The 115,343-nt window shown below is 71.8% G+C and carries 95 protein-coding genes, 2 tRNA genes and 2 pseudogenes (2 of these 99 running past the window's edge); 46 read left to right on the forward strand and 53 right to left on the reverse strand.

The window, feature by feature from the left end:
- The 12 genes from prmC to U5640_RS14285 all read right to left on the reverse strand — a co-directional run.
- A protein-coding gene (gene prmC, locus U5640_RS14230) for a peptide chain release factor N(5)-glutamine methyltransferase (RefSeq protein WP_340376169.1) crosses the window boundary here: on the reverse strand, positions 1-831 show its 5' portion. It extends 15 nt beyond the left edge of the window; only the first 831 of its 846 coding nucleotides appear in the window; its start codon is at positions 829-831; its stop codon lies off the left edge, out of view.
- A 36-nt stretch (positions 832-867) separates the two neighbouring features.
- Positions 868-1,944 (reverse strand): peptide chain release factor 1, encoded by a 1,077-nt coding sequence (gene prfA / locus U5640_RS14235; RefSeq protein WP_340376170.1) that lies wholly within the window; start codon positions 1,942-1,944, stop codon positions 868-870.
- A 108-nt stretch (positions 1,945-2,052) separates the two neighbouring features.
- Positions 2,053-2,277, reverse strand: a complete 225-nt coding sequence (gene rpmE / locus U5640_RS14240) for a 50S ribosomal protein L31 (RefSeq protein ID WP_067247864.1) — start codon at positions 2,275-2,277, stop codon at positions 2,053-2,055.
- A 281-nt stretch (positions 2,278-2,558) separates the two neighbouring features.
- Positions 2,559-3,689: an LCP family protein gene (locus tag U5640_RS14245; protein WP_340376171.1), complete on the reverse strand. Its 1,131-nt coding sequence runs from the start codon at positions 3,687-3,689 to the stop codon at positions 2,559-2,561.
- A 169-nt stretch (positions 3,690-3,858) separates the two neighbouring features.
- Entirely contained in the window at positions 3,859-5,676 is a 1,818-nt protein-coding gene (locus tag U5640_RS14250) for a trypsin-like serine protease (protein ID WP_340376172.1), read from the reverse strand.
- Between the two features lie 226 nt (positions 5,677-5,902).
- Positions 5,903-7,918 carry a transcription termination factor Rho gene (gene rho, locus U5640_RS14255; protein ID WP_340376173.1) on the reverse strand — a complete coding sequence of 672 codons (2,016 nt, stop codon included), beginning with the start codon at positions 7,916-7,918 and terminating at the stop codon, positions 5,903-5,905.
- A gap of 406 nt (positions 7,919-8,324) precedes the next feature.
- Positions 8,325-9,269, reverse strand: coding sequence for a homoserine kinase (thrB, locus tag U5640_RS14260; protein WP_340376174.1), 945 nt, complete (start codon positions 9,267-9,269; stop codon positions 8,325-8,327).
- A gap of 242 nt (positions 9,270-9,511) precedes the next feature.
- Positions 9,512-10,570: a threonine synthase gene (gene thrC, locus U5640_RS14265; protein ID WP_340376175.1), complete on the reverse strand. Its 1,059-nt coding sequence runs from the start codon at positions 10,568-10,570 to the stop codon at positions 9,512-9,514.
- A gap of 6 nt (positions 10,571-10,576) precedes the next feature.
- Complete coding sequence (locus U5640_RS14270) at positions 10,577-11,866, reverse strand: homoserine dehydrogenase (protein WP_340385101.1); 1,290 nt, start codon at positions 11,864-11,866, stop codon at positions 10,577-10,579.
- Positions 11,867-12,137: 271 nt separating this feature from the next.
- On the reverse strand, positions 12,138-13,529 hold the full coding sequence (gene lysA, locus U5640_RS14275) for a diaminopimelate decarboxylase (RefSeq protein WP_340376176.1): 1,392 nt from the start codon (positions 13,527-13,529) through the stop codon (positions 12,138-12,140).
- A 15-nt stretch (positions 13,530-13,544) separates the two neighbouring features.
- Positions 13,545-14,744, reverse strand: coding sequence for a DALR anticodon-binding domain-containing protein (locus tag U5640_RS14280; protein ID WP_340376177.1), 1,200 nt, complete (start codon positions 14,742-14,744; stop codon positions 13,545-13,547).
- A gap of 90 nt (positions 14,745-14,834) precedes the next feature.
- A complete protein-coding gene (locus U5640_RS14285; RefSeq protein WP_340376178.1) occupies positions 14,835-15,413 on the reverse strand; it encodes a response regulator in 579 nt (192 codons plus the stop codon).
- A 64-nt stretch (positions 15,414-15,477) separates the two neighbouring features.
- On the opposite strand from U5640_RS14285, the gene U5640_RS14290 reads away from it, so the two are divergent.
- Positions 15,478-15,549: transfer RNA gene (locus U5640_RS14290), tRNA-Arg, on the forward strand.
- 233 nt (positions 15,550-15,782) lie between these two features.
- Here the strand turns inward: U5640_RS14290 and U5640_RS14295 are convergent.
- The gene (locus tag U5640_RS14295) at positions 15,783-17,123 is read right to left on the reverse strand and encodes a tyrosine-type recombinase/integrase (RefSeq protein ID WP_340376179.1); all 1,341 of its coding nucleotides are present in this window, start codon (positions 17,121-17,123) and stop codon (positions 15,783-15,785) included.
- Between the two features lie 357 nt (positions 17,124-17,480).
- Here U5640_RS14295 and U5640_RS14300 point away from each other — a divergent pair, with 357 nt between their 5' ends.
- Positions 17,481-22,352, forward strand: coding sequence for a type ISP restriction/modification enzyme (locus tag U5640_RS14300; RefSeq protein WP_340376180.1), 4,872 nt, complete (start codon positions 17,481-17,483; stop codon positions 22,350-22,352).
- Positions 22,353-22,429: 77 nt separating this feature from the next.
- Positions 22,430-22,488 (forward strand) — tRNA-Ser (locus U5640_RS14305).
- Positions 22,489-23,119: 631 nt separating this feature from the next.
- Here the strand turns inward: U5640_RS14305 and U5640_RS14310 are convergent.
- The 4 genes from U5640_RS14310 to U5640_RS14325 all read right to left on the reverse strand — a co-directional run bounded on the left by U5640_RS14310 (position 23,120) and on the right by U5640_RS14325 (position 26,454).
- Positions 23,120-23,974, reverse strand: a complete 855-nt coding sequence (locus U5640_RS14310) for an ABC transporter permease (protein ID WP_340376181.1) — start codon at positions 23,972-23,974, stop codon at positions 23,120-23,122.
- Positions 23,971-24,951 (reverse strand): ATP-binding cassette domain-containing protein, encoded by a 981-nt coding sequence (locus tag U5640_RS14315; RefSeq protein WP_340376182.1) that lies wholly within the window; start codon positions 24,949-24,951, stop codon positions 23,971-23,973. The genes U5640_RS14310 and U5640_RS14315 overlap by 4 nt, the downstream gene beginning before the upstream one ends.
- A gap of 199 nt (positions 24,952-25,150) precedes the next feature.
- Positions 25,151-25,753: a PadR family transcriptional regulator gene (locus U5640_RS14320; RefSeq protein ID WP_340376183.1), complete on the reverse strand. Its 603-nt coding sequence runs from the start codon at positions 25,751-25,753 to the stop codon at positions 25,151-25,153.
- A 263-nt stretch (positions 25,754-26,016) separates the two neighbouring features.
- On the reverse strand, positions 26,017-26,454 hold the full coding sequence (locus U5640_RS14325) for an ester cyclase (protein WP_340376184.1): 438 nt from the start codon (positions 26,452-26,454) through the stop codon (positions 26,017-26,019).
- 219 nt (positions 26,455-26,673) lie between these two features.
- Here U5640_RS14325 and U5640_RS14330 point away from each other — a divergent pair, with 219 nt between their 5' ends.
- Positions 26,674-27,645: an NAD(P)H-binding protein gene (locus tag U5640_RS14330; protein ID WP_340376185.1), complete on the forward strand. Its 972-nt coding sequence runs from the start codon at positions 26,674-26,676 to the stop codon at positions 27,643-27,645.
- Between the two features lie 16 nt (positions 27,646-27,661).
- A complete protein-coding gene (locus tag U5640_RS14335) occupies positions 27,662-28,390 on the forward strand; it encodes a class I SAM-dependent methyltransferase (RefSeq protein WP_340376186.1) in 729 nt (242 codons plus the stop codon).
- A gap of 29 nt (positions 28,391-28,419) precedes the next feature.
- Here the strand turns inward: U5640_RS14335 and U5640_RS14340 are convergent, their stop codons facing one another.
- The 4 genes from U5640_RS14340 to U5640_RS14355 all read right to left on the reverse strand — a co-directional run bounded on the left by U5640_RS14340 (position 28,420) and on the right by U5640_RS14355 (position 32,011).
- Positions 28,420-30,093 carry an FAD-binding protein gene (locus tag U5640_RS14340; protein ID WP_340376187.1) on the reverse strand — a complete coding sequence of 558 codons (1,674 nt, stop codon included), beginning with the start codon at positions 30,091-30,093 and terminating at the stop codon, positions 28,420-28,422.
- Between the two features lie 63 nt (positions 30,094-30,156).
- Positions 30,157-30,603 carry a nitroreductase family deazaflavin-dependent oxidoreductase gene (locus U5640_RS14345; protein WP_340376188.1) on the reverse strand — a complete coding sequence of 149 codons (447 nt, stop codon included), beginning with the start codon at positions 30,601-30,603 and terminating at the stop codon, positions 30,157-30,159.
- Positions 30,604-30,693: 90 nt separating this feature from the next.
- On the reverse strand, positions 30,694-31,536 hold the full coding sequence (locus U5640_RS14350; RefSeq protein ID WP_340376189.1) for an AfsR/SARP family transcriptional regulator: 843 nt from the start codon (positions 31,534-31,536) through the stop codon (positions 30,694-30,696).
- Positions 31,537-31,576: 40 nt separating this feature from the next.
- Positions 31,577-32,011, reverse strand: a complete 435-nt coding sequence (locus U5640_RS14355) for an ester cyclase (protein WP_340376190.1) — start codon at positions 32,009-32,011, stop codon at positions 31,577-31,579.
- A 230-nt stretch (positions 32,012-32,241) separates the two neighbouring features.
- Here U5640_RS14355 and U5640_RS14360 point away from each other — a divergent pair, with 230 nt between their 5' ends.
- On the forward strand, positions 32,242-33,102 hold the full coding sequence (locus U5640_RS14360; RefSeq protein WP_340376191.1) for a class I SAM-dependent methyltransferase: 861 nt from the start codon (positions 32,242-32,244) through the stop codon (positions 33,100-33,102).
- A gap of 619 nt (positions 33,103-33,721) precedes the next feature.
- Here the strand turns inward: U5640_RS14360 and U5640_RS14365 are convergent.
- The 6 genes from U5640_RS14365 to U5640_RS14390 form a co-directional block, all read right to left on the reverse strand.
- The gene (locus U5640_RS14365) at positions 33,722-34,729 is read right to left on the reverse strand and encodes an acyltransferase domain-containing protein (protein ID WP_340376192.1); all 1,008 of its coding nucleotides are present in this window, start codon (positions 34,727-34,729) and stop codon (positions 33,722-33,724) included.
- A complete protein-coding gene (locus U5640_RS14370) occupies positions 34,726-35,799 on the reverse strand; it encodes a ketoacyl-ACP synthase III family protein (protein ID WP_340376193.1) in 1,074 nt (357 codons plus the stop codon). Before U5640_RS14370 ends, U5640_RS14365 begins: the two co-directional genes overlap by 4 nt.
- Positions 35,796-36,074 (reverse strand): acyl carrier protein, encoded by a 279-nt coding sequence (locus U5640_RS14375; protein ID WP_340376194.1) that lies wholly within the window; start codon positions 36,072-36,074, stop codon positions 35,796-35,798. Before U5640_RS14375 ends, U5640_RS14370 begins: the two co-directional genes overlap by 4 nt.
- 200 nt (positions 36,075-36,274) lie before the next feature.
- Positions 36,275-37,498: a ketosynthase chain-length factor gene (locus tag U5640_RS14380; RefSeq protein WP_340376195.1), complete on the reverse strand. Its 1,224-nt coding sequence runs from the start codon at positions 37,496-37,498 to the stop codon at positions 36,275-36,277.
- On the reverse strand, positions 37,495-38,766 hold the full coding sequence (locus U5640_RS14385) for a beta-ketoacyl-[acyl-carrier-protein] synthase family protein (RefSeq protein WP_340376196.1): 1,272 nt from the start codon (positions 38,764-38,766) through the stop codon (positions 37,495-37,497). Before U5640_RS14385 ends, U5640_RS14380 begins: the two co-directional genes overlap by 4 nt.
- Positions 38,763-39,146 (reverse strand): antibiotic biosynthesis monooxygenase family protein, encoded by a 384-nt coding sequence (locus U5640_RS14390; RefSeq protein WP_340376197.1) that lies wholly within the window; start codon positions 39,144-39,146, stop codon positions 38,763-38,765. Before U5640_RS14390 ends, U5640_RS14385 begins: the two co-directional genes overlap by 4 nt.
- Before the next feature lie 246 nt (positions 39,147-39,392).
- On the opposite strand from U5640_RS14390, the gene U5640_RS14395 reads away from it, so the two are divergent.
- The 6 genes from U5640_RS14395 (at position 39,393) to U5640_RS14420 (ending at position 45,920) form a co-directional block, all read left to right on the forward strand.
- Positions 39,393-40,178 carry an SDR family NAD(P)-dependent oxidoreductase gene (locus U5640_RS14395; RefSeq protein ID WP_340376198.1) on the forward strand — a complete coding sequence of 262 codons (786 nt, stop codon included), beginning with the start codon at positions 39,393-39,395 and terminating at the stop codon, positions 40,176-40,178.
- Positions 40,179-40,225: 47 nt separating this feature from the next.
- Positions 40,226-41,578, forward strand: a complete 1,353-nt coding sequence (locus U5640_RS14400) for an SRPBCC family protein (RefSeq protein ID WP_340376199.1) — start codon at positions 40,226-40,228, stop codon at positions 41,576-41,578.
- Positions 41,579-41,630: 52 nt separating this feature from the next.
- Positions 41,631-42,953: an activator-dependent family glycosyltransferase gene (locus tag U5640_RS14405; protein WP_340376200.1), complete on the forward strand. Its 1,323-nt coding sequence runs from the start codon at positions 41,631-41,633 to the stop codon at positions 42,951-42,953.
- Positions 42,954-43,571, forward strand: coding sequence for a dTDP-4-dehydrorhamnose 3,5-epimerase family protein (locus U5640_RS14410; RefSeq protein WP_340376201.1), 618 nt, complete (start codon positions 42,954-42,956; stop codon positions 43,569-43,571). It abuts the gene before it with no gap.
- A complete protein-coding gene (locus U5640_RS14415) occupies positions 43,559-44,506 on the forward strand; it encodes an NAD(P)-dependent oxidoreductase (protein ID WP_340376202.1) in 948 nt (315 codons plus the stop codon). The genes U5640_RS14410 and U5640_RS14415 overlap by 13 nt, the downstream gene beginning before the upstream one ends.
- Positions 44,507-44,567: 61 nt before the next feature.
- Entirely contained in the window at positions 44,568-45,920 is a 1,353-nt protein-coding gene (locus U5640_RS14420; RefSeq protein ID WP_340376203.1) for an NDP-hexose 2,3-dehydratase family protein, read from the forward strand.
- Between the two features lie 98 nt (positions 45,921-46,018).
- Here U5640_RS14420 and U5640_RS14425 read toward each other — a convergent pair whose 3' ends face one another.
- Positions 46,019-47,128 (reverse strand): DegT/DnrJ/EryC1/StrS family aminotransferase, encoded by a 1,110-nt coding sequence (locus U5640_RS14425; RefSeq protein ID WP_340376204.1) that lies wholly within the window; start codon positions 47,126-47,128, stop codon positions 46,019-46,021.
- 201 nt (positions 47,129-47,329) lie between these two features.
- On the opposite strand from U5640_RS14425, the gene rfbA reads away from it, so the two are divergent.
- On the forward strand, positions 47,330-48,205 hold the full coding sequence (gene rfbA, locus U5640_RS14430) for a glucose-1-phosphate thymidylyltransferase RfbA (protein ID WP_340376205.1): 876 nt from the start codon (positions 47,330-47,332) through the stop codon (positions 48,203-48,205).
- Between the two features lie 12 nt (positions 48,206-48,217).
- Here rfbA and U5640_RS14435 read toward each other — a convergent pair whose 3' ends face one another.
- Together U5640_RS14435 and U5640_RS14440 are read right to left on the reverse strand one after the other, a co-directional pair.
- Positions 48,218-48,934 carry a class I SAM-dependent methyltransferase gene (locus tag U5640_RS14435; protein ID WP_340376206.1) on the reverse strand — a complete coding sequence of 239 codons (717 nt, stop codon included), beginning with the start codon at positions 48,932-48,934 and terminating at the stop codon, positions 48,218-48,220.
- 95 nt (positions 48,935-49,029) lie between these two features.
- Entirely contained in the window at positions 49,030-49,809 is a 780-nt protein-coding gene (locus U5640_RS14440) for a cyclase family protein (protein ID WP_340376207.1), read from the reverse strand.
- Positions 49,810-50,019: 210 nt separating this feature from the next.
- Here U5640_RS14440 and U5640_RS14445 point away from each other — a divergent pair, with 210 nt between their 5' ends.
- From U5640_RS14445 to rfbB, 5 genes are all read left to right on the forward strand, one after another.
- The gene (locus U5640_RS14445) at positions 50,020-50,454 is read left to right on the forward strand and encodes a nuclear transport factor 2 family protein (protein ID WP_340376208.1); all 435 of its coding nucleotides are present in this window, start codon (positions 50,020-50,022) and stop codon (positions 50,452-50,454) included.
- 45 nt (positions 50,455-50,499) lie between these two features.
- A complete protein-coding gene (locus tag U5640_RS14450; RefSeq protein ID WP_340376209.1) occupies positions 50,500-51,270 on the forward strand; it encodes an SDR family oxidoreductase in 771 nt (256 codons plus the stop codon).
- Between the two features lie 23 nt (positions 51,271-51,293).
- Positions 51,294-52,688: a P450-derived glycosyltransferase activator gene (locus tag U5640_RS14455; RefSeq protein ID WP_340376210.1), complete on the forward strand. Its 1,395-nt coding sequence runs from the start codon at positions 51,294-51,296 to the stop codon at positions 52,686-52,688.
- 100 nt (positions 52,689-52,788) lie between these two features.
- Positions 52,789-54,120 carry an activator-dependent family glycosyltransferase gene (locus U5640_RS14460; protein ID WP_340376211.1) on the forward strand — a complete coding sequence of 444 codons (1,332 nt, stop codon included), beginning with the start codon at positions 52,789-52,791 and terminating at the stop codon, positions 54,118-54,120.
- A complete protein-coding gene (gene rfbB / locus U5640_RS14465) occupies positions 54,108-55,079 on the forward strand; it encodes a dTDP-glucose 4,6-dehydratase (protein ID WP_340376212.1) in 972 nt (323 codons plus the stop codon). Before U5640_RS14460 ends, rfbB begins: the two co-directional genes overlap by 13 nt.
- Before the next feature lie 131 nt (positions 55,080-55,210).
- Here rfbB and U5640_RS14470 read toward each other — a convergent pair whose 3' ends face one another.
- Positions 55,211-56,200 (reverse strand): Gfo/Idh/MocA family oxidoreductase, encoded by a 990-nt coding sequence (locus tag U5640_RS14470; RefSeq protein WP_340376213.1) that lies wholly within the window; start codon positions 56,198-56,200, stop codon positions 55,211-55,213.
- Positions 56,201-56,363: 163 nt separating this feature from the next.
- On the opposite strand from U5640_RS14470, the gene rfbH reads away from it, so the two are divergent.
- On the forward strand, positions 56,364-57,668 hold the full coding sequence (rfbH, locus tag U5640_RS14475) for a lipopolysaccharide biosynthesis protein RfbH (protein ID WP_340376214.1): 1,305 nt from the start codon (positions 56,364-56,366) through the stop codon (positions 57,666-57,668).
- A gap of 15 nt (positions 57,669-57,683) precedes the next feature.
- On the opposite strand, the gene U5640_RS14480 is transcribed toward rfbH, so the two are convergent.
- Positions 57,684-58,502, reverse strand: a complete 819-nt coding sequence (locus U5640_RS14480; RefSeq protein ID WP_340376215.1) for an AfsR/SARP family transcriptional regulator — start codon at positions 58,500-58,502, stop codon at positions 57,684-57,686.
- A gap of 281 nt (positions 58,503-58,783) precedes the next feature.
- Here U5640_RS14480 and U5640_RS14485 point away from each other — a divergent pair, with 281 nt between their 5' ends.
- The 3 genes from U5640_RS14485 to U5640_RS14495 all read left to right on the forward strand — a co-directional run bounded on the left by U5640_RS14485 (position 58,784) and on the right by U5640_RS14495 (position 62,675).
- Positions 58,784-58,963: a hypothetical protein gene (locus U5640_RS14485; RefSeq protein WP_340376216.1), complete on the forward strand. Its 180-nt coding sequence runs from the start codon at positions 58,784-58,786 to the stop codon at positions 58,961-58,963.
- Positions 58,964-58,971: 8 nt separating this feature from the next.
- The gene (locus U5640_RS14490) at positions 58,972-61,239 is read left to right on the forward strand and encodes a TOMM precursor leader peptide-binding protein (RefSeq protein ID WP_340376217.1); all 2,268 of its coding nucleotides are present in this window, start codon (positions 58,972-58,974) and stop codon (positions 61,237-61,239) included.
- 185 nt (positions 61,240-61,424) lie between these two features.
- Positions 61,425-62,675 carry a histidine kinase gene (locus U5640_RS14495; protein ID WP_340376218.1) on the forward strand — a complete coding sequence of 417 codons (1,251 nt, stop codon included), beginning with the start codon at positions 61,425-61,427 and terminating at the stop codon, positions 62,673-62,675.
- Between the two features lie 5 nt (positions 62,676-62,680).
- Here U5640_RS14495 and U5640_RS14500 read toward each other — a convergent pair whose 3' ends face one another.
- The 3 genes from U5640_RS14500 to U5640_RS14510 all read right to left on the reverse strand — a co-directional run bounded on the left by U5640_RS14500 (position 62,681) and on the right by U5640_RS14510 (position 66,974).
- Complete coding sequence (locus U5640_RS14500; RefSeq protein WP_340376219.1) at positions 62,681-63,286, reverse strand: response regulator transcription factor; 606 nt, start codon at positions 63,284-63,286, stop codon at positions 62,681-62,683.
- Between the two features lie 201 nt (positions 63,287-63,487).
- Complete coding sequence (locus U5640_RS14505) at positions 63,488-65,158, reverse strand: VCBS repeat-containing protein (RefSeq protein ID WP_340376220.1); 1,671 nt, start codon at positions 65,156-65,158, stop codon at positions 63,488-63,490.
- A 16-nt stretch (positions 65,159-65,174) separates the two neighbouring features.
- On the reverse strand, positions 65,175-66,974 hold the full coding sequence (locus U5640_RS14510; protein ID WP_340376221.1) for an alkaline phosphatase D family protein: 1,800 nt from the start codon (positions 66,972-66,974) through the stop codon (positions 65,175-65,177).
- 242 nt (positions 66,975-67,216) lie between these two features.
- Between U5640_RS14510 and U5640_RS14515 the strand changes: the two genes are divergently transcribed.
- Entirely contained in the window at positions 67,217-67,912 is a 696-nt protein-coding gene (locus tag U5640_RS14515) for a DUF4232 domain-containing protein (protein WP_340376222.1), read from the forward strand.
- A gap of 17 nt (positions 67,913-67,929) precedes the next feature.
- Here the strand turns inward: U5640_RS14515 and U5640_RS14520 are convergent, their stop codons facing one another.
- The 5 genes from U5640_RS14520 to U5640_RS14540 all read right to left on the reverse strand — a co-directional run bounded on the left by U5640_RS14520 (position 67,930) and on the right by U5640_RS14540 (position 76,406).
- The gene (locus U5640_RS14520) at positions 67,930-68,997 is read right to left on the reverse strand and encodes a LacI family DNA-binding transcriptional regulator (RefSeq protein ID WP_340376223.1); all 1,068 of its coding nucleotides are present in this window, start codon (positions 68,995-68,997) and stop codon (positions 67,930-67,932) included.
- A 127-nt stretch (positions 68,998-69,124) separates the two neighbouring features.
- Positions 69,125-71,545 carry a beta-galactosidase gene (locus U5640_RS14525; RefSeq protein ID WP_340376224.1) on the reverse strand — a complete coding sequence of 807 codons (2,421 nt, stop codon included), beginning with the start codon at positions 71,543-71,545 and terminating at the stop codon, positions 69,125-69,127.
- A 638-nt stretch (positions 71,546-72,183) separates the two neighbouring features.
- A complete protein-coding gene (locus U5640_RS14530) occupies positions 72,184-73,941 on the reverse strand; it encodes a beta-galactosidase family protein (RefSeq protein WP_340376225.1) in 1,758 nt (585 codons plus the stop codon).
- Positions 73,929-75,065 (reverse strand): MFS transporter, encoded by a 1,137-nt coding sequence (locus U5640_RS14535; RefSeq protein ID WP_340385103.1) that lies wholly within the window; start codon positions 75,063-75,065, stop codon positions 73,929-73,931. The genes U5640_RS14530 and U5640_RS14535 overlap by 13 nt, the downstream gene beginning before the upstream one ends.
- A 288-nt stretch (positions 75,066-75,353) precedes the next feature.
- A complete protein-coding gene (locus tag U5640_RS14540) occupies positions 75,354-76,406 on the reverse strand; it encodes a Ku protein (protein WP_340376226.1) in 1,053 nt (350 codons plus the stop codon).
- Between the two features lie 73 nt (positions 76,407-76,479).
- Here U5640_RS14540 and ligD point away from each other — a divergent pair, with 73 nt between their 5' ends.
- The 3 genes from ligD (at position 76,480) to U5640_RS14555 (ending at position 78,909) form a co-directional block, all read left to right on the forward strand.
- Entirely contained in the window at positions 76,480-77,373 is an 894-nt protein-coding gene (gene ligD, locus U5640_RS14545; RefSeq protein ID WP_340376227.1) for a non-homologous end-joining DNA ligase, read from the forward strand.
- Between the two features lie 163 nt (positions 77,374-77,536).
- A complete protein-coding gene (locus tag U5640_RS14550) occupies positions 77,537-78,151 on the forward strand; it encodes a DUF1326 domain-containing protein (RefSeq protein WP_340376228.1) in 615 nt (204 codons plus the stop codon).
- The gene (locus U5640_RS14555) at positions 78,148-78,909 is read left to right on the forward strand and encodes a DUF2182 domain-containing protein (protein WP_340376229.1); all 762 of its coding nucleotides are present in this window, start codon (positions 78,148-78,150) and stop codon (positions 78,907-78,909) included. The genes U5640_RS14550 and U5640_RS14555 overlap by 4 nt, the downstream gene beginning before the upstream one ends.
- 306 nt (positions 78,910-79,215) lie before the next feature.
- Here the strand turns inward: U5640_RS14555 and U5640_RS14560 are convergent, their stop codons facing one another.
- A complete protein-coding gene (locus tag U5640_RS14560) occupies positions 79,216-80,019 on the reverse strand; it encodes an NERD domain-containing protein (RefSeq protein WP_340376230.1) in 804 nt (267 codons plus the stop codon).
- Between the two features lie 163 nt (positions 80,020-80,182).
- Between U5640_RS14560 and U5640_RS14565 the strand changes: the two genes are divergently transcribed.
- From U5640_RS14565 to U5640_RS14615, 11 genes are all read left to right on the forward strand, one after another.
- Positions 80,183-80,692 carry a dual specificity protein phosphatase family protein gene (locus tag U5640_RS14565; RefSeq protein WP_340376231.1) on the forward strand — a complete coding sequence of 170 codons (510 nt, stop codon included), beginning with the start codon at positions 80,183-80,185 and terminating at the stop codon, positions 80,690-80,692.
- Positions 80,693-80,866: 174 nt separating this feature from the next.
- The gene (locus U5640_RS14570) at positions 80,867-81,643 is read left to right on the forward strand and encodes a hypothetical protein (RefSeq protein ID WP_340376232.1); all 777 of its coding nucleotides are present in this window, start codon (positions 80,867-80,869) and stop codon (positions 81,641-81,643) included.
- Complete coding sequence (locus U5640_RS14575; RefSeq protein ID WP_340376233.1) at positions 81,640-82,905, forward strand: ATP-binding protein; 1,266 nt, start codon at positions 81,640-81,642, stop codon at positions 82,903-82,905. Before U5640_RS14570 ends, U5640_RS14575 begins: the two co-directional genes overlap by 4 nt.
- An 82-nt stretch (positions 82,906-82,987) precedes the next feature.
- A complete protein-coding gene (locus tag U5640_RS14580; RefSeq protein WP_340376234.1) occupies positions 82,988-83,800 on the forward strand; it encodes an SH3 domain-containing protein in 813 nt (270 codons plus the stop codon).
- A 53-nt stretch (positions 83,801-83,853) separates the two neighbouring features.
- Positions 83,854-85,233: an FtsW/RodA/SpoVE family cell cycle protein gene (locus U5640_RS14585; RefSeq protein WP_340376235.1), complete on the forward strand. Its 1,380-nt coding sequence runs from the start codon at positions 83,854-83,856 to the stop codon at positions 85,231-85,233.
- Positions 85,234-85,250: 17 nt separating this feature from the next.
- Positions 85,251-86,708, forward strand: coding sequence for a penicillin-binding transpeptidase domain-containing protein (locus U5640_RS14590; protein ID WP_340376236.1), 1,458 nt, complete (start codon positions 85,251-85,253; stop codon positions 86,706-86,708).
- A gap of 44 nt (positions 86,709-86,752) precedes the next feature.
- Positions 86,753-87,283, forward strand: a complete 531-nt coding sequence (locus tag U5640_RS14595; RefSeq protein WP_340376237.1) for a DUF3291 domain-containing protein — start codon at positions 86,753-86,755, stop codon at positions 87,281-87,283.
- Positions 87,284-87,377: 94 nt separating this feature from the next.
- Positions 87,378-88,316 carry a diiron oxygenase gene (locus U5640_RS14600; protein ID WP_340376238.1) on the forward strand — a complete coding sequence of 313 codons (939 nt, stop codon included), beginning with the start codon at positions 87,378-87,380 and terminating at the stop codon, positions 88,314-88,316.
- Between the two features lie 214 nt (positions 88,317-88,530).
- Positions 88,531-89,181, forward strand: a complete 651-nt coding sequence (locus tag U5640_RS14605) for a helix-turn-helix domain-containing protein (protein ID WP_340376239.1) — start codon at positions 88,531-88,533, stop codon at positions 89,179-89,181.
- Positions 89,182-89,195: 14 nt separating this feature from the next.
- Complete coding sequence (locus U5640_RS14610) at positions 89,196-89,504, forward strand: hypothetical protein (RefSeq protein WP_340376240.1); 309 nt, start codon at positions 89,196-89,198, stop codon at positions 89,502-89,504.
- 114 nt (positions 89,505-89,618) lie between these two features.
- Entirely contained in the window at positions 89,619-90,845 is a 1,227-nt protein-coding gene (locus tag U5640_RS14615; RefSeq protein ID WP_340376241.1) for an NlpC/P60 family protein, read from the forward strand.
- A gap of 26 nt (positions 90,846-90,871) precedes the next feature.
- On the opposite strand, the pseudogene U5640_RS14620 reads toward U5640_RS14615, so the two are convergent.
- Positions 90,872-91,221: pseudogene (locus U5640_RS14620) on the reverse strand (tyrosine-type recombinase/integrase); the annotation flags it as partial.
- A 344-nt stretch (positions 91,222-91,565) separates the two neighbouring features.
- Complete coding sequence (locus U5640_RS14625; protein WP_340385105.1) at positions 91,566-91,859, reverse strand: 2TM domain-containing protein; 294 nt, start codon at positions 91,857-91,859, stop codon at positions 91,566-91,568.
- A gap of 353 nt (positions 91,860-92,212) precedes the next feature.
- Between U5640_RS14625 and U5640_RS14630 the strand changes: the two genes are divergently transcribed.
- On the forward strand, positions 92,213-92,644 hold the full coding sequence (locus U5640_RS14630) for an ester cyclase (RefSeq protein ID WP_340376242.1): 432 nt from the start codon (positions 92,213-92,215) through the stop codon (positions 92,642-92,644).
- Between the two features lie 298 nt (positions 92,645-92,942).
- On the opposite strand, the gene U5640_RS14635 is transcribed toward U5640_RS14630, so the two are convergent.
- From U5640_RS14635 to U5640_RS14655, 5 genes and pseudogenes are all read right to left on the reverse strand, one after another.
- The gene (locus U5640_RS14635; RefSeq protein ID WP_340376243.1) at positions 92,943-94,196 is read right to left on the reverse strand and encodes a styrene monooxygenase/indole monooxygenase family protein; all 1,254 of its coding nucleotides are present in this window, start codon (positions 94,194-94,196) and stop codon (positions 92,943-92,945) included.
- Positions 94,197-94,236: 40 nt separating this feature from the next.
- Positions 94,237-94,887, reverse strand: a complete 651-nt coding sequence (locus U5640_RS14640; RefSeq protein ID WP_340376244.1) for an ATP/GTP-binding protein — start codon at positions 94,885-94,887, stop codon at positions 94,237-94,239.
- Positions 94,868-95,269, reverse strand: a pseudogene (locus U5640_RS14645) (DUF742 domain-containing protein); the annotation flags it as partial. The pseudogene U5640_RS14645 and the gene U5640_RS14640, both read right to left, overlap by 20 nt.
- 152 nt (positions 95,270-95,421) lie before the next feature.
- Positions 95,422-95,928 carry a roadblock/LC7 domain-containing protein gene (locus U5640_RS14650; RefSeq protein WP_340376245.1) on the reverse strand — a complete coding sequence of 169 codons (507 nt, stop codon included), beginning with the start codon at positions 95,926-95,928 and terminating at the stop codon, positions 95,422-95,424.
- Positions 95,925-98,729 carry a nitrate- and nitrite sensing domain-containing protein gene (locus U5640_RS14655; protein ID WP_340376246.1) on the reverse strand — a complete coding sequence of 935 codons (2,805 nt, stop codon included), beginning with the start codon at positions 98,727-98,729 and terminating at the stop codon, positions 95,925-95,927. The genes U5640_RS14650 and U5640_RS14655 overlap by 4 nt, the downstream gene beginning before the upstream one ends.
- Positions 98,730-99,098: 369 nt before the next feature.
- Here U5640_RS14655 and U5640_RS14660 point away from each other — a divergent pair, with 369 nt between their 5' ends.
- Positions 99,099-99,896 carry a hypothetical protein gene (locus U5640_RS14660; RefSeq protein WP_340376247.1) on the forward strand — a complete coding sequence of 266 codons (798 nt, stop codon included), beginning with the start codon at positions 99,099-99,101 and terminating at the stop codon, positions 99,894-99,896.
- 61 nt (positions 99,897-99,957) lie between these two features.
- On the opposite strand, the gene U5640_RS14665 is transcribed toward U5640_RS14660, so the two are convergent.
- Together U5640_RS14665 and lon are read right to left on the reverse strand one after the other, a co-directional pair.
- On the reverse strand, positions 99,958-100,437 hold the full coding sequence (locus U5640_RS14665; protein ID WP_340376248.1) for a MarR family transcriptional regulator: 480 nt from the start codon (positions 100,435-100,437) through the stop codon (positions 99,958-99,960).
- A 168-nt stretch (positions 100,438-100,605) separates the two neighbouring features.
- Positions 100,606-103,026, reverse strand: a complete 2,421-nt coding sequence (gene lon, locus U5640_RS14670) for an endopeptidase La (protein WP_340376249.1) — start codon at positions 103,024-103,026, stop codon at positions 100,606-100,608.
- A gap of 285 nt (positions 103,027-103,311) precedes the next feature.
- Here lon and U5640_RS14675 point away from each other — a divergent pair, with 285 nt between their 5' ends.
- Entirely contained in the window at positions 103,312-104,331 is a 1,020-nt protein-coding gene (locus tag U5640_RS14675) for a DUF5954 family protein (protein ID WP_340376250.1), read from the forward strand.
- A gap of 502 nt (positions 104,332-104,833) precedes the next feature.
- On the opposite strand, the gene U5640_RS14680 is transcribed toward U5640_RS14675, so the two are convergent.
- Positions 104,834-105,595: a rhomboid-like protein gene (locus tag U5640_RS14680; protein ID WP_340376251.1), complete on the reverse strand. Its 762-nt coding sequence runs from the start codon at positions 105,593-105,595 to the stop codon at positions 104,834-104,836.
- A gap of 228 nt (positions 105,596-105,823) precedes the next feature.
- On the opposite strand from U5640_RS14680, the gene U5640_RS14685 reads away from it, so the two are divergent.
- The 4 genes from U5640_RS14685 (at position 105,824) to U5640_RS14700 (ending at position 112,591) form a co-directional block, all read left to right on the forward strand.
- Entirely contained in the window at positions 105,824-106,522 is a 699-nt protein-coding gene (locus U5640_RS14685; protein WP_340376252.1) for a spermidine synthase, read from the forward strand.
- Positions 106,523-106,644: 122 nt separating this feature from the next.
- On the forward strand, positions 106,645-107,385 hold the full coding sequence (locus U5640_RS14690) for a response regulator transcription factor (protein ID WP_055635373.1): 741 nt from the start codon (positions 106,645-106,647) through the stop codon (positions 107,383-107,385).
- On the forward strand, positions 107,382-108,494 hold the full coding sequence (locus U5640_RS14695) for an ATP-binding protein (RefSeq protein ID WP_079078850.1): 1,113 nt from the start codon (positions 107,382-107,384) through the stop codon (positions 108,492-108,494). The genes U5640_RS14690 and U5640_RS14695 overlap by 4 nt, the downstream gene beginning before the upstream one ends.
- Before the next feature lie 311 nt (positions 108,495-108,805).
- Entirely contained in the window at positions 108,806-112,591 is a 3,786-nt protein-coding gene (locus tag U5640_RS14700) for a multifunctional oxoglutarate decarboxylase/oxoglutarate dehydrogenase thiamine pyrophosphate-binding subunit/dihydrolipoyllysine-residue succinyltransferase subunit (protein ID WP_340376253.1), read from the forward strand.
- A gap of 67 nt (positions 112,592-112,658) precedes the next feature.
- Here U5640_RS14700 and U5640_RS14705 read toward each other — a convergent pair whose 3' ends face one another.
- Positions 112,659-112,841 (reverse strand): DUF6104 family protein, encoded by a 183-nt coding sequence (locus tag U5640_RS14705; protein ID WP_340376254.1) that lies wholly within the window; start codon positions 112,839-112,841, stop codon positions 112,659-112,661.
- A gap of 154 nt (positions 112,842-112,995) precedes the next feature.
- Here U5640_RS14705 and U5640_RS14710 point away from each other — a divergent pair, with 154 nt between their 5' ends.
- The gene (locus tag U5640_RS14710) at positions 112,996-113,919 is read left to right on the forward strand and encodes a DUF4097 family beta strand repeat-containing protein (RefSeq protein ID WP_340376255.1); all 924 of its coding nucleotides are present in this window, start codon (positions 112,996-112,998) and stop codon (positions 113,917-113,919) included.
- Position 113,920: 1 nt separating this feature from the next.
- On the forward strand, positions 113,921-114,949 hold the full coding sequence (locus U5640_RS14715) for a helix-turn-helix transcriptional regulator (protein ID WP_340376256.1): 1,029 nt from the start codon (positions 113,921-113,923) through the stop codon (positions 114,947-114,949).
- Between the two features lie 68 nt (positions 114,950-115,017).
- Here U5640_RS14715 and U5640_RS14720 read toward each other — a convergent pair whose 3' ends face one another.
- Positions 115,018-115,343: the 3' portion of a Clp protease N-terminal domain-containing protein gene (locus tag U5640_RS14720; RefSeq protein ID WP_340376257.1), read on the reverse strand. 238 nt of this gene lie beyond the right edge of the window; only the last 326 of its 564 coding nucleotides appear in the window; its start codon lies beyond the right edge, outside the window; its stop codon occupies positions 115,018-115,020.

Genomic DNA, 115,343 nt, shown 5'->3' on the forward strand with positions numbered 1-115,343 from the left:
GCGGGCCGTCGCGAAGCGGGGGCGGTTGTTGAGGTCCGGGTGGTCGGCCGCGTCGGCCCAGCCCCGCTCCTCGGTGAAGATCCACGGCACCTGGCCGCCCTGGGTGTCGGCGTGCTCGACGACGACGACGCCGCCGGGGCGCAGGAGCCGGTGGGCGGTCCGTTCCAGACCGCGGATGAGATCGAGGCCGTCCTCGCCGGAGAACAGCGCCATGTCCGGGTCGTAGTCCCGGGCCTCGGGAGCGACGTACTCCCATTCGGTCAGCGGGATGTACGGCGGGTTGGAGACGACCAGGTCGACCTGCCCGTCGAGGTCGCGGAAGGCGTCCAGGGCGTTGCCCTGGCGCAGGTCGACGCGGGACCCCTCCATGTTCTTGCGGGTCCACACCAGCGCGTCCTCGGACAGCTCCACGGCGTGCACGCTGGAGCGCGGCACCTCCTGGGCGAGGGCGAGGGCGATGGCGCCGGAGCCGGTGCACAGGTCGACGATGCACGGCTCCACGACGTCCATGGCCCGTACGGCGTCTATGGCCCACCCGACGACCGACTCGGTCTCGGGACGCGGCACGAAGACGCCGGGGCCCACCTGGAGCTCCAGGTAGCGGAAGTAGGCCCGCCCGGTGATGTGCTGGAGCGGCTCGCGCTGCTCACGCCGGGCGATGACCTCCCAGTAGCGGGCGTCGAAGTCGGAGTCCTTCACGGAGTGCAGTCCGCCGCGCTTCACGCCGTGCACGAACGCGGCGAGCTCCTCCGCGTCGTTGCGCGGCGAGGGCACGCCGGCGTCGGCCAGCCGCTGGGTGGCCTGGGCCACCTCCGAGAGCAGCAGGTTCACGCAAGTCCTCCGTGGTGGTACTCGTACGTGCCGTTGTTACGCGGCGGCGAGCTTCGCGGCCGAGTCCGCGTCGACGCAGGCCTGGATCACCGCGTCGAGGTCGCCGTCCAGGACCTGGTCCAGGTTGTACGACTTGAAGCCGACCCGGTGGTCCGAGATGCGGTTCTCCGGGAAGTTGTACGTGCGGATCTTCTCGGAGCGGTCGACGGTGCGGACCTGGCTGCGACGGGCGTCGGCGGCCTCCCGCTCCGCCTCCTCCTGTGCCGCGGCGAGGAGCCTGGAGCGCAGGATACGCATCGCCTGCTCCTTGTTCTGCAACTGGCTCTTCTCGTTCTGGCAGGAGGCGACGACTCCGGTGGGAATGTGCGTGATGCGCACCGCGGAGTCGGTGGTGTTGACGGACTGGCCGCCCGGTCCGGAGGAGCGGTAGACGTCGATGCGGAGGTCGTTCGGGTTGATCTCGACGTCGACCTCCTCCGCCTCCGGGGTCACGAGGACACCGGCCGCGGAGGTGTGGATCCGGCCCTGGGACTCGGTCGCCGGCACGCGCTGCACCCGGTGCACGCCGCCCTCGTACTTCAGCCGCGCCCAGACGCCCTGACCGGGCTCCGTCGCCCCCTGGCCGCCCTTGGTCTTGACGGCGACCTGGACGTCCTTGTAGCCGCCCAGCTCGGACTCGGTGGCGTCGATGATCTCGGTCTTCCAGCCGACGCGCTCGGCGTAGCGCAGGTACATGCGCAGCAGGTCGCCCGCGAACAGGGCGGACTCGTCGCCGCCGGCGCCGGCCTTGATCTCCAGGATGACGTCCTTGTCGTCGGACGGGTCCCGGGGTACGAGCAACAGCCGCAGTTTCTCGGTGAGTTCCTCGCGCTGCTTGTCGAGTTCCTTGACCTCGGCGGCGAAGTCCGGGTCGGCGGCGGCGAACTCGCGCGCGGTCTCGATGTCGTCGCCGGTCTGCTTCCAGGAGCGGTACGTGGCGACGATCGGGGTGAGCTCCGCGTAGCGCTTGTTCAGCTTGCGCGCGTTGGCCTGGTCGGCGAAGACCGACGGGTCGGCGAGCTTCTTCTCGAGGTCGGCGTGCTCACCGACCAACTCCTCGACTGCCTCGAACATGATGGGCTCCTGGAATGCTGTGGCGTGGATGAAGGCGAACGACCAAAAACGCCGGTCCCGGCGCACCCCGGGCGGGGGCACGGCCGTGGACCGGCGATATGGGGCTCGCTACTTCTTGGAGCCGGCGGCAGCCTTGCCGAAGCGGGCCTCGAAGCGGGCCACGCGGCCACCGGTGTCGAGGATCTTCTGCTTGCCCGTGTAGAACGGGTGGCACTCGGAGCAGACGTCGGCGCGGATCGCACCGCTGCCGATCGTGCTGCGGGTGGTGAACGACGCGCCACAGGTGCAGCTGACCTGCGTCTCGACGTATTCGGGGTGGATCTCGCGCTTCAAGGTGTCTCCTAGTTTCGGGAGGGCGCCGGGTCGCTGCCGCGGGATACGGAAACGTGAACCGGAGCCGACGTACCAGTCTGCCAGGACTGGCGCCATCCCCCAAAACCGGGGGTGGCCGTCGTCTATTCCCCGCGGGCCGGTGGCGACCCGGCCGGGACTCGTCGCGCAGTTCGCCGCGCCCCTCATGAGCCGCGCCCCTCGTGAGCCGCGCCCCTCGTGAGCCGCGCCCCTCATGAGCCGCGCCCCTCATGAGCCGCGCCCCTCATGAGCGGCGGTCGGCCCTACGGCGTCACGATCCCCGCCGCCTCCCCGGTCGCGTTCCCCTCGGTCGCCGCCGCCGGGACGGGCTCGTCGTTCTTCAGGGCCGTCCAGACCTGCTGGGCCTTGGTCCGCAGGACGACGACCCGGTTGGGGTCGGCCGGGTCGTAGCGCACCGGCATGGTCACCATGTGCATCTTCGACGCGCTGATCCCCTTGAGGCCGTTGACGAAGGACATCAGCGCGTTGACGGTGCCGAGGTCGGAGTCGGTGGTGACGGCCTTCGTCGCGGTGTCGGCGAGGTCGTACAGCTTCTTCGGGCTGGTGAACAGACCGACGTGCTTGACCTGGGTGACCAGCGCCTTGACGAACGCCTGCTGGAGCTGGATGCGGCCGAGGTCGGAACCGTCGCCGACGCCGTGCCGGGTGCGGACCAGGCCGAGGGCCTGCTTGCCGTCGAGCCTGTGGGTGCCGGCCGTGAGGCGGAGATGGCTCTCGGGGTCGTCGATCGCCTCGGTGGTGGTGACCCGGACCCCGCCCAGTTCGTCGATCAGCTTCTCGAAGCCGGCGAAGTCGACCTCGAGGTAGTGGTCCATCCGCAGGCCGGTGATCGACTCGACGGTCTTCACCGCACAGGCCGCGCCGCCCGTGGTGTACGCGGAGTTGAACATCACGCCGTTCGCGGGGTCGTGCCTCACTCCCTGCGGGTCCGTGCACGCCGGCCGGTCGATGAGGGTGTCGCGCGGCAGGGAGACGACACTGGCCCGCTTGTGACCCTCGTGGACATGGATGATCATCGCGGTGTCGGAGCGGGCGCTGCCGTCGTCGGTGCCGCCGCCGAGCCTGCGGTTGGAGCCGGAGCGGGTGTCGGAGCCGAGGACCAGGATGTTCTCGGAGCCGTTGCCGGCCTTCGTGGGCCGGTCGGTGCCGAGGGCCTGGTCGATGTCGACGCTCTTGATGTTGCCGTTGAGCTTGAAGTACAGGTAGCCCGCGCCGGTGCCGCCGAGGGCGACGATGCCGGCCGCCGTCCACGCCGTGATCAGCAGCCCCTTGCGCCGGCTCCGCCGTCCGCGGTGCCTCGGGCCGCTGTCGTGCTCACCCGTCGGGCCGGTCTGGCCCGGTGTGCCGGGCTCCGGCGTGTGCTCGGCGGACATGTGCTCCTCTGTTCTCGTGCAACCTCACCATCGTCGCCCCGCCGGGTCGGACGGGGAAACTCGGGACAGCGTTGCACGACGCCCTGTGCCCGACCGGTGGCTGACCGGGCACGGGGCGTGGCGCGCGGAGCGGGGGGCGCCCCCCGCTCACCTGCGCTTTCGGCGGAACTCAGCCGAACAGGTCGTACTGCTTGAAACTGGTACCGAGCGACACTCTGGTGGCGAAGATCTCGCTCGTGGCCTTGCCTGTGCCCTTGTACAGGTAGAGCGTGCCGCCTGGCGTACGGGCCAGGAAGTCGGCCCTGCCGTCGCCGTTGACGTCGCCGACCGCGTCGAAGGCGTTGTACGTGGTGCTGCTCCAGGTGCGGACCTTGACGCGGGCCGAGAAGGCGCCCGTGCCGGCCTTGCCGGTGCCCTTGTAGAGGTAGAGCGCGCCGGTGCTCCTGTTGCGGGCGAGCAGGTCGGCCCGGCCGTCGTTGCTGAGGTCGCCGTGCCCGCGTACGAGGTTGTACTGGTTCCAGCCGGTGCTCACCTTGACCCGCGGGGCGAAGGTGCCGTTGCCCTTGCCGGGGTAGATCCACAGGACGCCGGCGGAGTCGACGGAGAGCACGTCCGGGAGCGCGTCGCCGGTGACGTCCCCGGGAGCGACGATCGCGAGACGCGACTTCCAGTTGTCACCGATCAGCTTGGTGGCCCAGCTGTCGGTCGAGCGGACGTAGTGCTTCCAGAAGACATCGCCGTCGGAGGCGCGGCGCACGATCAGGTCCTGGTAGCCGTCCCGGTCGAGGTCCGTCTGCAGGATGAGGTTCTTGCCGCTGAAGGAGCCCCAGGAGTGCCGGGAGGCGAGCGAGGTGCCCTTGGAGTCCAGCTCGTAGCCGGTCTTCGTGGCGGAGTTGCGCACGAAGAGGTCGGCCTTGTGGTCGCCGCTGAGGTTGGTGTCGTCGACGCGCGGGTAGGCGGCGGCGACATACGTGGTGAGCTTGGTGAAGACGCTGTAGGCGCCCGCCGCCACGCAGTCCTTCACGCCCCACGACACGACGCCCACGACCTTGCCTCCGACGACCAGCGGGCCGCCGGAGTCGCCGTTGCAGGCGGAGGTGGTGCCGGTGTCGGAGCCGGTGGCGGGCTCGCCCGCGCACACCATGTGCTTCGCAATGAAGTCGCCGCCGTACTCGCCCGAGCAGGTGGCGTCCGACTGGATCGGCAGCGTGGCCGTCTTCAGGGTGTCGGAGATGTCCTGGCTGGTGGAACTGGTCCGGCCCCAGCCGAAGACCTGGGCGGTCCTGGCCGCCGCGCCGGTGTACGACGCGGTGTCACCGGCCGTCGTCATCGGAATCGGCTTCACCTTGACCGGGTTCGGCAGGGTCAGGATCGCGAGGTCGTTGTCGATGGTGTAGTCGTCGTACGACGGGTGGTTCCACTGCCGCCAGACGCTGCTGGCGGTGCCGCCGTGCAGGTCGGCGCCGCCATCGGAGGTCTCCGTCAGCAGCTGCGCGGTGCCCGTGACGACGAAGCCGTGCGCCTTCCAGTCGTAGCCGGCGACACAGTGCGCGGCGGTGAGGACCTTCGTCGGGGCGACGACCGCGCCCCCGCAGAAGAAGCCGATGTCGTCGCTGGTGGTGGCGGTGCCGCGGTCGTCGCCGTACCAGAGCTGGGCCATGTAGGTCGCGGTGGTGAGGGTCGTCGTCGAACCACCGATGATCTTCGGGTCGACGGTGGTGGAGCTGCTGCCCGTGCTCGCGCCGAGGGACGACCTGGACGTCCTTCCCGGGGTGTCGTCGGCGGCGAGCGCGGTCGACAGGCGTGCCTCGATCTCGGACGTCGACAGGGTGCCGCGCGCGGGCGGCGCGGGCGGCGCGGTGGCCGCTCCCGCCGACGTGGTCAGGAACACGGCGGCGACGGCGGCGGCCAGACCCGCCGCGGCGACGGGCAGCGCGATCCGTGTCCGTCGTCTGTGCCGTCGGCTCCCGGACGTGGGTGTACCCACTCGAGTCCCCCCTAGGGATCAGAAGTCTGAGCTTCGGTCCCGGCTCGAACGGCCGACCGAAGGGCGCGATCGTAACAACGCCCACCAGCACGCCGAAGGGCCGCCCCCTACGAAAGGGAGCGGCCCCGGAGGCGCCCCTTCAGGGGCGCGGGGAACTGCGTGACGAGCCACCGACGGCCCGCGGTGAGCCGACGTCCGCAGCGGGTCGGCTCACGCGGCGGAGCGGTCAGTCTCCGTTGCCGGGCGACGGGGTCGTCTTCTGGATCTGCATCAGGAACTCGGCGTTCGACTTGGTCTGCTTCATCTTGTCGAGGAGCAGTTCGATCGCCTGCTGCTGGTCGAGGGCGTGCAGCACCCGGCGCAGCTTCCACACGATGCCCAGCTCCTCGGCACCGAGCAGGATCTCCTCCTTGCGGGTGCCGGACGCGTCGACGTCCACCGCCGGGAAGATGCGCTTGTCGGCGAGCTTCCGGTCGAGCTTGAGCTCCATGTTGCCGGTGCCCTTGAACTCCTCGAAGATCACCTCGTCCATGCGGGACCCGGTGTCCACCAGGGCGGTGGCGAGGATGGTCAGCGAGCCACCGTCCTCGATGTTGCGGGCCGCACCGAAGAACCGCTTCGGCGGGTACAGGGCGGTCGAGTCGACACCACCGGACAGGATGCGGCCGGAGGCCGGGGCGGCGAGGTTGTACGCACGGCCCAGACGCGTGATCGAGTCGAGCAGCACGACGACGTCGTGGCCCAGCTCCACCAGACGCTTGGCGCGCTCGATGGCCAGCTCGGCGACCGTGGTGTGGTCCTCGGCCGGGCGGTCGAAGGTCGAGGAGATGACCTCGCCCTTGACCGACCGCTGCATGTCGGTGACCTCTTCCGGACGCTCGTCGACGAGGACGACCATCAGGTGGCACTCGGGGTTGTTGTGCGTGATCGCGTTGGCGATCGCCTGCATGATCATGGTCTTGCCGGTCTTCGGCGGGGCCACGATCAGACCGCGCTGGCCCTTGCCGATCGGCGACACGAGGTCGATGATCCGGGTGGTCAGCACGCCCGGGTCCGTCTCCAGGCGGAGGCGGTCCTGCGGGTAGAGCGGGGTCAGCTTGTTGAACTCCGGGCGGCCGCGGCCGTGTTCGGGCGCCATGCCGTTGACGGAGTCGAGGCGGACCAGCGCGTTGAACTTCTCGCGCCGCTCGCCCTCCTTGGGCTGGCGGACCGCGCCGGTGAGGTGGTCGCCCTTGCGCAGGCCGTTCTTGCGGACCTGGGCGAGGGAGACGTAGACGTCGTTCGGACCGGGCAGGTAGCCCGAGGTCCGGATGAACGCGTAGTTGTCGAGGATGTCGAGGATGCCCGCGACGGGGATCAGGACGTCGTCGTCGGCGAGCTGCGGCTCGACGGTACCGATCTCGTCGCGCCCGCGGCGGCCACGGCGGTCGCGGTAGCGGCCGCGGCGGCCACGACGGCCGTCACCGAACTCGTCGTCGTCCTGCGGACCGGTGTTGCGGTCCTGACGGCTCTGCTGCTGGGTCTGCTGGCCGCGCTGCTGCTGGCCGCCCTGCTGGTCGTCACCCTTGCCGCGGCGGTCGCTTCGGTCGCCGCGGTCACGGCCGCGGTCCCCGCGGTCGCCCCGCTCACGGCGGCCCTGGCGGCGGCCGTCGGCCTCGCCGGCGTCGGCGGTGGTGCGGGCCTCGGCCTGCGGCTGCGCGGGCGTCTCGGCCTTGGGCTCGGCCTTGGCCTCGGCGACGACGGTCTCGGCGCCGGAGGCGGTCGGGCTGCCCGCGTCGGCGGTGGCCCGGCGACGGCGGCGCTCGACGGGAGCGTCGTTGCTGGCCGGCTGGCCGGGGATCTCGATCTGCTGCTGGGCCACGGCCTTCTCGGCGGGGGCCTCGGCCTTGGGGGCGGCGTCCGCCTTCTTCTCGGCGGCGTCCTCCCCCGCGCGGGCCTTGGTGGCGGCGCGGCGCTTGGGCTTGGTCTCGGCGGCCGGGGCGTCGGCCTTCGCCGGGGCGGAGCCTCCGGCGGCCTGCGCCTCCTTGATGACCTCGATCAGCTGGCTCTTGCGCATCCGCGCGGTGCCCCTGATGCCGAGGCCGGATGCGACCTGCTGGAGCTCGGCCAGCACCATGCCCTCGAGGCCGGTACCGCGGCGCCGCCGGGAGCCGGCACCGCTGGCAGGCGCGGAGGCGTCCGTGGCGGGCGCGGCAGCGGTCTCCTCGACACGTGCGCCCATCAGATCGGTGGTGTCGCTCACGAAGGGTCCTTCCCTGGAGCGGACGTCGGCCTGTCTGGCTCGGCGACCGGTTGTGCTGTCCGGCTTCGGTCCATGCTCTGGCGAAGCCGGGGCGGTGGTCCGCCACAACGGCGGAAGAGAGATTTGCTGGTGATGGCGCTTCCGCGACAAAGCGTGACACCCAGTGTCACGTGGCGTGGTAGCACCGATTCCGGAGCGTGCCCTGCGGACCGCTCAGCGCCGGTGTACGGCGTACTGCCCAGATACGACGTACGGAGCGCAGTGCGGCTTGGGGAGCTCCCGGAAGAATGTCTGTCCCGGACGGGGACACGAAGCACCTCGCCATGGTGGGGTCGGGTGCAGACTTGAGGTTAACACTACCGGATCCAACAAACATTCCCCCTCTCGAAATCCGGCAACCGTGCACTTAAATGTCGCCGGAGTGCGTTTCACCAGCGGGAGCGAGCGGCAGAACACTCGCCCCCTGCAGGTCCAGGGCCAGGCGGTTCGCGGCCCAGTCCGCGCCCGCCAGAGCCTCCACCTTGTCGGCCGTACCCGCGTCGGCGAGCGCCATCACGGTGGGGCCCGCGCCGGAGATCACCGCAGGAATTCCGTCGGCGCGCAGCCGCTCCACCAGGGCGGCGCTCTCCGGCATCGCGGGAGCGCGGTACTCCTGGTGCAGTCGGTCCTCGGTGGCCGGCAGCAGCAGCTCGGGGCGCCGGGTGAGGGCCTCGACGAGCAGGGCGGCACGGCCCGCGTTGGCGGCGGCGTCGACGTGCGGCACGGTGCGCGGGAGCAGGCCGCGCGCGGTTTCGGTCAGGACCGGCTTTCCGGGGACGAAAACCACCGGAACGATGGAACCGGCGGGCTCCATCCTGATCGCCCGCGCGGCGCCCGCCTCCATCCAGGAAAGCGTGAATCCGCCGAGCAGACAGGCGGCGACATTGTCGGGGTGGCCCTCGATCTCGGTGGCGAGTTCGAGCAGACCGGCGTCGTCGAGCCGGGACTCGCCGCCTATGGTCACCGCGCGCGCGGCGACGATGCCGGCGCAGATCGCGGCGGAGGAGGAGCCGAGGCCCCGGCCGTGCGGGATGCGGTTGGCGCAGACGATCTCCAGGCCGCGCGGCTGGCCGCCCAACACGTCGAAGGCGGTGCGCAGGGAGCGGACGAGGAGGTGCTTCTCGTCGCGCGGCAGGGTGTCGCTGCCCTCGCCCGCGATGTCGATGTGCAGCCCGGAGTCGGCCACCCGGACGACGACGTCGTCGTAGAGCCCCAGCGACAGGCCCAGGGCGTCGAAGCCGGGGCCGAGGTTGGCGCTGGTGGCGGGGACGCGCACCCGTACGGGGGCGGCGCGGAAGGCGGGACCGGCCATCTCTCGATGACTCTCCTTGAGCTGCGTGACTGTCGAATGACATGCGATAGATACGTGACGACCCCGGGGCCGCGAGGGCGACACGACGCTGCGGCATATGCAGCGGGCGGGTTCGGTACAGCCTATCGAAGGAAGGTTCTGCGGCGACATAGGGCGCACAGGAGGCGCACGATGCGTGTCGTAAGCCCCCTGTGCATCCCCTACGGGGTTAACCCCGCGTCGACCAGGTGCGCGAGGCGGTCCTAGGCGAGACCCAGGCGGCCCGCTGCCGCCGCCGCGTCGACCGGGACGACCACCGGACGCGGGGCGCCCTCGGTGGCCCAGCCCGGGTCCTTGAGGCCGTTGCCGGTGACCGTGCAGACGATCCGCTGGCCCGGGTCGACGTCCCCGCGCTCGGCGGCCTTCAGCAGACCGGCCACGGACGCGGCGGACGCGGGCTCCACGAAGACACCCTCCTGAGCGGCCAACAGCCGGTAGGCGCGCAGGATCTCACGGTCCGTCACCTCGTCGATGAGACCGCCCGACTCGTCCCGCGCGGCCAGCGCGTACTGCCAGGACGCCGGGTTGCCGATCCGGATCGCGGTGGCGAGGGTGGAGGGGTCCTTGACGACCTCGCCGCGCACGATGGGCGCCGAGCCGGAGGCCTGGAAGCCCCACATCCGGGGCGTCCGCGAGGCGATGCCGTCGCCGGCGTACTCCTTGTAGCCCTTCCAGTACGCGGTGATGTTGCCCGCGTTGCCGACCGGCAGGACATGGATGTCCGGGGCGTCGCCCAGCATGTCCACGATCTCGAAGGCGGCGGTCTTCTGTCCCTCGATGCGCACCGGGTTGACCGAATTGACCAGCGCGACGGGGTAGTTGTCGCTCAGCTGCCGGGCGAGCGTGAGGCAGTCGTCGAAGTTGCCGTCGACCTGGAGGATCTGCGCGCCGTGGACGAGGGCCTGCCCCATCTTGCCGAGCGCGATCTTGCCCTGCGGCACGAGCACGGCGGAGACCATGCCCGCGCGGACCGCGTAGGCGGCCGCCGAGGCGGAGGTGTTGCCCGTTGAGGCACAGATGACCGCCTTGGCGCCCTCCTCCTTGGCCTTGCTGATGGCCATGGTCATCCCGCGGTCCTTGAAGGACCCCGTCGGGTTGGCGCCCTCCACCTTGAGGTGGACCTCGCAGCCCGTGCGCTCGGAGAGCACCTGCGCGGGCACGAGGGGCGTACCACCCTCACGGAGCGTCACCACGGGAGTGCTGGCGGACACCGGCAGCCGATCCCGGTATTCCTCGATGATTCCGCGCCACTGGTGGGTCATTGCTGGTTACTCTCCTTCAACCCGCATGATGCTGGCGACACCCCGCACGGTGTCGAGCTTGCGCAGCGCCTCGACGGTCCCGCTGAGGGAGGCGTCGGACGCGCGGTGGGTGACGACGACGAGGGAGGCCTCGCCGTCCTTGCCCTGCTGCCGGACGGTGTCGATCGACACCCCGTGCTCGGCGAAGACCGTGGCGACCTGGGCGAGAACGCCCGGCTTGTCGGCCACGTCCAGGCTGATGTGGTACCGGGTGACGACGTCACCCATCGGCGACACGGGCAGGGCGGCGTACGACGACTCGCCGGGCCCCGTTGCCCCGCTGAGCCGGTTGCGGCAGACGGCGACCAGGTCGCCGAGCACGGCGGAGGCGGTGGGGGCACCGCCGGCACCGGGGCCGTAGAACATCAGCTGGCCCGCCGCGTCGGACTCCACGAAGACGGCGTTGTAGGCGCCGCGCACGGAGGCGAGCGGGTGGGTCAGCGGAATCATGGCGGGGTGCACGCGCGCGGTGACGGAACCTCCGTCGGCGGCCCGCTCGCAGATGGCGAGCAGCTTGATGGTGCAGCCCATGTTCTTGGCGGAGGCGAAGTCGGCCGCGGTGACCTCGGTCATCCCCTCGCGGTAGACGTCGTCGAGGCGCACGCGCGTGTGGAAGGCGATACCGGCCAGGATGGCGGCCTTGGCGGCGGCGTCGAAGGCCTCCACGTCGGCGGTCGGGTCGGCCTCCGCGTACCCGAGGGCGGTCGCCTCGTCGAGGGCTTCCTGGTACCCCGCCCCCGTGCTGTCCATCTTGTCGAGGATGAAGTTGGTCGTCCCGTTGACGATGCCCATCACCCGGTTGATCTTGTCGCCGGCGAGGGACTCCCGCAGCGGCCGGATCAGCGGAATGGCCCCGGCGACGGCGGCCTCGTAGTACAGGTCCTTGCCGTGCTCGTCGGCGGCGGCGTGCAGCGCGGCCCCGTCCTGGGCGAGCAGCGCCTTGTTGGCGGAGACGACGGAGGCGCCGTGCGCGAAGGCGGTGGTGATGAGCGTCCGCGCGGGCTCGATCCCCCCGATGACCTCCACCACGACGTCGATGTCCCCGCGTTTGACGAGGGCGGTGGCGTCGGTGGTGACGAGGGAGGGATCGATGCCGTCGCGCACCTTCGACGGCCGCCGCACGGCCACCCCGGCGAGCTCCACCGGGGCGCCGATCCTCTGGGCGAGGTCGTCGGCGTGCGTCGTCATGATGCGCGCCACCTCTGAGCCGACCACTCCACAGCCCAGCAGCGCCACCTTCAGCGGACGCGTACGCATCATCCGACCTCGTTTCCTCATACCGTCTACGGTTGGACCAGTCTCACCCACCGGACCGGAGTTTCTGCCTCTGGTCCGGATCGTGAGACATCTATTTCATTTTCACAGGGGCGGCAGACAGAAGATTCTCCCGCCCTCTCTGTTTTCGTTTCCGTGCGGCTTTTCCCTTACCCGAATCCAGTCTCACCGGACATCGGGTCCACCCGACACCGAACGATCCGGCTCACCCGACACCGAACCATCCAGGGCACCCGACGTCGAACCATCCGCATCACCCGACGTCGAGCCGCAGCAGGTCGTCCTCCGTCTCCCGCCGGACGATGACCCGCGACCGGCCGTCGGCCACGGCGACGACCGGCGGCCGCAGCACATGGTTGTAGTTGCTGGCCATGGACCGGCAGTAGGCACCCGTGGCCGGTACGGCGATCAGGTCACCCGGTGCCAGGTCCGACGGCAGGAACGCGTCCTTGACCACGATGTCCCCGCTCTCGCAGTGCTTGCCGACGACCCGCGCGAGCATGGGCGCGGCGTCCGAGGTGCGCGAGACGAGCGCGACGCTGTACTCGGCGTCGTACAGCGCGGTGCGGATGTTGTCGGACATGCCGCCGTCGACGGAGACGTACGTGCGCAGCCCGTCGAGCGGCTTGATGGTGCCGACCTCGTAGAGCGTGAAGGCGGTCGGTCCGACGACGGCCCGCCCGGGCTCCACCGAGATCCGCGGCGTGCGCAGCCGGGCGGCCTCGCACTCCCGTGTGACGATCTCGGTGAGCGCCTTGGCGATCTCGTGCGGCTCGCGCGGGTCGTCGTCGCTGGTGTACGCGATCCCGAGCCCGCCCCCGAGATCGATCTCGGGCAGCTCGACGCCGTGCTCGTCCCGGACGTCCTTCAGCAGCCCGACGACGCGGTGCGCGGCGACCTCGAACCCGGACATGTCGAAGATCTGCGAACCGATGTGGCTGTGGATGCCGATCAGCTCGATCCCGTCGAGCTTCAGCGCCCGCCGCACCGCCTCTGCGGCCACGCCGCCCGCCAGGGGGATACCGAACTTCTGGTCCTCGTGCGCCGTGGCGATGAACTCATGGGTGTGCGCCTCCACCCCGACGGTGATCCGGATCTGCACCCGCTGCCGCTTGCCCAGCGACTGCGCGATGTGTGCGACCCGCACGATCTCCTGGAACGAGTCGAGCACGATCCGCCCGACCCCGGCGCTGACGGCCCGGTGGATCTCCTCGCTCGACTTGTTGTTGCCGTGGAAGGCGATGCGCTCGGCCGGCATCCCCGCGGACAGCGCGGTGGCCAGCTCACCCCCCGAACACACGTCGAGGTTGAGCCCCTCCTCGTGCAGCCACCGCACGACGGCCCGCGAGAGGAAGGCCTTGCCGGCGTAGAACACGTCGGCCTCGCTGCCGAACGCACTGCGCCAGGCCCGCGCCCTGGCCCGGAAGTCGGTCTCGTCGAGGACGTAGGCGGGCGTCCCGTACTCCTCGGCGAGCGTCTTGACGTCGACACCCCCCACGGTCACGACCCCGTCCTCGTCCCGCCCGACGGTCTGCGCCCAGACCTTCGGGTCGAGGACGTTGAGGTCACTGGGCGGCGCGGAGTAGTGCCCCTCGGGAAGGACATCGGCGTGACGGGGCCCGGCGGGGTGGGCGGAACGGCTCATGTTCTGACTGACTCTCTAGAGATGGTCGGGTGCGTCGATGCCGAGCAGGGACAGGCCGCCGGCCAGCACCGTCCCGGCGGCTTCGGCGAGCGCGAGCCGGGCGCGGTGGGCGGCCGAGGGTTTCTCCTCACCGAGCGGCAGCACGACGGGGAGCAGCGCCAGCGTGGCGTCCGCGAGCACGACGAGATACCGAGCGAGCCGCGAGGCCGCGGCGACCCCCTCCGCGCGGGGCAGGGCGGCGACGGTGGCGAGGACGCGGGGGTAGTCGCCGAGGAGGGAGAGGAGCGACAGGAGAGACACCGACACGGACGCCGACGCTGCGGGTCCGTCCTCCCCCGCACCACCTGCCTCGGAGGTGAACCCGAGATCCCCGGCGTTACGGCTGAGCGCCCGCGTACGGGCGTGGGCGTACCGGACCCGGAAGAGGGGGTTGCTCTCACGCTGGACCAGATGATCGGCGGTGACGCGCGGCCGGTCGTGGGGGGCGGGGTGGAGCAACGCCCAGCAGGCGGCGTCGAGCCCGAGGGGGGTGGGGTCTTCGGGGGCGGGGTGGGGGCGGAGTTCCAGGGGGGTGGGGGCGGGGATGGCGCTGAGGCCGGGAGGAGGGGTGGGGCTGACCGGAAGGGGCACCGAGGTGCCTGGAAGCGGCTCCGAGTCGGCGAAGAACGAGGGCTCCGAGGCACTGCTGGCGCCGGGAGGGGGCTGCGCGGCGAGATTCCTGGTGGCTGTGACGTGCTGGGCGGCCGCGAGGTGGTGGATGGCGACGCGCCCACCCTGGGAGGCGACGATCCGCGCCAGGGCGTCGGCGAGAACCTCGGCCCGGACCTCGAACGGCACGCGCACCTCGTACACCTGCCCGACGAGGCTGTCGCCGTGCCCGTACCGCATCCCCTCGGCCAGGATCTGCCGGACGAGGGCGGTGCCGGCGGCGTGCCGGTCGAGGCTGATGTTGAGGAAGCCGGGCCCGGTGATCTCGACGCAGGTGACGCCTTCGGAGCGGGCGAGATGGGTCCGCAGCACCTCGGCGACCCGCAGGGCGGGCTGCCCGGCGGGGCGGGCCAGCTGCAGGGCGATGTTCGTGGCGTAGTCCCCGGCCCCTCCGGGCCCCGGCGGCGAGACGACGGCCCGCGCCGGGACGGCCACGCTCAGCTCTCCGGCGTCGACGGCACGACGTACCGCGTGCAGCACGGTGCGGGAGAGCTCGACGGGTGTCACGGGACAAGCGTAGGGGAGGAGGGGGGTGGGTAGGCGAGCCGGTTTGGGGAGGTCCCGGGATGTGGACGCCGGCCTCGATGACCCTCTCCCCTACTCCGAACCGGCGGGCCCCCCACTCCCCTGCCCGGCCCCGAGAGAGGTCCCGAGCCCGAATCCCCTGCCCAACCCACTGCCACGACGGTCCTCACGCGGCGTCCCGTCCAGCAACTCCCTCACGAGGGCGACGAGTTCATGGGGTTCGAAGGGCTTGGCGAGGAACGCGTCGACACCGACCTCCAGGCCGGCCTCGATCTCGTACGGAGTACACGCACTGATGATCGCGAGGGGAAGATCACGCGTCCGGGGATCGGAACGCAGCCGAGCGGCGGTCCGAAGGCCGTCCAGACGGGGCATGACGACGTCGAGCGTGACGACGTCGGGCCGCACCTGATGAACGACTTCCAGACACTCGGCACCATCGGAGGCGGTCACGACCTCGAGACCCTCAAGCTCGAGATTGACCCTGATCAGCTGCCGGATGACCTTGTTGTCGTCCACAACAAGCACCCGACCCGACGCGCCTGGCACAACTCGAGAGTAGGTCGACACCGGCCACCGCGTCCGGGTTTTCCCCACTTCCACCCCGTGCGGGCGACACCCGCCCCTCCCCGCCGACGTAAACCCGTTCATGAACACCCCGGCGGAGCTGGTAGTGTTCCACCTGTCGCCGCGAGCAACAGCCCGCACCCGACACGCCCCCGTAGCTCAGGGGATAGAGCAACGGCCTCCGGAGCCGTGTGCGCAGGTTCGAATCCTGCCGGGGGCACCTTGTATCAGGTGCCCAAAGACCCCGCCACCAGCGCTTTAGCTGAGGACGGGGTCTTGGCGTATGTGCAGCCGTGTGCCGCTCGGAGCGGCCGTATGTCGGAGCCCGCGGCCTATTTGTGGCCAAGCAGCAGGGCATAAAACCGCAGGTCGAACCCGGGAAACGACGAGGCCCCCGGACCGAAGTCCAGGGGCCATCATGCCGCAGATGCGCGTGTCGGAGGTGCGTCGAAATCAAGGCCCGCCGCCGTGCCCGTCCTCCTGGCCGCCGTCCTCTCCGAGGAGTTCGGCGATCCGGCGATTGGCGACGTCCTGCCGCCCGTCGAGGCACTTCGCGTACCGGCTGAGGAGCACCTCAACGCTGTTGCCCGCGCGCTCCGCAACCTCGGTGGGATCCACGCCGGCGTTGAGCCAGGACGACAGCGCCGCGTGCCGCAAGTCGTACGGTCGAGCCGCCAGTGGCGACGCCGCCTGTTCGGGCGTGAGCGCCAGGTGCCGGGCCTCGTCCCAGACGCGCCAGTACGTCGTCGAGGCGACCACTCCCCCGCGTTCGTTGGCGAACAGCCGGCCGTCCTTGGCCGTGCCGAACTCCCCGATGTGCGCGCGGAGCATCTGCACCAGGCGGGGCGGGATCGGAACGACGCGTGTCTCGTTCGCCGGTCGGTTCTTCAAGCCGCGGTCGTCGTGAACGGCGCCGGTCCCGGTCCAGCGCTTACCGACGGTCGGACGGCTCTTCTCCAGGATCAGCGAGCCCCACCCGCTGTCTGGCAGCGTGCAGTCCTGACGGCGCAACGCCACCGCCTCAGCCGGACGCAGACCGCCGAAGTACATGCAGGCGAACAACGCGACGAGACGACGTCCGCGAGCCCGGCGGTACCCGCCCACGTACGAGACCGCGGCCAGAAGCTCACCGGCCTGCCGAGGGTTCACGACGACCCGGCGGTCCACTTCCTTGGTCACCTTCGGCGGCTTCCACTTCACGAGCGTGACCGGGTTCTCAGGGAGCTCCCCCAACTCGACCGCGTAGGCCAGGGCATTGAAGAGGACGGCCCGCTTGCGACGTACCGTCTCGGCGGCAGCCGTGGCACCGGACAACGTGAGCTTGAGCGAGTCGAGGACGCGTCGGATGTCCGCCGGGTTCTTGAGCGTCGCCAGCGGCAGCGACGCCTTGGCCACCCAGCGCAGGGCATTCGCAATGTCGACGGGCGGCGGTTCCTCGTTCGCGTCCTGCACGACGAAGGCCCAGCCACGCAACGCACGTCGGAGCACGTCATCAGCCGGCCGACCCGGCCTGTCGTCGAGCAACTGTGTCGTGACGAGCGTCATCGTCTCGTTGGCGCTGTCTCGGGAGTTCGGCGCGGCGTGCGGCCATTTCATGGCGATGTACGCCCGCGCGAAGTCGTACCAGGTGAGGGACGGTTTGACGGTTGCCATCGAGTCCGGCAGACCGGATTCCGTTTCGAATGCCTCCCCGTTCTGCACGGCCCGGAGCAGTTGAGCGCGGAAGTTGTCGGCGAGTGCCTTGGTTCGGAAGGTCTCGGCGAACGGCAGAGTACTGGCGACCTTCCAGCGCACCTCATACGAAGCCTTCTTTGTCGGCCTCGGCCCAGTCGCAGCGTCACGGCGTTGATCGCTTGCAAAGCCAGAGGTCACTGGACTGGGACGCCCATGCACTTCTTCGGGTACTGATTGCACTCGACGGCCCTTGACTCGCCCACTGAGACTCCGCCGACCTCGCGTCGTACCGGACCCTTGGCAGGGGAACCGCCTTGGATCCGAAGGAACGCCACCTCCGTAGTTCCCGGGTCGATCGAAAGTCCCTGATCACGAAATTAGATCATGGACTTGAGCAGTAGAGTTGTGGAGCTTTTCGGTGGGAACGATCCGGCGTCCGGCAGGTGCGCTGTGGACGGTGATGGGGTGCGGAGCGAGTTGACTGAGACCACGACGACGACGGTGCACGACGTTCTCAAGGCGATCCGTGAGGGATCCACCGTGAACCGGGACCGGGGGACCCGCTTCGAGGAGCTCATGGTGCAGTACCTCAGCACCGATCCGGAGTGGACCGAGCAGTTCACCCGCGTATGGATGTGGGCCGACTGGCCGGGGACGGAGCACGACAAGCGCGACACGGGCATCGACCTGGTCGCCCAGGACCGCGAGACCGGCGGCTTCTGCGCCATCCAGTGCAAGTTCTACGAGCCGCATCACACGGTCCGCAAAGAAGACATCGACTCCTTCTTCACGGCCTCCGGCAAGGGCGCCTTCACCCGCCGGATGATCATCTCCACGACGGACAAGTGGAGCGACAACGCCGAAGCCGCGCTCGACGACCAGCAGATCCCCGTCACCCGGATAGGACTGGCTGGCATCGCGAACAGCGCTGTCGAGTGGCACCTGCCCACAGCCGGCATCGACCACGAAGTCCAGATGACGCTGCGGGAGAAGAAGACCCCGCGCCCCCACCAGAAGGCGGCGATCGACGACGTCTTCGCCGGCTTCGCCAAAGATGACCGCGGCAAGCTCATCATGGCCTGTGGCACCGGCAAGACCCTCACCAGCCTGAAGATCGCTGAACGGCTTCAGCAGGAACGGGCCGAGACCGGGCAGGGCGAGCACACCACCGTCCTGTTCTTGGTGCCCTCCATCGCCCTGCTCTCGCAGTCGCTGCGTGAGTGGTCGTACGAGGCCAAGGTTCCGCTGCGTGCGTTTGCCGTCTGCTCCGACGCCCAGGTCGGCAAGCAGAAGGCCCAAGGCGACGACAAGGACATGTCGACCCACGACCTCGCCCTGCCGGCGACCACCAGCCCCGAGCGGCTGATGGCGCAGATGGCCAGCGTCGAGGCCGCCCCCGGCCTGACCGTCGTGTTCTCGACCTACCAGTCGATCGCCACCATCTCCGCCGCCCAGAAGCAGGGCATGCCGCGGTTCGACCTGATCCTGTGCGACGAGGCCCACCGCACCACCGGCGTCACCCTGTCCGGCCACGACGAGTCCGCGTTCGTCCGCGTCCACGACGACAGCTTCATCGGCGCCGACCGCCGCCTGTACATGACCGCCACCCCGCGCGTGTACAGCGACGACACCAAGCAGGAAGCCAAGGGCGCCTCAGCGGCCGTCGCCTCGATGGACAACGAGGCGCAGTACGGTCCCGAATTCCACCGCCTCGGCTTCGGCAAGGCCGTCGAACAGGGCTTGCTCACCGACTACAAAGTCCTCATCCTCACCATCGACGAAGGCGTGGTCGCCAAGACCCTCCAGGAAGGTCTCGCCAGCGGCGACGCCGAACTACGGATCGATGACGCTGCAAAGATCATCGGCTGCTGGAACGCACTAGCCAAGCGCACCGGCACCTTCGCCGATGGCTCCGGGTTCGGTAAGGACGACGCCCCGATGAAGCGGGCCGTCGCGTTCTCCCGCTCCATCGCCGACTCCAAGGCCATCATGGAGCGGTTCAACGAGGTCGTCGACGCATACGACGACGCCGATGACGACGTATTGCACTGCGAGGTTGAACACGTCGATGGCACGTTCAACACCCTGCGGCGCAACCAGCTCCTCGACTGGCTCAAGCAGGAACCCGGTCCGAGCAACGCCCGTATCCTGACCAACGCCCGCTGCCTGTCCGAAGGCGTGGACGTCCCCAGCCTCGATGCGGTGCTGTTCCTCAACCCGCGCAATTCCGTCGTCGATGTCGTGCAGTCCGTTGGACGCGTCATGCGCGTGGCGCCGGGCAAGAACTACGGCTACATCATCCTGCCCGTCGCTGTCCCCGCCGGGATGACCCCAGAGAAGGCGCTCGCGGACAACCAGCGCTTCAAGACAGTCTGGCAGGTCCTTCAGGCGCTGCGCGCCCACGACGACCGGTTCAACGCGACCGTCAACCAGATCGAGCTGAACAAGAAGAAGCCCGAGATTATCGGCATCGGGCACATCGGCGCGGGTGACGAGGCAGTCGGCGACAGGGACGGCTCCAGCACCGCGGAGGACGCCAAGGAGAAGGAAGCCCAGGGCGCCCAGCACATCCAGGACACCCTGTTCTCGATAAGCGACTGGCGAGACGCGATCTACGCCCGCATCGTCGACAAGGTCGGTGAGCGTCAGTACTGGGAGGTCTGGGCCAAGGACATCGCCCAGATCGCCGACCGTCACGTCACCCGTATCAAGGCCGCGCTCGCCCTGCCCGACAAGCGGGCCGTGTTCGAGGAGTTCGTCGCCGAGCTGCGGGCGACCATCAACCCAGGCGTGAGTGATGACGCGGCCGTCGACATGCTTGCCCAGCACATCGTCACCAAGCCCGTCTTCGATGCCTTGTTCAAGGACTACGGCTTCGCCGAGCACAACCCGGTCTCCAGGGCCATGCAGGGGATGCTCGACATCCTCGACGACCAGGGGCTCGACGCCGAGGCCAAGACCCTGGAGAGCTTCTACGATTCGGTCAAGATCCGCGCTCAAGACATCGACAACCACGAGGGCCGCCAGCGCGTCATCGTCGAGCTGTACGACAAGTTCTTCAAGACTGCCCTGCCCAAAACCGCCGACGCCCTCGGCATCGTCTACACCCCGATCGAAGTCGTCGACTTCATCATCCGCTCCACCGAACAGGCGCTGGCCAAGCACCTCGGCAAGTCCCTGTCCGACGAGGGTGTACAGATCATCGACCCCTTCGTCGGCACCGGCACCTTCCCCGTCCGCCTCCTCCAGTCCGGGCTCATCAAACCCGATGACCTACTGCGCAAGTACACCAGCGAACTGCACGCCAACGAGATCGTGCTGCTCGCGTACTACATCGCGGCCGTCAACATCGAGGCCGCCTTCCACGACCTCGCTGGCGGGAACTACCGGCCTTTCGAAGGCATCGTTCTGACGGATACTTTCCAGCTCGCAGAGGGTACGGCGCGGCTCGACGGCATGGACGTGCTGGAAGGCAACAGCGAACGAGCGAAGAAGCAGAAGGCCCAGCCGATCACAGTCGTCATCGGCAACCCGCCCTACTCGGTGGGGCAGGACAGCCAGAACGACGACAACAAGAACCTCAAATACGAGACCCTGGACAGCCGCATCCAGGAGACATACGCCGCTAAGTCGACGGCGACCCTCAAAAACTCGCTCTACGACTCCTACATCCGCGCCATCCGCTGGGCCTCCGATCGAATCAAGGACGAAGGCGTAGTCGCCTTCGTCTCCAACGGCGGCTACATCGACGGCAACACGGCCGACGGCTTGCGCAAGTCGCTGGTCGAGGAGTTCGATGCGATCTACTGCTATAACCTGCGCGGCAACCAGCGCACCGCCGGCGAGCAGGCCCGGAAGGAAGGCGGCAAGATCTTCGGATCAGGCAGCCGCAACACCGTCGCCATCTTGATCCTTGTCAAGGGCGGCAAGACCGGCACCACTACAGCGGGCTGCGAGCTGCACTACCGCGACATCGGCGACTATCTCACCCGCGAGGACAAGCTGCGCAAGCTGAGCGCCCAGAACCTGGCCACTGTGGAATGGGAGGAGATCACCCCGCATCCTGAGGGTGACTGGATCAACCAGCGTGACGAACGCTTCGCAGAGTTTCAGGCAATCGGCGACAAGGATAAGAGCGCGGCGGCGACGCCCATTTTTGCACTGCACTCTGGCGGACTCAAAACAAACCGTGACGCGTGGGTGTACAATTTCTCCGAGCGGAAGCTTGGCGAAAATGTGGAATCAATGATCGAATTCTACAATGGCCAGGTTGAGGAGTTTGCCAACCATTGCAGGATTCGAGCGAATGCAACCCCGAGTGTTGCAGATGTGGAGAAATTTATCGATTTCGACCAAAAGAAGATCAGCTGGTCCTCTACTCTAATTCCCAAGGTTGCGCGGGGGCAAAAGGTTGAGTTCGATTCGAACTGCTTGGTTTCTAGCCTTTATCGCCCCTTCTGCCGGCAGTATGTCTACTTCGAGCAGAATCTTAATGACCGCCCCGGTAAGTTGCCGCAGATGTTCCCGACGCCAGACCGCGAGAACTTCGGCTTCTACGTCAACGGCTTCCACGCGACGAGTGAGTTTGCCTTGCTCGCAACCGATGCCCTGCCTTGCCTTGACGTATTTGGAAAGGGAGGATTCTTCTTCTCTCGCTACACATACCGGGAACTGGCTACCCAGGGAGGCTTCGACTTCGGTGATGGCGATGGCAGCTACGAGCGCATCGACAACATCACTGACGCTGCCCTGGCTGGCTACCGCAAGGCGTACCCCGACCTGGCCATCACCAAGGATGATGTCTTCTACTACACCTACGGCCTGCTCCACTCCCCGGAGTACCGCGAGCGCTTCGCCGCAGACCTGAAGAAGTCCCTGCCGCGCATCCCGAAGGTGCGTGACTTCCACGGCTTCGCCGAGGCCGGCCGTAAGCTCGCCGACCTGCACATCAACTATGAGCAGGCCCAGCCGTACACGGGCATCGTGGAGACGGTGACCGGCGACGCGTCCGCCACGCCCCCCACTGAGCTGTACCGGGTCGCCAAGATGAAGATCCCGAAGATCAAGGGGCAGGCTGACCGGTCGACGATTGTTTACAACACGCGGGTCAACCTGACCAACATCCCCGAAGAAGCGTATCGCTACCAGCTTGGTGCCCGATCCGCGATCGAGTGGATCATCGATCGCTATCAGGTCAAGGTGGACAAGGCGTCGGAGATCATCAACGATCCCAACGACTGGTCTGACGACCCGCGCTACATCATCGACCTGCTCAAGCGAATCGTCACGGTCAGCCTGGAGACGATGAGGATCGTGGACAGCCTCCCCTCGCTCGACATCTTGGAGTAGCAGAACAGTCAGGCGCGGACTATTCGTGGACGGAATCTTCTGTCCATGAATAGTCCGGTCCCCTGACCTGCTGGTTCGCCGTGCCCGTACGCGGCCTCCGGAGCCGTGTGCGCAGGTTCGAATCCTGCCGGGGGCACCCTTCATGAGGTGCCAAGAGACCCCGTCACCAGCGGAAACGCTGGAGCCGGGGTCTTCGCGTATATGCAGGCAGATGCAGCTCGGAGCGGCCGTAAGTCGGGGTCTGCGCTATTCGTGGGCAGGGTCTTGGGCATCCTCGCGCTTCTAGCTGGGCAGGCAGCGCTGACGGTGCTGATCGGTACACCCAGCCTCCCTGGGGCGGGGCCGCCGAGGGGCGGGGCCGCCGATCGCGGCGGGGCCGGCCCGGTGGTCGGGCCCGTGTGGCTGGTCGCTTCGGGTGAGAGGGGTGGGGATCCATGGCCTGCAAGCAGGGTCCCGAGGTGGCTCCCGGGGACCTTTGTGCCCACCCCTCTTGACCGCGGACCTCGAAGGTTCTCTGACCGGTCTCACTCCACCGGGCAATCTATCGGGCGGCACTGACAATGGTCCGGTGCCCGGCAGCGCTGGGCAGCGCCGCGCCCTTGCCGGCAGCACCCGGTGTGCGGCCCCGCGGCCCACGATGGGGCCGACCGGCCGGGGGTCGTCGTTCTCCGGGGGTGGAGGGGAGCCACGGCAGCGCGGAGCCCGGCCGACGGGGGAAGGACAACCGAGACGCCGGCTGCCGTGGCTCGTTCGGGGGGTGGGTGGGGTCAGGTGCGGCTCTTGGAGCGGTAGAGGTACATCGTCAGGGGGGCGAAGATCGCTGTGATGACCGCGCAGGCCAGCAGGACCCAGCCGATGTCGGAGCCGTTGGCGTCGCCGTGGATCAGGCCGCGTACGGCGGTGGCCGCGTTGCTGACGGGGTTGGCCTTGACGATCGCTTCCATCCAGCCGGGCATGGTCTCGGGCTCCACGAAGATGTTGCTGGTGAAGACCAGGGGGAACATGACGAGCATGCTGGAGCCGGAGACCGTCTCGGGGGCCTTGGCGACCACGCCCAGGGCGGCGAAGATCCAGCTGACGCTGACCGCGAAGACCAGCAGCAGGAGCATCGCCGCCAGTACGCCGCCCACTCCGCCGTCGGGGCGGAAGCCGAGCGCCAGGCCGACGGCCATCGTGGTGGTCAGGGCCAGCACGTAGCGGACGACGTCGCCGAGGAGGCTGCCGACGATGGTGGCCGGCTGCCAGAACGGCAGGGTGCGGAAGCGGTCGTAGATGCCGCGGGTGATGTCCATGTTGAGCGCGGTACCGGTGTAGACGGTCGGCATCACGACGGTCTGCACGAGGACGCCCGGCAGGAAGTACTGGAGGTACTCCTTGGTCGATCCGGCGAACGCGCCGCCGAAGAGGTAGGTGAAGGTGAGGAGGAAGACGATGGGCATCAGGGTGACGTCGAACAGGACGGCCACGCCGTAGTGCTTCATCTTGACCATCGTCCGCCAGGCGGAGACCCGTACGGCGGTCAGCGGGTTGGGGCGGGAGGGGCGGATCTGGCTGGTGAGGGCCTTGCGCAGGGCGTCGGCGGGCGTGCCCGCGGTGGCCGTGGTCTCGGATGTGACGGTCATGCCGCGTCCTCCTGGTCGGTCTGGTCGGCTTCGGCGGGGCGGCCGGTCAGGGCGAGGAAGACCTCGTCGAGGCTGGGCCGGCCGAAGGCGAAGTCCGAGACGGCGATCTCCGAGCGGGCGAGCTCGCTCAGGGCCCGGGCCACCCTCTCGTGGTCGTCGGTCCGCACGGACAGGGAGAACGGGTCGGACTCCTGGAAGACCGGCGAGGCGAGAGCCCGGGTGAGCAACTGGGCTGCTTCGGGGCGCTGTTCGGCGTTGACGAGCCGTACGTGCAGGGCGCCGGTGCCGACCGAGGACTTCAGCTCGCCGGTGGTGCCCTCGGCGATGACCCGGCCGTGGTCGATGACGGCGATCCGGTCGGCGAGCTGGTCGGCCTCGTCCAGGTACTGCGTGGTGAGCAGGATCGTGGTGCCCAGGGCCACCATGGCCCGCACGCTGTCCCACACCTGGTTGCGGCTGCGTGGGTCGAGTCCGGTGGTCGGCTCGTCCAGGAAGAGCAGGTCGGGGGTGATGACGAGGCTGGCGGCGATGTCGAGGCGACGGCGCATGCCTCCGGAGAAGGTCTTGGACTGCCGTCCGGCGGCCTCCGTGAGGTCGAAGGCCGCGAGCAGCTCCTCGGCCCGGTCCGCCGCCTGGGCGCGGGAGAAGCCCAGGAGTCTGGCGAGCAGGGTGAGGTTCTCGGTGGCGGTGAGGTCCTCGTCGATCGAGGCGAACTGGCCGGTGAGGCTCACCCGGCTGCGGACCGCCTCGGCCTCCTTGACCACGTCGTGCCCGAGGACCCGGGCGGTTCCGCCGTCGGGGGTCAGCAGGGTGGACAGCATCCGGATCGTCGTCGTCTTGCCCGCTCCGTTGGGCCCCAGCACGCCGTACACGACGCCCTGGGGGATGACCAGGTCGACGCCGTCGACGGCACGCTTCTCACCGAAGACTTTGACCAGGCCCGTCGTCTCGATGGCAAGAGTGGATGGCGAACTCAATCTGTGACTCCTTGGTCCTGATGCGCCACGAGGGGCTGTGCGCCATGACTGGCGTACCGGGAGAGCCCCGGGGGACGAGCGGGAGGGAAAGAACGACACTGCGGTCAGTAATCAAATTTGACCACTCAGCCAAGCTAGGGCACGAGTGGCCCACTATGCAAGTTTGATTAGTGAAGTCCGCGAAGACCCGTCCGCGCGGTCACGGCTCGGCCGGGGCCCGCCAGGCTCCCGGCGTCCCGAAGGCGTCCTCGTGCTCGCCCGCCATCGCGTACTCCCCCGACCTCACCCGTTCCAGCAGCTCACGGGTCCATTCCACGCCCAGGTCGACATACCGCGTGCGCATCGTCCACAGCTCGCCGAGGTGCCGCGGGAGGGTGCCCCCGGCCACGCCCGTGTCCGGATCCCTGCGCAGCACCGCGCTCTGTCTCTCCAGGACGGCCAGCCGGGTGGACAGCGCGGCGACGGCACGGTCCCGGGTGAGCGCGGGCATCAGGGCGAGGCCGGCGCTGAGCATGTCGTCGCGGTGCTCGGGCCGCTCCAGGGCCTCGACGAGCAGCCGGAAGAACTCCCGCTCCCCCTCGGGGGTCACGCCGTAGTCCACGCGCCCCGGCCAGTCCCCGATCTCGGTGGCCTCCAGCAGGCCGCTCTTCGCGAGCTGGCGCAGGGCGTGGTAGATCGAACCGGGTTTGACGTTGGCCCAGTCGTCGATCCCCCAGGACAGCAGCTCGGCCCGGACCCGGTAGCCGTGCGCCCGGCCGAAGCCGCGGACCACCCCGAGGACCAAGAGCTTCGTCGCCGTCATCGTCACCCCGTTCTCTCCGGTGCGGCGATCCGGCCGCCTGCCGCCCGCCCGCCCGCGCGTCAGCATAATGAGCCGCCGCGTGGCGGCGGGGCCGCCGGACGCGCGCCGGGGCCGGACCGGGAAGCGGGCGGGGCCGGGGCCCGGACGCCCAAACGCGCGCCGGGCCGGGACCCGGACAGCCCGCCCGGGGGTACGGGGCACACCCGCACCCCCGGGGCCCCGCCGGTCGACCGGCACCCGGGCGGGAGGGGGGTCCGGGCACGTCAGCCGCTGGTTTCCAGTTCCACCTTCGGCACGTCCGGCAGCTTGCCCAACTGGACCAGCAGGGGGCGCATGTTGATGACGTCCCAGTGCTCCACGACCTTGGCGTCGGCGAAGCGCAGCTCCTCCACCAGGTGCCAGCTGACGGGCTGTCCGGTCGGCTGCACGCCCATGAACTCGTTCTGGTGGGTGGCGGTCACGGTGATGCGCAGGGTGACCCGGTCCTCCTCGGCCATGATGCTCTTCACTTCGAGCTGGAGATCGGGGAACGCCTTCAGCCCCGCCTCCATGAGCTTGATCATGTCGGCGGAACTCACCTCCGTGTCCTCGGAGTAGTGCACGATGTCCGGCGACCAGTGCTTGGTGATCCCGCTCAGGTCCCATCGGTTCCAGGCGGCGACCATCTCCAGACACAGCGCCTTGCGCTCGGCCATTGACATGGTGATTCCTCACAGTCTCGCGGACGATGTCCCGCCAGACTGCCCCCGAACGGCCTGAGAACGGCTGCAGGATCGCTCCAGTCCGCCTGGAGCGGCGCGGGCCGGTGCCGGATCCATCGCCGCTCACGGGGTCCTCTAGCCCGGCGCGACAGCCTTGGCCCCTGGAGTCGCCCTCCGGCCGAGCGCCGGGGGCACCGCTTCGTTCGCCGAGGAGGGGCCTTGAACATCCTGTTGACCGGTGCCACGGGCAGGGTCGGCCGCCATGTCACGGACGGCGTGCTGGCCGGGGGGCACCATGTGCGGGCGCTCACCCGGACTCCCGGGGCCGCCGCGCTGCCGACCGGTGTCGAGGTCGTCCAAGGGGACCTGGAGGAGCCGCGGACCCTCTCGGCCGCGCTGGAGGGGATCGACCGGATGTACCTCTTCCCGGTGCCCGGGACCGCCCACGAGGTCGCGGCGCTGGCCCGGAAGGCGGGGGTCCGGCACATCGTCGTCCTGTCGTCCAGCTCGGTGCTGGAGGACGAGGGCAATCCCAGCCACCAGCATCACCGCGCGGTCGAGCGGGCCGTCGAGGACAGCGGGGCGGACTGGACCTTCGTACGCCCCGACGAGTTCGCCGGCAACGTCCTGTGGAAGTGGGGGGAATCGATCCGCACGGAGAACGTGGTGCGCGCGCCGTACGGCGGGGCCGCCCGGGCGCTCGTCCACGAGGCCGACATCGCGGCGGTGATCGTGGCCGCGCTGCTGGAGGAGGGGCACACGGGTGAGCAGTACCTGGTGACGGGCCCCGAGGCGCTGACGCAGGTCGAGCAGGTCCGCACGCTGGCGGAGGCGGTCGGCCGGGAGATCCGGTTCGAGGAGCTGAGCCGGGCGGCCGGGCGCGAGGCGATGAGCCAGGTGATGCCGCTCCCGGTCGTCGAGATGCTGCTCGACTACCTCGCCGAGTCCGTGGTCACCCCCGGTCCGGTGACCGACGCCGTGCGCAGGGTCACGGGGCGGGAGGCACGCACCTTCGCGAGCTGGGCCGCGGACCACGCCGCCCTGTTCGGCGCCGAGCGCGGTGACCATGCGGGCAGCGACCGCAGCGGGAGCGACCGAACCGGGAGCGACCGAACCGGTACCGACCGAACCGGTACCGACCGAACCGGTACCGACCGTCGCGGCAGCGATCGACCCGGCAGTGCCGGCTGAGGAGAGGGAGTTCGCCATGTACGGACCCGGGATGGCCGAGATCTACGAGTTGCTCCACGAGTCGCGCGGCAAGGACTACCGGGCGGAGGCCGCGACCGTCGCGGGGCTGGTGCAGGCCCGCAATCCGGGGGCGGCCACGCTGCTGGACGTCGCCTGCGGCACCGGCGCGCATCTGCGGCACTTCGCCGACCTCTTCGACAAGGTCGAAGGGCTGGAGCTGTCCGACGCCATGCTGACGATGGCCCGCGCCGCGGTGCCCGCCGCCGTCCTGCACGGCGGCGACATGCGCGACCTGTCGCTGGGGCGCTCCTACGACGCGATCACCTGCATGTTCGGCTCGATAGCCTATCTGCAGGACAGCGCCGAACTCACCGCCACCCTGCGGTCGTTCGCGGAGCACCTGGCGCCGGGCGGGGTCGTCGCGGTCGACCCGTGGTGGTTCCTGGAGACGTCGCTGGAGCGCCATGTCAGCGGGGACACGGTGACCGTGGGACGGCGGACGATGACCCGCGTGTCGTACACCGAGCGCGAGGGGAACACCTCGCACATGGTCGTGCACTACGTGGTGGCCGAACCCGACAGCGGGGTACGGCACTTCGCGGAGCAGCACGCCCTGACCCTGTTCACGCGGGCCGAGTATGAGGACGCCTTCACCGAGGCCGGCCTGCGGGTCGCCTTCGTCGAGGGGATCCAGTCGGGCCGTGGTCTCTTCCTCGCGGAGCGGGCCGAGGGCGGGCCGCGCTGAGCGGACCCGCCCTCGGCGTGCCGCCGCCGTCAGTCGGGCAGCCGGACGGACAGCGCGTGCCGGAACACGTTCTTGGGGTCCCAGCGGGCCTTGACCTTCTGCAGGCGGGCGTAGTTGCCCTTGTAGTAGAGGGTGTGCCAGGGCACTCCGGAGGTGTTCCACCGCGGGTCGGTGAGATCGATGTCCGGGTAGTTGATGAAGGTGCCCTCGGTACGGTCGCCGGGCACCGGGACACCGCCGGTGGTGGCGAAGACGTCGCGGTAGATCTCCCGGATCCAGACGAGGTTGGCGTCGTCCTGCGCGGGGTCCATCCAGGTCGCGGACATCCACACCTTGATGATGGAGTCGCGCTGGGCGGTGGCGGTGGCCGTCTCCGGCACGGAGTTGACCTTCGCGCCGTAGGAGTAGAGCGAGACCTCGCCCCACACCTGGGAGTCGGCGCCCAGATAGCGGTAGAGGGTGGCGACCTGGGCCGCGGTCCACGGCTTGCGCAGGTAGGCGCCCTTGGACTTGGTCCGGTCGAAGCCCCCGGTGTCGAACTTGTTGGCCAGCGTGGCCCTGAGCCACGGCTCCGTGCTCCGCTGGACGGCGGGCTCCACCCCGGTCCCTTCGTTGATCGCGGCCACGAAGTCGGTCAACAGCCCCTCGGCGCCGGCGAGTCCACCGTCGATCTGGACGTCCAGCAGGATCTGTCCGGCCGCCCTGCTGTTGAGGTAGAAGACGCTGTGCAGACTGGCGTACGGGGTGTCGGCGACGCTGTTGCGCTGGTGCCAGGCGCCGTGGTTGTCGATGATCCGGGTGAACGCCTTCTCGGTGAGGGCGGACCAGTCCCAGGTCACGAGGTGCCGCAGGGTGGACTCGGGAGCCTTGGGCAGCAGGGCGGACGGATCGGTTCCGGTGGCGCCCGGGGTACGGAACCAGTACCGGGTGACGATTCCGAAGTTGCCGCCCCCTCCCCCGGTGTGGGCCCACCACAGCTCCCGGTTGGGGTCGTTCGCGGCGCTGGTGGCCACGACCTTGCGGGCCCGGCCGGAGGCGTCCACGACGACGACCTCGACCGCGTACAGGTGGTCGGCGACCACTCCGTCGCGGCGGGACAGTGGCCCGTAGCCACCGCCGAGGACATGGCCGCCGACGCCCACCTGGGGGCAGACGCCGGCCGGGATGGTCACGCCCCAGTTGAGATACAGGGAGCGGTACGTCTCCCCGAGGGTGGCGCCGGGCTCCACGGCGAACGCCCGCTTGGCGGGGTCGTAGGAGATCTGTCTCATCTCGGACATGTCGATGACGGCCCGGACGGCGGGGTCGTCCACGAACCCCTCGAAGCAGTGGCCGCCGCTGCGTACGGCGATCCGCCGGCCCGCGTCCAGGGCCTGGTTCACCGCGTCGACGACCTGGTCCGCGGTGTGCACGACGTACACCGTGTCGGGGTTGCCGCGGAAGCGGCCGTTGAAGCCCCTGCTGACCAGGTCGCGGTAGCGCCGGTCGGTCCGATCCACCTGGACCAGTCCGGTGGGGGCGCCGCACGCGCCGCCTTTCGCCGCCGCCGGGACGGCCGCCTCGGCCGCCTCGGCCGTCGCGGGGGCCGCGGGGGCCGCGGCACTCGGTCCGGCCGTGCCGACCACGGTGGCCCCGCCGACCACGGTGGCCCCGCCGACCGCTGCCGCGGTGCCGAGGAATCCGCGGCGCGTGAATTCGTTCACCCTAGTAACCCTTTCATTTCCCTGCCATGACGTTGCCGCTTCACTGCTTCACTGCTTCACCGCTCACTGTTCAACGGGCTCCAGGATCACCACGGGGATTTCCCTCGTGGTCTTCTTCTGGTAGCTCTTGTACTGCGGGAAGATTTCCGTCATGAGCTTCCAGAGTTCCGGCTTCTCCTCGGCGTTCGCGGTGCGGGCGCGCACATCGATATGTTCCTCGCCGATCTGGACGTGGGCCTCCGGCGAGGCGACCAGATTGAGGTACCAGAGCGGGTGCTCGGGCTTTCCGCCGTTGGAGCCGACCACGATGACGTTGTCACCGTGACGGCCGTAGATGACCGCGGTGCGGCGCAGGTTTCCCGACTTCCGGCCGCGGGTGGTGAGGAGCAGGGTGTCGAGTCCGTACCACTTCTGCCCCTCCTTGCCGCCGCTGCTGTGGTACCGGCGGATGTGCGCCGCGACCCAGCCCGTCGGGCTGTCGATGGGTGTCCCGTCCTGCTGTTCCGGCATGGCGAACCCTCCGAGCTAATCAAATTTGTCTAGCCACCCTAGCGACGCCGCGCCCGGCGACGCAATCAACTTTGACTACCGCTCGGGCGGTCAGTAGGGTCGCCCGCCGCCGAACGCGGTGGCCGGCACGGCGACCGGGGCCCGGCCCGCCGCGAAACGGGGCTCGAAGTCGATGTCCGCGTTCAGGACCGCCTGGTGCAGCCGCTGCACCTGCGGACCCGGCTCGAGACCGAGCCCCGCGACCAGCGCCCCGCGCAGCCGGTGGAAGACCTGCAGCGCCTGTGCCCTGCGCCCGCTGAGATGCAGGGCCCACATGTACTGGCCGTGCAGGCCCTCGTGCAGCGGATTCTCCACCGTGAGGGCCGCCAGCTCGGCCAGCACCTCGCGGTACATGCCGAGCCGCAGCTCCACGTCGATCAGGTACTCGAAGGCCGCGAGCCGGGACTCCTCCAGCTGCCGGCGCCTGCTCTCCAGCACCCGCCCGGCCGGTACGTCGACCAGTGCGGGCCCCCGCCACAGCAGGAGCGCCTCGTTCAGGTCGCGCACCCCGGCCGCGTCGTCGCCGCGCACCAGGGCCTCGCGGCCGGCGGCCGCCAGGCTCCGGTAGCGGTGCAGGTCGAGCGCTCCCGCCTCGGCGGCGAGCAGATAGCCGCCCGCCCGGGTCACCAGGACCTCACGGGCCACCTTGTCCGTGGTCAGTCCCGTGATCGCGGAGAACATCTTGCGCAGATTCAGGATGTACGTCTGGAGCGTGGTCAGACCGCTGACGGGCGGATCGTCGTCCCACAGGTCCCGCACCAGGGACGGCACGGGCACCACCTGCCCCGTGTGGACGAGCAGCATCGCCAGTACGTTGCGCAGTTTCGGGGCGCTCGGAGCGGTCGCCTCCCCGTTCACCCGCACGTACAGCGGCCCCAGCACACCGAATTCCATCGTGCTTCCCCCCTGTTTCCCCGCGTCTGGGAACCCGCTGTCACGAGCGGCGGTGCTCCTTCTCCGGCCACGGCTCGCCGAGCTGGCGGTAGGTGCCCTGGTAGTCGGGCCAGTCACGGTGGTGGTGGATCTTTCCGTCGACGAAGTGGAGGAGGTGGATCTGCTCGCCGGAGAACAGCCGCCCGGTGGGCGCCATGCCGACCAGCTCACCGACGTGCCGCCCGTAGAGCACCAGCCGGGCGCGGACCCAGTCGCCGTTCTCCTCCATGCCCACCTCTTCCAGGCGGGCGTCCTCGGAGAAGGTCTTCTTGACCCATGCGACATTGATCGCGAAAAGCTCGGGGCCGCGCATCGAGGTGAATTCCAGAGTTCCCGGATTCATGTATTCCGGGTGGATGTACTCGGCCACGTCGTCCGTTTTCCCGGTGTTGTACGCCTCCACCAGGCGCCGAACGCTGGCTATCTGGTCGCTCACGTATTTCCCTCCCGAATCGGTCGGTGCAGTGCGGTGCAGTACGGTGCGGTGCAGTGCGTGACGCATCAATTCTTAGGAGACGACATCACCGGGAGCAAGAGCCGACAGGCCTCCCACGGACTTCTTTGCTTTTTGTCCAGCCGCATTCCAGTGGCGCTCCAAGACCCCTCCATCCGTGCCCGAGACGGGGCCGGAAAGGTGGGGTGTCCACCGAGAGAGCGGGAGGGTCAGTGGACACGTCCACGTACAAATCCGAAGTGGCGGCCGCCTTCAACAGCGCTGCGGCCTCCTACGACCGGCTCGGCGTGGAGTTCTTCACTCCGATGGGCCGGCGTCTGGTGGAACGCGCGGCCCCCCGGGAGGGCGAGCGGGTCCTCGACGTGGGCTGCGGCCGCGGGGCCTGTGTCTTCCCGGCCGCCGAACGCGTGGGGCCGGACGGCCGTGTGGTCGGCATCGACGTCGCCGAGGCGATGATCGAGGAGGCCGCGAAGGAGGCGTCGCGGCGGGGTGCCCGCACGGTGGAGCTGCGGGTGATGGACGGGGAGCACCCGGACTTCGCGCCGCGCTCCTTCGACGTGGTGCTGGGCAGCTACAGCGTCATCTTCCTGCCCGACGCGCCCGCCGCCCTCGCCCGTTACGCGCCGCTGCTCTCGCCCGGCGGGCGGCTCGCGTTCACCAGCCCGGTGTTCAGCGACGACACCTTCCCCTTCCTGCCGCCGGTGTTCACCGAGCTGATCCCGCGCGAACTGCTGCTCGACCTGCCGCCGCAGTGGCAGCCAGAGCGGCTGCAGCAGCGGTTCAACAGCTGGCTCGCGGACCCGGCCGACCTGAGCCGCACGCTGGAGAAGGCCGGATTCCAGGAGGTGGCGGTCGTCGACGAGGGCGTTCGGCTGGTGGCCGAGTCGGGGCGGGCATGGGTGGACTGGTCCCACACGCAGGGCATGCGCCTGCTCTGGAACCACCTCTCGGACGACAAGCGGCGGCAGCTGCGGGAGCGGCTGATCACCTCGCTGGACGCGATGCGGGACGGGGACGGGCCGCTCACGATCGACACGCCGGTGCGCTATGTCACGGCGACCGTGAGCACCTGACCGTACGCACCCCTGGAACTCCTCGACCGGCTCGTCCGGCACCCGGTGCGGGGCGCGTGGCGCTGGTCGTCGCCCGCCGGGATCGGCAGAATCCCGCACCCGCTCGCCACCGCCCTGGCCCGGGGCGTGGACCGGGGGGCCGGGGGCCGTGTCCCCGGGTGCCGTTGGGGCCGCCACGACCGATGCCCCGCCCACGTGAACTCGGGGGCGGGGCATCGGCCCTGCGACCGCGGTCCGGCGGTGGGAGACCGGTCGACCGACGGGAGCCCGGTCAGGCGACGGGAGCCCGGTCAGGCGGTCGTGCGGGCGGTCAGGCGGTCGTGCGGGCGGTCAGGCGGTCGTGCGGGCGGTCGGGCGGTCGTGCGGGCGGTCGGGGGCCCGCTGCGGCCACGGCGGCCCGGTCCGCCTCCGTCGAGAGGCGAGGCATCAGCCGCCGACGACCGCGGTCCGACGGTGGGAGACCGGTCAGGCGACGGGAGCCCGGTCAGGCCGTCTTGCGGCCGGTCGGGGGGCCCGCTGCGGCCACGGCGGCCCGGTCCGCCTCCGTCGGGAGGCGGGGCATCGGCCGTCTGCGACCGCGGTCCGGCGGTGGGAGACCGGTCGGCCGACGGGAGACCGGTCAGGCCGTCTTGCGGCCGGTCGGGGGGCCCGCCGCGGCCACGCGGGCCATCGCGGTCTCCATTGCGGCCCGGTCCGCCTCCGGGGGGCCCGGGCGGGCCGGCAGCAGGGACACGACCTCGCTGGTCCCGCGCCGGACCGCCGGGTGCCGGCGGGCCACCTGGGACAGTCCCTGTCCCGGCCCCACCTCCACCAGCAGATGGTCACCGGTGGCCAACAGCCCCTCCAGCGCGGGCCAGAAGAGCACCGGGGCCACCGGCTGGCGCGCCCAGAAGGCGGGGTCGTCGATGTCGGCCTCCGTCAACGGGGCGGCCGTATAGGCGGAGTGGACGGGCAGGGACGGGGCGCTCCGGTCCACCGCGGCGAAGCGTTCGGCGGCGCCCCGGCAGGCGGGTTCGAGGACCGGGCTGTGGAAGGCGCTGAGCGACGGCACCCGACGGCAGGTGAACCCGGCCTCGCGCAGTGTACGGCCGACCTTGTCCAACGGGCCGTCGGGCCCGGCGAGCACGGTCTGGCGCGGGGCGTTGACCGCGCCGACCACGACGTCCCCGCTCAGATAAGGGGTCACCTCCGCCGTGGACGCGGCGACCGCGAGCATGCCGCCGGGCGGGGCCCCGGCCAGCCGTCGCACCCGGTCGAGGACCAGGCCGGTCGCGTCGCGCAGCACGAACACCCCGGCCAGTACGGCCGAGGCCAGCTCCCCGATGCTGTGCCCCAGCAGGGCCACCGGGCGCACGCCCCGGCTCAGCACCACCCGGCCCAGCGCGTGGTCCACGGCGAAGAGCAGCGGCTGGGAACGGGTGACGTGGTCCAGGTCCGTGGCGGGCCGTTCGGCGAGCCAGTCCTCGCGCAGACGAGCGCCCTCCCCGCCCGCCGCCTCGAAGAACTCGTCCATCGCCGCCGTGAACACCGGCTCATGCCCGTAGAGCCCCACCGCCATCCGCGGATGCTGCGACCCCTGGCCGGGCAACAGCAGGGCCACGGGCAGCGGTCCTACGACGGCGGTCATACGGCACCTCCCGGGTGCGTCGGCTCCGCCCAGGCGGGCCGTTCCAGCATTTCGACGACCGCGCAGGAGTAGGTGAACCCCGCCCCCACGCCCATCAGCACGACCAGGTCCCCGGCGCCCAGGCTCCCCGAGCCGACCAGGTGGTCGAACCCGGCGATCTGGTCGCCGGCGCCGAGGTGCCCGATCCCCCGGCTCCAGTGCCAGGTGGTGCGCTCCTCGGCGATCCCGAAGCGGGCGAGGTAGCCCGCCCGCAGCCGCTTGTGGCCCAGGTGGGGAAGGACGAAGCGGTCCACGTCGGCGAGTGCCACCCCCGCTTCGGCGAGGGCCCGTTCCACGGCGGCGTCCTGCGCCGCCCCGCTCGCCGCGATCACCTGGGTCACCCGGTGGGTGGCCAGGAAGTCCTTCTTGCAGGCGTCCAGGTCGACGACCGGCCGGTGGCTGAACGGGGCGCTGCCGAAGGGGTCGTCCCCGCGGTGCATCCCCTCCAGTTCCGGTACGGAGACGGTGGCCAGGCCCCGGATACGGGCGAAGCCCTCCCGCGCGGACAGCACGAGGGCGGTGCCCCCGTCCCCGTAGAACGTGCCGGAGTCACTGCGCCAGCGGTCGAACCCGGGCGGGCGGAAGGCGTCCCCCGTCGTCACCAGCACACGCCGGTCCGCCTCGCCGGCCGCCGGGCCGGCCCGCAGATGGTCGAGGGCGAGCCCGAGCGCGGCCATGCCGCCGTTGGAGACCTGGCCGACCTCGATCGCGGGGCACTGGTTGCCGACGGCGGTGCGCTGGACGTACGAGGCGGGCGCCCACAGGTCGTGCCCCTGGTAGAAGAAGCTGGCGTGCAGGATCAGCGAGACCTCGTCGGAGCCGGAGCGGCCGAGGGCGGTGCGGGCGGCGCGGGCCGCCATCTCCGGGGCCGGCTCGTCCTCGGCCACGGCCACGGCCACCATGCCGGTGGTCGTGGCCAGGGCCTCGTCGCACCGCCCGGCCGCGACGGCGTCCGCGACCGCGGTACGGGGTGGCAGCCAGGCTGCGCACCCCGCGATCCGCAGGTCCGGCGCCCGGCCCGCCTCGGTCATCCGGCGGCCTCCACCGCGGGCGTGCGGTCGGCGAGCGCGGCGTTGACGGCGTCGACGAAGGCCGCCGGGGTCAGCGCCTCGCCGAGCGTGTCCTCGGGCAGCTCGACCCCGAAGCCGCGCTCCACCCTGCTGATCGCCTCCATGAGGGCCAGCGAGTCGTAGCCGAGCACGGCGAACTCCTGGTCCGCGGCGGCGCTCGACAGGTCGACGGCCTCCTCCTCGCCTGCGCACTCCCGCATGATCCGGAACAGGTCTTCCATCGTGAAAGCGGACATGACATCTCCAAGGGGCGACCCCGGGGGCCGCGGTGGGGCCGACCACGTACGGCGCGGCCGGACGGGATGACGGACTGACGGACTGACGGACTGACGGGTGGTGGATCTCTGTCAGGGATCGGACGGTCGTAGATCGGGCAGTCGTAGATCGGGCAGTCCTAGATCGGACGGCCCGTGCGTCAGGGCAGTCGGGCCAGGGCTCAAGGCCCCGGTGGGCGGCGTACGACCATGGCGCTGTTGAAGCCCCCGCGCCCCCGGGCCAGGACGAGCGCGGCGTCGCCGTCGACGGGGCGGGGGGCGCCGGTCACCAGGTCGATGGCGTACTCCGCCGCCGGCCGGTCGACATGGACGGTCGGCGGGACGACGCCGTCGCGTAGCGCGAAGAGGGCCGTGACGAGGTCGAGCGGCGCGGCACCCGCGTAGAGGCGGCCGGTCATGGTCTTGGGGACCGTGACCGGTACGCCCTCCGGCCCGAAGACCGCGGTCAGGGCCTGCGCCTCGACGCGGTCGGCCTCCGGTTCACCGGCGCCGTCCGCGAGGACGAAGGCGATGTCCTCGGAACGCAGCCCCGCGTCGGCCAGCGCGCCGCGCACGGCCCGCTCCAGGTTGGCGGGGCGGCCCGAGCCGGGGCGGGGGTCGAAGGTGGCGGCGTACCCGCTGATCTCGCCGTAGCAGCGGGCCCCGCGCTGCCGGGCCCGCTCCGCGTCCTCCAGGGTCAGCATCGCCCCGCCCTCGCCGGGCACGTGCCCGTCGGCCGCGGCGTCGAAGGGCAGGTAGGCGCGGGCCGGGTCCTCGCTCCCGCTGAGGATGCCGGCGGAGATCTGCGCGGCGAAGCCGTACGGACACAGCGAGGCGTCCATGCCGCCCGTCAGCATGAGCGGGGTGCCGCCGCGGATCCGGCGCCGGGCCTGGGCGACCGCGTCGAGCCCGCCCGCCTGGTCGGTGACGACGACTCCGGTGGGTCCGCGCAGATCGTGCCGGATGGAGACCTGGCCGGAGTTGACCGCGTAGAACCAGGCGAAGGACATGTACGCGCTGACGTGCTTGGGGTCCTTGCCCCACAGGTGGCCCAGTTCGCGCTGGCCGAACTCGAACCCGCCGGAGGCGCTGGCGGTGACCACCCCGCGCTCGTCCGCGGGCAGGCTGTCGGCGGTCAGCCCGGAGTCCGCGAGCGCCCAGTCGGAGCCCGCCAGGGCGAACTGGGTGGTGCGGTCGGTCTGCGGGACGAGACGGCTGGGGATGTGGTCGCGCACCGAGAACCCGGTGACCTCGCCGGCCAGCCGGGAGGGGTAGGGGGAGGGGTCGAAGCGGGTGATGCGGCCGATGCCGCTCTCCCCGCGCAGGGTCGCCGACCAGTACTCCCGGGCGCCGATCCCGTTGGGCGCGAGCACGCCGATCCCGGTGACCACGGCCGTGGCGGTCATGGGCGCCTCCCGTCGGCGGCGGTGAGCACCATCGCGCTCTGGAAGCCGCCGAAGCCGCTGCCCACCGTCAGCACGGTGTCGGTGCGCTGGTCACGCGCGGTCAACGGCACGTAGTCCAGGTCGAGTTGGGGGTCCGGCTCGTACAGTCCCGCCGTGGGCGGCACCACGCCGTGCCGGATCACCAGGGCGGAGGCGGCGGCCTCGATGGAGCCGACGGCGCCGAGCGAGTGGCCGATGACGGCCTTGATCGAGCTGACCGGGACCCGGTGGGCGTGCTCGCCCAGGCTGTGTTTGATCGCGGCCGTCTCGTGGATGTCGTTCTGCCGGGTGGCCGTGCCGTGCGCGTTGACGTAGCCGACGGACGCGCGGTCGATCCGGGCGTCGTCGAGCGCGCCGGTGATGGCGGCGGCCATCTCCCGCCCGTCGGGGCGCAGTCCGGTCATGTGGTGGGCGTTGGCCCGCGCGGCGAAGCCGGCGATCTCGGCGTAGACGTCGGCACCCCGCCGCAGGGCCGACTCCCGCTCCTCCAGGACGAGGACGGCCGCGCCCTCGCCGAGGACGAAGCCGCTGCGGGTCCGGTCGAAGGGCCGCGAGGCGTGGCCGGGGGTGTCGTTGCGCGGCGAGGTCGCCTTGATGGCGTCGAAGCAGGCCACGGTGATCGGCGCGATGGGAGCGTCACTGCCCCCGGCGATCATGATGTCGGCGCTGCCCTCCCTGATGAGTTCGACGGCGTGCCCCAGGGAGTCGAGGCCGGAGGTGCAGCCCGCCGAGACGAGCGCGGCGGGCCCCTCCGCGCCGGCCTCCCAGGCCACTTCCGCGGCCATGGAGCTGGGCACGAAGTAGTCGTACAGGTACGGGGTGCCCGCCGCGTGGTCGACGAGCCACTGCTGCCCGCCGCCGCTGCGCGCGACGTACTCCTCCTCCAGTTTCTGGGTGCACCCCACGGCGGAGCCGAGACTGACGCCGGTCCGGTGCGCGTTGGTGCCGTCGATCTCCACGCCGCTGTCGGCCAGTGCCTCGCGGGTGGCGACCAGGGCGAACTGGGTGGCGCGGTCCAGGCGCGCGGTGTCCCGGGCCGACAGTCCCGAGCGGGCCCCGTCGAAGTCGCATTCGGCGGCCATCCGGGAGCGGAACGGGGCCGGGTCGAAGGCGGTGATGGTCCTGGTCGCGGAGACACCGGAGACGATGCGTTCCCAGAACGCCTTGGTGCCGATCCCGCCCGGGGCGACCACGCCCAGTCCGGTGACGACCACCCGGCGGGCCGTCATACGTCCTCCCCCGCGTCGGTCGCCGGGTCGAGCCCCGGGCCCTCGGGCGCCGCGTCGCCGTCGCGGCGCAGCCGGGCCCGGTACAGTTCCGGCCGGCTCTCGCTCAGGGCGCGCAGCGCTCCGGCGTGCGGCTTGAAGTCGGGGTGCGAGACGGCCGCGCGGAACGAGGCGGCGTCCTGCCACTCGGCGACGTTGACGTACTGGCCGGGTCGCTCGGTGTGCCGGCAGAGGGTGTGCCGGACGAAGCCCGGCTGCTGTGCCATGAACTCGGACGTCCTCGCGAACTCCCTCTCGAACACCTCGGGTTCGGCGTGCACGGTGAAGGTGTTCACGAAGGTGACGGCGCCGGCCTCCTTGGCTTCCGGCTCCTGATGCGTCATCACTGGCCTCCTCGTTGCCCGGTGTTGTCCCCAGTCACCAGGTCGGTTTCTGGCTCGTTCGTGTGACCCGGCCTCGCTTGACATCGCGCGGTCGTTCGTGTCGTTCCACGCTGCGTGCCCGGTCTCGCAGGCGGGTGGAAGGCCGCTGGAGCCGGGGCCGGGCCGGGGGTCGAGCGTGTTTCGAGCGGCCGCTGACACCCTCGCAGTCGTCCGACAGCCCACCGCAGGGACCGCTGAGGAGCCTTCATGTCGCCAGCAGCAGCACGCGTCGCCGTCGTCACCGGTGCGACCAGCGGGATCGGTCTCGCCGTGGCCCGCAGTCTGGCCGAGGGCGGTGCGCGGGTCTTCCTCTGCGCCCGCGACGGCGACCGGGTCGCCCACACCGTCAAGGAGTTGCGCGAGGCGGGGCTCGACGTCGACGGCGCCGCCTGCGACGTGCGGGACACCGCGCGGGTGCGTGCCTTCGTGCAGGAGGCCAGGGACCGGTTCGGTCCCGTCGACGCGCTGGTGAACAACGCCGGCCGCAGCGGCGGCGGGCACACCGCGCAGATCCCCGACGAGCTGTGGCTCGATGTGATCGAGACCAACCTCAACAGCGTCTTCCGGGTGACCCGCGAGGTGCTGACGACGGGCGGGATGCTGGAGCGCGGCTCCGGACGGATCGTCAACATCGCCTCGACGGGCGGCAAGCAGGGCGTGGCGCTGGGAGCGCCGTACTCGGCGTCGAAGCACGGCGTGGTCGGCTTCACCAAGGCCCTGGGCCTGGAGCTGGCGAAGACGGGCATCACCGTCAACGCCGTCTGCCCGGGCTATGTCGAGACACCGATGGCCGAGCGGGTGCGCCAGGGCTACGCGGGCGCCTGGGACATCACCGAGGACGAGGTGCTGCGCAGGTTCGAGGCGAAGATCCCCCTCGGCCGCTACTCCACCCCGGACGAGGTCGCGGGGCTGGTCGGCTATCTGCTCTCCGACACGGCCGCGTCGATCACGGCCCAGGCGATGAACGTCTGCGGCGGGCTCGGCAACTACTGACAGCGCGCCCGGGCGTGCGCGGCCGCGGGCGGACAGAGGGGATCAGCATGGCGTACGAGGTGCACACGACCGAGCACACGATCACGGTGGCCGCCGCGCCCGAGGCCGTCTTCGGGCTGGTGGAGCGGGCACGGGACTGGCCGCACGTCTTTCCGCCGAGTCTGCACGTGGAGTGCCTGGAGCGGTCCGGCGACGAGGAGCGGCTGCGCATCTGGGCCACCGCCAACGGCGAGGTGAAGTCCTGGATTTCACGACGCGTCCTGGACCGCGCGGGGCTGCGGATCAGGTTCCGCCAGGAGGTCTCCCAGGAGCCCGTCGCCGCGATGGGCGGGGAGTGGATCGTCGAGGCGCTGCCCGACGGCGGCAGCCGGGTCCGGCTGCTGCACGACTTCGAGGCGGTCGGCGACCTGGAGCGCAACGTCCGCTGGATCCTGGAGGCGATCGACCGCAACAGCGGGGCAGAGCTGGCCGCGCTGGAGTCCGCCGCCCTGCGCGCCGGCACCGACGAGGCGCCGTACACCTTCGAGGACGTGGTGCGGATCGACGCCCCGGCGCAGAAGGTGCGGGACTTCCTGCACGACGCGGGGCTGTGGCAGGAGCGGCTGCCGCATGTGGCCCGGGTGCTGCTGAAGGAGGACACGCCCGACGTGCAGCACCTGGAGATGGACACCCGCACCCCCGACGGCTCGACGCACACCACGGCCTCGGTGCGGATCTGCCTGCCGGACGGGCGGATCACGTACAAGCAGTCGCAGACACCGGCCCTGATGTCGGTGCACACCGGGGAGTGGACGGTGCGGGAGACCCCGTCGGGCTGTGTGGCCGTCTCCCGGCACACGGTGGTCGTCAACGCGGCGGCCGTCACCAAGGTGCTCGGTGCCTCGGCGACGACCGCCGACGCCCGCTCCTTCATCCGCGACGTGCTCGGCGGCAACAGCACGATCACCCTGCGGCACGCGAAGGAGTACGCGGAGCGGCGGGCCCGTACCGAGCCGGTGACGCCCGCCGAGTACGCCTCCGTCCAGCAGTTCTACGCCCGGCAGATGCGGCTCCTCGACGCGGGCGAGGGGGATGCCTGGGCGGACACCTTCACCGAGGACGGGGTCTTCGACCAGAGCTCGTTCACCGAGCCGGTGCGCGGCCGGGCGGCGATCGCCGCGGCCGTGCGGGAGCGGCCCGCGGCGCCGGCCGGCACGGTGCGCCGGCACTGGCTGGGCCTGCCGGCGGCCTGGCGGTTCCCGGACGGTTCGGTGCGCACGGGCTACGACGCCCTGGTCGTGTCGACCGCGACGGACTCCGCCCCCGTGATCCGGCTGAGCACGTCGTGCCAGGACGTCCTCGTCGCCGACGGGGACGGCTGGCTGGTGCGCCACCGGTACGTCGGCCACGACGGGCAGTGAAGCCCGCCGCTCCGGACAGCGCCGGCCCCACCACTCGCGAAAAGGGAGATCGATGAAGGTCCTGTTCACCACGTTCGCCGCGAAGTCCCACATGCATGCCCAGGTTCCGCTGGCCTGGGCCCTCCAGACCGCCGGCCACGAGGTCCGGATCGCCAGCCAGCCGGATCTGGCGGAGGACATCACCCGTACCGGGCTGACCGCCGTCTGCGTCGGTGAGCCGCTGCTGCTGGAGGAGCAGATGCAGCGGGTCAACGAGGGTCTGGGCGAGGACGCCGAGATCATGGAGAGCCAGGCGGAAGCCGGGATGGACATGACCGAGACCCGTCCTGAGATGCTGACCTGGGACCACGTCCTCGGGGTGTTCACCTCGATGACGGCGATGGCCTTCCAGAACTCCTGCCCGGAACGCATGATCGACGACCTGGTCGCGTTCAGCCGCGAGTGGCGGCCCGACCTGGTCGTCTGGGACACGCTGTCCTTCGCGGGCCCGGTGGCCGCGCGGGTGACCGGCGCCGCCCACGCCCGGCTGCTGTTCGGGCTGGACCTGCTGGGGCGGATGCGGGAGACCTTCCTGGACCTCCAGGCGGAGCGGCTGCCGGAGCAGCGGGACGATCCGCTGCGCGAGTGGCTGACCTGGACGCTCGGCCGTTACGGGGCGGAGTTCGAGGAGGAGGTGGCGGTCGGCCAGTGGACGATCGACCCGGTGCCGCCGTCGATGCGGTTCCCGGTGCGGCAGCCGTTCGTCCCGCTGCGGTACGTCCCCTACAACGGGCAGGCCGTCGTGCCGGACTGGCTGCACGAGCCGCCGAAGGAGCCCCGGGTCTGTCTGACGCTGGGCGTGGCCCACCGGGAGGTGCTGGACGGCGACCGCGCCTCGGTGGGTGAAGTGGTCGAGGCGCTGGCGGAGCTGGACGTCGAGGTGGTCGCGACGCTCAACGCCAAGCAGCTCGCCGGGACCCGGCTGCCGGACAACGTCAGGGCCGTCGACTTCGTGCCGCTGAACGCGCTGCTGCCGACCTGCTCCGCGATCATCCACCACGGCGGCTCCGGCACCTTCCAGACCGCGCTGGCGCACGGTGTCCCCCAGCTGATCGTGCCCGACATGGTCTGGGACACCATCCACAAGGCGAAGCAGCTGGAGAAGTTCGGCGCGGGGCTGTACCTGCACGACGTCGACCACTACAGCGCCCAGGACGTGCGCGACCATGTGCTGCGGCTGCTCCGGGAGCCGTCGTTCGCGGAGAGCTGCGCGCGGATCCGCCGGGAGATGGTGGGGACGCCGAGCCCCAACGACATCGTTCCGCTGCTGGAGAAGCTGGTGGAGGAACACCGCGGGTACCCGGCCGCCGCCGGCGCCGTTCGAGGGGAGCGGTAGATGGCCACCGCCGTGAAGTTCCGCGAACTCGCCGTCCAGGGCGCGTACTCGTTCACCCCGCCCGTCTTCGAGGACGACCGCGGGCTGTTCACCTCGCCCTACCAGGAGCCCGCGTTCGTGGCGGCCCTCGGGCATCCGCTCTTCCCCGTCGCGCAGTCCAACCACAGCAAGTCGCGGCGCGGCACGGTCCGCGGCATCCACTACACGGTCACCCCGCCGGGCGTGGCCAAGTACGTCTACTGCGCCCGGGGCCGGGCCATCGACATCGTGGTGGACATCCGGGTCGGCTCGCCCACCTTCGGCCGCTGGGACTCCTCCGTGCTGGACCCGGAGGGTTTCGGCGCCATGTACTTCCCGGTCGGGGTCGGGCACGCGTTCATCGCCCTGGAGGACGACACGGTGATGTCGTACATGCTCTCCGGCAGTTACGAGGCGCAGCACGAGATGTCCCTGTCCCCGCTCGACCCCGCGCTGGGCCTGCCGATCCCCGAGGACGTGGAGCCGCTGCTGTCCGCCCGGGACACGGCCGCGCCGCTGCTCGCGCAGGTGCGGGCGGAGGGCGGCCTGCCGGAGTACGACAAGTGCCGCCGGATCGAGGCCGCACTGTGGCGGCCCTGAGCGGTGGCCGGCCGCGGGCCGCGGGGTCCCGGGTCGCGGTGCTCGGGGCCAGCGGCTGTGTCGGCCGCTGTGTGAGCGCGGCGCTGGCGCGGGAGGGGCACGAGGTGCTCGCCGTCGCCCGGCGCGGCGGTCCCGCGGTGGCGGACCACGTCTTCGCCGCGGTGGACGTGGCGGCGGTCCCGCCCGCCGAGCTGGCGGGGCTGTTCACCCGGCACCGGGTGTCGGCGGTGGTCAATGTGACGGGCGGCTGGGGCACGACCGAGGAGGAGATGCAGTACGCCCACATCACCCTGGTCGACCGGCTGGTGGGCGCCCTGGCGCGGCTGCCGCGGCCCCCGCGGCTGGTCCATGTGGGCTCGATCCACGAGTACGGCCCGGTGCCCGAGCCCCACTCCATCGGCGAGGACCTGGAGCCCCGGCCCACGACGATGTACGCCAGGACGAAGCTGGCCGGCTCCCGGCTGGTGCTCGACGCCACCCGGGCCGGCCGGGTGGACGGGCTGGTGCTGCGCGCGGTGAACGTGTGCGGCCCCCGCACCACCCGGGCCAGTTTCCTCGGGGCGGTCGCCGACCGGCTGCGGGCCGCGTCCGTGGGCACGCCGGTGACGCTGCGGGTCGCGGACGCGCGGCGGGACTTCATCGATGTGCGCGATCTGGCCGAGGCCGTGGTCCTCGCCGTGGCGTCGCCGGTCACCGGGCGGGTCGTCAACATCGGCCGCGGGGAGGCTTCCTCGATGCGGGAGCTGGTGGACCTGCTGGTTGCCGCCTCGGGGCTGCCGCCGCAGGCGCTGCGGATCGAGGACGGGCCGGTGGCCAGCAAGGGCGGCGGCTGGACCCTCGCGGACATCCGGCTGGCGGGCGAACTCCTCGGCTGGAAGCCGCGGATCGCGCTCGCCGAGGCGATGCGGGCGACCTGGGAGACGCCCGCCGACTGAGCCGCCGCGAGGAGCACACCGCCCACCGTCCCCGCCCCCTTTTTCCTGACAAGGAGTTCCCATGGCCGATGTGACGGCCCGTATCGCCAGGTCGACCGGGGCCGTGGAGAGCCCGCTGACCGATCCCGCCGGATTCGACGACTGGTTCGCCGAGTTCGGGGAGCGGATCTACACGACGGCCGAGCGGGTGCCGCTGGCCGCGCTCGACCAGTGGTACCAGACGCCGGTGACCGGTGATCTGTGGCATCGCAGCGGCAAGTTCTTCACGGTCCACGGTCTGCGCGTGCACGATCCGGCCGGGGCGGTGCCCTCGTGGTCCCAGCCCATCATCGACCAGCCCGAGGTCGGCATCCTGGGTGTCCTGGTCAAGGAGTTCGACGGGGTTCCGCACCTGCTGATACAGGCGAAGGCGGAACCGGGCAACCCCGGGGGGCTCCAGCTCTCCCCCACCGTGCAGGCGACCCGCAGCAACTACACCGGCGTCCACAAGGGCAGGGCCGTGCCGTACCTGGACTACTTCCGGGACACGTCACGGCACCGGGTGGTGGCGGACGTCCGGCAGTCGGAGCAGGGCGCCTGGTTCTACCGCAAGCGCAACCGCAACATGGTGGTGGAGACGACCGCCGAGGTGGAGGTCCTCGACGGCTTCCGCTGGTTCACGCTGGGGCAGTTGTACCGGCTGCTGTCGCGGGACGACGTCGTCAACATGGACCTCAGGACGGTGCTGGCGTGTCTGCCGCACCGCTCGCGCACGGACGGCGCGCTGCACCGGATGACCGATGTGCTGAGCTGGATCAACGGCGCCCGTTCGCTGGTCACGGTGCGCACCGAGCGGATCGCCCTGAACGCGCTGGACGAGTGGCGGCACGGCGAGATGGGGTACTCGCACGAGAGCGGCGGCTTCTTCGACGTCATCGGGGTCTCCGTGACCGCGGCGGGGCGCGAGGTCGGTACCTGGCGCCAGCCGATGATCGAGCCGCGGGGCACGGGGGTCGTCGCCTTCCTGTCACGGGAGATCGACGGGGTGCCGCACGTGCTGATGCACGCCCGCGCCGAGCCGGGGTACGCGGACGTGGTGGAGCTGGCGCCGACCGTGCAGTGCATCCCGGAGAGCTACCGCTGGCTGCCGCCCGCCGCCCGGCCCCGCCATCTCGACGAGGTGCTGGCCGCCGGGCCGGACCGCATCCGTTTCGAGGCCGTGCTCTCCGAGGAGGGCGGCCGCTTCTTCCACGCCCGCAACCGCTATCTGATCGTGGACAGCGACGTTCCCGAGGATCCCGGCCACCCCGACTACCGCTGGCTGACGATGGACCAGCTGACGCGGCTGCTGCGGCACAGCCACTACCTGAACGTGCAGGCCCGGAGCCTGGTGGCGTGTCTGCGCAGTGTGGAGGCGGCCCGCCCGGCCGGCTGAGCACCGGGGCGGGGCGCGCACACCGAAGGCCCGGCGGGATCCCTCCGCCGGGCCTTCGGTGTGCGCGGGGTGAGCCGGGCCGGGTCCGCCGCACGGGCTCAGAGGCTGTCCAGCACGTCGCGCACCGCGCTGATCACCTTGTCCTGGACGTCCGGGGCGAGGGCCGGGTACATGGGCAGCGAGAAGATCTGGCCGGCCAGTTCCTCGGTGACGGGCAGTGAGCCGGTGGGGCAGCCGAGGTGGGCGAAGCCGGACATCGTGTGCACCGGCCAGGGGTAGCTGATGTTGAGTTCGATGTCGTACGCCTTGAGGGCCTTGATGATGTCGTCGCGCCGGGGGTGGCGCACCGTGTAGACGTAGTACACGTGCTCGTTGCCGGGGACGGTGTGCGGCAGCACCAGGCCGGTGTCGCCGAGTCCCTCCTCGTAGCGGCGGGCGACGGCCTGCCGCCCCTGGACGTAGGTGTCGAGCCGGCGCAGCTTGCGCCGCAGGATCTCGGCCTGCACCTCGTCGAGGCGGGCGTTGTGGCCCGGGGTGCCGACGACGTAGTAGCGCTCCTCCATGCCGTAGTAGCGCAGCCGGCGCAGCGCGCGGTGGGCGTCGTCCCGGGAGGTCAGCACGGCGCCGCCGTCGCCGTACGCGCCGAGCACCTTCGTCGGGTAGAAGGAGAAGGCGGAGGCGTCGCCCGTGGTGCCGGCGAGCCTGCCGTCGCGGCGGGCGCCGTGGGCCTGGGCGCAGTCCTCGACGAGGAGCAGGTCGTGCTCGGCGGCGAGCCGCTCCAGCGGGGCGAGGTCGACGCACTGTCCGTAGAGGTGGACGGGGAGCAGGCACCGGGTCCGCGGGGTGAGGACGGACGCCACCTGGTCGGTGTCCATGAGGTAGCTGTCCGGGTGGACGTCGACGAACACCGGGGTGGCGCCCACCGCGTCGATGGCGACCACGGTGGGGGCCGCGGTGTTGGACACGGTGACGACCTCGTCCCCGGGGCCCACACCGAGCGCCTGGAGGGCGAGCTTGATGGCGTTGGTGCCGTTGTCGACGCCGACGCAGTGCCCCGCGCCGTGATAGCCGGCGAACTCCCGCTCGAAGCCGCGGACACTGTCACCGAGGACGAGCTGGCCCGAGCTGAAGACCGTCTCCACCGCGTCCAGAATATCGGCGCGTTCGTGCTCGTATTCCTGCCGGTAGTCCCATACGAGAGTGGTCATTAATTCGCTTCCCTCCCATTGCTGATGCCGTGCCACTGGGCGTCACCATCCCCTCGCAGCACATCATATTGACGGGTCGATACACAACCCCGGTTTTTCCTCTATTTCCACTCGAATATCCCTGGACCAGAAATTTCCTTCCTTGCTTCCGTGCGAATACCGCCGTTAGCATGAAAAGAAATCGAGGACAGGGATATATCCATGAAGGGGATTATTCTCGCCGGCGGTTCGGGAACGAGGCTCCATCCCATAACCGTCTCCGTGTCGAAGCAACTGCTCCCGGTCGGCGACAAACCGATGATCTACTATCCGCTCTCGGTACTGATGCTCGCGGACATCAGGGAGGTCCTGCTCATCTGCACCGAGCGCGACCTGGAGCCGTTCCGCAGGCTGCTGGGCGACGGCTCCCAGCTCGGCGTCCGGATCGACTACGCGGTGCAGAACCGGCCGGCCGGGCTGGCCGAGGCCTTCGTCATCGGCGCCGACCACGTGGGCGACGACGACGTGGCCCTGGTGCTGGGGGACAACATCTTCCACGGCTACCACTTCTACGACCTGCTGCAGAGCAACGTCCGGGACGTCCAGGGCTGTGTGCTGTTCGGTTATCCCGTGGAGGACCCCGAGCGCTACGGGGTGGGCGAGACCGACGCCTCGGGACGCCTCGTCTCCCTGGAGGAGAAGCCGGTCCGGCCCCGCTCCGACCTCGCCATCACCGGGCTCTACCTGTACGACAACGAGGTGGTCGACATCGCCAAGAACCTGCGCCCGTCGGCGCGCGGAGAACTGGAGATCACCGACGTCAACCGGAATTACCTGGCGCGCGGCCGAGCCCGCCTGGTCGACCTCGGCCGCGGTTTCGCCTGGCTGGACGCCGGAACCCCGGAATCACTGCTCCAGGCCACCCAGTACGTGCGGACGCTGGAAGAACGGCAGGGCGTGCGGATCGCCTGCGTCGAGGAGGTCGCCCTGCGCATGGGATTCATCGACGCGGAGAGCTGCCACCGGCTCGGCGAGAAGATGGCGCAGTCGGACTACGGCCGCTATGTGATGTCGGTGGCGCGCGAGATGTCGTCCTGACACCGCCGTCCGTCAGTCGGCGGCGCGGACGCCGACGAAAAGGCCGCGACCGGTCGGGCCCTCCTCCAGGAATTCCACGGAGCAGCCCGCGTCGGTGAACGCGGAGACGTACTCCTCCTTGGTGAACAGGGTCAGTACGTCGATCTCGGTGAACTGCTGGATTCCGGCGGCGTCCCCGACGGTGAAACGGACCTCCATGCGGGTGGCCCGGCCCTTGCGGGTGGTGTGCGAGATCCGCGCGATGGTGCGGTGCTCCTCACGGGCCAGGTCACCCGCGACATAGCCCTCGATGAAGTTCTCGGGGAACCACCAGGGTTCGACGACCAGGACGCCGCCGGGCTCCAGATGGGCGGCCATCGACGCGATGGCGGCCCGCATGTCGGCCACCGTCCCCAGATAGCCGATGGCACAGAACATGCAGGTCACCGCCGAGTACCTGCGGCCGAGGGAGAAGTCGCGCATGTCGCCCGCGTGCACCGTGGTGCCGGGCAGCCGCTGCTCGGCGAGCCGGCGCATCGGCTCCGCGATCTCCAGGCCCTCGGCGGTCGCGAACCGGGCGGCGAACACGCTGAGATGGGCGCCCGTGCCGCAGGCTACGTCGAGCAGCGAGTCGGCCCCCGGGCGGCGTTCGGCGACGAGCCGCGAGACGTCCTCGGCCTCCTCCCCCCAGTCCTTCCCCCGGCTGCGGTAGATGGCCTCGTACACGTCCGCGAGTTCCCTGCCGTACATTGCGTCTCCTCCCGTTTGCGTCCCGCTCGTGGCGCGCTGGTCCCGCTGGTGTCGCTGGACCCTTGGTCCCCCTGGTCCTGCTCGTCTCGCTCGTGTCACTCGTCGAGCAGCGCCACCGCCCTCGTCCAGCCCGCGCCCGCGCCCGCGATCCGCACCGGGAAGCAGGCGACCCGGAATCCGTGCGGGGCCGGCAACCGGTCCAGCCCGGCGAGCCGTTCGACCTGGCAGTACTCCCGGTCCCGCCCGATCATGTGGGCGGGCCACAGCACCGAGCGATCCCCGGTCCTCCGGTAGCGGGTGATGATGTCGCCGAACGGCGCGTCCAGGCTGAACGCGTCGGTGCCGATCACCCGGACCCCCTGGTCGAGCAGCAGGTGTACGGCGGAGCCGTCGAGGCCGGTGAAGTCCGTGAAGTACTTCTGCGTCCCCGCCCACGCGTCGGCGCCGGTCCGCAGCAGCACGATGTCCATGGGCCGCAGGGTGTGGCCCACGCGGTCCAGCTCCCGCCGCACCACGTCGGCACCGACCGCGCCCGTGCCCTGATCGCTCAGGTCGAGCACCACCGCGGGCCGGAAGAACCAGTCGAGCGGCATCTCGTCGATGTGCCGCGGCGGACCGTCCCGGTAGGAGGCGCGGGTGCCGTAGTGCGAGGGCGCGTCGACGTGCGTCCCCGTGTGGGTCGTCAGCTGGAGGCGGTCGAGCGAGAGGAACTCGCCCTCCGGCAGTTCCGCCGGATCGAACTCGATCCCGAAGTGCTCACGCATCTCCTCGCTCATGTGCGCGGCGGCCTCCTTCGGGCCGAGGACGTCGTGCACCACGGGGTCGGGTTCGAAACCCGCCCCGTCCACGGGTGAGGACAGGTCGATGATGCGCACACGAGCCTCCCGGCGCTGGATTCCTGCGAGCCAGCCCATGCTCACCAGCACGGCTAGAGAAGCGTTGGAGCCTGGCTCGACGGCGGCCCGCGCGCCCGCCCGCTCCGCGCTCGACCGATCCTGGAGGGGCCGCTGCCACCGTCGTGACCTCACGGGCGATCCGGGCGACGCACCCGCCCCGGCCCACAGGAACGGCGGAAGGGACACGGCATGGCAGCACAGGCCCCGACGGCCCCGGCGGACGTGTACGCCGAGGTGCAGCACTTCTACGCGCGGCAGATGCGGCTCCTGGACTCGGGCGAGGCCGAGAGCTGGGCCGGCACCTTCACCGAGGACGGCTCCTTCGCGCCACCCTCGCTCCCGGAGCCGGTGCGCGGCCGCCCCGCCCTCACCGAGGGCGCCCGGCAGGCCGCCGCCGGTCTCGCGGCCGCCGGCGAGACCCACCGCCACTGGGTCGGCATGCTCACCGTCACCCCCGGGGCCGACGGCTCGCTGACCGCCGAGAGCCAGGTCTCCGTCGTCGCCGTGCCGCGGGGCGGCCCCGCCCGGCTGCACCTGATGTGCGTCTGCCGGGACGTCCTGGTCCGCGAGGCCGGCGAACTCCTCGTCAGGGACAGGGTGGTGACCCGTGACGACCGGCCGTAGCGGGAGTCGACCGCGAATCGAGCGGTCCGTCCTACGGTCCGCTGCATGAGCGCCGCACAGGACCCGACAGCGCCCCGGGGTGTGATCGTCACCGGCGGCGGCACCGGCATCGGGCGGGCCACGGCCCGCGCCTTCGCCGACCGGGGCGACCGTGTACTCGTCGTGGGCCGTACGCCCGCCACCCTGGCCGAGACCGCCGAGGGCCGTCCCCGGATCGACGTCCTCACCGCCGACCTCACCGATCCGGACACCCCGCGGGCGGTCACCGCCGCGGCGCTGGACGCGTTCGGCCGGATCGACGTCCTGGTCAACAACGCGGCCACCGGCGGATTCGCCGCACTCGCCGAGACCGAGCGGGAGACCGCCCGCGACCAGCTCGACGGCAACCTCCTGGCCCCGCTGCTGCTCACCCGGCACGCCCTGGACGCCCTCGCGGCCGACGGCGGCGGCACCGTGCTGAACATCGGCTCGGCCGGTGCCCTGGGCCGCCGCGCCTGGCCCGAGAACGGGGTCTACGGCGCCGCCAAGGCCGGGCTCGACTTCCTCACCCGGACCTGGGCCGTGGAGCTGGCGCCCCGCGGCATCCGGGTCCTCGGCCTGGCGCCGGGCGTGATCGACACCGGCATCGGTGAACGGTCCGGCATGTCCCCGGAGGCCTACGCGGGCTTCCTCCAGCAGATCGCCGCGCGCGTCCCGGCCGGCCGGGTCGGCCGCCCCGAGGACATCGCCTGGTGGGCCGTCCAGCTCACCGACCCGCGCGCCGCCTACGCGACCGGAGCGGTGCTCGCGGTCGACGGCGGTCTGTCCCTCACCTGAACCACGCCCCGAAGGAGACTGCCGTGACGCACACGGAGACCGACGAGACCGGCCTGAAGACGACCACCGACGACACGACGACCGACGGGACGGCCACCGACGAGACGACCGCCGCAGAGACCTCCGCGGCGGCCGAGGAGGACCGGCAGACCGACAGCGAACTCGGCCGTCATCTGCTCACCGCCCGCGGCTTCCACTGGATCTACGGGACCAGCGGCGACCCGTACGCCCTCACGCTGCGCGCCGAGAGCGACGACCCGGTGGCGCTCGGCCGCCGCATCCGGGAGGCGGAGACCCCGCTGTGGCAGAGCGCCGCCGGCGCCTGGGTCACCGGCCGGCACGAGGTGGCCGCCGGGATACTGGCCGATCCCCGGCTGAGCCTGCGGCACGCCGATCTGCCGGGCCCGCAGCGGCACGTCTTCTCCGACGCCTGGAGCAATCCGCTGCTGTGCCACATCATCCCGCTGGACCGGGCCTTCCTCCACGCACCGGACGCCGACCACGCGCGCTGGGAGCGGGCGGCGGCCCCGGTCCTGGGCGCGGCCGCCGCGGACGGCCACCGCAAGGGCGCCGAACGCCTGCACCAGGAGGCCGCCGAACGGCTCGGCACCTCCTTCGACCTCATGGCGGACTACTCCCGCCCGGTGGCCACCGAGGCCGCCGCGACGCTGCTCGGCGTCCCCGAGGCACTGCGCGACCGGTTCGCCCGCGCCTGCCCGGCCCTGGAGGTCGCGCTCGACGCGGCGCTCTGCCCCCAGCCGCTCGTGGTCACCCGCCGGCTCACCGAGGCGGTCGAGGACGTCCGCGATCTCGTCGGCGGCCTCGTCGCGGCGCGACGGACCGAGCCGGGTGACGATCTGCTCAGCACGGTGCTGCGCGCCGGTGCTCCCGCCGAGGACGCCCTCGCGGTCGGGGTGCTGACCGCCGCGGTGGGCGTCGCCCTCACCTCAGGGCTCGTCAACAACGCCGTGGAGGCGCTGCTCGCCCACCCCCGGCAGTGGGCGCTGCTCGGCGAGGACCCCGAACTCGCCGCCGGGGCCGTGGAGGAGACGCTGCGTCATGCGCCGCCGGTGCGGCTGGAGAGCCGGATCGCCGCCGAGGACCTCACGCTCGCCGGGCAGGACGTCCCCGCCGGTGCCCAGGTCGTCGTCCACGTCGGCGCGGCCAACCGGGACCCCGAGGTGTTCCTGGCCCCGGACCACTTCGACCTCACCCGGCCCGCCGGGCAGGGGCAGTTGTCGCTGTCCGGCCCGCACACCTCGCTCTTCGGGGCGTTCGCCCGGCTCCAGGCGGAGACCGCCGTACGCACCCTGCGGGAGCGCCACCCCGAGCTGGCGCCGGCCGACGGCGTCCAGCGGCGGATGCGGTCGCCCGTCCTGGGCGGGGTCCTGCGGTTCACCCTGACCGCTTCCTCTTGACGAAGGTGACGGACGTGATGGACGTGACGGACGTGCCAGGCATGACGTACGTAACCGGCGTGACCGGCGTGACCGGCGTGACCGACAGAAGGGACCGACCGTGCGGGTTCTGCTGACGTCCTTCGCGATGGACGCGCACTTCAACGGGTCCGTACCGCTCGCCTGGGCGCTGCGGGCCGCCGGGCACGAGGTCCGGGTGGCGAGCCAGCCCTCGCTGACGGGGAGCATCACGGCGGCCGGACTGACCGCCGTCCCCGTGGGCGCCGACCCCGGCCTCGACGAGATGGTCAAGGGCGTGGGCGACTCCGTGCTCTCCCACCACGCAGACCAGTCCCTGGACCCCGACGCCCCCGGTCAGCTCACCCCGGCCTTCCTCAAGGGCTGGGACACGATGATGACCGCGACCTTCTTCACCCTGATCAACGACGATCCGATGGTCGACGAACTCGTCGCGTTCGCCCGTGCGTGGGAGCCCGACCTGATCCTCTGGGAGCCGTTCACGTTCGCCGGCGCGGTGGCGGCGAAGGTGACCGGCGCCGCCCACGCGCGGCTGCTGTCCTTCCCCGACATGTTCCTGTCGATGCGGCGGGCCTTCCTCACCCAGCTCGGCCCCGGTCCCCGCGGCACGGACGGGGAGCGGGGGCCGCACACCGAGGACTCCGTCGGCCAGTGGCTCCAGTGGACGCTCGGCCGGTACGGCGTGCCCTTCGACGAGGAGGCCGTGACGGGGCAGTGGTCGGTGGACCAGGTGCCGCGCAGCTTCCGGGCGCCGTCGGACCGGCCGACGGTGGGCATGCGCTACGTCCCCTACAACGGCCCGGTGCCCGCCGTCGTCCCCGACTGGCTCCGGGTCCCGCCGACGCGTCCCCGGGTGTGCGTCACCCTGGGGCTCACGGCCCGGACCTCCGAGTTCCCCAACGCGGTCCCGGTCGACCTGGTCCTCGAGGCGATCGAGGGCCTCGACATCGAGGTGGTGGCCACGCTCGACGCCGAGCAACGGGCGCTGCTGTCCCGTGTTCCCGACAATGTGCGCCTGGTGGACCACGTACCGCTGCACGCGCTGCTGCCGACCTGTGCGGCCGTCGTACACCACGGCGGTGCCGGGACCTGGTCGACGGCGCTCGTCGAAGGGGTGCCGCAGATCGCCATGGGCTGGATCTGGGACGCGATCGAGCGGGCGCGCCGCCAGCAGGAACTGGGCGCCGGTCTCCACCTCCCCTCCCACGAGGTGACGGTGGAGGGGCTGCGCAGCAGACTCGTACGGCTCCTGGACGAGCCCTCGTTCGCCTCGGCCGCCGCCCGGCTGCGGGCCGAGGCCAGGTCCGATCCGACTCCGGCGCAGGTCGTGCCCGTACTGGAGCGGCTGACCGCCCGGCACCGCGCCCACGCGCGTCGACGTCCCGGAGGTGCGTCCACCCCATGCGTGTCCTGATCACCGGCGGGGCCGGCTTCATCGGCTCCCACTATGTGCGCTCCCTGCTGGCGGGCAGCCTGCCCGGGCCCCCGCCGGAGCGGGTGACGGTCGTCGACCTGCTCACCTACGCGGGGAGCACGGACAACCTGCCTCTGGACGATCCCCGGCTGGACTTCCGGCGGGTCGACATCCGCGACCTCGACGCGCTCCTGGAGGTGGTCCCCGGGCATGACGCGGTGGTCCACTTCGCGGCCGAGACCCATGTCGACCGCTCCCTGACCGGGCCCGCGGAGTTCGTCCGCACCAATGTGCTGGGCACCCAGGCGCTGCTGGAGGCGAGCCTGCGCTGCGGGGTCGGCACCTTCGTGCACATCTCGACGGACGAGGTCTACGGGTCGATCGCCGAGGGCACCTGGACGGAGGAGGAGCCCCTGCTGCCCAACTCGCCCTACGCGGCGTCGAAGGCGGGCAGCGACCTCGTCGCCCGGTCCTACTGGCGCACGCACGGGCTCGACGTACGCATCACGCGGTGCGCCAACAACTACGGCCCGCGTCAGCATCCGGAGAAGCTCGTCCCGCTGTTCGTCACCGAGCTGCTGGCCGGGCGGACGGTGCCGCTGTACGGGGACGGCGACAACGTCCGGGAGTGGCTGCACGTGGACGACCACTGCCGCGCCGTCCACGCGGTGCTGACCGGCGGCCGGCCCGGCGAGATCTACAACATCGGCGGCGGAACCCACCTGACGAACCGCCAGATGACGGCCAAGCTACTGGAGTTGTGCGACGCCGACTGGTCCCGGGTGCGCCGCGTCCCGGACCGCAAGGGCCACGACCTGCGCTACGCGGTGGACGACACGAAGATCCGCACGGAACTCGGCTACCGCCCCCTGCGCTCCCTGGACGAGGGCCTGCGCGAGCTGGTCGCCTGGCACCGCACACACCCCCTCCCCACCCCGGAACCGGCCCACCAGCCCTGACCCACCCCCCACCCACCGCCCCCCGACGGACCCGGCTCCCTCCCGTCGGGGGGCGGTGCCACCGTCAGGGGCCGGTGCCGGCGTCGGGGGCCGGTGCCGGCGTCGGGGGCCGGTGCCGGGGCGGGCGCGGCTCACACCGTGACGACCCTCGCCGCCTTGCGTACCTGTTCGACCAGGAGGGCCTGGCGCAGGAGGGACTCGCCGAGGGCCGTCCGGCCGGTGCGGGTCAGGGCCGCCGTCGCGAAGGCGTCGAGCGCGTTGCCCACCTGGTGGTCGGCGGAGAGGGTCACCTCGGTGATCCGGTCCTGCTGTTCGAGGCGGACCACCGGGCGGTGCTCCCGCGGCGGGGTGAAGGCGCGCGGCACGCTGATCCTGCCGCGACTGCCCCACAGCGCGTACGCGGACCGGTAGGAGTGCTGGAACCCGAAGTCGAGCTGCGCGGTCACCCCGCTCGCGGTGGAGAGCAGCGCGCTCCCCGCGACGTCGACCCCGGTGGACTCGTCGACGCGCAGACAGGCGCCGAGGACGTCGAGTTCCCCGGAGAGGTGGAGCTGGGCCGCGCGCAGCGGGTAGACCCCCACGTCCAGCAGGGCGCCGCCGCCGAGCAGCGGATCGTGCCGGAAGGACGCGGAACGGGGCGGCGGCACTCCGAAGGAGCTGGAGAAGACCCTCAGTTCACCGACCTCGCCCGCCATGTCCCGTACCGCCGCGTGCTGGGAATGGTGCAGGAACATGAAGTTCTCGGTGAGCGCGAGACCGAGGCGCTCGGCCATCGCCACCAGTTCGGCGCTCTGGGCGTAGGCGGTGCTGAGCGGCTTCTCCACCAGGACGTGCTTGCCCGCGGTCAGCGCCTCGGCGACCCATTCGTGGTGCATCCCCGGCGGCAGCGGCACATAGACCGCGTCGATGTCGTCCCGGTCCAGCAGCGCCCGGTAGCCGGTCACCGCGGCACAGCCGAACCGGGCCGCGAGCCGTTCGCTCCTCGCCCGGTCCCGGCTCGCCACCGCCACCAGCCGCACCGACCGGTGCTCCACGAGCGCCGGCAGGATCCGGCGCACGGCGATGTCGGCACAGCCCAGAACCCCCATGCGGAGTACCGGTCGTGGAGTGTCCTCGGGCATCTGCCACCTCACCTGTCGGATACGTCGCCGACACAAGCTAGCCAGGGCAGGTCGAAGGCCCCTGGAAGCCCGCTGGAGCAGGTCCTTTCCGCGGGGACTCCATGGCTCCTCGACCGGGCGGCCCCAGCATGGTCCCGAGGCAATCCTTACCGGAGGGACGGCTATGACATCCGACACCAAGGCCCTGGTCCTGGAGCAGGTCCGCGCGTACCACCGGCAGCAGCAGCCGGGGAACTTCGAGCCGGGAGTGACACCGATCCTCTCCTCGGGAGCGGTCCTGGACGAGGAGGACCGGGTCGCCCTGGTGGAGGCGGCCCTGGATCTGCGGATCGCGGCCGGGGCGCACTCCCGGCGGTTCGAGAGCCGGTTCGCCCGTCACATCGGCGTGCGCAAGGCGCACCTGGTGAACTCCGGTTCCTCGGCGAACCTGCTGGCGCTCTCGGCGCTGACCTCCCCCCGCCTCGGCGATCAGCGGCTGCGTCCGGGCGACGAGGTGATCACGGTGGCCGGCGGTTTCCCCACGACGGTGAACCCGATCTTCCAGAACGGTCTCACGCCCGTCTTCGTGGACCTCGAACTCGGCACCTACAACACGACGGCGGAGCGCGTCCGGGCGGCGATCTCGGACCGTACCCGGGCCATCATGATCGCGCACACCCTCGGCAACCCCTACGAGGTGGCGGAGATCCAGCAACTGGCCACCGATCACGAGCTGTTCCTGATCGAGGACAACTGCGACGCCGTCGGCTCGACCTACCGGGGGCGGATGACGGGCACGTTCGGGGACCTCGCCACCGTCAGTTTCTACCCCGCCCACCACATCACGACGGGCGAGGGCGGGTGCGTCCTGACGAGGAACCTCGAACTGGCCCGGATCGTCGAGTCGTTCCGCGACTGGGGCCGGGACTGCTGGTGCGAGCCGGGCGAGGACAACACCTGCCTCAAGCGGTTCGACTACCAGCTCGGTGATCTGCCCAAGGGCTACGACCACAAGTACATCTTCTCCCACATCGGTTACAACCTGAAGGCGACCGACCTCCAAGGGGCCCTGGCGCTCAGTCAGTTGAAGAAGCTCCCGGAGTTCGGCGCGGCCCGCCGGCGCAACTGGCAGCGGCTGCGCGACGGGCTCGCGGACGTCCCGGGTCTGCTGCTGCCGACCGCGACACCGGGCAGCGACCCGAGCTGGTTCGGCTTCGTCCTCACGGTGCTGCCCGACGCCACGTACACCCGCCGCGACCTGGTCGCCTTCCTGGAGGAGCGGCGCATCGGCACCCGGCGGCTGTTCGGCGGCAACCTCACCCGGCACCCGGCGTACCTCGGCACCCCGCACCGGGTGGCGGGCGACCTGCGCAACTCCGACATCGTCACCGAGCAGAGCTTCTGGATCGGGGTGTACCCGGGCATCACCGAGGAGATGACCGACTACATGCGGGAGTCCATCGTGGAGTTCGTCGCCAAGAACGGCTGAGCCGCCCGGGGGCGGTCAGCCGATCATCCGGTCGAGGAGCACGTCCTCCCCGCACCTGGGCTCGTCCAGCCACGGCTCCGCCGCGAGCACCGCCTGCTGCAGGCGCTGCAGGCGCGGGGACGGCGAAAGCCCCAGTTCCTCCGCGAGCCGGCGGCGCAGCCTCTGGTAGACGTCGAGTGCCTGCCAGGAGCGGCCCGCCCGGTACAGCGCCGTCATGCACTGGGCGTGCAGGCCCTCGTGCAGCGGGTGGCGTCCGGTCAGCTCGATCAGCTCGGCCAGCAGTTCCGCGTGGCGGCCCAGCCTCAGGTCCGCCTCCAGACACCGTTCCAGGACGCCGAGCCTGCTCTCCTCCAGCCGGGCCACCTCGATGCTCAGCACGGGCCCGATCCGTACGTCGACCAGCGCGGACCCCCGCCACAGCGCCAGTGCCTCACGGAAGTACGCCGACGCCTTCTCGTGCCGGTCCTCGGCGGAGGCAAGGCGTCCCGCCGCGACCAGTTGCTCGTACCGCGGTACGTCGACGGCGTCCTCGGGCGCCTGCCAGCAGTAGCCGCCGTACTGGGTGACGAGGACGTCCTTGGCGGACACCTCGCCGTCGGGGCCGTAGGCCGCGGTGAGCTGGCGGCGCAGCTGCAGGATGTACGTGTGCAGGGTCGCGAGCGCGCTCTGCGGCGGTTCGGTGCCCCAGATCTCCTCCATCAGGGTCCCGACGGGCAGGACCCGGTTGGCGTGGATCGCGAGCAGCGCGAGGATCTGGCGCGGCTTCGCGGCCGTCGGCACGATCGAACGGCCCCGCACCTCGGCCGTCAGCGGTCCCAGCAACCATATGTCCACGTCTGTCTCCCCCAGGTGGTCGGCCATGTGGTCGGCGGAGCACCGCGAAGAGCTCCTTGCCCATGGAGTCTCGCTGGCTGCTTCGGCCGTCAACCAGTGCCGTGGTCCCGGACAGGCATAGGAGAAACCTATGCGCAAGATGTGTAAACCTCATATGGTCCCTGTGCGGGACGCACTGGTATCCCCCCGCCGGGCCCCGCGAGGATGGCGGCGCTGCGCAGGGCCGGGCCCGGTCCGACGCGGCTCATGGAGCAGGCAGTCCACGGCGACAAGGAGTGCACATGTCTCGGATCACGCCCCTTCCCGACGGCGACGCGGCCCTCTCCGGTGCTGTCGACGATCTCGTGATCACCGAGTTCGGCCACGACCCGTCGGCGATCCCCGACGGCCGCATCTGCATCTGCTGGACCCCTTGGCACGGCACGGCGTCCGCCACGGACGGCGGCCGTACGTCTCGATGAGCCGTCCGGTGCCGGAACACGGGCTCCCCCGGCTGGGATTCGCACCGCATCTGCGGGTCGCATCGGTGCCGGGGGAGCCCGTCTTCCTGCTGACGGAGGACCGGGTGACCGCGCTGGGCGGAGGGCAGGTCGCCGTCCTGGCGCCGCTGCTCGACGGCAGCCGCGATCTGCCCCGTATCGTCGCCGACGCGGCGCCCGCGCTGTCGGCCGACCGCACCGAACGGCTCGTGACCAGGCTCCTGGACGCGGGTCTGCTGCACGCCTACCCGCCCGACGGGGCCGACGGCGCCGGCGGGGGAGGCGGACCCGAGCGTGCCTACTGGGCCCTCACCGGCCTGGCGGGGCCCGGTGCCGGCCGGGACGCCCTGCTGGCCGCGGTCGACCTCACCGAGGGCGCGGGGGGCGCGCTGCGCGAGGCCGTCCCGGCGGCGGGGCTGCGCGCGGCGGCCGCGGGCGGGCCCGCCGACCTGACCCTGGCCCTGTGCCACGACTACCTCGATCCGCGACTGAGCGCCCTGGACGCCGAGCACCGCGCGGCGGGGCGCACCTGGCTGCCGGTACGGGCCGGCGGTACCCACCTGTGGATCGGCCCCTTCCTCTCTCCCGGCGACGGTCCCTGCTGGAGCTGTCTCGCGGACCGGCTGCGGCTGCGCCGGCGCGGCGAGGCGTACGTCCAGCACCGGCTCGGGCACAGCGGGCCCGCCGAGCACCCTCCGGCGTACCTGCCCGCAGGGCGTACGGCGGCCCTCCAGCTGGCGCTGCTGGAGGCCACGAAGTGGCTGGCCGGGTACCGCGGCGCCGAACAGGGCAGCCTGTGGCGGCTGGACACCCGCACGCTGGAGAGCAGCCGCCATCCGGTGCGGCGCCGCCCGCAGTGCTCCCGCTGCGGTGATCCGCTGCTGGTGCGCGACCGGGTCTCGGCTCCGGTCGTGCTGTCCCCCCGGCCGGTGCCGGACACCACGGGCGGGGGCCACCGGGCGTACGGTCCGGACCGGTTGCTGGAGCGGTACGGGCATCTCGTGGACCCCGTCACCGGTCTCGTCGGCGAGATCCGCCGGGATCCCCGGGGGCCGGAGTTCCTCAACTGCTTCCACGCGGGCGCCCATCCGCCCTGGTCCGCGGAGCGGCCGCCCCCGCTGCACACCCCGCTGCGCAGCCCCGGCTCCGGCAAGGGCGTCTCCGAACTCCACGCCAGGGCGAGCGCGTTGGCGGAGGCGCTGGAGCGGTACAGCGGCTACTTCCAGGGCGACGAGCCTCGTCGGCGCGGCAGTTATCGCGAGCTGGCGCCGCTCGCCGTCCATCCGGACGACGTCCAGCTGTTCGACCGGCGGCAGTTCGAGGACCGGGCGGCGTGGAACCGCGCGCACGGCCCCTTCCACCAGGTGCCCGAGCCGTTCGACGAGGACGCCCCGCTCGACTGGACACCCGTCTGGTCCCTGACCGAGCGACGGCAGCGGCTGGCGCCCACGAGTCTGCTCTACTACAACGCCCCGGACGCGGACACCGGATTCTGCCGGGCCACCTCCAACGGGGCCGCCGCCGGCACCAGCCTGGAGGACGCCGTCGTGCACGGCTGTCTGGAGCTGGTGGAGCGGGACGCGATCGCGCTGTGGTGGTACAACCGCACCCGGCAGCCCGGTGTGACCCTGGAGCCGCGCGATCCCTGGATCAGCCGGATGCGGGCCGTCCACCGGGAGCTGGGCCGGACGGTGTGGGCCCTCGATCTCACCTCCGACCTCGGCATTCCCGTGGTCGCCGCGGTCTCGGCCCGGACCGGGAAGAAGGCCGAGGACATCGTGCTGGGCTTCGGCGCGCATTTCGATCCCCGGGTCGCGCTGCGCCGGGCGCTCACCGAACTCAACCAGATGCTGCCGCCGTTGACGGAGGAACCGGCCGACGGGTCCTCCGCCTACACCGGCACCGACCCGGAGGCCCTCGGCTGGTTCCGGCACGCCACCACCGCCGACCAGCCCCATCTGCTGCCCGCGGCCCGCCGGTCCACCCGGCCGCCCGTGGCGCCGCGGCCGCCCGCCGACGCCGCGGCACAGGTCCACGCGCTGGTGGCGCTGCTGCGCCGGCACGGCCTCGACGTCCTCGTCCTCGACCAGACCCGCCCCGATGTGGACCTGCCCGTCGCCAAGGTGCTGATCCCCGGTCTGCGCCCGCACTGGGCGGGATTCGGTCCCGGCCGGCTCTTCGACGTACCCGTCGCACTCGGCCGGCTCACCCGGCCGACGGACTACACGGAGCTCAATCCCCTGCCCCTGCACCTATGACGGAATGGGGTATTCCCATTTCCGTCACGCATCGGAGTGAACCTTTCCGTGCGCGAATCGCTCTTCTGGAACAAGGGGATTGAGGAATTACGTTTACCGCACTCCCGTACGATGCCATGAGAGGATAACGGGCGGCACAACCTGACTCATTGACTCGTTCGGTTCTCCCAGGGGGAAGAGAAGAGATGCGAGGTTCTGCCCAGCACACCGGCGGCGTGCGCACCGAACGCGACGACGCGAGAAGCAGACACCTCGCCCTCGGCACCTCCAGTGCCATCACGATCGCGGTCCTCGTGGCCTTTTTCGGGGTCGCCGTCGCCTATCTGCTGGACGACCATCTCTCCCCGGTCAGGTTCACCGCGGGCATCGTGACCCTGTTGCTCGTCTACGGGCTCCAGCTGGCCCATTCCTTCGGGTACCTGTCCCCGCGGCTGACCCGCGTGCGGTACTGGACCCTCGGACTGCAGGCGCTGCTGACCTATCTGCCCTTCCTCACCTTCGCCGACGCCTGGCTCGCCGCACCGGGCACCCTCGCCGGTTCGGCCCTGCTGGTGCTGCCGTCGCGCTGGAGATGGCTGACGTTCGCGGCGATCGTGGCATCGTCCAGCCTGCTGGTGCTGGAGAGCGGAGTGGGCCGCGGCTCACTCGGGTACGGGACGGTCGCGACCACGCTGACCGGCCTGGTGGTGTTCGGGCTCTCCGAGCTGACCCGTCTCGTCCAGGACGCCCACCGCACCTCCGACGAGCTCGCCCGGCTGGCCGTGGAGGCCGAGCGGCTGCGCTTCTCGCGCGATCTGCACGATCTGCTGGGCATGAGCCTGACCACCATCGCCTTCAAGAGCGAACTGGCCCGCCGGCTGCCGCCCTCCAAACACGCCCGTGTGCACCAGGAGCTGACCGAGATCCTGGAGACCACCCAGCGTGCCCTGGTCGATGTCCGGGCGGTCTCGCAGACCTACCGGGCGATGTCCCTGACGGCCGAGGTCGACACCCTGTTCGCCACCCTCCGGAACCTGGGCGTGCACACCCAGGTCAGGGGCAGCACCGGGCCGCTGCCGTCCGACGTCGAGACCGCCCTGGCGACGGTGCTGCGCGAAGGGGTCACCAATATGCTGCGGCACAGCAGGGTCGGCAACTGCGCCGTCCGGCTCCAGCGCGAACCGGGCGCGGTCAGGATGACGGTGACCAACGACGGGCTCGACGGCTTCCCGGCCACCGCGCTGCGCGGCACCCGCCCGGGAAGCGGCCTCAACAACCTTCGCGACCGCATCGAGGCGGTGGAGGGCAGACTCACCGCGGAGGTCATGGACGGGAAGTGGTTCTGCCTGACGGCGGTCGTCCCGCTGCCCGCGAAGACGGCCACGCCCCGGCACTGGCTCGTCCGGCCGGGGCACCCCTCCGACAGCGGGATGCACGGCTCGGCGACCGTGGCCTGAGCGCCTCAGATCCAGCCGCCCTCACGGGCGATCCGTACCGCGTCCATCCGGTTGCGCGCGCCCAGTTTGACCACGGCGCTGCTCAGGTAGTTGCGCACCGTGCCCGTGGAGAGGAACAGCCGGCCGGCGATGGCCGCGGTGCCCTCGCCCGCGGCGGCGAGCCGCAGGACCTCCAGCTCACGCGGGGCCAGCGGCTGCGTCACCTCTTCGAGCGCCGCGACCGCCAGGTGCGGGTCGACGACCCGCTTGCCCGCGGCCACCGCCCGGATGGCGCCGACGAGTTGGGCGGGGTTGGCGTCCTTGCAGAGGAATCCGGTGGCCCGGGAGGCCAGCGCCCGGCGCAGGGTGCTGGGATTGCCGAGCCCCGTGAGCATGAGGATCCGGCAGTCGGGCACGGCGGTACAGAGCGCCGCGGCGGCGGTGATGCCGTCCATGCCGGGAAGGCCGATGTCGAGTACGGCCACATCCGGTCGCAGCGCCCGCGCCCTCGGGACGATCTCATCACCGCGATCGACTTCGGCCACCACGTCGAAATCGCTTTCCAGCGAGAGAAGTTCGGCCAACGCCCGGCGTAACATCACCATGTCCTCGGCGATCAGAATCTTCAGCATGGCTTCTCTCACATCGGCTGTCTCCGAGACGCTCGCGCTCCATACTCTCACCCGAACAGCCGAAACACAGCGAGGAAACGCCCATCCCGCGGTCCACGGCGAGCGAAAGAGAATCGGCGGCGATCGCCGGCGATCAATGACGTTCCGGCCAGTCGGGGTATCCGTCACCGAATCCGGTATCCCGAGAAGAACCGGCCCGGTTCACAGCAGGTCCGCCCAGCTCCCCCAGCCGCTGCTCGCCTTGCTCACCCGGGCCTTGAAGCCGCCCGTCCCCGTGCCGGCGTAGAAGTACAGGGCGCCCGCGGACGTCGTGGCCATCAGGTCGGGCTTGCCGTCGCCGTTGGCGTCGCCCGGCGAGAAGAGGTTCTTGTAGGTCTGCCAGCCCGTTCCCACCTTCACCCGGGCGGCGAAGGGCGCGGAGGCGGAGCCCGTGCCCGCGTAGCGCCACAGGGTGCCCGAGGTGTCCCGGGCCAGGAGGTCCGGCCGGCCGTCTCCGGTGAAGTCGCCCGCACCGACCAGGGCGTTGCAGCGCTGCCAGCCGGTGCTGATCTTGGCAGGGGAGGCGACCGAGGTGCCGGTGCCGTCGCCCGCGTGGAGGTAGAGGGTGCCGGCGCCGGTGACGGCCAGCAGATCGCTCCTGCCGTCGCCGGTCAGGTCACCCGGGCCCACGATCCGCCGGTAGGAGGTGGAGCCCGTGGCGAGGGTGGGGTCCGAGAGGGCGTAGGACGCCGGGTTGGTCAGTCTGCCCGTGCCGACCGAGTGGACGACCAGGTCCGCCAGGCCGTTCTGGCGCAGGGAGACGGCATAGGACAGGCGGGTGGTGGAGGAGGGCCAGCCCGTGCCGACGAGGAGTCTGCCGGTGAGGGTGCCCGTGCCGGTCACCTGGTAGCTGTAGACCGCGCCGGCCGAGGTGCGGGCCAGCACACCGAACTTGCCGTAGTGCGGGTTGTTCCCCGCCCCCGCGAACTGCGTCACCTTGCCCCAGCCCTTGCTGCGGGCGGCCCTGGCGCCGAAGGTGCCCTTGCCGGTGCCGGCGTAGAACCAGAGCTGACCGGCGAAGTCCCTGGCCAGCAGGTCGGTCCTGCCGTTGCCGTCCCAGTCGCCGCCGCCGATGATCTGTCCGTACGAGGCCCACTCGGTCTTCGCGTCCTTGACCCGGGCGTTGAAGGTGCCGCCCTTCTTGCCCGTGTAGCGGTAGAGGACCCCCGCCGGGGTGCGGGCCAGGACGTCGCCGACGCCGTCGCCGTTGAGGTCCCCGGCGCCGATCAGCTCGTCGTACTGCTGCCAGCCCGCCCCGACCGTCACCCTGCTGCCGAAGGCACCGGTGCCCTTGCCCGGGTAGTAGTACAGGGTGCCGGCCGGGGTGCGGGCCAGCAGGTCGGCCTTGCCGTCGCGGTTCAGGTCCCCCGGGGCGACGACCTTGTCGTAGATCTGCCACCCGGACGCGACCGCGCGGTACGAACCCAGACCGCCGGGGGTGCGGGCGTAGACGCCGGTGTGGAAGGAGAGCACACCGGCCGGGCTCAGGGTCAGCACGTCCTGGACGCCGTCCGAGTCGAGATCGCCCGGGGTGAGGACGTCCTTGACCTTGGCCACGTCCGTGTCGAGGGCCATCGTCTCGGCCGCGCCGGTGTTGACGTACAGCTGGCCCGCCACATTGCGGTAGACGAGGTCGGACGTGCCGTCCCCGTCGAAGTCGCCGCGCGCCGGTGCGGTCGCGTCCGCGTCACCGGGCGACAGGACGAAGACGCCCGCCGCCAGCACCGCGACCGTGCCGGCCAGCGCCGCGGCCTTCCGGGCGCGGGGGCGGCGGCGCCCGGAACGGCGCTCGGTGCCGTCTGCCTCGTGCCGCCGGGATCGGAGGGTGAACACATGCTCTCCCGGAGGGTCAGGGGGTGGTGGAGGCGTCGGGGGTGACGGAGCTGCCGGAGGATGCGTCGGCGGGGAGGCCGGGGGTCGTCCCGGAGGCGGCGTCGGCGGTCGCGTCCGCCGTGGCCGTCGCCCCGTCCGGGGTGGAGGCCGGGGAAGGGGTCGCCGGCCCGGCCGGGTCGGCGGTGGCCGTCGCCCCGTCCGTCCCGGACGGTGACTCCTGCGCGCTCGCCGCCGTCCCCGTCGCCACCCCCATCTGGTACACGCCCGGCACCCCGTCCTCCACCCGGAAGGTCGCGGCCGTCGCCGTCGTGCCGTTCTTCGTGAGCACCGTGGAGACCGCCCGCAGCCGGGCCTCGATGCCGTCGGCGGTGATGTCGAGGAGGAGATAACCGCGCCGGGCGTCGATCATCTTCCAGTGCGGGTTGTCCGCCAGCTTGGGCGCCCACTCGGCGGCGAAGGCGGCCAGGTCCTCGTCGCCGCTGCTGGAGATGGACGTCCCGACGAACTCCGCGCCGACCACGGCCGATTCCGGGTCGGCGAAGTCCAGCTTGAGGTCGCTGACGATGGTGCGGTGACGGTCGCCGGACAGCACGACCGGGTTGCGGACGTCCTGGAACTCGGCCAGCAGGGCGGCACGTTCCTTCTGGTAGCCGTCCCAGGCGTCGTACGACCACTCCTTGCCGACCCCCGCCAGGAAGTCGGTCTCGGCCATCATCACCTGGGAGGCGACCAGGTTCCAGCGCGCACCGGAGCCGGTCATGCTCCTCACCAGCCACTCCCGCTGGGTGTCGCCCATGATCACGCGGCCGTTCTTCAGCGCACCGGCGTCGGTGGTCGCCTGGTCGTCGCGGTACTGCCGGGTGTCCAGGACGTGCAGCCGGGCCAGGGTGCCGAAGTCGAGGGAGCGGTACATCTGCACGTCCGGGCCGCTGGGCCGCTGCGCGGTCCGGATCGGCATGTGCTCGTAGAAGGCCTGGAAGGCGGCGGCACGGCGGGCCAGGAACTTGGCGGTGGGCCAGGCCACCGGGTCGTTCGCCACGTCACCGGCCCAGTCCTGCTCCACCTCGTGGTCGTCGAAGACGACGACGAACGGGGCGGCGGCACGCATCGCCTGGAGGTCCGGGTCGGTGTTGTACTGCTCGTGGCGGGCCCGGTACTGGGCGAGCGTGACGGGCTGTCCGGTGCCCTCGTGGCGGCGTACGCGGTACGAGTAGGCGGAGCTCTCGTAGATGTAGTCGCCGACGAACAGCACCAGGTCCGGCTGCTGTGCGCGCATGTCCCGGTAGGCGGTGAAGTAGCCGTGCTGCCAGTTCTGGCAGGAGGCGAGCGCGATCCGCAGGTTCTCCGGGGTGCTGCTGGCGGCGGGGGCGGTACGGGTGCGGCCGGTGGGGGAGGTCCGGTCCAGCGCCTTGAACCGGTACCAGTAGTCGGTGGCCGGCGTCAGACCCGTGACGTCCACGTGGACGCTGTGCCCGAGGCTGCCGCTCGCGGTCGCCGTACCGCTCCTGACGATCGCGGTGAATGCGCTGTCCGCGGCGAGTTCCCAGGTCACGGGCACCGTGGGCGGCAGGATTCCGGAGTTGCCCGGGGTCGCCGGCAGCACCCTCGTCCACAGCACGATCGCGGTGGGCAGGGGATCTCCGGAGGCCACGCCGAGTTTGAAGACCGTTCCGCTCACCTCCGCGCCCGCGCCGGCCGCGGCGGCGGCACCGCTCACCGAGGCGGAGGCGCGCTCAGGCAGCACCTGCCCGGCGGCGGCCGCCCCGGCGGCTCCCAGAGTGACGGCTCCTGCGCCCAGGAACCTCCGTCGGCGCATGGCATGGTCGCTCGACTGCACGCGTGTGCCTTTCCCCCAGAAGGCGGTGCGCTGCGCGGCACCGGTGAAAGTGATCGCCGTGGAGTCTATGCAATACCCTCGCAGTCGTGGGCCGGGGCCACGATCCGTTGGTCTGCCCGCCCCGTCAGCCCGCCGCCCACCCGCCTGTCCCTCCGTCCGTCCCCCTCCGTCCATCCCTCCGTCCATCCCTCCGTCCGATGAACGATGAAGCAGCAGGAGTCATGCGCCGACCGATGAGGTACGCCTTCGTGGCCCTGCTCCTCGTGGGGGCGGCGGGCTGCTCGTCCGGCCCTGATACGGCGTCCGGTGGCTCGCCCGACGTGTCCTCGGCCGAGACCGGGTACGTCCCGAGGGGCGGATCCGGCGCGGACCCGGCCCCTGACGCGGGCGCGGGCGCCGGAGCCGACGACGCCGGGAAGACCGGCGGGGAACGTGCCGGTGCCGGTAGCGGCCCGGACGCCTCCGCCCCGTCCGCCGGCGTGCTCTTCGGCGCCGATTCGCTGCCCAGTCCCGCCGCCGATCACTGCCGTACGGAGGACCTGACGGCCGTGGCGCGGAGCACCGGGCAGGGCCGGGCCTCCGTCGTGCTCACCCACGAGGGCGAAGGCTCCTGCACGGTACGCGGCTTCCCCTCGCTGCTCTTCGAGGGCCCGACCGGGCGGACCGAACTGCCGGTGGACTGGGCCGGGTCGGCCGCCGAGGCCCCGAAGGTCACCCTCGGGCCGGGCGGTTCCGCCGTCGCCGCGCTCACCTTCACCAGCCTCGACGAGTGCGACGCGATCGCCGGGCTCGACGTCGTCCCGCCCGGCGAGTCACGGCCGCTGACCCCCGCCTTCACCGCCTCGGACGGGAGGAAGAAGGCGGTGCGCGTCTGCGACACCGGGGTGCGGGTCGAGGCGTTCGCGCCCTCGGCGTGAGGGCTTCCGGCACCGGGTCAGACGGTGCGCGTGCTGTCCCGGACGCGTAGTTCCACGGGGACCAGGGTCAGCGGCGGTACCGGTGGCCGCGGACCGGCGGAGGCGTCGATGCGGTCCAGCAGGATGCGCAGCGAGATGGTGCCGACGTCCGTGAAGTCCGTACGGATGGTGGTCAGCGGGGGCAGGAAGTGCGCGGCCTCCGGGATGTCGTCGTAGCCGACGACGCTGACGTCCTCGGGCACGCCGCGGCCCGCCTCGTGCAGGGCGCGCAGGACGCCGAGGGCCATCTGGTCGTTGGAGACGAAGACCGCGGTGACGGACGGGTCCTCGGCGAGCGCGCGGCCCAGGTCGTAGCCGGAGTCGGCGCTCCAGTCGCCGATGAGCGGGGCGTGGATCTCGGCCCCGGCCGCCTTCAGCGTGTCCCGCCAGCTGTCGGCGCGGCGGTCGGCGGAGGTCCAGCCGGTCGGGCCCGCCACATGCCGGACGGTCGGGTGGCCGAGGGACAGCAGATGCTCGGTGGCCTTGCGGGCGCCGGTGCGGGCGTCCGAGGTGACCATGGGGGTGCCGTCGCCGAGGTCGTTGTCCATGACCACCAGCGGGGTGTCCAGGTGGGCCTCGGCCAGCGCCCGGGCGACCCGGAGCTGGGGGGCGATCGCGATCACTCCGTCGGCGCCCTCGGCGGAGAGCCGGTCCGCCGCGCGGACGACGGTGTCCTTGTCGGCGGTGTCCAGGGCGATCGAGCTGACCAGGTAACCGGCCTCCTGCGCGGCCGTGTTGATGGCGGTGAGGGTGGAGGCGGGGCCGTAGCGGGCGGCGTCGAAGGAGATCACGCCGAGCATCCGGGTGCGGCCGCTGGCCAGGGAGCGGGCGCTGCTGCTCGGGCGGTAGCCGAGGGTGCGCATCGCCGCCCGGACGGCCTCGCGGGTCTCGGCGCGCACGGCCGGGTTGTCGTTGAGCACCCGGGAGACAGTCTGTTTGGAGACGCCGGCGAGTTTCGCCACGTCGTCCATCACGGGGCGCGCGCCGGCGAAGTTGCGGCGGCTGCGTCCCTTGGTCGCCGGGCCGTCGGCGGCGCCTGCGGTCATGGTGGGTGCTCTGCTTCCTTCGGCCTGGGCTGCTCCGCGGACGGGCCTGGCGCCGGCCGCGGATCCACCGGGCCTGCCCCGCCCGGCTGACCCACAGGATAGGCCGGGCGGGGTGGGGCGGCCGGGGTCAGGTCGGGCGGAGCGTCCACGTCGGGCGGTGGATCCACTCCGCGTGGGTCACCTCCGCGACGCCCGGGGCCGGCTCCACCGGCGTGTACACCTTCGCCCCGGCGGCCGCGGGCAGCACCTTCAGCAGGACGGGTTCGCCCGGCGGCACCAGCTCCGCGGCCAGCTCCCAGGGGCGCCCGGAGAAGAACTGGTCCGCCACGAGGTGCCCGGCCCGCGTGTACGCGCGTGCCGTGTCCCCCGTCCAGTGCAGTCGCAGCAGGGTGCCCTCGGGGACCCGCGCGGGGACGTCCACCCGGTACACGGCGGCCACGGTGTCGTAGTGCTCGTCGGCCGGGGCGCTCGCGCGGTCCAGGACACCGGTGACGGGGGTGGGCGCGGGGCCCGGCGGGCGCAGGAGGCTGACCGAGGGGTCCGGCAGGAGGGCGCCCCCCGGCTCCCGGTCAGGGTCCGGGTCGGGGTCGGGGAAGAGGGTGTAGCGGGTCAGGGCGCCGTCCCGGGTCTCTTCCAGGGTGGCGTCCGCGACCGTCGGGGGGCGGGCCGGGGCGGGGAGGACCGCCAGGGCCGGCCGCCGGCCGGGGCGCGGGTCCGTGCGGGCGTGGAGGCGTACCTCGTCCCGGACCTCGTCGAAGACGACCCCCTCCGGGGAGAGGATCAGCCGCGGGGCTCCCCAGGCCCGGCCCTTGTAGGCCGTACGGGCCGTCGTCGCGTCCAGGACCAGCAGGGCCACCGGGGTGCCGTCGGTGGTCTCCGTCTCCACGAGGGCGTCGGTGCCGGGGCGCAGGCCGGTGATCAGGACCCGGCCGTCCTCGCGGCGCACGGTCCCCGTGCCCGCCGCGAGGACCTTCCCCACCGTCCGTGCGTCCAGGGCCAGTTCGGGGGTGATGCCCTCCGTCGCGGCGAGCACCAGCACGGTGCGGCCGTCCTCGTCGGCGACCGTGCAGACCGGCTGGGCCGTGGCCCAGTCGAGGCGCAGGCCCGCCACGTCCAGGCGCAGGGGCCAGCAGAAGTAGGCGCCGGAGGGGACGGTGACGGGGGTGGTGGGCAGGGTGAGGGGCGCGGTGTCCGGGAACGCGACCGTGAAGGTGGTCCGCTCGTGGTCGGGCAGCGGCTCGTGCGGCTGGTGGTTGGTGACGAAGAGGAAGCCGTGGGCGCGGCCGTCGGTGCGGACCGCCCAGCGCAGGGTGGCGCCGTCGTGCCGGTCGGCCGGGCCGTCTGCGGGCAGGGCCGACTCCATGGGGGCGATCCGCTCGCCGAACTCCGCGAGCAGCAGGTGCTGGAGGCGGAGTTCGTCGTACGACGGGCGGTACTGGCCGTACTCGCCCAGCGGGGCCTGGAAGTCGTACGTCAGGACGGGCAGGTCGTTGGGGTAGGCGGTGGCGTGGGACTCCTGGAGGGTGGTGCGGTCACCGGGCGGGTTGGTGCCGCCGTGGACCATGTAGTAGCCCTGCCAGACCGAGCCGCAGCCGATCTTGGTGAGCGCGAGGGCGCCGATGTCGGCGGCGTCGACGCGCGGGCGGCGGTGGTAGGCGACCGCCATGCCGCCGCCCAGCTCGCAGGTGACCCAGGGGAAACGGTCGGCGTGGGCCGCCGGGTCGGTGCCGCGGACGGTCGTGGGGCGCAGGTCGGCGCCGATGCCCTCGTCGTCGCGCTGGTGGGTGAAGAAGAAGTGCTTGCGGCAGGTGTCGGGCCAGCCGCCGTCGTGCTCGGTCCAGAAGGTCTCCGGGTAGCCGCCGTGGAGCGGGAGCAGTTCGTCGCCGGGAAGCTGGACGCCGCCCCAGGCGGTGGAGGTCCACAGGGGTGCGTCGAGACCGGCTTCCCGGGCCATGCGTTTGAGGGTCAGCAGGTGGCCGGGCTGGTCGTACAGCTCGTTCTCGATCTGCACGGCGACGATCGGCCCGCCGGACGCGCGGTCCAGACCGGCGAGCCGGGCCCCGATCGCCGCGAACCAGGGGCGTACGGCGGCCAGGTACGCCGGGTCGTCCGTGCGGGGTGCGGGGGTGCGGGCCAGGACCCAGTCGGGGAGACCGCCGTTGCGCACCTCGGCGTGGGACCAGGGGCCGATACGGGGGATGAAGTCGAGGCCGTGGCGGGCGCAGAGGCGGGCGAACCGGCGTACGTCGCGGTCGCCGTCGAAGCGGAGGTCGCCCTCGGTCTCCTCGTGGTGGATCCAGATGAGGTAGGAGGCGACCGCGGTCACCCCGCCCGCCTTCATCTTCAGGAGCTCCTCCTCCCAGCGGGGCGCCGGATGGCGGGAGTAGTGGAACTCCCCGGAGACGGGGAACCACGGGCGCCCGGCGCGGGTCAGCCAGCGGCTGGTCACCTCGATGGGATCGGGAACGCCCGGTGCATCGGTGAAGGGAAGATGCCCCCGCAGGGGCGGTGCGGAGGGGCCGGGAACCTGAAGGTGGTGACACGGCATCGGGTGAACTCCGTGGTGGGGCCCGAGGCTTGGGCACGGGCCAGGGGCTGCTGCGGGCGGGCGGGGAGGGTGTGCGTGGGGGTGGCGCTCGGCGCCGCCACGGGCGCTTGCCACTCGGGTGGGCTGGGCACCAGACGCCGGTTCGAATCGCGGTCGACCCCGGTCCGGCCGGGGCCGGGACAGAAACCGGACCAGGACACAAACCGGACCGGGTCGGGCTTCAGCACGTGGTCCGGCCCTGATCCGGTCCCATGTCGGAGCCGGCGCGGGGCCTGATCCGGGCCGAGCCGTGACCGGACCAGAGCCGGATCCGGGCGCGGGGCCTGACCCGGGCCCGAGCCGAGTCCGGGCCCGAGCCGCATTCCGGCGCGGGGCCTGATCCGCGACGGAGTCGGGTCCGGGCCAGGTAAGGGCCCCGATCCGGGGCCGGGCCCGGCCCGAGCCAGGCACCCGAGCCGAATGCAGGTGCGGGACCTGGTTCACGGCCGAGCCGGGACCCGGGCGGAACCGTGCCCCAGCCCGAGCCGGGACCAAGCCGGGGCCTGGGCCAAACCCGAGCCGGTGCCCCGGGCCAGCCTGGGCCGGGGCCGAGGTGGGGCCGGGCCGAGGTGGGGCCATGGGTGAGGTCGGGGGTGGTGTCAGGGGGTCGTCGGGCCCAGGTCCGGGGTGTTCCTGAGGTGGGCCCTGGGGGTCGTCGTGCCGTGGAGTTCGAGGAGGACCAGGTCGTTGGTGCCGGGGCGCAGGACGGGGGCCGGGACGTAGAGGGTGCGCTGGGGGCCGCGGTTCCAGTAGCGGCCCAGGTGGAAGCCGTTGACCCAGGCCTGGCCCTTGGTCCACCCGGGGAGGGAGAGGAAGGTGTCGGCGGGTTCGTCGACCTCGAACGTGCCCCGGTGGAAGGCCGGTTCGGCCGAGGTGGGCGTGGTCGCCGGGGCGAAGGCGGCGGTGGGCGGCACCTCGTCCACGGGCAGCGGGTGGCAGTCCCAGCCCTGGAGCGCCTCGCCGTCGAGGGTGACCGGGCCCAGCAGGCCCTTGGGGACGCCGATGCGGGGGCCGTAGTTGACCCGGCCCATGTTCTCCACCAGGACGTCGAGTCGCGCGCCGGCGCGGGGGACGTGGACCGGGAGGCTCTCGTCGTAACGCTCGCGTTCGAGGACGCCGGCGGGGGCGCCGTCCACGAAGACCTGGGCGCGGTCGCCGACTCCGCCCTCGAAGTGGAGCAGGCCGGGCCCCTCGGCGGGGACGGTGGTCCGGTAGAGGACGTAACCGGCGCGCCGGCCCAGCGCGTCGGCGGTGACGGGGTCGGCGGAGTGCACCCCGTCGTGGCCGAGCCGCTGGAAGAGGGCGAGCCGATGGGTCAACTCGACCTCGGTGACGGGCAGTTTGCGGGCCGGGGACGGCACCGGCTCGTCCGGGACCCCGGCGTGACGGGCGATCACCTCACGGAACGCGTGGTACTTGGGCCCGGGGTCGCCGCTCTCGGTGAGCGGGGCGTCGTAGTCGTACGAGGTGATGGTGGGCGCGTAGGCGTGGTGGTGGTTGGCGCCGTTGGTGTAACCGAAGTTGGTGCCGCCGTGGAACATGTAGATGTTGACGGAGGCACCCGCGGCGAGGAGGCGGTCCAGGTCGGCGGCGGCGTCCGCGGCGTCCCGGCCGTGGTGCGGGCCGCCCCAGTGGTCGAACCAGCCGATCCAGAACTCCGAGCACATCAACGGGCCTTCGGGCTGGTGCTCGCGCAGGCGGGCGAGGGAGGTGTCGACGCGACTGCCGAAGGTGCCGGTGGCGAGGACGCCCGGGAGGGTGCCCCGGGTGAGGTGGTCGCCGTCGGTCTGGTCGCAGGTGAAGAGGAGTTCCTCGACGCCGCGGGAGCGCAGGCTGCTCTCCACGTGCTTGAGGTAGGCGGTGTCGTCGCCGTACGCGCCGTACTCGTTCTCCACCTGGACGGCGATGACCGGTCCGCCCGACGCGGCCATGTACGGCAGGAGGGCGGGCAGGAGCAGGTCGAGGTAGCGGTCGAAGGCGTCGGTGAAGCGGGGGTCGCTGGTGCGCAGGCGGATGTCGGGGTCCGAGGTCAGCCAGTAGGGGAGGCCGCCGCCGTCCCACTCGGCGCAGATGAAGGGGCCGGGGCGCAGGAGGACGTGGAGGCCCTCCTGCTGGGCGAGGCGCAGGAAGCGGGGGAGGTCGAGGAGGCCGTCGAGGTCGAGGGTGCCGGGGGTGGGCTCGTGGAGGTTCCAGGGGAGGTAGGTCTCCACGGTGTTCAGGCCCATGAGGCGGGCCTTGCGCAGACGGTCGGGCCATTGGTCGGGGTGGACGCGGAAGTAGTGGAGCGCTCCGGAGAGGATGCGGAAGGGGGTGCCGTGCAGGAGGAAGCCGTCGGTGGTCGTGGTCAGGGCGGGCATGGGGTTCCCCTTCGGTGCGGTTCGGTACGGAGTGACGTGCTGCGGGCGGGGTGCGGGCCGGGAGCCGACGGCCGGGCCGGGGTGCGGGTCGCCCGGGTCAGCCACAGGGTCGCGGCGAGACACAGGGCCGACACCGCGGCGAGCAGCAGCGGTACGGCGCGGACGCCCGACCACTCGATGACCTTGCCGAGCGAGGGGCCCGCCGCGACCCCGCCCGCCAGGGAGGCCGCGATGACGAGGGCGCCGGCCCGGCGGGCGTGGGGCGCGGCCCGGTGGAGCCGGGGCAGGCCGGTCGGGAAGATCGGCGCGATGAAGAGACCGACGCCCGCATAGGCGTACGGCGCGAGGTCCGGTACGGCGGCCGGCAGCAGGCAGGCCGTCATTCCCGCGCAGGAGACCGTGATGATCGCCTGGGCGGAGAAGCGCAGGGCGAGCGGGGCCGCGAGGAAGCGGCCGGCGGTCATCATCAGCCAGCACACGGAGGTGGCGGTGGCGGCGATGCCCGCGCCGTAGCCGGCGGTCTCCAGGTGGGTGGGTTCCCAGCCGCCGACACCGGCCTCGATGCCGACGTGCAGGACGTAGAGGGCGACGAACACGGTCAGGACGGAGCGCAGGGCGCGGCGGGCGGGGGCGGTCGCGGGCCGGCCGGGAGTGTCGCCGGGCTGCGGCGGGACGTGGTCGCGTACCCCGCGCAGGCACCGCAGCAGCGGCAGGGTGACCAGGGCGAGGGCGGGGAAGACGGTGGGGTGGCGGTCGGCGCCGACCGCGCCGATCAGGGCGGGGCCGAGGATCGCGCCCCAGTCCGGCGCGAGCGCGAAGCCCGCCGCGCCGGTCGCCATCAGCAGGTACGAGCAGCCGAGCAGCCGCCGGTTGCCGATACGGCCGTACAGCCGGTCGAAGAGGAGCACGCCCACGACTCCCCCGACGAAGTGGGCGCTCAGGGCCGGCCCCGTGGCGGAGGGCGAGAGTCCGAACTCCTCGCGCAGGGCCGGGATGGCGGGCCCGTAGAAGGCCTGGAGCGCGCCCATCAGCGCGAAGGCGCCACAGGCGGCCGCGACGGCGGCGGGGCGGAAGGCGGGGAGGAAGTCGGGGAGTAAGTCGGGGAGGTCCAGCGGTCCAGGCACCTGCCCGGGCACCGTCACCGCCACCGGCACCGTCACCGTCACCGCCACCGGCACCGGCACCGGCACCTGTGGGGTATGCCGTCGCCGCGTGCGCTGGTCGGTCACGCGGCCTCCAGGGACGGACGGCCCACGGCGGTGTGGGCAGGGATGTCGTGCTCTCCGACGAAGCTCGATGTTACCGGTAACATCGCCGCCGTCAAGAGTGCGGGAGCCGGGGTGGGCGGGTGAGCCGACGGGCGTCGAGGACGCCCGGCCCGGCGAGGCGGCCGGGGCGGGACGGCCGCCCGATCAGGCCGTACGCTTGCGGGCCGCCGTCTTCTTCGCCGGGGTCTTCCTGGCCGTCGCCGTCTTCTTCGCGGCGGTCTTCTTGGCCGTGCTCTTCGTCGCCGACGCGGCCTTCTTCGCGCTCTGGGCCGACTTGGCGGTCTTGGCGGTCCGGGCCGTCGACTTGCGGGCGGCGGGCTCCGCACGCTTCGTGGCCGACGTGGACTTCTTCCCGGCCGGCTCCTTGGGGCGCGAGAGGGATCTGAGCCCGGTCTCCGCCGGGGGCGCCTCGCCCCGCGACTCCTTGGCGGCGCGCACACTGTTCTCCAGGGCCGCCATCAGGTCCAGGACCTTGCCGCCGGAGGGCGCGGAGGGCGTCTCGGGCGGTGTCTCGCCGGCCGCCTTCGCCGCGACGACCTCCTCGACGGCCTCGCGGTACTCGTCGTGCAGGTCGTCGAGGTCGACCTCGCCGAGGGTGTCCATCAGGGCGTCCGCGAGGTCGAGTTCCTTGTCGCGGACGGTGACGTCGGTGTCGGGGGCGAGGCCCTCGGGGGCGCGGACCTCGTCCGGCCAGAGCAGGCCGTGCATGGCGATCGCGTCGCCGACCACCCGGAGCATGCCGAGGCGCTCACGGCCCCGCAGCGCGTACTTGGCGATGGCGACCTTGTGGCTGCGCTTGAGGGCTTCCCGCAGGAGGGTGTACGGCTTCGCGGCGGGCGCGCCTCCGGCCTGGAGGTAGTAGGCGGCGTCCATCTGGAGGGGATCGATCCGGTCGGCCGGGACGAAGGCCACGATCTCGATCGTCTTCGCGGTCGGCAGGGGGAGGTGGGACAGGTCCTCGTCGGTGATCGGGATGATCGTGCCGTCCGCGTCCTCGTAGCCCTTGCCGATCTCCGCGGTGCTCACCTCGCGGTCCTCCAGCTCACAGACCTTGCGGTAGCGGATGCGGCCACCGTCCTCGGTGTGGATCTGACGGAAGGAGATCGAGTGGCTCTCGGTGGCGTTCACCAGCTTGATCGGGATGCTGACGAGACCGAAGGAGATGGCGCCGTTCCAGATGGATCGCACGGGCAGCAACCTCCTGAGCACGGGAAATTATGGCAAATGGAATGATTCGCACTCTTTGCGTGATTCGTGTGATTCTCATCGTATGACGCCGATCGCGGAGGTGGAGGGGCGGAGGCTCGCCCTCAGCAACCTGGAGAAGGTGCTGTATCCGGCGACCGGCTTCACCAAGGGCGAGGTGCTCCACTACTACGCCACGGTCGCCGACGTCCTGCTCCCCCATCTGCGGGACCGGCCGCTGTCCTTCCTGCGCTATCCGGACGGGCCGGACGGCCAGGTGTTCTTCGCCAAGAACGTGCCGCCGGGGACGCCCGAGTGGGTGACCACGGCGCAGGTGCCGCGCTCGGAGGGGCCGGCGCGGATGGTGGTCGTACAGGATCTGGCGAGCCTGATGTGGGCGGCGAACCTGGTGACCGAGTTCCATACGTCCCAGTGGGTGATCCAGGACCCCGGGCACGCCGACCGGCTGGTCTTCGACCTCGACCCGGGGGCGCCGGCGGGTGTCGCGGAGTGCTGCGGGGTCGCGCTGTGGCTGCGCGAGCGGCTGGCGGAGGACGGGATCGAGGCGTGCGCGAAGACGTCCGGGTCGAAGGGGCTGCACCTGGTGGCGGCGGTGCGGGGGGCTTCGTCGCAGCGGGTGACGGAGTACGCGAAGAGGCTGGCGGTGGAGGCGGAGCGGGCGATGCCCTCGCTGGTGCTGCACCGGATGACACGGAGTCTGCGGCCGGGGAAGGTGTTCGTGGACTGGAGCCAGAACGCGGCCCGCAAGACGACGGCCACGGCCTACACCCTGCGGGCCCGGGAGACTCCGCTGGTGTCGGCGCCGGTGCGCTGGGAGGAGGTGGAGGCGGTCGCGGGGTCGGGGGAGGCCGGCCGGATGGCGCTGGGGGCGGGGGAGGTGATGGGGCGGGTGCTGGAGTGGGGTGACCTCCTGGCGCCGGTGCTGGACCCGGACCGCGCGGGCGGGGTGCCGGGGTGAGTTCGTACGTCCGCCCCGGTTGCGCGGGGCCGTCCGGCCACGGGCGGCGGATCTGCGCCACGGGGCTCGTCGGGAATAGCCTGGAGTGAGCGGCGCCGGGGCGGAGCGGATCCTCTCGATGCGTCCCCTTGCCCCGGGGGCCGCACGACAGGGAGGAAGTGCTATGCCCTGGAATCTGAGCGGCACGTACCTGGAGAGCTGCAACTGTGACGTGGTGTGCCCCTGCACCACCTCGGGCCTGACGGCACCGGCCGACCACGAGCGCTGTCAGGTGACCTTCGCGTTCCACGTGGACAGCGGGACCGTGGACGACGTCGACGTCTCCGACCGCAGCGTGGCCGTCTTCGTCGACGGGCCGCGGGTGATGGCCGAGGGCGGCTGGCAGGTGGCGCTGTACGTCGACGCGGCAGCCGACGACGGCCAGGCGGAGGCGCTGGGCAGGGTCTTCTCGGGCCAGGCGGGCGGGCCGATGGCGGGGCTCACCCCGCTCATCGGCGAGGTCCTCGGCGTGCAGCGCGTCCCCATCGACTACCGCGACGACGGGCGCCTCCACTCCGCGCGGGTGGGCGACGCCATCGACGTCGAGATCGAGGACCAGGTCGCCCCGCAGTTCGGCGACGACGGTCCGGTGATGAAGCTGACGGGCATGTTCCACCCGGTGAACAGCACCCTGACGATCGCCCGGTCCACCCGGGCGACGGGCTCCGGCGTGTACGGCCGGACCTGGGACTTCACGGGCGGCAACGGACACGCGGCCCCGTTCACGTGGTCCGGATGACCGCGGGGCCGGCCACCGTCCGCGGGCGGGTGGCCCCCGTCGGGCTGCTGCTGGTCGTGGCGGCCGCCGCCTGGGTCTGGACGGTGACGCGCTGGGGCGGCATGTCGGCGATGCCCGGCACCATGGGCCTGGGGCTTGCCGCGTTCCTGGGCGTGTGGACGCTGATGATGACGGCGATGATGCTGCCCGCCACGGCACCCGTCGCCGCCCTGTACGCGCGCACCATCACCGTGCACCGGGCCGCGCGCATGGTCGTCTTCACGGCCGCCTACCTGCTCGTCTGGGCCGCGGCCGGGCTGCCGGCGTACGCGCTGGCCGTCGGCCTCGGGCGGGCGGCGCGCCTGCCGTCGGCGGCGGGCACGGCGGTGGCCGCGGCCGTGTTCGCGGTCAGCGGCGTCTACCAGCTCACGCCCCTCAAGGACCGTTGCCTGGCGAGGTGCCGCTCGCCCATCGGCCTGATGCTGCGCTACGCCGCGTACCCGGGGCGCTCGCGCGATCTGCGGGCCGGAGCCCACCACGGGGCCTACTGCCTGGGCTGCTGCTGGTCGCTGATGGTGCTGCTGGCGGCGTTCGGCGTGATGAACGTGTGGGCCATGGTGGTCCTGGCCGCCGTGATCACCGCCGAGAAACTCGCTCCGGCCGGCCGCCTGGTGGCCCGCGCCGTGGGGATCGCCTCGATCGTCCTGGCCGTAGCGGTCTTCTGGTTCCCGTCCCTGGCTCCGGGCCTCACCGGCGGCGACGGTATGACGGGCATGTGAGCCCAGGGCGCGGCCGACCGCCGACCGGGGCCACGCACACCCTCCCCGGGAACCGTCCCGGCCGTCACCATCTCCGGGGCCACCGGCCCTCACGGTGGTGGCGGGGCAGCCGGCATGCGGGGGCGCGGCAGCACCGACCACCCGCACGGTCAGGACAGCCGACCGGGGCCACGCACCCCCTCCCCGGGGACGGCCGGCAGGCGGGGTGCGCTTCCGATGGGCGGCGAGCGGTCGGGGGAGCCGTCCGGGGCCCGTGGAAGCTCTTCCCGCGGAAGAGCGAGCGACCGCTCCCGCCCGTCGGGGCGGTCAGAGGTGGGTCCAGGTGTTGCGGTCGCGGGCCATCGCGTGCAGCGCCTCGACGTCGGCCGGCTTCAGGACTCCGCCGAGGCGGGTGAAGTTCTCGATCTCGGGGGCCGTGACGACGCGGACCTCGCGGGGGGCCGTGGTGAAGGTGACCTCCGTGGGGGCGACCAGCGCCAGGACGGGGCGGACCTCGGCGGTGAGGGCGTGGGAGGCGCGGGCGGCGTCGGTGCGCAGGCGGCGCAGCAGGGGGTCGGGGTCGCGCCGGCCCAGGGTGACGTGCGGGTCCGCGACGCGGACGCGGGCCTTGCGGGCGTAGAGGGAGTGGATCGTGAACAGGCCGCCCGGGCCGATCGTCAGGTGGTGGAGGCGGTCGCCGCCGGGGAGCGGGATCGAGTGCAGGGTGTGCCAGCCGGCGCCGTCCAGCCGGTCCAGGGCCTCGCCGACCGTCTGCTCGGCGGTCAGGGCGTGCCGGCGCGGGTCGGGCCGCAGCCGATGGGCGGGGGCGGGGTCGCGGTCCAGGGAGACCAGGAGGGCCTCGCCGGGACGGTTGGGGGCGAGGTCGTCGTCCGGGTGGAGGGCGAGGCGGGCCAGTTCGGCGGGGGTGGGCACCGGGGGCGGGCCGACGGTGACCGAGCCGGTCAGGAAGGGGCCGAGCGCCTCCAGGACCTCCTCGCGCCGGTCGTCGGCGAGCAGATTGACCCGGGCCGCCTCACGGTCGTACCAGGCGATGTTCCTGCCGTCGGTGAGACAGACGTAGAGCCGCTCCCGGCCATGCCGCCAGGTCGGTACGACGCGCAGTCCGGTCATGCGTCATCACCCCATGACCATGGGAACAGGCGGGGTGCTGCGAGGGCAAGAAGGCGGTTACCTTGGGGAGGAGTTGGGCAGGTCATAGGGCCCAGGCCCTGTGTCATGTCCCCGACGTGGGGCAGGACACGGGCCTTCTGGGAGCGCGCGTGGGGAGGCGCCGTTGCGGACCCGCAGGAAGCAACCCGAGGTACCGGCTCCGGACCGTCCGTGGGACGAGATCGTGCCGGGGCTGTGGATGGGCTGCCACGAGTACCGGGGGCCCTCCGGACAGCCGGCCCTCGCCGTGGTGCGGGACGAGTTCGATCTCGTCCAGACGCTGACCCGGGCCCGCTCGGGCCACGGTCCCGACCCGGGGGTGGTGCACCATGTGTGGCCGATCCCGGACGGGCCGCTGGACGGCACCCAGCTCGCGGGCGTGATCCGGCTGGCCCAGGCCGCCGGCGAAGCCCTGGACCAGGGACGCAGGGTCCTGGTGCGGTGCTACAGCGGATACAACCGGTCGGGGCTGGTCGTCGCCCACACGCTGATGAGGCGGGGCCACCCGGCCGACGAGGCGATCCGGCTGATACGGTCACGGCGCTCGCCCTGGGCCCTGCACAACGAGTTGTTCGTGGAGTACCTGCGGGCCGGACTGCCGACGGCCAGGCTGCTGGAGGAGCTGGCCGAGTGACCGTGCACAATCGTTTCCTCTCCATCCTCCGTCCCCTCCTCCGCTCCACCCTCCGGTCCACTCTCCGCTCCGCCCTCGGCCCGTGTACCACCCGGCACCACCCGGTACGCAAAAAGGACTTCCCTACGAATAAGGTGTACGGGGCCGCGCATCACCATGCACCTCAGGAGTCCCGTGCCGCCCAGCCGCCGCCCCTCTCGCCCGGCCCGCACAGCCCGCGCCGTCGCCGCAGCCGCACTGCTGGCCACGGCGACGGCGGCCTGCGGTGACGCGGGCGGCCTCCAGGGCGCGGGACCGACCGCGACCGCGATCAGCCCCGACCGGCTCTGGCCGAATCTGACGCCCGCCTCCAGCCCCGCCTTCGCGATCGGCGAGGTGGAGACCGAGGTGGTGAAGGGCGTCACCGTCCCCGGCGGGAACATCCACGAGGTGGACCCGGTCGCCGTCGTCCGCGCGGAGATCGCCGCGCACCCCGGCGACTACGGCCCGGGGGCGCACCGGGAGACCGCCCGGCGGATGAGCGACTGCGGGAAGAGCGGCACGGCCGGGCGGGCGTGCCCCGTCCTCCAGGCGTACTACCGCGATCTGACCGGCGACGGGCGCGACGACATGACGCTCGGCTTCCGGCAGCTGCCCGGCAACCTCACCGCCGTCCGGGTGTACACCGTCCGCGGCCATCGGCTCGTCCAGATCATGGCCTACGAGGACGCGGTCAGCGGCGTCGAACTGGCCGGCCGCGCGGTGATCATCCGGGCCCCCTCGGAGGTCGCCGGCTACGAGTACCGGCTGCAGTGGACCTGGGACCCGCAGCAGCGCGCGATGCTGCTCACCCACGACGAGATGCTGCGCATCGGCACGCCCGGGAGACGCCCCTCTCCGCGTCCCTCCGCGTCCGCCTCCCCCGGCATATCCCCCGCCGCCTCCCCCGTCGCCCCGGAGAGCGGCCGATGAGGCTCGCGCTCCCCCGGTGGGCCGGCACGCTCGCCCTGAAGGCCGCCGTGTTCATCACGGTGATGTGCTGTGCGCTCGCCGCCCTGCTCGGCGTCCTCGTGCACGTGTCGGTGACCAACCAGACCGTCGGCCAGGCCCGCGACCTCGCGCTCTCCCGGCTGACGGACGCGACGGCGGCGTTCGAGGCCGGGGACAGCCTCGGCTGGGGCGCGGGCGTCGACCCGCCGGGGCTGCCCGCCGCGCTGCGGACCCTGGCGCTGGCCGGGGAGCGCGGCACGATGGTCGCCGACACCGCCGGGCGCCCCACGATGTGGGCGGCCGGTCCCGCCGACGGGGGACGGGCCCTCGCCGTACGCGTCGACTACACGCAGAGCGCCCGCACCATCGAGGCGCTCGACTCCGCGATCCTGTGGTCCGCGGGGCTGGCCATCGGCGCCACGCTCCTCGTGGGCGCGTTCGCGGTGACCCGGGTGACCCGCCGGCTGCACACGACCGCGCGGGTGGCCCGGCGGATCAGCGCCGGCGATCTGGACGCACGGGTGGACGACCCCCGGGCCAGGCAGCCGGGCCGGCCGCAGGACGAGGTCGGGGCGGTCGCCGCCGCGCTCGACACCATGGCGGCCACGCTCCAGGGCAAGCTGCTGAGCGAGCAGCGCTTCACCGCCGACGTGGCCCATGAGCTGCGCACCCCGCTGACCGGACTGCACGCCGCGGCCGAGCTGCTGCCGCCGGGCCGGCCGACGGAGCTGGTGCGCGACCGGGTCGCCGCGCTGCGCACCCTCACCGAGGACCTGCTGGAGATCTCCCGGCTCGACACCGGGCGGGAGCGGCTGGAGCTGGGCACCGAGGAGCTGGGGGCGCTGGCCCGGCGGGTCGTACGGGCGTCCGGAGCCGACACGGAGATCAGGGTCGTACGGGACGCACGGGTCGAGACCGACCGGCGGCGCCTCGAACGGGTGCTGGGCAATCTGGTGTCCAACGCGCACCGGCACGGGCGGGGGCCCGTGGTCCTCACGGTGGACGGGCCGGTGGTCGCCGTACGGGATCACGGGGACGGTTATCCGGAATACCTCCTCGCGCACGGGCCGCAGCGGTTCCGCACGGAGGGCGGGGCGAAGGGGCACGGACTCGGGCTGACCATCGCGGTCGGCCAGGCGGAGGTGCTGGGGGCCGAGCTGGCCTTCGCCGACGCGCCCGAGGGCGGGGCGGTGGCCACGCTGACGCTGCCTCAGGCCGCACACCTCCCCGATGGCGCAGCGTGACGGGCGACACGCGCGAGCCGCTCCTAATCTGGCGTCAAGTCAGATTCTGAGCCGTTTTCATCCTCTTCATGGAGGTATCGCCATGTCCCTGCGCCGCTCCGCCCTCACCCGCCTCGCCCTGGCGACCGCCGTCGGCGCTCTCCTCACCGCGGCCGTCGCCACCCCCGCCACCGCCGACGACGACTGGAACGGCGACGGCGGCGACCCCGGCACCAGCACCTGGGACCAGGGGGGCCAGGGCGGTGGCGGTGGTGGCGGTGGTGGCAACTGGAACCAAGGCGGGAACGGGAACAGCAACACCAACGGCAACACCAACGGCAACGGCAACGGCAACAGCAACAGCAACAACTGGCAGAACCAGGGCGGCGGCCAAGGCGGCAACGGCGGCGGCGGATGGAACCAGGCCGGGGGCCAAGGCGGCAACGGCGGCGGCGGATGGAACCAGGCCGGGGGCCAAGGCGGCAACGGCGGCGGCGGATGGAACCAGGCCGGGGGCCAAGGCGGCAACGGCGGCCAGTGGAACCAGGGCGGCGGCCAAGGCGGCGGCGGCAACGGCGGCGGCGGCAACGGCGGCGGCGGCAACGGCGGCGGCGGATGGAACCAGGGCGCCGGCCAGGGCGGTGACCACCAGTGGAGCCAGGGCGGCCACCAGGGCACCCAGCGCCTCTTCCGCGGCCGCGTCACCGCGAACACCCTGCTGCTGCGCAGCAAGCCCACGCGGGCCAGCCAGGTGATCCGCTCCGTCCACCGCGGCGAGATCGTGTCGATCTTCTGCAAGACGCCCGGCGAGACCGTCGACGGCAACCCCCTCTGGTACCTCCTCACCGACGGCACCTGGGCCTGGGGCTCGGCCCGCTACATCGAGAACATCGGCGAGGCGCCGCGCTGGTGCTGACACACCCTCACTCCCAGGACTCACACAGCACATCATTTGGGTAGGTTCCGGACATGACGAGTGCCGGAACCGGAACCGGAGCCACGACCGCGTTCGCCGCGGCCGGCGCACCCTCCCCCGCCGTACGCCTCCCCCGGCGCCGCGGCATCGAGCTCGCCCTCATCGTCGTGGCCGTCCTGCTGTCCGTGTACGGCTACTGCGCGGTCGGCGTCGCCCGGCACGGCTCCGTCCCGCCCGGCGCCGTGGGCTACGGCGCCGGGCTCGGCGTGCTCGCGCTGGTCGCCCATCTCGCCGTACGACTGCGCGCCCCGTACGCCGACCCCCTCCCGCTCCCGATCGGGGTGCTGCTCAACGGCATCGGGCTGGTGCTGATCTACCGGCTGGACCTGGAGACACCGGGCGACCGGGCGGCACCGACCCAGCTGGTGTGGTCCACCCTCGGCATCACCCTGTTCATCCTGGTCGTGGCGGCGCTGCGGGACCACCGGGTGCTCCAGCGCTACTCCTACGTCAGCGTGGTCGCCGCGCTCGCCCTGCTCACCCTGCCCATCCTCTTCCCGGCCGTGAACGGTGCCCGGATCTGGATCCGGGTCGCCGGGTTCTCCATCCAGCCCGGCGAGTTCGCGAAGGTGCTGCTCGCGGTGTTCTTCGCCGCGTACCTGGCGGCGAACCGCACCGCACTGGCGTACGCGGGCCGCAAGATCTGGTTCGTGCAGCTGCCGACCGGCCGGGTGCTCGGTCCGATCGTCGCGATCTGGCTGCTGAGCGTGGGCGTGCTGGTCCTGGAGCGGGACCTGGGCACCTCGCTGCTCTTCTTCGCGCTCTTCGTGGTCATGCTGTACGTCGCCACCGGCCGCACCGGCTGGATCGCGGTCGGTCTGCTGCTCGCCTCGCTCGGCGCGGTGGCGGTCGGCCGCCTCGAACCGCATGTGCACGGCAGGATCGAGGACTGGCTGCACCCGTTCGCGTCGATCGACGCCGGCCTCGGGCCCAACCAGCTCGCGCAGTCCCTGTTCGCCTTCGCGGCAGGCGGGGTGCTCGGCACCGGGCTGGGGCTCGGCCACTCCGTCCTCATCGGGTTCGCCGCGAAGTCGGACTTCATCCTGGCGACGGCGGGCGAGGAACTGGGTCTCGCCGGCTTGTCGGCGCTCTTCCTGCTCTACGGGCTGCTGGTGGAGCGCGGCTACCGGGCCGGCCTCGCCCTGCGCGACCCGTTCGGCCGGCTCCTCGCCGTCGGGCTCGCCTCGATCGTGGCGCTCCAGGTGTTCGTCATCGCGGGCGGGGTGACCGGACTGATCCCGCTGACCGGCATGGCCATGCCCTTCCTGGCCCAGGGCGGCTCGTCGGTCGTCACCAACTGGGCGATCGTGGCGCTGCTGATCCGGGTGAGCGACTCGGCACGACGGCAGTACGACGGCAGCACCGCCCCCTGACCAGAGAGGTACCGTCCGTGACCCGGCACATCCGGCATGCCGCCGTGTTCTGCGCCCTGCTCCTGCTGGCACTGCTGGTCAACGCCCTGCGCGTGCAGGTCGTCCGGTCCGCCGCCTACGACGGCAACCCGGCCAACCGGCGCGAGTCCATCGCCCGGTACGGCCAGCCGCGCGGCGACATCCTGGTCGGCGGCGCGCCGGTCACCGGCTCGCGGGACACCGGGGAGCAGCTGCGCTACGAACGGACGTACGCCGACGGGCCGTTGTACGCGCCGGTGACCGGCTTCGCCTCGCAGGAGTACGGGACGACGTTCCTGGAGCACTCCGAGGACGATCTCCTCTCCGGCCTGGACCCGATGCTCTCGCCGTTCCCGCTGTGGAACGACGTGACGCGCGGCCGTCCGCCCGGCGGAAACGTCGTCACCACCCTCGACCGGCGCGCCCAGCGTGCGGCCTTCGCGGCGCTGGACGGGCGCAAGGGCGCGGTCGCGGCGGTGGAACCGGCGACCGGCCGGGTGCTGGCGCTGGTGTCGAGTCCGTCGTACGACCCCGCGCTGCTGTCCGGGAACGACCCGGGCGCCGAGGCTGCCTGGCAGCGGCTGAACGGCGACCCCGACCGGCCGATGCTCAACCGGGCGGTGCGGCAGACGTATCCGCCGGGCTCCACCTTCAAGGTGGTGACCGCGGCGGCGGCGCTGGACGCGGGCGTGGTGACGGATCTGGACGCGCCGACCGACTCGCCCGTGCCGTACCGGCTGCCGGGGACGACGACCCGGCTGACGAACTCGGGGGACGGCTGTGCGGACGCCCCGGTGCGGGAGGCCTTCGAGTGGTCGTGCAACACCGTGTTCGCGAAGCTCGGAGTGCGGGTCGGGCTGGCCCGGATGTCGCGCACGGCGCAGGCGTTCGGCTTCAACGACCCGGACGTGCGTATCCCCTTCCCGGTGGCCACCAGCACCTTCGACACCTCGCTGGACCAGGCGCAGCTCGCGCTGTCGTCGATCGGGCAGTACAACACCCGGGCCACTCCGCTGCAGATGGCGACGGTGGCGGCGGCGGTGGCCAACGGGGGCCAGGTGCGCGAGCCGTACCTGGTGGAGCGGACCACGCGGCGGGGCGGGGCCACGGTGGGGACGGCCGGTTCCCGGTCGGCGCGGCAGGCGATGTTCCCCTCGACCGCCGTACGGCTGCGGGAGCTGATGGAGGACGTGGTGCGCGAGGGCACGGGGACGAGGGCGGCGATCCCCGGTGCCCGGGTCGGCGCCAAGACCGGCACGGCGCAGCACGGCATCGGCAACGCCGGGACGCCGTACGCCTGGTGTGTCTCGTGGGCGCAGGGGCGGCGGGACATCGAGCCGAGCGTGGCGGTGGCGGTGGTGGTGGAGGACGGCTCGGCCGACCGCGGGGAGATCACCGGGGGCGGGATGGCGGCGCCGATCGCGCGGGCGGTGATGGCGTCGGTGCTCGCTCCGTGAGACGGGGGCTTTCCGGGGCGACAGGTCCGTCCTACGGTTCGCGCATGACTGACACCACGAGGACCAGGACCACGGAACCGGCCGCCTTCGAACTCGCCCAGGTCAATGTCGCCCGTCTCAGGTTTCCGCTGGATTCAGCGGAGTTGAAGGACTTCGTCGATGCGCTCGACCCGGTCAACGCGGACGCGGACGCCGCGGACGGTTTCGTCTGGCGGCTCCAGTCGCAGGAGGGCGACGCGACCGGCATCGAGGTCTTCGGCGACGCCTGGCTGATCGTGAACATGTCCGTGTGGCAGGACATGGACGCGCTGACGGCGTACATGTACCAGGGGCGGCACCGGGAGATGCTCGCGCGGCGGCGGGAGTGGTTCGAGCGGGTGCGGGAGGCGATGGCGACCCTGTGGTGGGTGCCGGCGGGCCACCGGCCCACCGTCGCGGAGGCGGAGGCCCGGCTGCTGCACCTGCGGACGCACGGCCCGACGCCGTACGCCTTCACCCTGCGCACCGCGTTCCCGCCGGAGGGCGCCCGACCGGAGACCTTCGAGGCACCCGAGGGCCTCGGCTGCCCGGCCTAGCGGCCGCCGTCCGGGCAGGCCGGTGACGCGTCGGCGCGTCGATCCCCGGCGCAGGGGATTGACGTGCTTGCTGACAAGCAGTCTCATAAGAGCCATGACGACCCTCACGGACGACGAGGCGCCGGCCGCACTGCGTGACGCCCTCGGTCTGCTCAAGGACCGCGAACAGGTGGCCGAGCGGCTCCTCGCCTCCTCCGCCAAGCACTCCTTCGACCCCGACCGGGAGCTGGACTGGGACGCGCCCTTCGAGGAGGGCAAGTGGTTCTGGCCGCCGGAGCTGGTGTCGCTGTACGACACCCCGCTGTGGAAGCGGATGGACGAGGAGCAGCGGATCCTGCTGTCGCAGCACGAGGCGGCGGCGCTGGCGTCCCTGGGGATCTGGCTCGAGATCATCCTGATGCAGTTGCTCGTCCGGCACATCTACGACAAGGCGGCGACGAGCGCGCACGTGCGGTACGCGCTCACCGAGATCGAGGACGAGTGCCGGCACTCGAAGATGTTCGCCCGGCTGATCGCCAAGGGCGGCACACCCTGGTACCCGGTCAGCCGGGTCCACCAGAACATGGGCCGCCTGTTCAAGACCGTCTCCACCACTCCCGGCTCCTTCACCGCCACCCTCCTCGGTGAGGAGATCCTCGACTGGATGCAGCGCCTGACCTTCCCGGACGAGCGCATCCAGCCCCTGGTCCGGGGCGTCACCCGCATCCACGTGGTGGAGGAGGCCCGGCACGTCCGGTACGCCCGCGAGGAACTCCGCCGCCAGATGGTGACCGCCCCCCGGTGGTCCCAGGAGTTCACCCGGGTGACGTCGGGCGAGTTCGCCCGCGTCTTCTCGGTCGCCTTCGTGAACCCGGACGTCTACACGCACGTCGGGCTGGACAAGCGCGAGGCGATGACCCAGGTGAAGGCGAGCGCCCACCGCCGCGAGGTCATGCAGACGGGCTCGAAACGCCTGACGGACTTCCTGGACGACATCGGGGTGCTGCGCGGCGCGGGCCGCCGGCTGTGGAGGTCGTCGGGCCTGCTGGGCTAGTGCCGTGACCGGGAAGGTTTGCCGGGAAGCTCGCGGCGTCCGGTGCGGTGCATCGCAAGGCGGAGCGTCGCCCGCGTACTGGATGTACTCGGGTGATGCGACAACGCGGCGAGGTGCCGTGCCGGGCGTCGCGAGCCGGTGAACCTTTCCGGTCACGGCACTAGATCCGCCCGGCCCAGGGGGCACGCGGCCGGGCAAGAACTACGCTGCACACATGACCCCCGCCGCCCCCGCCTACCGCCGCCTCAGTGTCGAGGAGCGGCGCAGCCAGCTCCTCGACGCGGCGCTCACCCTCTTCGCCCACCGGCTCCCCGAGGACGTCTCGCTGGACGACGTGGCGGAGGCCGCCGGGGTGTCCAGACCACTGGTCTACCGCTACTTCCCGGGCGGGAAGCAGCAGCTCTACGAGGCCGCGCTGCGCTCCGCCGCCGAAGAGCTCCGGCACTGCTTCGACGAGCCCCGCAGCGGCCCCCTCCTCCCCCGCCTCGCCCGCGCCCTGGACCGCTACCTCGGCTTCGTCGCCCGCCACGACGCCGGCTTCAGCGCCCTGCTCCAGGGCGGCAGCGTGGTGGAGACCTCCCGTACGACGGCCATCGTGGACGGTGTACGACGGTCCGCGGCCGAGCACATCTACCGCCACCTCGGGGTCGCCGAGCCGGGCCCCCCGCTGCGGATGACCGTGCGGATGTGGATCACCGCGGTCGAGGCGGCCTCGCTGATCTGGCTGGACGAGGGCAAGGAGCCGCCCGCCGAGGAGCTGCGGGACTGGCTGATGGAGCAGTTCGCGGCGGCCCTGACGGTGACCGCGGCCCGTGATCCGCAGACCGCCGAGCTGGTCCGGGCCGCGCTGAGCGACGCGGACTGACCGACACTGGTGCGGTGAAGAGCGAAGACACCCCCTTCGAGGGCGGCCCGATGGACGGCCGGGTGCTGCCGGTCCTGCTGGGCATGACCGGGCACCCGCCGAAGACGTACCGCATCCCGGTCCCCGACGCGGCGGGCGGACCGCCCACGGTCCTGGTGTACCGGCGGGTGCCGCGCGGGCACAGCAAGCGGCTGGGGCTCCAGCAGGGGTGGAAGTACGAGTACGCCGCCGAGGGCGACACGGGGTCCGGCCGCCCGAGGTGGCCGTGGTCGAAGCCGGGACCCACCACGCCCAGGGAGCACCGGGACGACACCGAAGAGTGATGTGACTGGGCCGAACCGAGCAGCCGGGCGCGTACTTTCTTCTTACATGTCCCATTATCACCCTGCGGGTTCGAGGGGCCACCCGGGCCACCTCCCCGCAGTGGAGGTGATGACGTGTCAGGAAGGCTGCTGCGTCTGGCCTGTGCGGTCTCCACGGCGGCGCTGGCCGCGCAGGCCGTCTGGGCGGGCGGTGTCGCCCTGGCCGTACCGGGACCGCAGCCCCCGGCCCCGGCTCCGGCACCGAGTCCGACCCCGGCCGCGACCCCGCCCGGCGGCCGCACGGTGGCCGAGCTGCTGACGGATCTGCAGCGGCTGTACCGGGAGGCCGAGAAGGCGACCGAGGCCTACAACGCCACCGAGGAGGCCCTCAAACGGCGCCAGTCCGAGACCGACCGGCTGGACGCCGATCTGGCCGCGGCCCGGCTGACCCTGCACGAGAGCCGGGGCGCGGCCGGGCGACTGGCCCGCCAGCAGTACCAGAACAGCCTCGACGTCTCCCCGTACGTACGCCTGCTGCTGGCCCGCGACCCCCAGCAGGCCCTCGACCAGGGGCATGTCATCGGTCGGCTGGCGCGGGAGCGGGCCGAGACGGTGGGCCGGCTGGAGGGCAGCGAGCGCCGGGCGGACGGGCTGGCCCGCGCGGCGCGCACGGCCCTGGACCGCCAGCTCACGCTCACCGAGCGGAGCCGGAAGGAGCGCGACGACGTCCGCCGCCGCCTCGACGACGTCGAAAGACTCCTCGCCTCCCTCACCGCCGCCCAGCTCGCGGCGATCGCCGAACTGGAGCAGGACGGGGTGGCGCAGGCCCAGCGGAAGCTGATCGCGTCCGGCGCGCTCAAGGACGACCACAAGGCCTCACGCGAGGGCGAGGAGGCCCTGCGCTACGCCGTCCGCCAGATCGGCAAGCCGTACGAATGGGGTGCGGAGGGCCCGAAGACGTACGACTGCTCGGGCCTGACCTCCCAGGCCTGGCACCAGGCCGGCACCTCGATCCCCCGTACCAGCCAGGAGCAGTGGGCGAGGCTCCCGCGCATCCCCCTCGCGGACCTGCGCCCCGGAGACCTGGTCCTCTACTTCCCCGAGGCCACCCACGTGGCGATCTACATGGGCGACGGCATGGTGATCCAGGCCCCCCGGACGGGTGAGAAGGTCAAGATCTCCCCGATCGCGTCGAACCCGATCCTGGGAGCGGTACGCCCGGATTCCCCGCCCGAAGGGACGGACCTCCAGCCTCCCGTGACCTCGGCCAGGCACGCGGCCGTCTTCTCGGGCTCGGAGAAGACAAGCCGACGGCCCCGCAAGGCATCTACCAGCGGTTTCCATCGAACTGGTCAGCCCTGACGGGGCCGTGGGCCGTCGGTGGGCCGTCAGGCGTGACGTGGGGTCTTGTCATAGACCGTCGCGATTGCCGTACGGGTCCGCTCCTGGCTGCTCGGCATGAGGTGCGCGTAGATCCGTAGCGTCAAGGCGGCGTTGCTGTGCCCGAGGCACTCACTGACTGCCTTGATGCTCTCCCCGCCGTCCAGAAGCGCGGACGCGTAGAAGTGTCTCAGCGCATGCATGCCGTGCTCGCGCGCCGCCGCGTAACCGGCCGCCTTGCTCGCTGCTTCGGAATGACGCCGGCCGCGACGAGCGCAGGCTTCCACGCCTCCTCGTTCAGGGAAGTGCGCCACACGTGGTTGCCCCCAGGCGCCATGAAGACGATCCGCCGGGTCACCGTGGCAGCGTGGCTGAGGCCGGTGGGGGTACAGCGAGGCACACGCGCGCCTGATCGGTCGACGCACCCGCCATCGTGCCCGACTTTCGTCGGCTGGGACTCAGACCCTAAGAGCGAGCTTTCGCCCTGGGTGCTCCGGTCGTGCCATTTGCGTGCCAGATCCTTCGGGGAATCACGGGGAACAGCGGGGATTGGCCAGGGATGCGGCAAGGGCACCAGCACCGCCCCGCCGCAGGTCAGCGCAGTAATCACCGCCAGAGAACCCGAGCTTCCCAAGCTGAGAGCCCGCGTTCGTGTCGCGCCGGTGAAGGGGGCTGTGCCACCTACGGACCGCGCGCTCCTACTCAGCGCATGCTGCGCAGCTCCCGATCGATGTCCTCGTCCGTGATGGGCCGCCGGAAGTGGGCCTGCCACGCGTCGAGCAGCAGGAATACGCCCCACCCCCCAAGGACCCAGCCCGGCCAGAAGTATCCTGCACCCGTCAGTCCCCACACCACGATCAAGAATGCGTTGATCACGATGTAGGCCACGAAGTCAGCGCGGAGTTTGCGCTTCTTCTCAAGCCGCTTGTGAGCCCACTCCCTCTCCGGCGTCGTCCGTGGCGAGTGTGAATCGTCCGAGCCCAGGGGACCCACCATGATCGCCACCTCCTCAGTTCGCAGGGGGCTGCGCGTCTCTTTCCAATGATCCCCCTGACCGGTTGGGTACGCCGCTCAAGTGCGGCGCGGGCCCTGTCTGGCAGCACGCACACAGGCAGGGCAGTACTCGGGCACCAACCCACAAGCCGACCGCGCGTGAACGCAGGTGAACGCCCCCGAACGAACTCCAACACCCCACTTCCACAGCTGGAAAGCGTATTGGCCACGTGATGAGGTGGGCTGCGGCCTGCGACATGGTCCCGAGGTGCTCCCGGAAACCACCCGCAGGAGATGCACAGTCGGACGCGGCGGGTCAGCATCGAAAGAGCGGGATGTTCCAAGTGGAGGTTCCCATGGCCGACAATGAAAACTTCGTCCGCGATCTCTTCCGGGCCTGGAACGATCGGGACTACGACGCCATCGCCGGGTCCGTCGCTCCGGACTGCACCCTCATCGAGGAAGGCAGCGGCAGGACGCTGCAGGGGCCGGAGGGCTTCACCCGGCTCGCGAAGGCCATGTTCGACGCGATGCCCGACGGCAAATTCACCCTCGACCACCTCACGTCCCAGGGGGACACGGTGGTCGTCGAGTACACGGGCAGCGGGACCCAGACCGGGGACCTGGTTCTGCATGCGGGCACCGTGCCCGCCACGGGGCGTCACGTCACTGGGCACGCATGTGACATCTACAAGGTCAAGGGCGGCAAGATCCATGAGGGCCGCGCCTATCTGGACACCGGCGCCATCATGAGCCAGCTGGGTCTGACCGAGCAGTTGCGCGGCTAACAGCTCTGGTCGCCGGCATTGCAGCGTGGCTGAGGCCGGTAGGGGTGCAGCGAGGCATACGCGTGCCTGGTCGGTCGGCGCACCCGCCATCGTGGCTGGCTGTCCGCGGCGGAGGTTCCGTCGGCCGAAGGTGTCCGCCGTCTGGCAATCAACCACCCTTGAGGTTCAACACCAAGAACACCCGCGGCCCCGGAGAGGCTGTCTCCGGGGCCGTCCGTGGGCCGTGCGAGGGCGGCCGGTGCTGACCGACAACGACAGATGGTGACGGCCGGAGCCCAGGTCAGAGGGCCCGGGGCCCTCAGGCTCCAGTGACCGAGGCCAGATACGCGGCCGTCTTCTCGGGCTCGTAGAAGAAGTTCTCGAAGTCGGCCGGGTCGTTGAACGCGTTGGCGAAACGATCAGCCACGACCGGCAGCTGCCCCGCCGCCCCCAGCAGGTTCACGATGTGCTCCGGCGGCGGGGCCAGCATCGCGTTGGTCCACTTGGTGACGTGCCGGGCGGTGTCCCAGTAACGGTCGAAGGTGGCCTGCATCCACTCCTCGTCGAACTCCTTCTCCCCGTGTTCGAGGATGGACGCGAGGTAGGCGGCCGCGCACTTGGAGGCGGAGTTGGAGCCCTGGCCGGTGATCGGGTCGTTGGCGACGACGACGTCGGCGACGCCCAGTACCAGGCCGCCGCCGGGCAGCCGGCCGATCGGGTTGCGGACGGTGGGCGCGTAGCGGCCGGCCAGCGTGCCACCGGCGTCGGTGAGCTCGACCTTCGTCGCCCGCGCGTACTCCCAGGGCGTGAACCGCTCCATGAGTTCCAGGGTCAGGGAGAGGTGCTCGGCCGGGTCCTTGACGCCGTTGAAGACGTCGAGCGGGCCGCCGGGTATGCCTTCCCAGAACAGGATGTCGGCCCGGCCGGAGGTGGTGAACGTCGGCATGACGAAGAGTTCGCCGACCCCGGGGACCAGGTTGCAGCGGACCGCCTCCATGTCCGGGTGCTCGGCGCGGGGGCCCATGCCGTGGACGTACGACACGGCGAGCGCGCGCTGCGGCTCGGCGTACGGGGAGCGCTCGGGGTCGCGGGCGAACATCGACACCAGCTCGCCCTTGCCCGCGGAGACCAGGACGAGGTCGTAGGCGCGGGAGAAGTAGTCGAGGTCGGAGACGGCCGCGCCGTGGATGACGAGCTGCCCGCCGCGCTGGGCGAAGGTCTCCATCCAGCCGGCCATCTTCACCCGCTGGTCCACGGACTGGGCGAATCCGTCGAGGGTGCCCACCCAGTCGATCGCCCGCTGCGTCGGGCCCGGGTCGTGCGAGCCGGGGGCCGCGACCGAGACGCCGAGCCCGGCGATCTTCGGGGCCTGGGACTCCCAGAAGCTGAGCTGGAGGTCGCGCTCGTGCTGGAGCGCGGTGTGGAACATGCACTGCGTCGACATGACCCGCCCGGAGCGGATCTCGTCCGCCGTCCGGTTGGACATCAGGGTGACCTCGTACCCGTGCGACTGGAGGCCGAGGGCGAGCTGGAGACCGGACTGACCGGCTCCGACGACGAGTATCTTCCGCATGCGGGGAGACTCCTTGTGGGGACTGCTCGGGGGGCGAGACTTACTCGGGGGTTTCGTCGAGCGCGTGGCCCACCAGGGCCAGAAGGGTCTCGATCACCGAGATCCGGCGCCGCGCGTCCATGATCATGACAGGTATGTGCGCCGGGATCGTCAGCGCCTCCCGCACGTCCTCGGGCTCGAACAGCTCACTGCCGTCGAAGTGGTTGACCGCGACGACGTACGGCAGCCCGCAGCTCTCGAAGTAGTCCAGCGCGGGGAAGGAGTCCTTGAGCCGACGGGTGTCGGCGAGGACGACCGCGCCGATCGCGCCGCGCACCAGGTCGTCCCACATGAACCAGAACCGCTGCTGGCCCGGCGTGCCGAACAGGTACAGCACCAGGTCGTCGTCGAGCGTGATGCGGCCGTAGTCCATGGCGACCGTGGTGGTGGTCTTCTCGGGCGTGCCGGTGAGGTCGTCGGTCTCCGCGCTCGCCTCGGTCATCAGCGCCTCGGTCTGGAGGGGCTCGATCTCCGAGACGGTCCCGACGAGGGTGGTCTTTCCGGCGCCGAACCCGCCCGCCACCACGATCTTGGTGGCTATGGGGGCTCGGGTGCGGTCGGTCTGCCAGGGCTGAAGGGGCTCGTCGGGTTCGGGTGCGACGAGGGGGGTGACGCCAAAGGAGGAGGCGGCGTCAGAGACGACGGAGTCCACTCAGCACCCTTTCCAGCAGAGCGCGGTCGGGACGGCCCGTACCGTGAGTGGTACCGGTGCCGTACACACGGATCTTTCCCTGGTCCGCGAGGTCGCTGAGCAGCACCCGGACCACGCCGAGCGGCATCTTCAGCAGCGCGGCGATCTCGGCCACCGTGCGCATCCGGCGGCACAGTTCGACGATGGCCCGCAGCTCGGGCATGACCGTGGACCTGAGCGAACCGTTCGTCAGTTCCCTGCGCCCCTCGGGGGCTTCGAGGGCCGCGACGAACGTCTCCACGAGAAGGACGTGACCGAAGCGGGTGCGGCCGCCGGTGAGCGAGTAGGGGCGGACACGGGCCGGCCTGCGGTCGCCGCCGCGGACGGGGAGCTGCTTCTTGGGCTGTTGCGGCTGCGGCTGCTGGTCGGTCCGGTGCTGCGGGTCGGTCCGGTGCTGCCGCTCGGCCTGGCGGTGCTGCTCGGTCCGACGCGGCTGCTCGTTCTGGCGCGGCTGCTCGTTCTGGCGCGGCTGCTCGTTCTGGCGCGGGTCGTTGGTCATCGGGTGCTCCCCGCCGACTCCGGCTCCTCCAGCGATTTTCGTAGCTCGCTGCGGAGTTCGGGGGTCAGGACGTGTCCGGCCCGGCCCACGAAGAGCGCCATGTGGTACGCCACGACGCTCATGTCGCAGTCGGCGGAGCCGTGGACGCCGAGCAGGGAGCCGTCGCTGATCGACATCACGAAGAGGCTGCCCTCCTCCATGGCGATCATGGTGTGCTTGACCCCGCCGAAGTCGATGAGCTTCGCGGCGCCGATGGTGAGGCTGCCGATGCCGGAGACGATGGTGGCGAGGTCCGCGGAGGAGCCGCGCGGGCCGGTCGGCCTGCCGCTGCGGGACTGCCTGGCCTCGTCGTTGCGGCCCGGGTCCGAGGAGAGCAGGAGCAGGCCGTCGGAGGAGACGACGGCGACGGACTGGATGCCGGGGACCTCCTCCACGAGGTTGGTCAGCAGCCAGTGCAGGTTACGGGCTTCACTGCTCAGTCCGAAGGTACTGGGCGCGGTCAACTGCTTGCCTCCTCGACTGTGCCCCCCGTGTCTTCTTCGGCGTGTGCGTGTGCATCTTGAGCTCTCGCGGGTGCCGGAACCTTGTTCTGGCCCGTCTTCTCCGCGATCTCCGCCTCCACCTCGCGGTATCCGGCCTCCGCCCCCCGGCGGAAGCCGCCCAGACGGCGGCGGAGGGCCTCGGCGTCGACCGAACCGGTCAGCCGGCGCGGGGCCTGCGTGGGAACAGTGATCTTGGGGGTGCGCTTCGGGAGGCCCTTGTCGGTGACGGGCTCCTCGTCGGCGACGAGTTCCTCCGGCGCGTCGGGGACCCTGCTGTGCTCGGCGCTGTTCTCGTCGGCGACGTCGGGGGCGGTGACGCCGTCGGGATCGCTGATGTCGGCGGGGGCGCTGACGTCGGCGTCGTCCGCTTCCCCGGGCGGATGCGGGAGCAGGAGTTCCATGGTGGTCTCGGCGGGGCGCTCGGGGGCGGAGCGCTCCGCACCGGGGACCGGGTCCTGCGACGAAGCCTCCGGTGAGGCCTCCTGCGAGGCCTTCTGCGAGGCCTTCTGGGGGGCGTCCTCCGCCTTGCGTACGGCCTTCTCCGCGAGGGCGACCAACGGGTCGTCGGTGGGCTTGGTGCGGCCGGGCAGGACGTTGGAGTTGGCCTCGGCGTCGGCGCCCGGGAGGGAGAAGGCGGGACCGGCCGCTCCGGCGGGGGCGGCGGAGGGGACCGCGGCGGCGGGCGCGGCGGCCAGCAGCGCGGTCGGCAGGACGGCCACGGCCGCGGTTCCGCCCTGCTTCTGCTCGCGCAGCTGCACCCGTACCCCGTGCCGGTGGGCGAGTCGGGCCACGACGTACAGACCGAGGCCGAGACCCTCCTCGCCCTCCTGGTCGTACGGGGTCTCGGGGTTGAAGTCGGCGAGCCGGGAGTTGAGGCGGACGAGCCGTTCCGCGTCCAGGCCGATGCCCTCGTCCTGCACGGAGAGCATCACCTCGCCGTTCTCCAGGAGCCAGCCGGAGATCTCGACGGGGAGGTCCGGCGGGGAGAACGTGGTGGCGTTCTCCATCAGTTCGGCGAGGAGATGGCTCAGGTCGTCGGCGGCGAAGCCCGCCACGTGCGCGTGCGGCGGCAGGGAGGCGATGCGGACCCGCTCGTAGCGCTCGATCTCGCTGACCGCCGCCCGGACGACGTCCACCAGCGGGATCGGGCCCGCGTGCTGCTGGACGTGCTCGGTACCGGCCAGGACGAGGAGGTTCTCGCTGTGCCGGCGCATGACGGTGGCGAAGTGGTCGAGCTTGAAGAGGGTCGAGAGCCGGTCCGGGTCCTGCTCGCGCTCCTCCAGGGTCTCGATGACGGCGAGTTGCCGCTCGACGAGCCCGAGCGTGCGCAGGGCCAGGTTGACGAACGTGCCGCCGATGGCGCCGCGCAGCCGCTCCAGCTGCGCGGCGGAGTCGGCGAGTTCGGCGCGCAGCTCCTCACGGGCGTCGGCCATCTGCTGTCGCTGGCCGACGAGGTGCTTGCGGTCGGACTCCAGGGTGTTGACGCGCTCGTGGAGGGCGACGGCGTGCTCGTGCAGGGCGTTGACGGACCGGACGACCTGGGCGAACTCGTCGTTGCGGCCGGTGAACCGCACCGGCTCCTCGGCGGCGGGGTTCTCGGCCTCGGCGAGCCGGGCGGAGCCGCGCCGCAGCACCGACAGCGGGAAGGTGAGGCTGCGCGCCATACCGGTGCTGACGACGACCGCCAGCAGCATCAGGGCGCCGATCAGCGCGACCCGGATCTCCAGCGCGGTGACGTCGTCGTCGCGCAGCCGCGCGAGGTCCTTGGTGCGGCGGTCGTAGAAGGAGGACTCCACGCCACGCATCAGGTCGACGCGGGCGGAGAGCGCCGCGTCCAGCTTCTTGGTGCCGGTGTCCAGCTCGTCGTCGCCGAGGACGGGCTGGTCGGTGAGGTGGGCGAGGTACTTCTCGGCCGTGTCGACGTCACCGCCGGTGACGGTGGAGTCGTAGGAGTCCACGGTCGCGCGCGGGGCGCCCTCGCGGAAGTCGGCGAGGGCCGCGTCGGAGCGCACCCGGGCCTGCTGGGCGGCGGCGGTGAGCGCGTCGCGGACCTTGGTGTCGGCGGCCGAGGACGTCTTCTCGGTGGTCGTCAGACCGGTGGCCGGGTCGTAGACGGACCGGGAGTCGGTGGGCACGTTCAGTGCGGCGAGCAGCAGACCGCGGGCCGCCGAGGCCTGCTGTACGGCGGCGTCGAGCTCGGCGAGGGCGTAGGCGCCGGAGCCCGCGCGGGGCGGCATCTGCTCGGCGAGCCGGTCGGCGAGGCCGTGCAGCGCGGTGATGATCGCGGAGTACGCCTCGTGCGCGTCGAGGGCCGTGTCGTCGCCGGTGAGCGCCGCGGCGCGGACGGCCGCGAGGGAGTCGAGGGCGGCGCGCAGCGAGGCGGTGAGCTCCGTCTCCTCCAGTTCGCGCGCCTGACGGTCCACCCGGGCGCTGCCGTCGGCGGACGGTGCCTGGGACTTGGGGCGGCCGGCGGCGACGTAGGAGGTGATCGCGTCGCGCTCGTCCGCGAGGGACTGGGCGAGGACGAGGGCGTCCTGGGTCTGTTCGGCGAGCGTGACCAGGTCCTGGGAGTCCTTCAGCTGCCCGGAGGCGGTGAGGACGGCGGGGGCGCCGGCCCCGGCGATGGCGGCGGCGACCACGGCCACCGCGACGATCAGCCGGTTGCGTACGTGGGTGGGACGGCCCTTGCCGACAGGGGTGCGCTCCGCGCCCCCCTCGGAGGCCGTCTGCCTGCCTGTGCGCCGAGGCCGCGTCTTCTGCACCGGTGCTCGCATTCCTGACTCGTGTACCCATGGGCCGGATATGACGCCCCGTCAACTGGTGCGTACGCCCGGTTCGGTCCCCGACCCTCCCAGTGCCGGTGGGCGGGAACCGCGCATCGCCTGACCCGCCACCCGAAGGAGTGAACATCGGAGGGGAGTTGGCGGGCAAGTTCCTCTGGCGCGTGCAGCGCCCTTGCGCGCCGGGCCGGTTGGACGTGGGCGGCGGGCTTTGACAAGATTCGCCGCCACCGCTTCCCCGACCCCTGCATTACCTCCCAAAACAGGCGTCTGACCTGCGCGCCTACGCCCGTTCGGCGAGCGATGCAAGCCTTTCGCGGAGGCTGTGGAGGGGTCGTGCAGACTGGCCGGATGCGTACGGAACTTGTGTCGCGGCCCGGCGATCCGGACCGGCCCGACGAGGACTTCGTGAGCGTCGGCCTTCCCGCCTGCGGGCAGGGCGGTTCCGTCGTCGTGCTCGACGGGGTGACTCCGCCGCCGGACGGCGGGGGCTGTCTGCATTCGGTCCCCTGGTTCACGGCACGGCTGGGCGGGGCGCTGACCGAACTGACCGTTTCCGCACCGGATGTTCCGCTGGTCGAGGCCCTCTCTCTCGCCATTGCGCGTACCGCCGCGGCCCACGCCGAAACCTGTGACCTTTCTCACCCGCGCACCCCGCAGGCGACGGTGGCTCTCGCGCGCTGGTCGGCGGAGAGCGTGGAGTATCTGGTCCTGTCCGACGCGGTGCTGCTGCTCGCCGCCCCGGACGGCGCGGTGACCCCCGTCCTCGACGACCGGCTGGCCCGGCTGCCGCGCGAGCTGCTCAGGAGCGCGGCGTACGTCGACGGCTCGCTGCGCAACCGGGAGGGCGGCTTCTTCACCGCCGCCGCGGATCCGGCGGTGGCCGCGCGGGCGGTGACCGGAAGCGTGCCGCGCGCCGGGGTCGGCGCCCTGGCGGCGCTGTCCGACGGTGCGGCGCGCTGGACGGAGACCTTCCACGAGGGCGACTGGACGGACCTGTTCGCCCTGGTCCGCGCGCGGGGGGTGGCCGCGCTGGTGGAGCGGGTGCGCGAGCTGGAGCGCGCCGACGGCGCGGACGGCTCCGGACGGGTGTTCCTGGGGACCGCGAAGACGCACGACGACGCGACGGCGGTGTACGTCGAGCTGTAGGCGCCGCCGGGAGCCGTACGGGGGCACCGGGCGGCAACCGCCCGGTGCCCCCGGTGCCGGGCTACTTCTCCATGCCGCGGTTGAGCTGGTGGAGCAGCCGGGCCAGTTCCGCGACCTCGCGCCGGTCCCAGTCGGAGAAGTGCGTGACGTACCGCTCGCGGCGGGCCTCGCGGACCCGGCCGACCCGGCGGCGGCCCTCCTCGGTCAGGTCCACCAGCCAGGCACGGCCGTCGGCCGGGTCGGGCTCGCGTGCGACCAGTCCGAGCTGCTCCAGGGCGCGCAGCTGACGGGACATGGTGGCCTTGCCGACGCCGATGTATCCGGCCAGTTCGGTGGCGCGCTGCCGGCCGCACTCCTCCAGCCGGACGAGCAGACCGTACGCGGCGGACTCCAGGTCCGGGTGGACCTCGCGGGCCATCTCGCCCTGGTTGGCGCGGGCGCGCCGGAACAGGACCGTGAGTTCCCGCTCCAGCGAGAGGAACTCCCGGTCGCCCTGGTCCACCCCGCGCGGCGATGTCTCGCCGTTCGCTTCCTCGTGCACGTCAGCACACTCCTGTTTCCGCCGGTGCCCGCCCTGGCCGCGGCTCCTCAAGTATTTCGCAGCCGCGGACCGGCGGCGTTTTCCAGGGGGCGGGACCGGCTGGGGCGGGCGAGGGCCCGGGCCTCCCTCACGAGGAGCCCGGACCCTGCCCTGATCCGGCCGCGTCCGTCACGCCGCGGCCGGAACCTCGGGCGACGCGCCGTGCGTGGCGGGCGCGAGCGCCAGTTCCAGGACCTGCCGGACGTCGGTGACGGCGTGGACGTCGAGCTTGTCCAGCACCTCCGCCGGGACGTCGTCCAGGTCGGGTTCGTTGCGCTTGGGGATGACGACGGTCGTCACTCCCGCGCGGTGGGCGGCGAGCAGCTTCTGCTTGACGCCGCCGATCGGCAGCACCCGTCCGGTGAGGGAGACCTCGCCGGTCATCGCCACGTCGGTGCGGACCAGGCGGCCCGACAGCAGGGAGGCGAGGGCGGTCGTCATGGTGACGCCCGCGCTCGGGCCGTCCTTGGGGACCGCGCCCGCCGGGAAGTGGATGTGCACGCCCCGGTCCTTCAGGTCGCCGACGGGCAGCTCCAGCTCCGCGCCGTGCGAGCGGAGGAAGGACAGGGCGATCTGCGCGCTCTCCTTCATCACGTCGCCGAGCTGGCCGGTCAGGGTCAGCCCCGCCGCGCCGGTCTCCGGGTCGGCCAGCGACGCCTCGACGTAGAGCACGTCGCCGCCCGCGCCGGTGACCGCGAGGCCGGTGGCGACGCCCGGGACCGCCGTACGGCGCTCGGCCGGGTCCTGGGCGGACTCGGGCACGTGGTGCGGCCGTCCGATCAGGGCGCGCAGGTCGGCGTCGGTGACGGTGAACGGCAGCGTCCGCTCGCCCAGTTCGTGCTGGGCGGCGATCTTGCGCAGCAGCCGGGCGATCGACCGCTCCAGGGTCCGTACGCCCGCCTCGCGGGTGTACTCGCCGGCGAGCTTGCGCAGCGCGCTCTCGTCGAGGACGACCTCGTCCTGGTGCAGTCCGGCCCGCTCCAGCTGGCGCGGGAGCAGGTGGTCCCGGGCGATGACGACCTTCTCGTCCTCGGTGTAGCCGTCGAGGCGGACCAGTTCCATCCGGTCGAGCAGGGCCTCCGGGATGGCCTCCAGGACGTTGGCGGTGGCCAGGAAGACCACGTCGGACAGGTCCAGCTCGACCTCCAGGTAGTGGTCCCGGAAGGTGTGGTTCTGCGCCGGGTCCAGGACCTCCAGCAGGGCCGCCGCCGGGTCGCCCCTGAAGTCGGAGCCCACCTTGTCGATCTCGTCGAGGAGCACGACCGGGTTCATCGACCCGGCCTCCTTGACGGCCCGCACGATCCGGCCGGGCAGCGCGCCGACGTACGTACGGCGGTGACCGCGGATCTCGGCCTCGTCGCGGACGCCGCCGAGGGCGACGCGGACGAACTTGCGCCCCATGGCGTGGGCGACGGATTCGCCCAGGCTGGTCTTGCCGACGCCGGGGGGACCCACCAGGGCGAGTACGGCACCGCCGCGCCGCCCGCCGACCACGCCCAGCCCGCGCTCGCTGCGCCGCTTGCGCACCGCGAGGTATTCGGTGATCCGCTCCTTCACGTCCTCCAGGCCCGCGTGCTCGGCGTCGAGGACGGCCTTGGCGCCCTGGATGTCGTAGGCGTCCTCGGTCCTTTCGTTCCACGGCAGTTCGAGGACGGTGTCCAGCCAGGTGCGGATCCAGGAGCCCTCGGGCGACTGGTCGCTGGACCGCTCCAGCTTGTCGACCTCCTTCAGGGCGGCCTCGCGGACCTTCTCGGGCAGGTCGGCGGCCTCCACACGGGCGCGGTAGTCGTCGGACTCCTCGCCGTCCTTGGCGGCGTCGCCGTTGAGTTCGCGCAGCTCCTTGCGGACGGCTTCGAGCTGGCGGCGCAGCAGGAACTCGCGCTGCTGCTTGTCGACGCCCTCCTGGACGTCCTTGGCGATGGTCTCGGCGACGTCCTGCTCGGCGAGGTGGTCGCGCAGCTGCTGGGTGGCGAGCTTGAGGCGGGCCACCGGGTCGGCGGTCTCCAGCAGCTCCACCTTCTGTTCGGTGGTCAGGAACGGCGAGTAGCCGGAGTTGTCGGCGAGCGCGGAGACGTCGTCGATGGCCTGGACGCGGTCGACGACCTGCCAGGCGCCGCGCTTGCGCAGCCAGGCGGTGGCGAGCGCCTTGTACTCCTTGACCAGGTCGGCGACATGACCCGGCAACGGCTCGGGCACCGCCTGGTCGACCCGGAGGCCCTCGACCCACAGGGCGGCGCCGGGGCCGGTCGTCCCGGCGCCGATCCGGACGCGGCCGCGGCCGCGGATCAGCGCGCCCGGGTCGCCGTCGGCCAGCCGGCCGACCTGTTCGACCGTGCCGAGCACACCCGTGCTCGCGTACGTCCCGTCGATGCGTGGCACCAGCAGCACGCGCGGTTTTCCGCCCTCGGAGCGGGCGGCGGCCTGGGCGGCCTCCACGGCGGCGCGTACGTCGGTGTCGCTGAGGTCCAGCGGTACCACCATGCCGGGGAGCACGACCTCGTCATCGAGGGGCAGTACGGGCAGGGTGAGCGATGCGGACGTCGAAGCCATGATCTCCCCTTCGGCAGTCAAGTTGAGCTATGCCGACTCAATGCACATGAGCCGCCGAATGTTCCCAGGGGTGCACCGCGTTCGCTGTGGGCGATCACGGAGGCCGGACGGGACCCGCACAAGAGCGGTCGCCGGAAGCGACGCGGACACACGCGGGCGCTCGGGGGCGCGCCGCAGGAGACCGCACGACCGGCCGTGCCTCGCCGCTCCCGCCTTCCCCCACCCCGTCCGCCGACTTACGGCATTCACCCCGAAGCCACCCCATACGGCGACCACAATGCGCGTATGACCGATGACTGGAAGCGACGGCTCGACGCGCTGCACGCGGATCTCGTGCGCCGGGACGACCCCGTCGCCTGGGTGATGGAGGCGGACGCCGTGGAGGCCTCCCGGCGCTATCCGCACATCGCGCTGCGCGGGCCCGTCTTCGGTGTCGCCGTCCGGGATCCCGCCGGCGGCGAACCGCGCTGGCGGCTGCTGAAGCCGGTGGTGGACTGTATGCCCCAGCAGTCCCGGGACGGGCTGAACTCGCACCTGTGGTTCACCGCCAAGGACGGCACCGACGACCGGTCCGTCCGGCGCGCCCTGCTCGCGGCCGTCTCGGTGCTGGAACGCGACCCGGCCGACGAGGTGGAGGCGCTGGGCGTGCGCTACCGGGTCGTCCGCGGCGACGAGTTCGCGCGGACCGGCGACGACGGCCTGGAGCCGCCGCGGCCCACCGATCCCGAACCGGTCCGGCCGTCGTGGGAGGAGGGGGCGGCGGACCTCTCCCCCGATGTCGGATTCGCGCTGGACCCCGGCCGGGACGAGGGGCCGATGGCGGGCGCCCTGCGGCTGGGCCTGCGCGATTTCGTGTACTCCGGCGCCCGCTTCCCCGAGGAGGTGCTCGCCGACTCGGTGCGGGCGGCCGGCACCCACCCGGACGTGGTGCGGCTGCCCGTCGGTTTCGCGGTGACCGAGCGCGTCGCCGCCGGCTGGAGCCCCTGCGGCTCCCTGCACCCGACCCCGCACGACGCCCGTCGCTCCCTCTACGACGGCATGTCCCGCGTCTGGGCGATGCTGTACCGCTTCGACGAGCGCAAGAAGGCCCGGTACGCGCGTGCCGCCGAGGCGTTCCGGGCGGCGGGCCGGGCCGACGAGGCGAGCGTGGACGACCGGGTGTTCCGGGTCTGCCGGGTCGAGCGGATGGTCCGGATGGGGCCGGACGGCCCGGAGCCACCCCGCCCTTCGGACGCCGACGAGTACGGCCCCATGAAGATCCACCCGACCCTGCGCGAGGACGGCACGGTCCGCTACGACGACTGACGGCGCCCCCCGCCCCACGGCGCGAGCCGCCCGGGACGAACGGCAGCCACCGGGCCGAGCCGCAGCGCCCCGGTCGCCGGGTCTGGCGTGACCACCCTGGCGCTTGCCGCGCCCCGGTCGCCGGATCGGCCGTCACCCCGGCGGTTGCCGCGCACCTCACCCGCGACGGAAGCCGCTCCCCCACCACTGCCACCCCGCACCGAAGGCATCACCCTGAGCGAGCCACCCGAAGCGCGGGCACGACAGAACCCAGGGGATGATTAGAGCGAGCCGCCCGGGACGAACGGCAGCCACCGGGCCGAGCCGCAGCGCCCCGGTCGCTGGGTCTGGCGTGACCACCCTGGCGCTTGCCGCGCCCCGGTCGCCGGGCCGGCCGTCACCCCGGCAGTTGCCGCGCACCTCACCCGCGACGGAAGCCGGTCCCCCGCCGCGGTCGCGCCCGCACCGGCGGTCGGCAGAGCGCGTCGCCGGCCCCGCGCTCCGGTCGGGCATCCCGACGGCGTCACCTTCGGGCGCGCGCCGCCTGGGCCGTGCCCCCGGCGCGCTCCCGGCTCCACCGCCGTACCCAGGGCCAGGTCGCCACGCCGATCGTCAGCGCGAACAGGTGGCCCCAGTCGGTGAGGGGGTCGGTGAAGGCGAGCAGGTCCTGGAGCAGCATGCCGCCGACCGCGATCAGGAGGGGCAGGCGCAGCCAGGGGCGGAGCAGGCCGGCCAGGGCGCCCACGCTCGTGGCGACCCCGAAGCTGATGCCGTAGTCGAGGCGGTGCAGCGAGCTGGAGGGGAGATGGCCGGCCAGGACGGCGAGGCCGACCGGGACCTCGGTCGCGAGGGTGGCCAGGGCGTGTCCGAGCAGGAAGACGACGGCCGTCCGGGCGCCCCCGATCCGGCGCTCCAGCACGGTGAGGACGATCAGGAAGCCGAGGGTGAAGGGTGAGAGGAGACCACCGGCGACCCAGAGCGCGCTGGCGAGGAGCACCTGTGCCGGGGCGGTCAGCAGGTGGGCCACATCCGTGCTGGAGCCCTGCTGGAGGGCGTGCACGAAGGCCGGGTCGGCGTACGCGGCGACGCAGGAGGTGACGGCGAGGACGGCGGCGTAGGACAGGGTGAAGGGGACCGGGAACCGGAGCGGCCGCCGGCGCCGGACGCGCGGTCCCTGCTCGGCGGGGCGCGTGACCTGCCGCGGGGAGTGCTGGCCGGGGATGCCGTCCAGGAGTCCGGTGACATCCGGAAGGGGCGGACCCGTACGGGCCGTCGCGGATTCCACTGTGAGGCGCTCCTTCCGTTTCACCCCCACCTTTCGTGGCCGACCCGCGCCGTGTCTGTGACCCGCGCCACGCGGGGCCCGATTCACAGGAAGCTCCGAGATTCCCACGGGCTTCACGCCGTCCAGCGCACAGCGGCGCGTCAACGTCACACCCGCCCCTCACCCCCGCGCGACCGGCGCTCCCTTAAACCCGTCAACAGACCGTCAGGGAAGTGCCAGGATGGGCCGATGCCCCGTTCGTACGACATCCCTGACGGCCCCGAGGTGCTCGACCGTCGCGAGGGACCCCATGGTGAGGTCGTGTTGCGCCGGCACGGCGAACTGCTCCAGATCATCGCCAACGGCTGCTTCCTGATGGACACCTCCGACGGTCGCTCGGAGCGGCTGCTCGTCGACGCCGCGCTCGCCGCACTGGACGGCCGTCCCGCACCGAAGCTGCTGATCGGCGGCCTGGGCGTCGGGTTCTCGCTCGCCCGTGCCGCGGCCGACGCCCGCTGGGGCGCGATCACCGTGGTGGAGCGGGAACGGGCCGTCGTCGACTGGCATCTCGACGGCCCGCTCGGGCGCGTCTCCGCCCGGGCCCTCGCCGATCCGCGCACGACGATCGTCGAGGCGGACCTGCTGGACCACCTCCGTGAGACGTGCGACACGTTCGACGCGATCTGCCTGGACATCGACAACGGCCCCGACTGGACCGTCACCGAGGGCAACGACAGCCTTTACTCCCCGGCCGGACTCACGGAGTGCGCAAGGGTGTTGGCACCCGGTGGCGTGCTGGCCGTCTGGTCCGCCCAGCCCTCTCCGGAATTCGAGGGAACCTTGCGGAATGCCGGGTTCCGACAGGTGCGTACCGAAGAGATCCCGGTTGCCCGAGGAGTGCCGGACGTCGTGCACCTCGCCGTCCGTCCCGCCGTCGGGGCTGGATAGCAATGCGTCGGTGACTCCGGGTACGTTGCATGCCTGACGCCGATCATTTACGCGTCAACCGCAGTCATGCGCAGACAAGGGATCACCCCACTGGTTCCGGAAAGCTCACTCAGGGGCGGGCGATGGAGACGACACACACCTCGCACAACGGCACGACGACGGCGACCCCGGGCGCGCAGCGGCGCGTCCTGGTGGTCGAGGACGACCCGACCATCGTCGACGCCATCGCGGTCCGCCTGCGCGCCGAGGGATTCCTCGTGCAAACCGCGGGCGACGGTCCGGCGGCCGTCGACACCGCCGAGGCCTGGCAGCCCGATCTGCTGATCCTCGACATCATGCTGCCCGGCTTCGACGGTCTGGAAGTCTGCCGCCGTGTGCAGGCCGCCCGTCCCGTGCCGGTGCTCATGCTCACGGCGCGCGACGACGAGACCGACATGCTGGTCGGGCTCGGCGTGGGCGCCGACGACTACATGACCAAGCCGTTCTCGATGCGGGAGCTGGCCGCGCGCGTGCACGTGCTGCTGCGCCGGGTGGAGCGGGCCGCGATCGCGGCCACCACCCCCCGCAGCGGCATCCTGCGCCTCGGCGAGCTGGAGATCGACCACGCGCAGCGCCGGGTGCGGGTGCGCTCGGAGGACGTGCACCTGACGCCCACCGAGTTCGACCTGCTGGTCTGTCTGGCGAACACCCCGCGCGCGGTGCTCTCCCGTGAGCAGCTCCTCGCCGAGGTCTGGGACTGGGCGGACGCCTCCGGCACCCGCACGGTCGACAGCCACATCAAGGCGCTGCGCCGGAAGATCGGCGCCGAGCGGATCCGCACGGTGCACGGCGTGGGCTACGCGCTGGAGACCCCGACGCCATGAGCGGCGCGGACGGACCGAGAAGCCCCGGCTCCGGACCGGGAGAGCCCTGGGGCGGAGTGCGCCCGTTCTCGGTCAAGACCAAGCTGGGCGCGCTCGTCGTCATCTCGGTGCTGATCACCACGGGCCTGTCGATGATCGCGGTGCACACCAAGACGGAGCTGCGCTTCATCACGGTCTTCTCGATGATCGCCACGCTGCTGATTACGCAGTTCGTGGCGCATTCGCTCACCGCGCCGCTGGACGAGATGAACGCGGTCGCGCGCTCCATCTCGCACGGTGACTACACCCGCCGGGTCCGCGAGAACCGGCGGGACGAGCTGGGCGACCTGGCCCAGACGATCAATGTGATGGCGGACGAGCTGGAGGCGCAGGACGCCCAGCGCAAGGAGCTGGTGGCGAACGTCTCGCACGAGCTGCGCACCCCGATCGCGGGCCTGCGGGCCGTCCTGGAGAACGTGGTCGACGGCATCGCCGAGGCCGATCCGGAGACGATGCGGACGGCGCTGAAGCAGACGGAGCGGCTCGGGCGGCTGGTGGAGACGCTGCTCGACCTGTCCCGCCTCGACAACGGCGTCGTACCGCTGCGCAAGCGCCGTTTCGAGGTGTGGCCGTATCTGTCGGGCGTGCTGAAGGAGGCCAACATGGTCGCCTCCGCGCGGGCGACCATGGGCTCGGGCGGCAGTCACACGCGCACGGACGTCCATCTGCACCTGGACGTCTGCCCGCCGGAGCTGACCGTGCACGCGGACCCGGAGCGCATCCACCAGGTCGTGGCGAACCTGATCGACAACGCGGTCAAGCACAGCCCGCCGCACGGCCGGGTGACGGTGAAGGCGCGGCGCGGGACGCAGCCGGACTCGCTGGAGCTGGAGGTCCTGGACGAGGGTCCGGGCATACCGCGCTCGGAGTGGCACCGTGTGTTCGAGCGGTTCAACCGGGGCGCCGTCCGCCGGCCGCACGGCCCGGGCAGTGACGGCGGTACGGGGCTGGGGCTGGCGATCGCGCGGTGGGCGGTCGATCTGCACGGGGGACGGATCGGAGTGGCCGAATCCGAGCGGGGTTGCCGGATTCTTATCACTCTTCCGGGAGAGCCTTCTCTTCCAAGTTGACGTAAAGTGCGAACCGGAGCCTCAAGATCCACCTGTTGTCCGCACGGCCGGACACGGGGGAGCAGGCAGGGGCCGGTGCAGGTCGGCACCGGTTCGCACAGGTCCGCGCGCGGGGCATGCGCGACCTGCGTCAACGCACCCTTTCGCACCGCAACCGCGCTTGTTTCCCGCCATTTCCACCCCCGAAACACGCTTTCCGATGTGACTTACGCGACGATGGACCGGCTCGACCTGACCTTCGTGCTCTTGGGGGCGTAGCCTTTATTCCCGCTGTCCATCACCTTGTGAAGCGGAAGAGGGCGGTTGCCGCCGTGTCGCCACAGTCCCCCAGTAACGCATCGAGCATCTCGACCGACGCAGACCAAGCGGGCAAGAACCCCGCTGCCGCGTTCGGCCCGAACGAGTGGCTCGTCGACGAGATCTATCAGCAGTACCTCCAGGACCCGAATTCGGTAGACCGTGCCTGGTGGGACTTCTTCGCCGACTACAAGCCGGGGGCGGCCACTCCTCCGGCTCCGGCGGGTACTGCGGCCGCGGGGGCCGCAGGGACCACCAGCACGTCCCCGGCGCCCGCCGCCCCGGCCGCCGTGCCGGCCCCGGCCGCCGCACCGAAGCCCGCGGCCGCGGCGCCCGCGCCGGCCGCTCCGGCTCCGGCCGCGGCCCCCGCTCCGGTGAAGGCCGCCGCGAAGCCGGCCGCCGCCGCTCCCCAGGCAGCCGCCGGGGCGCCCGCGGGCCCCGAGCTGATCACGCTGCGCGGCCCGGCCGCCGCGGTCGCGAAGAACATGAACGCCTCGCTGGAGCTGCCGACGGCCACCTCGGTCCGCGCGGTCCCGGTGAAGCTGCTGTTCGACAACCGCATCGTCATCAACAACCACCTCAAGCGCGCCCGGGGCGGGAAGATCTCCTTCACGCACCTGATCGGCTTCGCGATGGTGCAGGCCATCAAGGCCATGCCGTCGATGAACTGGCATTACGCGGAGAAGGACGGGAAGCCCACCCTCGTCAAGCCGCCGCACGTCAACTTCGGCCTGGCCATCGACCTGGTGAAGGCCAACGGCGACCGCCAGCTCGTCGTCGCCGGCATCAAGAAGGCCGAGACGCTGAACTTCTTCGAGTTCTGGCAGGCCTACGAGGACATCGTCCGCCGCGCCCGCGACGGCAAGCTGACGATGGACGACTTCACCGGTGTCACGGTCTCCCTGACCAACCCCGGCGGCCTCGGCACCGTCCACTCCGTGCCGCGTCTGATGCCCGGTCAGTCGGTCATCATGGGCGTCGGCTCCATGGACTACCCGGCGGAGTTCCAGGGCACCTCCCAGGACACCCTGAACAAGCTCGGCATCTCCAAGGTCATGACGCTCACGTCGACCTACGACCACCGGGTCATCCAGGGCGCCGCCTCCGGCGAGTTCCTGCGGATCGTCGCGAACCTCCTGCTCGGCGAGAGCGGCTTCTACGACGAGATCTTCGAGGCCCTGCGCATCCCCTACGAGCCGGTCCGCTGGCTCAAGGACATCGACGCCAGCCACGACGACGACGTCACCAAGGCCGCCCGGGTCTTCGAGCTGATCCACTCCTACCGGGTCCGCGGCCACGTCATGGCCGACACCGACCCGCTGGAGTACCGCCAGCGCAAGCACCCCGACCTGGACATCACCGAGCACGGCCTCACCCTGTGGGACCTGGAGCGCGAGTTCGCCGTCGGCGGCTTCGCCGGCAAGTCCCTGATGAAGCTGCGCGACATCCTCGGCGTGCTGCGCGACTCGTACTGCCGCACCACCGGCGTCGAGTTCATGCACATCCAGGACCCGAAGCAGCGCCGCTGGATCCAGGACCGCATCGAGCGCGCGCACACCAAGCCGGAGCGCGAGGAGCAGCTGCGCATCCTGCGCCGCCTGAACGCGGCGGAAGCCTTCGAGACGTTCCTGCAGACGAAGTACGTCGGTCAGAAGCGCTTCTCCCTGGAGGGCGGCGAGTCCGTCATCCCGCTGCTCGACGCGGTCATCGACAGCGCGGCCGAGTCGCGCCTGGACGAGGTCGTCATCGGCATGGCGCACCGCGGCCGGCTGAACGTCCTCGCCAACATCGTCGGCAAGTCGTACGCGCAGATCTTCCGCGAGTTCGAGGGCAACCTCGACCCGAAGTCGATGCACGGCTCCGGCGACGTGAAGTACCACCTGGGCGCCGAGGGCACCTTCACCGGCCTCGACGGCGAGCAGATCAAGGTCTCCCTGGCCGCCAACCCGTCCCACCTGGAGACGGTCGACCCGGTCATCGAGGGCATCGCCCGCGCCAAGCAGGACATCATCAACAAGGGCGGCACGGACTTCACCGTCCTGCCCGTCGCCCTGCACGGCGACGCGGCCTTCGCGGGCCAGGGCGTGGTGGCCGAGACCCTGAACATGTCGCAGCTGCGCGGCTACCGCACCGGCGGCACGGTCCACATCGTCATCAACAACCAGGTCGGCTTCACCGCGGCCCCCGAGTCCTCGCGCTCCTCCATGTACGCCACGGACGTGGCCCGCATGATCGAGGCCCCGATCTTCCACGTGAACGGCGACGACCCGGAGGCCGTGGTCCGCGTCGCGCGGCTCGCCTTCGAGTTCCGCCAGGCGTTCAACAAGGACGTGGTGATCGACCTCATCTGCTACCGCCGCCGCGGTCACAACGAGTCGGACAACCCGGCCTTCACCCAGCCGCTGATGTACGACCTGATCGACAAGAAGCGCTCGGTGCGCAAGCTCTACACCGAGTCCCTGATCGGTCGCGGCGACATCACCCTGGAAGAGGCCGAGCAGGCGCTCCAGGACTACCAGGGCCAGCTGGAGAAGGTCTTCACGGAGGTCCGCGAGGCCACCGCGCAGCCCGTCGGCGGCGACGCCCACGAGCCGCAGGACGGCTTCCCGGTCGCGGTCCCGACCGCGGTCTCCGCCGAGGTCGTCAAGCGCATCGCCGAGTCCCAGGTCAACATCCCGGACACCTTCCACGTCCACCCGCGTCTGCTGCCGCAGCTGCAGCGCCGGGCGGCGATGGTCGAGGACGGCACGATCGACTGGGGCATGGGCGAGACCCTCGCGTTCGGCTCCCTCCTGCTGGAGGGCGTCCCGGTCCGGCTGTCCGGCCAGGACTCCCAGCGCGGCACCTTCGGCCAGCGCCACGCGGTCCTCATCGACCGCGAGACGGGCGAGGAGCACACCCCGCTGCAGTACCTCGCCGAGGACCAGGCGCGCTACAACGTCTACAACTCCCTGCTGTCCGAGTACGCGGTCATGGGCTTCGAGTACGGCTACTCGCTGGCCCGCCCCGACGCGCTCGTGATGTGGGAGGCGCAGTTCGGCGACTTCGTCAACGGCGCGCAGACGGTGGTCGACGAGTACATCTCGGCGGCCGAGCAGAAGTGGGGTCAGACGAGCGGTGTCACGCTCCTGCTCCCCCACGGCTACGAGGGACAGGGCCCGGACCACTCCTCGGCCCGTGTCGAGCGGTTCCTGCAGCTCTGCGCCCAGAACAACATGACGGTCGCCATGCCGACCCTGCCGTCGAACTACTTCCACCTCCTGCGGTGGCAGGTGCACAACCCGCACCACAAGCCGCTGGTCGTCTTCACCCCGAAGTCGATGCTGCGCCTGAAGGCGGCGGCCTCGAAGGCGGAGGAGTTCACCTCGGGCCAGTTCCGCCCGGTCATCGGCGACGCCTCGGTCGACGCGAACGCGGTCAAGAAGGTCGTCTTCTGCGCCGGCAAGGTCTACTACGACCTGGACGCCGAGCGTCAGAAGCGCGGGGTCACCGACACGGCGATCATCCGTCTCGAGCGCCTCTACCCGCTGCCGGGCGCGGAGGTCCAGGCGGAGGTCAACAAGTACCCGAACGCCGAGAAGTACCTGTGGGTCCAGGAGGAGCCGGCCAACCAGGGTGCCTGGCCGTTCATCGCCCTGAACCTGATCGACCACCTGGACCTGGCCGTCGGCGCCGACGTCCCGCACGGTGAGCGCCTGCGCCGCATCTCGCGGCCGCACGGCTCGTCCCCGGCCGTCGGCTCCGCCAAGCGCCACCAGGCGGAGCAGGAGCAGCTGGTGCGCGAGGTGTTCGAGGCGTGAGCCTCTGACCGACCGCGAAAAGACCCGCCCCCGGAAATGTCCGGGGGCGGGTCTTTCTTTGCGTACGTCAGTCGTCGTCGTCCTCGTCGTCCAGCCGGGCGAGCCAGGTGGCCAGGCGCTCCACCGGCACCTCGAAGTCCGGGTTCAGGTCGACGAACGTGCGCAGCTGCTCGGCGAGCCACTCGAAGGTGACCTCCTCCTCGCCCCGCCGCTTCTCCAGCTCCTCGATGCCTCGGTCGGTGAAGTACAACTCTCGCTCCTGCTCCTGTGGGCCTACGCCCCCAGGGTAGGCCGCCGGTCACCCCCACGGTGTCTTGACTTCCGGCGTCCGCGATATATCGTGAATTGAAGAAGACGCGATATGGCGCGTTGTACGGGAAGTCGTGCCGAGGAGGGTTCTCCCCATGTCCGAATGGTCCGTCGCCGAGCCGAGCAAGCTCACCTTCGACGAGCCCGTCAGCACCCTGAACGTCCGCATCGTCGACGGCACGGTGAACGTGGTGGGCACGGACGAGGGCCCGGCCCGGCTGGAGGTGTCCCGGATCGAGGGGCCACCCCTCGTGGTGAGTCATCGGAGCGGCACCTTGACGGTGGCGTACGAGGATCTGCCCTGGAAGGGGTTTCTGAAGTGGCTCGACCGCAAGGGGTGGCGGCGCAGCGCCGTGGTCTCCCTGGCGGTCCCGGTCGGCACCCGGGTGGAGCTGGGCGTGGTGAGCGCCGGGGCGACGGTCTCCGGGATCGACGGGCGTACGGAGATCAAGGGCGTCACCGGTGACGCCACGCTGGTGGGCCTCGCCGGCACGGTCCGCGCGGACACGGTGTCGGGCAGTGTGGAGGCGCAGGCGCTCACCGGCGACCTGCGGTTCAACTCCGTCTCCGGGGACCTGACGGTCGTCGAGGCCGGCTCCTCCGTCAAGGCGGACTCGGTGAGCGGCTCGATGGTGGTCGACGTGGACCCGACGAGCAGGCCCACGGAGATCTCCCTGACCAATGTCTCGGGCGAGATCGCCATCCGGCTGCCGCACCCGGCCGACGCGGAGGTGGAGGCGAACACGGCGAGCGGCGCCGTCTCCAACGCGTTCGAGGACCTCCGGGTCAGCGGCCAGTGGGGCGCCAAGCGGATCACCGGCCGCCTCGGCGCGGGCAACGGCAGGCTGAAGGCGACGACGGTCTCCGGCTCGATCGCCCTGCTGCGGCGCCCTCCCGTGGAGGACGGGGACTGGTCCGCCGACGGCTCCGGCCCGGGGGACAATGCCGATTCCGGCCCGGACGGCGGTTCCCCCTCCGCCGGCCCGGCCGACAGCACGACCGACAAGAAGGTGCTCTGACATGCCTCCCGTCTTCGCCCACGGCCGTCTCCGTCTCTACCTGCTGAAGCTGCTGGACGAGGCCCCGCGCCACGGTTACGAGGTGATCCGCCTCCTGGAGGAGCGCTTCCAGGGGCTGTACGCGCCCTCGGCGGGCACCGTCTACCCCCGCCTGGCCAAGCTGGAGGCGGAGGGCCTGGTCACCCACACCACCGAGGGCGGCCGCAAGGTGTACGCGATCACCGACGCGGGCCGGGCCGAACTCGCCGACCGCAGCGGTGAACTGGCCGATCTGGAGCTGGAGATCCGCGAGTCGGTGGCGGAGCTGGCCGCGGAGATCCGGGCCGACGTCCGGGGCGCGGCGGGTGATCTGCGGCGGGAGATGCGGGCGGCGGCCACCGAGGCCCGGCGGGACGGCCGGTCCGGCCCCGTCCCCGAGCCGGGCGAGTACGGCGACAAGGAGTCCTGGCGGGCCGCCAAGGAGGAGATGCGCCGCGTCAAGCAGGAGTGGAAGGAACAGGCCCGCCGGGCCAAGGACGAGAGCCGCAGGGCCCGCGAGGAGGCCCAGCGCGCCCGCCGTCAGGCCAAGGACGCCCAGGACCACGCGCGGGCCCAGGCCCAGGAGGAGATGCAGCGCATCGCCCGGCGCGTCCAGGAGCAGGTCCAGGACCACTTCGCGCGCGGCGACTGGCCGACGGGGGTCCGTGAGGGCCTGACCGAACTGGCCAGGGAGTTCGGCGAGTTCGGCAAGGACTTCGGCAAGGAGTTCGGCAAGGACCTGGGCTTCGGCCGCCCCGCGGGGGGTCCGGCCCCGTCCTACTCCCACTCCCCCGAGGACTTCCCCGCGGAGTACGAACCGTCCTGGGCCCACGAGGACTCCAGCGGCGAACCGGCCCGCGACCTGGACCGCCTCCTGGACCGCTTCCGCGACGACATCCGCGACTCGGCCCGCGACCACGGCATCACGGTTGACCAGCTCCAGGCCACCCGCGCCCATCTGTCCCAGGCTGCGGCCCACATCGGGGCGATCCTGCGCGCACCGAAGAGCTGAGGGGCTGGGGGCCGAGGCACGGGAGCCCGGCGGGGGCCGGGCCCGGCGGTGGGACGGACCGACCGGGCTCAGCTCGCCTTGGGTTCCGCGTCACCGTAGAGGACGCGGGTCAGGCTCGCGTGGGTCACGCCGTGATCGGCGAGTGCCTCGGCGGTGGGGCCGGGCCGGGTGGTGAGGGCGAGGAGGATGTGCTCGTCCCCGATACGCCGGTCACGGTGGGCCAGCGCCATACGCAGGGACTGTTCCAGGATCCGCTTGGCCTCACGACCGAAGCCGGGGCGGCCCGCCCGCCCGCCGGCGGCCATCGCGCCGACCCCGTGCACCTCCTCCACCCGGGCGACGATCTCCGTGACGTCGATGCCCAGTCCGGCGAGGGCGTCGGTCTCGGCGCGTG

This window comes from Streptomyces sp. SS7, assembly GCF_037993025.1.
In the GTDB taxonomy this organism is placed as follows: Bacteria; Actinomycetota; Actinomycetes; order Streptomycetales; family Streptomycetaceae; genus Streptomyces.

Excerpts from the sequence above, each read along its gene's own strand:
- prfA (WP_340376170.1), bottom strand. The coding sequence starts at position 1,944 with ATGTTCGAGGCAGTCGAGGAGTTGGTCGGTGAGCACGCCGACCTCGAG.
- U5640_RS14245 (WP_340376171.1), bottom strand. The coding sequence starts at position 3,689 with ATGTCCGCCGAGCACACGCCGGAGCCCGGCACACCGGGCCAGACCGGC.
- thrB (WP_340376174.1), bottom strand. The coding sequence starts at position 9,269 with ATGGCCGGTCCCGCCTTCCGCGCCGCCCCCGTACGGGTGCGCGTCCCC.
- thrC (WP_340376175.1), bottom strand. The coding sequence starts at position 10,570 with ATGACCCACCAGTGGCGCGGAATCATCGAGGAATACCGGGATCGGCTG.
- U5640_RS14270 (WP_340385101.1), bottom strand. The coding sequence starts at position 11,866 with ATGCGTACGCGTCCGCTGAAGGTGGCGCTGCTGGGCTGTGGAGTGGTC.
- lysA (WP_340376176.1), bottom strand. The coding sequence starts at position 13,529 with ATGAGCCGTTCCGCCCACCCCGCCGGGCCCCGTCACGCCGATGTCCTT.
- U5640_RS14285 (WP_340376178.1), bottom strand. The coding sequence starts at position 15,413 with ATGAACGGGTTTACGTCGGCGGGGAGGGGCGGGTGTCGCCCGCACGGG.
- U5640_RS14310 (WP_340376181.1), bottom strand. The coding sequence starts at position 23,974 with ATGACCGTCACATCCGAGACCACGGCCACCGCGGGCACGCCCGCCGAC.
- U5640_RS14320 (WP_340376183.1), bottom strand. The coding sequence starts at position 25,753 with ATGACGGCGACGAAGCTCTTGGTCCTCGGGGTGGTCCGCGGCTTCGGC.
- U5640_RS14325 (WP_340376184.1), bottom strand. The coding sequence starts at position 26,454 with ATGTCAATGGCCGAGCGCAAGGCGCTGTGTCTGGAGATGGTCGCCGCC.
- U5640_RS14335 (WP_340376186.1), top strand. The coding sequence starts at position 27,662 with ATGTACGGACCCGGGATGGCCGAGATCTACGAGTTGCTCCACGAGTCG.
- U5640_RS14345 (WP_340376188.1), bottom strand. The coding sequence starts at position 30,603 with ATGCCGGAACAGCAGGACGGGACACCCATCGACAGCCCGACGGGCTGG.
- U5640_RS14350 (WP_340376189.1), bottom strand. The coding sequence starts at position 31,536 with ATGGAATTCGGTGTGCTGGGGCCGCTGTACGTGCGGGTGAACGGGGAG.
- U5640_RS14365 (WP_340376192.1), bottom strand. The coding sequence starts at position 34,729 with ATGACCGCCGTCGTAGGACCGCTGCCCGTGGCCCTGCTGTTGCCCGGC.
- U5640_RS14370 (WP_340376193.1), bottom strand. The coding sequence starts at position 35,799 with ATGACCGAGGCGGGCCGGGCGCCGGACCTGCGGATCGCGGGGTGCGCA.
- U5640_RS14375 (WP_340376194.1), bottom strand. The coding sequence starts at position 36,074 with ATGTCCGCTTTCACGATGGAAGACCTGTTCCGGATCATGCGGGAGTGC.
- U5640_RS14380 (WP_340376195.1), bottom strand. The coding sequence starts at position 37,498 with ATGACCGCCACGGCCGTGGTCACCGGGATCGGCGTGCTCGCGCCCAAC.
- U5640_RS14385 (WP_340376196.1), bottom strand. The coding sequence starts at position 38,766 with ATGACGGCCCGCCGGGTGGTCGTCACCGGACTGGGCGTGGTCGCCCCG.
- U5640_RS14390 (WP_340376197.1), bottom strand. The coding sequence starts at position 39,146 with ATGACGCATCAGGAGCCGGAAGCCAAGGAGGCCGGCGCCGTCACCTTC.
- U5640_RS14395 (WP_340376198.1), top strand. The coding sequence starts at position 39,393 with ATGTCGCCAGCAGCAGCACGCGTCGCCGTCGTCACCGGTGCGACCAGC.
- U5640_RS14400 (WP_340376199.1), top strand. The coding sequence starts at position 40,226 with ATGGCGTACGAGGTGCACACGACCGAGCACACGATCACGGTGGCCGCC.
- U5640_RS14405 (WP_340376200.1), top strand. The coding sequence starts at position 41,631 with ATGAAGGTCCTGTTCACCACGTTCGCCGCGAAGTCCCACATGCATGCC.
- U5640_RS14410 (WP_340376201.1), top strand. The coding sequence starts at position 42,954 with ATGGCCACCGCCGTGAAGTTCCGCGAACTCGCCGTCCAGGGCGCGTAC.
- U5640_RS14420 (WP_340376203.1), top strand. The coding sequence starts at position 44,568 with ATGGCCGATGTGACGGCCCGTATCGCCAGGTCGACCGGGGCCGTGGAG.
- U5640_RS14425 (WP_340376204.1), bottom strand. The coding sequence starts at position 47,128 with ATGACCACTCTCGTATGGGACTACCGGCAGGAATACGAGCACGAACGC.
- rfbA (WP_340376205.1), top strand. The coding sequence starts at position 47,330 with ATGAAGGGGATTATTCTCGCCGGCGGTTCGGGAACGAGGCTCCATCCC.
- U5640_RS14435 (WP_340376206.1), bottom strand. The coding sequence starts at position 48,934 with ATGTACGGCAGGGAACTCGCGGACGTGTACGAGGCCATCTACCGCAGC.
- U5640_RS14445 (WP_340376208.1), top strand. The coding sequence starts at position 50,020 with ATGGCAGCACAGGCCCCGACGGCCCCGGCGGACGTGTACGCCGAGGTG.
- U5640_RS14450 (WP_340376209.1), top strand. The coding sequence starts at position 50,500 with ATGAGCGCCGCACAGGACCCGACAGCGCCCCGGGGTGTGATCGTCACC.
- rfbB (WP_340376212.1), top strand. The coding sequence starts at position 54,108 with ATGCGTGTCCTGATCACCGGCGGGGCCGGCTTCATCGGCTCCCACTAT.
- U5640_RS14470 (WP_340376213.1), bottom strand. The coding sequence starts at position 56,200 with ATGCCCGAGGACACTCCACGACCGGTACTCCGCATGGGGGTTCTGGGC.
- rfbH (WP_340376214.1), top strand. The coding sequence starts at position 56,364 with ATGACATCCGACACCAAGGCCCTGGTCCTGGAGCAGGTCCGCGCGTAC.
- U5640_RS14485 (WP_340376216.1), top strand. The coding sequence starts at position 58,784 with ATGTCTCGGATCACGCCCCTTCCCGACGGCGACGCGGCCCTCTCCGGT.
- U5640_RS14495 (WP_340376218.1), top strand. The coding sequence starts at position 61,425 with ATGCGAGGTTCTGCCCAGCACACCGGCGGCGTGCGCACCGAACGCGAC.
- U5640_RS14500 (WP_340376219.1), bottom strand. The coding sequence starts at position 63,286 with ATGCTGAAGATTCTGATCGCCGAGGACATGGTGATGTTACGCCGGGCG.
- U5640_RS14510 (WP_340376221.1), bottom strand. The coding sequence starts at position 66,974 with ATGCGCCGACGGAGGTTCCTGGGCGCAGGAGCCGTCACTCTGGGAGCC.
- U5640_RS14515 (WP_340376222.1), top strand. The coding sequence starts at position 67,217 with ATGCGCCGACCGATGAGGTACGCCTTCGTGGCCCTGCTCCTCGTGGGG.
- U5640_RS14520 (WP_340376223.1), bottom strand. The coding sequence starts at position 68,997 with ATGACCGCAGGCGCCGCCGACGGCCCGGCGACCAAGGGACGCAGCCGC.
- U5640_RS14525 (WP_340376224.1), bottom strand. The coding sequence starts at position 71,545 with ATGCCGTGTCACCACCTTCAGGTTCCCGGCCCCTCCGCACCGCCCCTG.
- U5640_RS14530 (WP_340376225.1), bottom strand. The coding sequence starts at position 73,941 with ATGCCCGCCCTGACCACGACCACCGACGGCTTCCTCCTGCACGGCACC.
- ligD (WP_340376227.1), top strand. The coding sequence starts at position 76,480 with ATGACGCCGATCGCGGAGGTGGAGGGGCGGAGGCTCGCCCTCAGCAAC.
- U5640_RS14550 (WP_340376228.1), top strand. The coding sequence starts at position 77,537 with ATGCCCTGGAATCTGAGCGGCACGTACCTGGAGAGCTGCAACTGTGAC.
- U5640_RS14555 (WP_340376229.1), top strand. The coding sequence starts at position 78,148 with ATGACCGCGGGGCCGGCCACCGTCCGCGGGCGGGTGGCCCCCGTCGGG.
- U5640_RS14560 (WP_340376230.1), bottom strand. The coding sequence starts at position 80,019 with ATGACCGGACTGCGCGTCGTACCGACCTGGCGGCATGGCCGGGAGCGG.
- U5640_RS14575 (WP_340376233.1), top strand. The coding sequence starts at position 81,640 with ATGAGGCTCGCGCTCCCCCGGTGGGCCGGCACGCTCGCCCTGAAGGCC.
- U5640_RS14580 (WP_340376234.1), top strand. The coding sequence starts at position 82,988 with ATGTCCCTGCGCCGCTCCGCCCTCACCCGCCTCGCCCTGGCGACCGCC.
- U5640_RS14585 (WP_340376235.1), top strand. The coding sequence starts at position 83,854 with ATGACGAGTGCCGGAACCGGAACCGGAGCCACGACCGCGTTCGCCGCG.
- U5640_RS14595 (WP_340376237.1), top strand. The coding sequence starts at position 86,753 with ATGACTGACACCACGAGGACCAGGACCACGGAACCGGCCGCCTTCGAA.
- U5640_RS14600 (WP_340376238.1), top strand. The coding sequence starts at position 87,378 with ATGACGACCCTCACGGACGACGAGGCGCCGGCCGCACTGCGTGACGCC.
- U5640_RS14605 (WP_340376239.1), top strand. The coding sequence starts at position 88,531 with ATGACCCCCGCCGCCCCCGCCTACCGCCGCCTCAGTGTCGAGGAGCGG.
- U5640_RS14625 (WP_340385105.1), bottom strand. The coding sequence starts at position 91,859 with ATGGTGGGTCCCCTGGGCTCGGACGATTCACACTCGCCACGGACGACG.
- U5640_RS14630 (WP_340376242.1), top strand. The coding sequence starts at position 92,213 with ATGGCCGACAATGAAAACTTCGTCCGCGATCTCTTCCGGGCCTGGAAC.
- U5640_RS14635 (WP_340376243.1), bottom strand. The coding sequence starts at position 94,196 with ATGCGGAAGATACTCGTCGTCGGAGCCGGTCAGTCCGGTCTCCAGCTC.
- U5640_RS14660 (WP_340376247.1), top strand. The coding sequence starts at position 99,099 with ATGCGTACGGAACTTGTGTCGCGGCCCGGCGATCCGGACCGGCCCGAC.
- lon (WP_340376249.1), bottom strand. The coding sequence starts at position 103,026 with ATGGCTTCGACGTCCGCATCGCTCACCCTGCCCGTACTGCCCCTCGAT.
- U5640_RS14675 (WP_340376250.1), top strand. The coding sequence starts at position 103,312 with ATGACCGATGACTGGAAGCGACGGCTCGACGCGCTGCACGCGGATCTC.
- U5640_RS14685 (WP_340376252.1), top strand. The coding sequence starts at position 105,824 with ATGCCCCGTTCGTACGACATCCCTGACGGCCCCGAGGTGCTCGACCGT.
- U5640_RS14690 (WP_055635373.1), top strand. The coding sequence starts at position 106,645 with ATGGAGACGACACACACCTCGCACAACGGCACGACGACGGCGACCCCG.
- U5640_RS14695 (WP_079078850.1), top strand. The coding sequence starts at position 107,382 with ATGAGCGGCGCGGACGGACCGAGAAGCCCCGGCTCCGGACCGGGAGAG.
- U5640_RS14710 (WP_340376255.1), top strand. The coding sequence starts at position 112,996 with ATGTCCGAATGGTCCGTCGCCGAGCCGAGCAAGCTCACCTTCGACGAG.
- U5640_RS14715 (WP_340376256.1), top strand. The coding sequence starts at position 113,921 with ATGCCTCCCGTCTTCGCCCACGGCCGTCTCCGTCTCTACCTGCTGAAG.